General features: G+C 72.1%; 95 protein-coding genes and 1 pseudogene (2 of these 96 only partly in view). 52 read left to right on the forward strand and 44 right to left on the reverse strand.

Annotated features, from left to right (window positions below):
- Together OHT01_RS09970 and OHT01_RS09975 are read right to left on the reverse strand one after the other, a co-directional pair.
- Positions 1-733, reverse strand: partial view of a pyruvate dehydrogenase gene (locus OHT01_RS09970; RefSeq protein ID WP_328552775.1) — the start only. It extends 1,010 nt beyond the left edge of the window; the window shows 733 of its 1,743 coding nt (coding positions 1-733); the start codon lies at positions 731-733; its stop codon lies beyond the left edge, outside the window.
- 99 nt (positions 734-832) lie between these two features.
- Entirely contained in the window at positions 833-2,272 is a 1,440-nt protein-coding gene (locus OHT01_RS09975) for a protein phosphatase 2C domain-containing protein (RefSeq protein ID WP_443043377.1), read from the reverse strand.
- A 1,334-nt stretch (positions 2,273-3,606) separates the two neighbouring features.
- On the opposite strand from OHT01_RS09975, the gene OHT01_RS09980 reads away from it, so the two are divergent.
- Together OHT01_RS09980 and OHT01_RS09985 are read left to right on the forward strand one after the other, a co-directional pair.
- The gene (locus tag OHT01_RS09980; RefSeq protein ID WP_328552777.1) at positions 3,607-4,587 is read left to right on the forward strand and encodes a helix-turn-helix domain-containing protein; all 981 of its coding nucleotides are present in this window, start codon (positions 3,607-3,609) and stop codon (positions 4,585-4,587) included.
- Positions 4,588-4,623: 36 nt separating this feature from the next.
- Complete coding sequence (locus OHT01_RS09985) at positions 4,624-5,106, forward strand: DUF456 domain-containing protein (protein WP_328552778.1); 483 nt, start codon at positions 4,624-4,626, stop codon at positions 5,104-5,106.
- Positions 5,107-5,274: 168 nt separating this feature from the next.
- Here the strand turns inward: OHT01_RS09985 and OHT01_RS09990 are convergent, their stop codons facing one another.
- Complete coding sequence (locus tag OHT01_RS09990; protein ID WP_328552779.1) at positions 5,275-6,576, reverse strand: SGNH/GDSL hydrolase family protein; 1,302 nt, start codon at positions 6,574-6,576, stop codon at positions 5,275-5,277.
- Between the two features lie 163 nt (positions 6,577-6,739).
- Between OHT01_RS09990 and OHT01_RS09995 the strand changes: the two genes are divergently transcribed.
- Positions 6,740-7,108: a PPOX class F420-dependent oxidoreductase gene (locus OHT01_RS09995; RefSeq protein ID WP_328552780.1), complete on the forward strand. Its 369-nt coding sequence runs from the start codon at positions 6,740-6,742 to the stop codon at positions 7,106-7,108.
- A gap of 6 nt (positions 7,109-7,114) precedes the next feature.
- Here OHT01_RS09995 and OHT01_RS10000 read toward each other — a convergent pair whose 3' ends face one another.
- From OHT01_RS10000 to OHT01_RS10015, 4 genes are all read right to left on the reverse strand, one after another.
- Positions 7,115-8,614 (reverse strand): DNA-3-methyladenine glycosylase 2 family protein, encoded by a 1,500-nt coding sequence (locus tag OHT01_RS10000; RefSeq protein ID WP_328552781.1) that lies wholly within the window; start codon positions 8,612-8,614, stop codon positions 7,115-7,117.
- Between the two features lie 239 nt (positions 8,615-8,853).
- Complete coding sequence (gene rsgA, locus OHT01_RS10005) at positions 8,854-9,969, reverse strand: ribosome small subunit-dependent GTPase A (protein ID WP_328552782.1); 1,116 nt, start codon at positions 9,967-9,969, stop codon at positions 8,854-8,856.
- Positions 9,970-10,526: 557 nt separating this feature from the next.
- Positions 10,527-12,035, reverse strand: coding sequence for a cellulose-binding domain-containing protein (locus OHT01_RS10010; RefSeq protein ID WP_328552783.1), 1,509 nt, complete (start codon positions 12,033-12,035; stop codon positions 10,527-10,529).
- Positions 12,036-12,470: 435 nt separating this feature from the next.
- Positions 12,471-13,793 carry a radical SAM protein gene (locus OHT01_RS10015; RefSeq protein WP_328552784.1) on the reverse strand — a complete coding sequence of 441 codons (1,323 nt, stop codon included), beginning with the start codon at positions 13,791-13,793 and terminating at the stop codon, positions 12,471-12,473.
- 165 nt (positions 13,794-13,958) lie between these two features.
- Here OHT01_RS10015 and OHT01_RS10020 point away from each other — a divergent pair, with 165 nt between their 5' ends.
- On the forward strand, positions 13,959-14,843 hold the full coding sequence (locus tag OHT01_RS10020) for an alpha/beta fold hydrolase (RefSeq protein WP_328552785.1): 885 nt from the start codon (positions 13,959-13,961) through the stop codon (positions 14,841-14,843).
- A 214-nt stretch (positions 14,844-15,057) separates the two neighbouring features.
- Here OHT01_RS10020 and OHT01_RS10025 read toward each other — a convergent pair whose 3' ends face one another.
- Positions 15,058-16,065, reverse strand: a complete 1,008-nt coding sequence (locus OHT01_RS10025) for a hydroxyacid dehydrogenase (protein ID WP_328552786.1) — start codon at positions 16,063-16,065, stop codon at positions 15,058-15,060.
- Positions 16,066-16,250: 185 nt separating this feature from the next.
- Between OHT01_RS10025 and OHT01_RS10030 the strand changes: the two genes are divergently transcribed.
- From OHT01_RS10030 to OHT01_RS10055, 6 genes are all read left to right on the forward strand, one after another.
- Positions 16,251-17,495: an FAD-binding protein gene (locus tag OHT01_RS10030; RefSeq protein WP_328552787.1), complete on the forward strand. Its 1,245-nt coding sequence runs from the start codon at positions 16,251-16,253 to the stop codon at positions 17,493-17,495.
- A 189-nt stretch (positions 17,496-17,684) separates the two neighbouring features.
- Positions 17,685-18,932 (forward strand): ROK family transcriptional regulator, encoded by a 1,248-nt coding sequence (locus OHT01_RS10035; protein ID WP_328552788.1) that lies wholly within the window; start codon positions 17,685-17,687, stop codon positions 18,930-18,932.
- 249 nt (positions 18,933-19,181) lie between these two features.
- Positions 19,182-20,444 (forward strand): ABC transporter substrate-binding protein, encoded by a 1,263-nt coding sequence (locus OHT01_RS10040; RefSeq protein ID WP_328552789.1) that lies wholly within the window; start codon positions 19,182-19,184, stop codon positions 20,442-20,444.
- A 20-nt stretch (positions 20,445-20,464) separates the two neighbouring features.
- Positions 20,465-21,430, forward strand: a complete 966-nt coding sequence (locus tag OHT01_RS10045) for a carbohydrate ABC transporter permease (RefSeq protein WP_328552790.1) — start codon at positions 20,465-20,467, stop codon at positions 21,428-21,430.
- A gap of 8 nt (positions 21,431-21,438) precedes the next feature.
- Entirely contained in the window at positions 21,439-22,317 is an 879-nt protein-coding gene (locus tag OHT01_RS10050; protein WP_328558074.1) for a carbohydrate ABC transporter permease, read from the forward strand.
- A 12-nt stretch (positions 22,318-22,329) separates the two neighbouring features.
- Positions 22,330-25,263 carry a glycoside hydrolase family 2 TIM barrel-domain containing protein gene (locus OHT01_RS10055; RefSeq protein WP_328552791.1) on the forward strand — a complete coding sequence of 978 codons (2,934 nt, stop codon included), beginning with the start codon at positions 22,330-22,332 and terminating at the stop codon, positions 25,261-25,263.
- A 121-nt stretch (positions 25,264-25,384) separates the two neighbouring features.
- On the opposite strand, the gene OHT01_RS10060 is transcribed toward OHT01_RS10055, so the two are convergent.
- Together OHT01_RS10060 and OHT01_RS10065 are read right to left on the reverse strand one after the other, a co-directional pair.
- Complete coding sequence (locus OHT01_RS10060) at positions 25,385-26,011, reverse strand: hypothetical protein (RefSeq protein WP_328552792.1); 627 nt, start codon at positions 26,009-26,011, stop codon at positions 25,385-25,387.
- Entirely contained in the window at positions 26,008-27,714 is a 1,707-nt protein-coding gene (locus tag OHT01_RS10065) for a PHP domain-containing protein (protein ID WP_328552793.1), read from the reverse strand. The genes OHT01_RS10060 and OHT01_RS10065 overlap by 4 nt, the downstream gene beginning before the upstream one ends.
- A gap of 257 nt (positions 27,715-27,971) precedes the next feature.
- Between OHT01_RS10065 and OHT01_RS10070 the strand changes: the two genes are divergently transcribed.
- Both OHT01_RS10070 and OHT01_RS10075 read left to right on the forward strand, forming a co-directional pair.
- Complete coding sequence (locus OHT01_RS10070; protein WP_328552794.1) at positions 27,972-28,619, forward strand: TetR/AcrR family transcriptional regulator; 648 nt, start codon at positions 27,972-27,974, stop codon at positions 28,617-28,619.
- The gene (locus OHT01_RS10075; protein WP_328552795.1) at positions 28,616-29,017 is read left to right on the forward strand and encodes a hypothetical protein; all 402 of its coding nucleotides are present in this window, start codon (positions 28,616-28,618) and stop codon (positions 29,015-29,017) included. The genes OHT01_RS10070 and OHT01_RS10075 overlap by 4 nt, the downstream gene beginning before the upstream one ends.
- A 129-nt stretch (positions 29,018-29,146) precedes the next feature.
- Here the strand turns inward: OHT01_RS10075 and OHT01_RS10080 are convergent, their stop codons facing one another.
- The 3 genes from OHT01_RS10080 to OHT01_RS10090 form a co-directional block, all read right to left on the reverse strand.
- Positions 29,147-29,908, reverse strand: coding sequence for a rhomboid family intramembrane serine protease (locus OHT01_RS10080; protein ID WP_328552796.1), 762 nt, complete (start codon positions 29,906-29,908; stop codon positions 29,147-29,149).
- Positions 29,909-29,943: 35 nt separating this feature from the next.
- Entirely contained in the window at positions 29,944-31,734 is a 1,791-nt protein-coding gene (locus OHT01_RS10085) for a DUF2264 domain-containing protein (RefSeq protein WP_328552797.1), read from the reverse strand.
- Between the two features lie 158 nt (positions 31,735-31,892).
- Positions 31,893-32,981: a rhamnogalacturonan acetylesterase gene (locus OHT01_RS10090; protein WP_328552798.1), complete on the reverse strand. Its 1,089-nt coding sequence runs from the start codon at positions 32,979-32,981 to the stop codon at positions 31,893-31,895.
- Between the two features lie 204 nt (positions 32,982-33,185).
- Between OHT01_RS10090 and OHT01_RS10095 the strand changes: the two genes are divergently transcribed.
- Positions 33,186-34,862 (forward strand): rhamnogalacturonan lyase B N-terminal domain-containing protein, encoded by a 1,677-nt coding sequence (locus OHT01_RS10095; protein ID WP_328552799.1) that lies wholly within the window; start codon positions 33,186-33,188, stop codon positions 34,860-34,862.
- 30 nt (positions 34,863-34,892) lie between these two features.
- Here the strand turns inward: OHT01_RS10095 and OHT01_RS10100 are convergent, their stop codons facing one another.
- Positions 34,893-36,302: an RICIN domain-containing protein gene (locus OHT01_RS10100; protein WP_328558075.1), complete on the reverse strand. Its 1,410-nt coding sequence runs from the start codon at positions 36,300-36,302 to the stop codon at positions 34,893-34,895.
- Positions 36,303-36,912: 610 nt separating this feature from the next.
- Here OHT01_RS10100 and mmuM point away from each other — a divergent pair.
- The gene (gene mmuM / locus OHT01_RS10105) at positions 36,913-37,842 is read left to right on the forward strand and encodes a homocysteine S-methyltransferase (protein WP_328552800.1); all 930 of its coding nucleotides are present in this window, start codon (positions 36,913-36,915) and stop codon (positions 37,840-37,842) included.
- Positions 37,843-38,459: 617 nt separating this feature from the next.
- Here the strand turns inward: mmuM and OHT01_RS10110 are convergent.
- Together OHT01_RS10110 and OHT01_RS10115 are read right to left on the reverse strand one after the other, a co-directional pair.
- Positions 38,460-40,325 carry a carboxylesterase/lipase family protein gene (locus tag OHT01_RS10110; protein ID WP_328552801.1) on the reverse strand — a complete coding sequence of 622 codons (1,866 nt, stop codon included), beginning with the start codon at positions 40,323-40,325 and terminating at the stop codon, positions 38,460-38,462.
- Positions 40,326-40,462: 137 nt separating this feature from the next.
- Positions 40,463-41,143, reverse strand: a complete 681-nt coding sequence (locus OHT01_RS10115) for a ThuA domain-containing protein (protein WP_328552802.1) — start codon at positions 41,141-41,143, stop codon at positions 40,463-40,465.
- A 97-nt stretch (positions 41,144-41,240) separates the two neighbouring features.
- Between OHT01_RS10115 and OHT01_RS10120 the strand changes: the two genes are divergently transcribed.
- Positions 41,241-41,654: a VOC family protein gene (locus tag OHT01_RS10120; RefSeq protein ID WP_328552803.1), complete on the forward strand. Its 414-nt coding sequence runs from the start codon at positions 41,241-41,243 to the stop codon at positions 41,652-41,654.
- A 13-nt stretch (positions 41,655-41,667) separates the two neighbouring features.
- On the opposite strand, the gene OHT01_RS10125 is transcribed toward OHT01_RS10120, so the two are convergent.
- Positions 41,668-42,828 carry a YihY/virulence factor BrkB family protein gene (locus tag OHT01_RS10125; RefSeq protein WP_328552804.1) on the reverse strand — a complete coding sequence of 387 codons (1,161 nt, stop codon included), beginning with the start codon at positions 42,826-42,828 and terminating at the stop codon, positions 41,668-41,670.
- 17 nt (positions 42,829-42,845) lie between these two features.
- On the opposite strand from OHT01_RS10125, the gene OHT01_RS10130 reads away from it, so the two are divergent.
- The 15 genes from OHT01_RS10130 to OHT01_RS10200 all read left to right on the forward strand — a co-directional run bounded on the left by OHT01_RS10130 (position 42,846) and on the right by OHT01_RS10200 (position 57,875).
- The gene (locus OHT01_RS10130) at positions 42,846-44,480 is read left to right on the forward strand and encodes an acyl-CoA dehydrogenase family protein (protein ID WP_328552805.1); all 1,635 of its coding nucleotides are present in this window, start codon (positions 42,846-42,848) and stop codon (positions 44,478-44,480) included.
- Positions 44,481-44,741: 261 nt separating this feature from the next.
- On the forward strand, positions 44,742-46,037 hold the full coding sequence (locus tag OHT01_RS10135; RefSeq protein WP_443043378.1) for a GAF domain-containing protein: 1,296 nt from the start codon (positions 44,742-44,744) through the stop codon (positions 46,035-46,037).
- Between the two features lie 160 nt (positions 46,038-46,197).
- On the forward strand, positions 46,198-47,547 hold the full coding sequence (locus OHT01_RS10140; RefSeq protein WP_328552806.1) for a hypothetical protein: 1,350 nt from the start codon (positions 46,198-46,200) through the stop codon (positions 47,545-47,547).
- A gap of 92 nt (positions 47,548-47,639) precedes the next feature.
- Positions 47,640-48,212: a GNAT family N-acetyltransferase gene (locus OHT01_RS10145; RefSeq protein ID WP_328552807.1), complete on the forward strand. Its 573-nt coding sequence runs from the start codon at positions 47,640-47,642 to the stop codon at positions 48,210-48,212.
- 164 nt (positions 48,213-48,376) lie between these two features.
- Positions 48,377-48,460: a putative leader peptide gene (locus OHT01_RS10150; RefSeq protein ID WP_309486338.1), complete on the forward strand. Its 84-nt coding sequence runs from the start codon at positions 48,377-48,379 to the stop codon at positions 48,458-48,460.
- A 135-nt stretch (positions 48,461-48,595) separates the two neighbouring features.
- A complete protein-coding gene (locus OHT01_RS10155; RefSeq protein WP_328552808.1) occupies positions 48,596-50,290 on the forward strand; it encodes a nitrite/sulfite reductase in 1,695 nt (564 codons plus the stop codon).
- Positions 50,287-50,466: a hypothetical protein gene (locus tag OHT01_RS10160; RefSeq protein ID WP_328552809.1), complete on the forward strand. Its 180-nt coding sequence runs from the start codon at positions 50,287-50,289 to the stop codon at positions 50,464-50,466. Before OHT01_RS10155 ends, OHT01_RS10160 begins: the two co-directional genes overlap by 4 nt.
- Positions 50,463-51,173, forward strand: coding sequence for a phosphoadenylyl-sulfate reductase (locus tag OHT01_RS10165; protein ID WP_328552810.1), 711 nt, complete (start codon positions 50,463-50,465; stop codon positions 51,171-51,173). Before OHT01_RS10160 ends, OHT01_RS10165 begins: the two co-directional genes overlap by 4 nt.
- A gap of 56 nt (positions 51,174-51,229) precedes the next feature.
- On the forward strand, positions 51,230-51,766 hold the full coding sequence (gene cysC, locus OHT01_RS10170; protein ID WP_328552811.1) for an adenylyl-sulfate kinase: 537 nt from the start codon (positions 51,230-51,232) through the stop codon (positions 51,764-51,766).
- Positions 51,763-52,701, forward strand: coding sequence for a sulfate adenylyltransferase subunit CysD (gene cysD / locus OHT01_RS10175; RefSeq protein WP_328552812.1), 939 nt, complete (start codon positions 51,763-51,765; stop codon positions 52,699-52,701). The genes cysC and cysD overlap by 4 nt, the downstream gene beginning before the upstream one ends.
- 2 nt (positions 52,702-52,703) lie before the next feature.
- Positions 52,704-54,059, forward strand: a complete 1,356-nt coding sequence (locus OHT01_RS10180; protein ID WP_328552813.1) for a sulfate adenylyltransferase subunit 1 — start codon at positions 52,704-52,706, stop codon at positions 54,057-54,059.
- Positions 54,060-54,285: 226 nt separating this feature from the next.
- A complete protein-coding gene (locus OHT01_RS10185; RefSeq protein ID WP_328552814.1) occupies positions 54,286-55,404 on the forward strand; it encodes an aliphatic sulfonate ABC transporter substrate-binding protein in 1,119 nt (372 codons plus the stop codon).
- A 36-nt stretch (positions 55,405-55,440) separates the two neighbouring features.
- Positions 55,441-56,229: an ABC transporter ATP-binding protein gene (locus OHT01_RS10190; protein ID WP_328552815.1), complete on the forward strand. Its 789-nt coding sequence runs from the start codon at positions 55,441-55,443 to the stop codon at positions 56,227-56,229.
- Entirely contained in the window at positions 56,216-57,121 is a 906-nt protein-coding gene (locus tag OHT01_RS10195; protein WP_328552816.1) for an ABC transporter permease, read from the forward strand. The genes OHT01_RS10190 and OHT01_RS10195 overlap by 14 nt, the downstream gene beginning before the upstream one ends.
- A 7-nt stretch (positions 57,122-57,128) precedes the next feature.
- A complete protein-coding gene (locus tag OHT01_RS10200) occupies positions 57,129-57,875 on the forward strand; it encodes a sirohydrochlorin chelatase (RefSeq protein WP_328552817.1) in 747 nt (248 codons plus the stop codon).
- Positions 57,876-57,896: 21 nt separating this feature from the next.
- On the opposite strand, the gene OHT01_RS10205 is transcribed toward OHT01_RS10200, so the two are convergent.
- From OHT01_RS10205 to OHT01_RS10220, 4 genes are all read right to left on the reverse strand, one after another.
- Positions 57,897-58,514 carry a mycothiol-dependent nitroreductase Rv2466c family protein gene (locus tag OHT01_RS10205; RefSeq protein ID WP_328552818.1) on the reverse strand — a complete coding sequence of 206 codons (618 nt, stop codon included), beginning with the start codon at positions 58,512-58,514 and terminating at the stop codon, positions 57,897-57,899.
- Between the two features lie 191 nt (positions 58,515-58,705).
- Positions 58,706-59,719: a ketopantoate reductase family protein gene (locus tag OHT01_RS10210; protein WP_328552819.1), complete on the reverse strand. Its 1,014-nt coding sequence runs from the start codon at positions 59,717-59,719 to the stop codon at positions 58,706-58,708.
- Between the two features lie 18 nt (positions 59,720-59,737).
- Entirely contained in the window at positions 59,738-60,109 is a 372-nt protein-coding gene (locus tag OHT01_RS10215; protein WP_328552820.1) for a nuclear transport factor 2 family protein, read from the reverse strand.
- Positions 60,102-60,650, reverse strand: coding sequence for a DUF1697 domain-containing protein (locus tag OHT01_RS10220; protein WP_328552821.1), 549 nt, complete (start codon positions 60,648-60,650; stop codon positions 60,102-60,104). The genes OHT01_RS10215 and OHT01_RS10220 overlap by 8 nt, the downstream gene beginning before the upstream one ends.
- A gap of 304 nt (positions 60,651-60,954) precedes the next feature.
- Here OHT01_RS10220 and OHT01_RS10225 point away from each other — a divergent pair, with 304 nt between their 5' ends.
- The 3 genes from OHT01_RS10225 (at position 60,955) to OHT01_RS10235 (ending at position 65,410) form a co-directional block, all read left to right on the forward strand.
- Entirely contained in the window at positions 60,955-63,228 is a 2,274-nt protein-coding gene (locus tag OHT01_RS10225; protein WP_328552822.1) for an MMPL family transporter, read from the forward strand.
- Between the two features lie 322 nt (positions 63,229-63,550).
- A complete protein-coding gene (locus OHT01_RS10230; RefSeq protein WP_328552823.1) occupies positions 63,551-64,339 on the forward strand; it encodes an MBL fold metallo-hydrolase in 789 nt (262 codons plus the stop codon).
- Positions 64,340-64,546: 207 nt separating this feature from the next.
- Positions 64,547-65,410: a phosphotransferase enzyme family protein gene (locus OHT01_RS10235; protein ID WP_328552824.1), complete on the forward strand. Its 864-nt coding sequence runs from the start codon at positions 64,547-64,549 to the stop codon at positions 65,408-65,410.
- A gap of 212 nt (positions 65,411-65,622) precedes the next feature.
- On the opposite strand, the gene OHT01_RS10240 is transcribed toward OHT01_RS10235, so the two are convergent.
- The 4 genes from OHT01_RS10240 to OHT01_RS10255 all read right to left on the reverse strand — a co-directional run bounded on the left by OHT01_RS10240 (position 65,623) and on the right by OHT01_RS10255 (position 70,004).
- Entirely contained in the window at positions 65,623-66,345 is a 723-nt protein-coding gene (locus OHT01_RS10240; protein ID WP_328552825.1) for a 3'-5' exonuclease, read from the reverse strand.
- A 115-nt stretch (positions 66,346-66,460) separates the two neighbouring features.
- Complete coding sequence (locus OHT01_RS10245) at positions 66,461-67,699, reverse strand: SAV2148 family HEPN domain-containing protein (protein ID WP_328552826.1); 1,239 nt, start codon at positions 67,697-67,699, stop codon at positions 66,461-66,463.
- 119 nt (positions 67,700-67,818) lie between these two features.
- Positions 67,819-69,135 (reverse strand): copper amine oxidase, encoded by a 1,317-nt coding sequence (locus OHT01_RS10250; RefSeq protein ID WP_328552827.1) that lies wholly within the window; start codon positions 69,133-69,135, stop codon positions 67,819-67,821.
- A gap of 56 nt (positions 69,136-69,191) precedes the next feature.
- Positions 69,192-70,004 (reverse strand): Tat pathway signal sequence domain protein, encoded by an 813-nt coding sequence (locus tag OHT01_RS10255; protein WP_328552828.1) that lies wholly within the window; start codon positions 70,002-70,004, stop codon positions 69,192-69,194.
- A 178-nt stretch (positions 70,005-70,182) separates the two neighbouring features.
- Between OHT01_RS10255 and glgX the strand changes: the two genes are divergently transcribed.
- Entirely contained in the window at positions 70,183-72,291 is a 2,109-nt protein-coding gene (glgX, locus tag OHT01_RS10260; protein WP_328552829.1) for a glycogen debranching protein GlgX, read from the forward strand.
- A gap of 151 nt (positions 72,292-72,442) precedes the next feature.
- Positions 72,443-74,935, forward strand: a complete 2,493-nt coding sequence (treY, locus tag OHT01_RS10265; RefSeq protein ID WP_328552830.1) for a malto-oligosyltrehalose synthase — start codon at positions 72,443-72,445, stop codon at positions 74,933-74,935.
- On the opposite strand, the gene OHT01_RS10270 is transcribed toward treY, so the two are convergent.
- A complete protein-coding gene (locus OHT01_RS10270) occupies positions 74,895-76,157 on the reverse strand; it encodes a cytochrome P450 (RefSeq protein WP_328552831.1) in 1,263 nt (420 codons plus the stop codon). The two genes, treY and OHT01_RS10270, sit on opposite strands and share 41 nt — an antisense overlap.
- A gap of 118 nt (positions 76,158-76,275) precedes the next feature.
- Here OHT01_RS10270 and OHT01_RS10275 point away from each other — a divergent pair, with 118 nt between their 5' ends.
- Together OHT01_RS10275 and OHT01_RS10280 are read left to right on the forward strand one after the other, a co-directional pair.
- A complete protein-coding gene (locus OHT01_RS10275) occupies positions 76,276-76,635 on the forward strand; it encodes a hypothetical protein (protein ID WP_328552832.1) in 360 nt (119 codons plus the stop codon).
- A gap of 384 nt (positions 76,636-77,019) precedes the next feature.
- Positions 77,020-78,270 (forward strand): M14 family zinc carboxypeptidase, encoded by a 1,251-nt coding sequence (locus OHT01_RS10280; RefSeq protein WP_328552833.1) that lies wholly within the window; start codon positions 77,020-77,022, stop codon positions 78,268-78,270.
- A gap of 1 nt (position 78,271) precedes the next feature.
- On the opposite strand, the gene OHT01_RS10285 is transcribed toward OHT01_RS10280, so the two are convergent.
- The 3 genes from OHT01_RS10285 to OHT01_RS10295 form a co-directional block, all read right to left on the reverse strand.
- Positions 78,272-78,691, reverse strand: a complete 420-nt coding sequence (locus tag OHT01_RS10285) for an SSI family serine proteinase inhibitor (RefSeq protein ID WP_328552834.1) — start codon at positions 78,689-78,691, stop codon at positions 78,272-78,274.
- A complete protein-coding gene (locus tag OHT01_RS10290; RefSeq protein ID WP_328552835.1) occupies positions 78,688-80,013 on the reverse strand; it encodes a M14 family zinc carboxypeptidase in 1,326 nt (441 codons plus the stop codon). Before OHT01_RS10290 ends, OHT01_RS10285 begins: the two co-directional genes overlap by 4 nt.
- 258 nt (positions 80,014-80,271) lie before the next feature.
- A complete protein-coding gene (locus OHT01_RS10295; RefSeq protein ID WP_328552836.1) occupies positions 80,272-80,838 on the reverse strand; it encodes a DUF1707 and FHA domain-containing protein in 567 nt (188 codons plus the stop codon).
- A gap of 192 nt (positions 80,839-81,030) precedes the next feature.
- Here OHT01_RS10295 and treZ point away from each other — a divergent pair, with 192 nt between their 5' ends.
- Positions 81,031-82,776, forward strand: coding sequence for a malto-oligosyltrehalose trehalohydrolase (gene treZ, locus OHT01_RS10300; RefSeq protein WP_328552837.1), 1,746 nt, complete (start codon positions 81,031-81,033; stop codon positions 82,774-82,776).
- A gap of 225 nt (positions 82,777-83,001) precedes the next feature.
- On the opposite strand, the gene OHT01_RS10305 is transcribed toward treZ, so the two are convergent.
- From OHT01_RS10305 to OHT01_RS10330, 6 genes are all read right to left on the reverse strand, one after another.
- A complete protein-coding gene (locus OHT01_RS10305; protein ID WP_328552838.1) occupies positions 83,002-83,961 on the reverse strand; it encodes an aminoglycoside phosphotransferase family protein in 960 nt (319 codons plus the stop codon).
- A 63-nt stretch (positions 83,962-84,024) separates the two neighbouring features.
- Entirely contained in the window at positions 84,025-85,149 is a 1,125-nt protein-coding gene (locus OHT01_RS10310) for an aminopeptidase P family protein (RefSeq protein ID WP_328552839.1), read from the reverse strand.
- A 94-nt stretch (positions 85,150-85,243) separates the two neighbouring features.
- The gene (locus OHT01_RS10315; protein WP_328552840.1) at positions 85,244-85,864 is read right to left on the reverse strand and encodes a LysE family translocator; all 621 of its coding nucleotides are present in this window, start codon (positions 85,862-85,864) and stop codon (positions 85,244-85,246) included.
- A 115-nt stretch (positions 85,865-85,979) separates the two neighbouring features.
- Positions 85,980-86,681 carry a PDZ domain-containing protein gene (locus OHT01_RS10320; protein ID WP_328552841.1) on the reverse strand — a complete coding sequence of 234 codons (702 nt, stop codon included), beginning with the start codon at positions 86,679-86,681 and terminating at the stop codon, positions 85,980-85,982.
- A 252-nt stretch (positions 86,682-86,933) separates the two neighbouring features.
- Positions 86,934-89,111, reverse strand: a complete 2,178-nt coding sequence (gene cyc2, locus OHT01_RS10325) for a germacradienol/geosmin synthase Cyc2 (RefSeq protein ID WP_328552842.1) — start codon at positions 89,109-89,111, stop codon at positions 86,934-86,936.
- A gap of 165 nt (positions 89,112-89,276) precedes the next feature.
- The gene (locus OHT01_RS10330) at positions 89,277-90,473 is read right to left on the reverse strand and encodes a damage-control phosphatase ARMT1 family protein (RefSeq protein WP_328552843.1); all 1,197 of its coding nucleotides are present in this window, start codon (positions 90,471-90,473) and stop codon (positions 89,277-89,279) included.
- A gap of 407 nt (positions 90,474-90,880) precedes the next feature.
- Here OHT01_RS10330 and OHT01_RS10335 point away from each other — a divergent pair, with 407 nt between their 5' ends.
- A complete protein-coding gene (locus OHT01_RS10335; protein ID WP_328552844.1) occupies positions 90,881-91,837 on the forward strand; it encodes a lytic polysaccharide monooxygenase auxiliary activity family 9 protein in 957 nt (318 codons plus the stop codon).
- Between the two features lie 18 nt (positions 91,838-91,855).
- On the opposite strand, the gene OHT01_RS10340 is transcribed toward OHT01_RS10335, so the two are convergent.
- On the reverse strand, positions 91,856-92,521 hold the full coding sequence (locus OHT01_RS10340; protein ID WP_328552845.1) for a Tat pathway signal sequence domain protein: 666 nt from the start codon (positions 92,519-92,521) through the stop codon (positions 91,856-91,858).
- A gap of 717 nt (positions 92,522-93,238) precedes the next feature.
- On the opposite strand from OHT01_RS10340, the gene OHT01_RS10345 reads away from it, so the two are divergent.
- Positions 93,239-93,913 carry a DUF6230 family protein gene (locus OHT01_RS10345; RefSeq protein ID WP_328552846.1) on the forward strand — a complete coding sequence of 225 codons (675 nt, stop codon included), beginning with the start codon at positions 93,239-93,241 and terminating at the stop codon, positions 93,911-93,913.
- Entirely contained in the window at positions 93,913-94,326 is a 414-nt protein-coding gene (locus OHT01_RS10350; RefSeq protein WP_328552847.1) for a DUF6114 domain-containing protein, read from the forward strand. Before OHT01_RS10345 ends, OHT01_RS10350 begins: the two co-directional genes overlap by 1 nt.
- 135 nt (positions 94,327-94,461) lie before the next feature.
- Here OHT01_RS10350 and OHT01_RS10355 read toward each other — a convergent pair whose 3' ends face one another.
- The 5 genes and pseudogenes from OHT01_RS10355 to OHT01_RS10375 all read right to left on the reverse strand — a co-directional run.
- Positions 94,462-95,838 carry a cytochrome P450 gene (locus OHT01_RS10355; protein ID WP_328552848.1) on the reverse strand — a complete coding sequence of 459 codons (1,377 nt, stop codon included), beginning with the start codon at positions 95,836-95,838 and terminating at the stop codon, positions 94,462-94,464.
- On the reverse strand, positions 95,835-96,437 hold the full coding sequence (locus OHT01_RS10360) for a GTP-binding protein (RefSeq protein WP_328552849.1): 603 nt from the start codon (positions 96,435-96,437) through the stop codon (positions 95,835-95,837). Before OHT01_RS10360 ends, OHT01_RS10355 begins: the two co-directional genes overlap by 4 nt.
- Positions 96,415-96,777 carry a DUF742 domain-containing protein gene (locus tag OHT01_RS10365; RefSeq protein WP_328552850.1) on the reverse strand — a complete coding sequence of 121 codons (363 nt, stop codon included), beginning with the start codon at positions 96,775-96,777 and terminating at the stop codon, positions 96,415-96,417. The genes OHT01_RS10360 and OHT01_RS10365 overlap by 23 nt, the downstream gene beginning before the upstream one ends.
- On the reverse strand, positions 96,774-97,187 hold the full coding sequence (locus OHT01_RS10370) for a roadblock/LC7 domain-containing protein (protein WP_328552851.1): 414 nt from the start codon (positions 97,185-97,187) through the stop codon (positions 96,774-96,776). The genes OHT01_RS10365 and OHT01_RS10370 overlap by 4 nt, the downstream gene beginning before the upstream one ends.
- A 338-nt stretch (positions 97,188-97,525) precedes the next feature.
- A pseudogene (locus OHT01_RS10375) lies at positions 97,526-98,848 on the reverse strand (ATP-binding protein); the annotation flags it as partial.
- A gap of 206 nt (positions 98,849-99,054) precedes the next feature.
- Here OHT01_RS10375 and OHT01_RS10380 point away from each other — a divergent pair.
- Positions 99,055-100,026, forward strand: coding sequence for a helix-turn-helix domain-containing protein (locus OHT01_RS10380; protein ID WP_328552852.1), 972 nt, complete (start codon positions 99,055-99,057; stop codon positions 100,024-100,026).
- A gap of 24 nt (positions 100,027-100,050) precedes the next feature.
- On the opposite strand, the gene OHT01_RS10385 is transcribed toward OHT01_RS10380, so the two are convergent.
- On the reverse strand, positions 100,051-101,451 hold the full coding sequence (locus tag OHT01_RS10385) for a YhgE/Pip domain-containing protein (protein ID WP_328552853.1): 1,401 nt from the start codon (positions 101,449-101,451) through the stop codon (positions 100,051-100,053).
- Between the two features lie 470 nt (positions 101,452-101,921).
- On the opposite strand from OHT01_RS10385, the gene OHT01_RS10390 reads away from it, so the two are divergent.
- The 10 genes from OHT01_RS10390 (at position 101,922) to OHT01_RS10435 (ending at position 114,678) form a co-directional block, all read left to right on the forward strand.
- A complete protein-coding gene (locus OHT01_RS10390) occupies positions 101,922-102,254 on the forward strand; it encodes a hypothetical protein (RefSeq protein ID WP_328552854.1) in 333 nt (110 codons plus the stop codon).
- Positions 102,255-102,277: 23 nt separating this feature from the next.
- Positions 102,278-102,589: a pore-forming ESAT-6 family protein gene (locus tag OHT01_RS10395; RefSeq protein WP_328552855.1), complete on the forward strand. Its 312-nt coding sequence runs from the start codon at positions 102,278-102,280 to the stop codon at positions 102,587-102,589.
- A gap of 70 nt (positions 102,590-102,659) precedes the next feature.
- Entirely contained in the window at positions 102,660-103,049 is a 390-nt protein-coding gene (locus OHT01_RS10400; protein ID WP_328552856.1) for a DUF6507 family protein, read from the forward strand.
- Positions 103,046-105,508 carry a hypothetical protein gene (locus tag OHT01_RS10405; RefSeq protein WP_328552857.1) on the forward strand — a complete coding sequence of 821 codons (2,463 nt, stop codon included), beginning with the start codon at positions 103,046-103,048 and terminating at the stop codon, positions 105,506-105,508. The genes OHT01_RS10400 and OHT01_RS10405 overlap by 4 nt, the downstream gene beginning before the upstream one ends.
- 11 nt (positions 105,509-105,519) lie before the next feature.
- Positions 105,520-106,383 carry an immunity 49 family protein gene (locus OHT01_RS10410; RefSeq protein WP_328552858.1) on the forward strand — a complete coding sequence of 288 codons (864 nt, stop codon included), beginning with the start codon at positions 105,520-105,522 and terminating at the stop codon, positions 106,381-106,383.
- A gap of 1 nt (position 106,384) precedes the next feature.
- Positions 106,385-106,678, forward strand: a complete 294-nt coding sequence (locus OHT01_RS10415) for a hypothetical protein (RefSeq protein ID WP_328552859.1) — start codon at positions 106,385-106,387, stop codon at positions 106,676-106,678.
- A gap of 64 nt (positions 106,679-106,742) precedes the next feature.
- Positions 106,743-108,074, forward strand: coding sequence for a type VII secretion integral membrane protein EccD (gene eccD / locus OHT01_RS10420; RefSeq protein ID WP_328552860.1), 1,332 nt, complete (start codon positions 106,743-106,745; stop codon positions 108,072-108,074).
- A 13-nt stretch (positions 108,075-108,087) separates the two neighbouring features.
- Positions 108,088-109,254 carry a hypothetical protein gene (locus OHT01_RS10425; RefSeq protein ID WP_443043379.1) on the forward strand — a complete coding sequence of 389 codons (1,167 nt, stop codon included), beginning with the start codon at positions 108,088-108,090 and terminating at the stop codon, positions 109,252-109,254.
- A gap of 43 nt (positions 109,255-109,297) precedes the next feature.
- On the forward strand, positions 109,298-113,278 hold the full coding sequence (gene eccCa / locus OHT01_RS10430; protein WP_328552862.1) for a type VII secretion protein EccCa: 3,981 nt from the start codon (positions 109,298-109,300) through the stop codon (positions 113,276-113,278).
- A complete protein-coding gene (locus OHT01_RS10435) occupies positions 113,278-114,678 on the forward strand; it encodes a DUF6177 family protein (RefSeq protein ID WP_328552863.1) in 1,401 nt (466 codons plus the stop codon). The genes eccCa and OHT01_RS10435 overlap by 1 nt, the downstream gene beginning before the upstream one ends.
- Positions 114,679-114,745: 67 nt before the next feature.
- Here the strand turns inward: OHT01_RS10435 and msrB are convergent, their stop codons facing one another.
- Together msrB and murC are read right to left on the reverse strand one after the other, a co-directional pair.
- Entirely contained in the window at positions 114,746-115,153 is a 408-nt protein-coding gene (msrB, locus tag OHT01_RS10440) for a peptide-methionine (R)-S-oxide reductase MsrB (protein ID WP_328552864.1), read from the reverse strand.
- Between the two features lie 45 nt (positions 115,154-115,198).
- Positions 115,199-115,343, reverse strand: the 3' portion of a protein-coding gene (murC, locus tag OHT01_RS10445) for a UDP-N-acetylmuramate--L-alanine ligase (RefSeq protein WP_328552865.1). It continues 1,244 nt past the right edge of the window; only the last 145 of its 1,389 coding nucleotides appear in the window; its start codon lies off the right edge, out of view; its stop codon occupies positions 115,199-115,201.

The following is a 115,343-nucleotide window of genomic DNA, read 5'->3' on the forward strand; positions in this document are numbered from 1 at the left end:
TGTCGTACTGAATCCATTCCTTGCCGCGCAGCGCGTGCCCGACCGGTGACTTGATCTTCTCGGCGAACTGCATGACCTCGGCGTGGGCGCCCGCCGTGCCACTGCCGCAGAACAGCGTGACCTTCTCGGCCTCGTCGATCATCGCGACGAGCTTGTCGATCTCGGTGTCGCCCGGCCGGACGCTGGGCCGGGAGGTGACGAGGGCGGTCTCGATCGTCCTGTCCGGGGCGGGCGCGGAGGCGATGTCGCCGGGCAGCGAGACCACGCTGACTCCGGACCGGCCCACGGCGTGCTGGATGGCGGTCTGGAGCAGCCGCGGCATCTGCTTGGGGCTGGAGATGAGTTCGCTGTAGTGACTGCACTCGCGGAAGAGCTGGTCGGGGTGGGTCTCCTGGAAGTAGCCGAGACCGATCTCGCTGGAGGGAATCTGCGAGGCGAGGGCCAGCACCGGGGCCATGGAGCGGTGGGCGTCGTACAGGCCGTTGATGAGGTGGAGGTTGCCCGGTCCGCAGGAGCCGGCGCAGGCCGCGAGCCTGCCCGTGATCTGGGCCTCGGCCCCCGCGGCGAAGGCGGCGGTCTCCTCGTGGCGGACCTGGACCCAGTCGATGGCCGCGTTGCGCCGGATCGCGTCCACGACCGGGTTGAGGCTGTCGCCCACGACCCCGTACAGCCGCTTGACGCCCGCCCGGACGACGATGTCGACGAACTGCTCGGCGACGTTCTGCTTGGCCATGCTGCACGCACCTCTTCGCGATCCTCGAAACCCTCGGGTGTCCCGGGTCCCCTCGGTCGCCCGGCCGTCCTCGGTTCCATGAGTTCACACCGTGCGCGGTTACGCCTCCCAAACGGCGGCCGCCGTCCGGTCGTCGGCGTACCCCTTGACCCGCACCGAGCTGTCGGCGAGGAACGTCGCGAGGCCGGGCGGCTCCCCCTGCGACCACCGTGCCGTCAGGTACTCGGCCAGCTCCGGTTCGCCGCGCAGCGGCTCCGCCAGGCCGCTCGTGCACAGCAGGAGCGTGTCACCCGGGCGGGCTACGGAGGCCCGGAACCGGAAGGGGGCGTGCGGCGGCCGAGGCGCGGGTTCGTACGGGCTCGGGGGCGTCGTGATGCCCAGGTCCATGGTGAGCCGGTCGCCCTCGGGGGTCTCGTGCGGCAGCGATCCGTAGCCGACGACGGCTTCGCCGGCGGTGTCGGCGACCCGCGGTTCGATGTCCTGCCACTCGCCGTCCCGCAGCCGGAACAGGCCACCCGCGCCGACCCCGAAGAAGACCCGGGTACGGCAGTCCGGATCGGCGGGCAGCAGCAGACAGCGCAGGCCGGCGGCGTATTCCTCGGGTTCGACGCCCTGCTCTGTCGCGCTCGCCCGCAGTCTGCCGAGGCTGCGGTCGGTGAGCCGGTGCAGCCCCGATTTCAGGTCCCCGCGCCGGGCGGCCCTGATGTCGTCGGCCAGCCGCTCGTGACTGCGGCCGACGGCCTGCCCGATCCACCGGCACGCCTCCGCCGCGGCCCGGTGCGCGCCCGGTGTGGCGCGGGCGCCGGTCGCCATGGCGACCAGGACGAGCGCCCGCTCGCCCGCCCCGAACCGGGCCGTGAGCAGCGCGTCCCGGCGCGGTTCGCCCCGGTAGCGCGCGGAGTCCCCGCGCACGGACATGGCCCGTAAGGTGCTCGCTCCGTACCGTGCGCCGTCCAGGACGGTGTCGGCGACCAGGTCTTCGAGTTCGTCCGGCTCGGCGGGCGGCAGGGCGGTCGGTTCGGGGGCGTAGGTGGGCGGGCCCGAGCCGACGTGGCCGACGGGGGGCGGTGGCTGGACGACGGACAGGACGGTCTCCCGGGGCCTGTCCGCGGGCAGGTACTCGGGGGCCGGTTCGGGCGGAGGTGTCCGGAAACCGCCGGTGGTGCTGGGCAGCACGTTCGGCGCGGGGCCCGGGGGCGCCGCGCGCGGGGGCACGGCGGGAGCCGAGACGGGTTTCGGCGGCACGCCCGACGGCGGCCTCGCCGGGGGGACCTGACCAGCGGGCTCAGGAGCCGTCGGCACCTGAGCTGCCGCTTGAGGAACGGCGGGCACCTGACCTGCGGGTTCGGGCGGGACGGACATCCGACCCGCGGACTCGGGAGCCGTGTGCACCGGCGCCACAGGGCCGTAGACCGCGGGATCGTGCACGTCGGAATCGCGCACCGCGGAGTTGTCCGGCGCGGAATTGTCCGGCGCCGGATCGCGCACCGGGGGGTTGTTCACCGTCGGGTCGTTCGCCGCGGGCGACTCCGCGGACATGTCGCTCCGGGCGGCCCGGGGCGCGTCCGGGCCGGGCTCCCGCGTGGTGAACCCCGGCGGCTTCGGGCCGGGCGGGAGGGGAGCGGCCGGTTCCGGGGCCCGGCCGGGCGGCGGGGGCTCCCAGTGCGGGGGTTCCCACGGCGCGGGCTCCCACGGGGTGGGCTCCCAGGAGGAAGGCTCGGGGGGCTCGGAGGGGGGTCCGCCGCGGCCGGGCGGGGCCGGGTCGGAATCAGGCGACGGCACCGGACCCCGCTCCCAGCGCCCGGGCCGCGACGCCGTCTCGTCGTACGGGGTCGCTCCGGGCCGGGCCGCGGAAGCCGGCCGATCACCGGCCTGTCCCGGTACGGCGGGAGGCTGCCTCGGGAAAGGAGGCCGTCCCCCCGCCCCGGGGACCGGGGAGTCCGGCACGGCGGGGGGCCGCTCCGGGTACGGCGGACGGCCGGGCCCGGGTTCCCCGGACCGGCGGACGGACCCACGCCGTACGGCGGAGGCCGGGTCCGACGCGGACCTGGGATCCGGACTCGGCTCCGGACCACCCGGATCGAGCCCGCCCCCGACCGTCCCCGACGCCGACGCGAACCGGTCGTCGAGGGAATCGGCCACGGCCGCGGGCCCCGTGTCCTCGGTGGAGTCGCCGTACAACTGCCCCCACCAGTCGTCCTCGTGACCGGTGGGCTTCTCCCCCTGCTGGCTCATGCCGCCAATTGTCCACCGAGACAGCCGGTTGAAAACGGGGCATCCGGAAAACCGGCCAAGGTGCAGGGCGTCGAACGGCGCGTCGAGTGAACCGTCGAACAGGAATGCGCACCGAAACATGCGAACAACTGACCGCCGGGCGGTCCCACCCCCCACGGGAGAACCGCCCGGCGGCGCCTGGGTGACCGAGGCCCGACGCAGGGCGCAGCCGGGCCCCGGTCACGTTCTGGATGGCCGGATCACCGTCGGTCAGGGCCTGTTCGGCCTGGTCCGGCCCTTCCCCACCGACCGCGCCCCGACCGGCGGCCGCGGTCCACGGCGCGTGAACGCCGGGTCGCGTACGCCGGTGGCCGGCACCGCCGTACGCCGGTCCCCCTCCTCAACGTCCCACTCTCCAGGGCCGGTTCACCCATGTCCGCGAGCCGCAAGGCCCCGGTCGGTGAACGGGCAGGGCCCGGCCCGACGCGGGGCGAACCCAAGCGGGGCATTACGGACGGTAGTTGGTGCCCCGGTGACGTGAGCTTGTCAGAGGGGCGGGGGGTACGGCGATGATGTGCCGAGGCGGGTTTGTGCCGTGGCCGATTTCCGCCACGGTCCGCCCACCGGCCGGAACACATCCACGGGAGGGACATCGCCGCATGCTCGCAGCGATAGGTCTGGACGAGAGCCACGAGTCTGCGTACCGCGCGCTGGTGTCGGTCGGCGCCGCCGACGTACCCGATCTCGCGCGCCGGCTCACGCTCGGCGAGTACGAGACGGAGCGCGCGCTGCGCAGGCTGGAGCGGCACGGTCTCGCCGCCCAGTCCTCGGCGCGGCCCGGACGCTGGGTCGCCGCGCCCCCGGGGGTCGCCCTCGGCGCGCTCCTCACCCAGCAGCGCCACGAGCTGGAGAAGGCGGAGCTGGCGGCGGCCCTGCTCGCCGAGGAGTACCGGGGCGCGGCCGGCGAGCCGGCCGCGCACGACCTGGTCGAGGTGGTGATCGGCGCGGCCGCGGTCGCGCAGCGGTTCCTCCAGCTCCAGCTCGGCGCGAGCGACGAGGTGTGCGCGCTGGTCACCGGGACTCCGACGGTGGTGTCCGGCACGGACAACGACGCCGAGAAGCAGGCCGCGGACCGGGGTGTCGGCTATCGCGTGGTCGTCGAGCGGTCCGTCCTCGACCTGCCCGGCGGGATCACCGAGCTGTCCGCCGCGCTCGGCCGCGACGAGCAGGTGCGGGTCGTGGACCAGGTGCCGACCAAGCTGGTGATCGCCGACCGGGCGCTCGCGATGGTGCCGCTGACCTCGCACACCGCGGAGCCGGCCGCGCTGGTCGTGCACTCCAGCGGGCTCCTGGAGCTGTTGTCCGGGCTATTCCAGTCGGTGTGGCGGGACGCGCTGCCACTGCGGCTCGGCAGCCGGGGCGTGCTGGAGCAGGAACCGGACGGCCCGGACGGCACCGACCTGGAGATCCTGTCGCTCCTCCTCGCGGGGCTCACCGACGCGAGCGTGGCCAAACAGCTCGACCTGGGTCTCAGGACCGTACAGCGCCGGGTGAAGCGCCTGATGGAGCTGACAGGGGTGACGACCCGGCTGCAACTGGGCTGGCACGCTTACGAGCGCGACTGGGTGGCGCGGGACTGACCTGCGGTTTCCCGTCCACTCGGGCAGGCTGGGCAGATGGGAGTGTGGGAGCTCCTGCTGGTCGGCGTGGTGATTCTGCTCGGCCTGGCCGGAGTACTGGTGCCCGGTTTGCCGGGGTCGTGGCTCGTGTGGGCCGCGGTTCTGTGGTGGGCGCTGAGCTACCCGCAGCCCCTGTCCTGGGCCGTCCTCGTCGGCGCGACGGCGGTCCTGCTGCTCGCCCAGGCCATCCGCTGGATGCTGCCACCGCGACGGCTGCGCGAGAGCGGTGCCACCACCCGAATGGCGGTGTACGCGGGTGCCGGGGCGACGCTCGGCTTCTTCCTGGTGCCGGTGGTCGGCGCCATACCCGGCTTCGTCGGCGGGATCTATCTCAGCGAGCGGCTGCGCCTCGGCGGGCACGGGCCGGCGAAGACCGCGGTGCGGACCGCGATGCGGGCCGGTGGCTGGAGCGTGCTGACGGAACTCTTCGCCTGCCTGTTGATCATGGGTGCGTGGCTGGGCGCGGTGATCTGGGGCTGACCCCGCCCGCCGCCCTCGACCCTCGGCCCGCAGACGATCCGCATGGCGCGGTCTGCCGCCCTCGCCCGGCCCCCTCCCCGCCCTCCACTGCCCGGCTGCCCGCTGCCCGCCGCCCCATGGTCACCGCCCCATGGTCACCGGCCGCCGTTTCGCCGTCCGGCGGCCGTGTCAGCGCCCGGGTGCCTTCGCCAGGAGGGAGCGAAGATCGATCGTGTCGGCCAGCGCGCGCATGCCGGCGTCGTTGAAGTGCAGATGGTCGCCGGGGTCGTAGGCCGGGAGGATACGGCTCGGGCGTGCCGGATCACGGACGGTGGCGTCGAAGTCCGCGACGGCGTCGAAGATCCGGCGGGAGCGGATGGCGGTGTTGACCGCCTGCCGCACCGCTTCCCGGGCCGGGGTGTACGCGACATGACCGCCGTACGGGGTGATCGTGGCGCCGATGACCCGGATACCGCGGGCGTGGGCGCGCCGCACGACGAGCCGGTACGCGTTCACCAGGGCCCGCGGGTCCCTCTGCTCCGGTGTCCCCTTGAGGTCGTTGACGCCCTCCAGCACGATCATCGTGCGGACGCCGGCGCGGGAGAAGACGTCGGTGTCCAGCCGGGTCAGAGCGCTCGGGCCGCGGCCCGCCAGCAGGACGCGGTTCCCGGCGATCCCCGCGTTGAGAACGCCGGGTCTGCGGTACGCGGGGAGGTCACGCAGCCGGGCGGAGAGCCGGTCGGGCCAACGGTGGTTGGCGTCGAACGAGGAGCCGGTGCCGTCGGTGATCGAGTCGCCGAGGGCCACCACACTGCCGGCGGCCGGCCCGAGCACGTCGACGCCGGTCACGTAGTACCAGTCGCCGACGGTGGTGGTGTACGCGGCGCCGCTCTCCTCGGCGGTCCGGTCGCCCCGGGGAGCGACGAAGTTGGCCTGCAACGCGGAGCGGTGGTAGGTCGCCGGGCCCGAGTCGGCGGGAGTGTGCACGGAGACCAGCAGGTTGGAGTCGGCGGGAACCGGCAGGGCGACGGGGTCGCTGACCACGTCCCGGCCGGCGGGGACGGTGACCGACCCGGCGCCGGCGAAGGTGACCGTACGCATCGAGCCCGCGACGGCCCGGGGACTCCTCGGCTCGCCCGGCCGTTGCAACGCCAGTGTCACGGAACCGAGTTGGAGCGGTCGCGTGCCGAGCCTGTTGGAGAGCCGGACGCGCGCGGCCCGGCCGCCGACGCTGGTGTGCACGACATCGCGGATGGAGGCGCCGGGCAGCGCGGGCACGGTTCCGGAGGGCGCGGCCTCCCAGGTTCCCGTCCAGGGCCCTCGCCGGTCGACGGCCTGGTTCCCGGGCCTGTTCCCGATCTCGTTCTCGGCCCGGTCCGGGCCCCGGTGGCCGGGCGCGGACCGCGCTTCGGCGGTCACGCCCGGCGAGGTGAGGACCAGGGTGGTCACCAGGGGTGCGAGGAGGCGCCGGAGCATGATCGCGCGGGTCATGGGCCATCGATTCCCCGGGCATGGGACCCCGCAACGCGCTGTCGCCCCGTCGGACGCACCCGAACGGAGCCGGACAGCGCCGACCGGGCCAAGGGGCCCTCCTCCCCCGGTCCTAGGACCGGAACCCGATGCGCCGCGCGCGGGGGCGTGTTTGGCTGCTGCCATGACCGAATTCAGTGAAGCCGAGCGCGCGTATCTGAGGTCGCAGCGGCTGGGGCGACTGGCCACCGTCGACCCTCTCGGACAGCCCCAGGCCAACCCCGTCGGCTTCTTCCCGCAGGAGGACGGGACGATCCTGATCGGCGGCTACGCGATGGGGACGACGAAGAAGTGGCGCAACCTCCGGAAGAACCCGAAGGTCGCCCTGGTCGTCGACGACATCGTGAGTCTCAAGCCGTGGAAGGTCAGGGGCATCGACATCCGCGGAGAGGCCGAACTCCTCACCGGGGCACATGACTTGGGGCCGCACTTCAGTGAGGAACTGATCCGGATCCATCCGAGGCGGATCCACAGTTGGGGTCTCGACGACTGAACGGCCTTACGGAAGAGCCGGGTCGGGGGTTCCGGGGCCCGTGTCGCTGCGGGCCGCCACCCTGAGGTGCTGGGCGGCGTACGAGCGCCACGGGCGCCAGCCGTCCGGGGCGTCCACGCCGGGCGGTGCCACGTCCGGGTCTCCGAGGGCCCGGGTGCGGATCACGGCGGCGGTGTCCTCGTCGACGCCGGGCAGCGCGAGCAGTGCCGCCCGCACCTCGTCGCGGTCGGCGCCCGGGTCGAGACGCAGGGCCCCGTCGGCGAGGGCGGCGGTCAGGGCGCCGAGGGGACCGTCCGGCTCGGCCCGCGCGAGCACGGCGGCCTCGGGGAAGAGATGCGTGAGCGTGTCGCCCGGGGCGTCCAGCGCCTTCCCGTACCGCAGCACGAGCCGCTCGGCCTCCGCCACCCCGACGAGCGCGCGCACCGCCAGCTCCTCCGGATCGGCGGAGCCCGGGGACCGCAGGCCCGGCCGGGCCGCGACCAGGGGGCCCAGCCGCCCGTCGGCTCCCAGCCGGGCGTCGATCGCGTACGGATCGGCGTCGAGGTCGAACAGGCGCCGCAGGCGTTGTACGGCGGTGGTCAGGTCACGCAGATCGGTGAGATGCAGACGGGCGTCGAGCCAGCCACCGGGGTGGGCGGCGTCGGTGGGGCGCGGCGCTCCCGGGGCGGTGCGGCTCGTCCTGCCGGTGCGGGGGCGGCCGGCGCCGGTGCCCGGCCGTTCCTCGACGGCCACGACTCCCGTGCCGTACGGCAGCCGGAGCGTGCGCCGGTACGTACGGCCGCCCCTGCCGCCGCCGACGGCCTCGACACCCGGGACGGCCTCGGCGGCCAGCAGGTCGAAGACGGCGGTGGACTGATAGGGCCCCCGGTACGCGAGCCGGAGCGGGACGCCCGTGGTGGGGACGTCCGTGGCGGGGGTGGCCGCGCTCCGGGCGGCAGGGCCGGTGCGGGGTGCCGCGGCGCGCAGTTCGCTCGGGGTGGACGCGTAGACCGTACGGATCGTGTCGTTGAACTGGCGCACGCTGGCGAACCCCGCGGCGAACGCGACCTGGGTGACGGGGAGTTCGGTGGTCTGGAGCAGGATCCGCGCGGTGTGCGCCCGCTGTGCCCTGGCCAGCGCGACCGGGCCGGCGCCGACCTCCGCGGTGAGCTGCCGCTGGACCTGGCGGGCGCTGTACCCGAGACGCGTGGCCAGGCCCCCGACGCCTTCCCGGTCCACCACGCCGTCACCGATCAGGCGCATGGCCCGGCCGACGACATCGGCCCGTACGTTCCACGCCGCGGAGCCCGGCACGGCGTCCGGGCGGCATCGACGGCAGGCCCGGAAGCCCGAACCCTGGGCGGCGGCGGCCGTCGGGTAGAACCGCACGTTCCGCCGCTTCGGCGTCACCGCGGGGCAGCTGGGCCGGCAGTAGATGCCCGTCGTCCGCACGGCGAAGAAGAACTCCCCGTCGAACCGGGCGTCCCGGCTCCGCACGGCCTCGTACCTGGTGTCCTCGTCGTTCACCCCTCCAGTGTGGCCCGGCCCCCACGGCCGGGCTGGCGGAAATCGGACACGACGCTACGGGCCCGCACCCCTCGGATGGGGCACGGAGAGCCCGGAGCGACCGGGCGGGGCTGGAGGCCCGGAGCGACCGGGCGGGGCGTGGACGGCGTACCGGACCGGAGCGGGCGGGGGCACGGGCGGTGGATCCGGCCGCCGCCGCCAGTGCGGGGGCACCGGGAAGTCGTGCCCCCGCACTCCGGCTACCAGCGCCCCCGCTTGGCCTCCATGGCGGCGCGGCCCTCCGCGCCCTTGCGCTTCCAGTCGCGGCGGATCTCGGCACGCACGCGTGCGTCCGTCTTGGCGACGATCCGCTGGTTCTCACGGAGCAGCTTGCGGTAGCTCTCCAGCCGCCGCTCCGGGAGCTCGCCGGAGTCGAGGGCCGCCAGGACCGCGCACCCGGGTTCGGCGACATGCGCGCAGTCCTGGAAGCGGCAGTCGGCGGCGAACGCCTCGATCTCGGAGAACACCTGCCCGACACCGATCTCGGCGTCCCAGAGCCCGACTCCGCGCAGTCCCGGGGTGTCGATGAGGACACCGCCGCCCGGCAGCACGAGGAGGTTGCGGGTCGTCGTGGTGTGCCGGCCCTTGCCGTCCATGTCGCGGGTGGCCCGGACGTCCATGACGTCCTCGCCCAGCAACGCGTTGGCCAGGGTCGACTTGCCCGCGCCGGACTGTCCGAGCAGCACCGCCGTACCGCCCGCGAGCGCCGCTTCGAGGATGTCGAGCCCCTCCCCCGTCGCGGAGCTGACGGCGAGCACGGGAACCCCGGGCGCGGAGGTCTCCACGTCCTGGAGGAGGTGCCCGAGGGTGGCCGCCTCCGGGACCAGGTCGGCCTTGGTGAGGACGACCACGGGCTGTGCGCCGGACTCCCAGGCCAGCGCGAGGAAGCGTTCGATGCGGCCGAGGTCGAGTTCCACGGCGAGGGAGACGGCGACGACAGCGTGGTCGACGTTGGCGGCGAGGATCTGCCCCTCGGACCGCTTGGACGAGGTGGAGCGCACGAAGGCCGTACGGCGCGGCAGATACGCCCGTACGTAGCGCGGGGTGCCGGCGGGTTCGACGGCGACCCAGTCGCCGGTGCACACGACCCGCAGCGGATCGTGCGGTGTCACGAACGCGGTGTCGGCGCGGATGACCCCGTCGGCGGTGACGACGTCGCACTGGCCCCGGTCGACCCGGATCACCCGTCCGGCGACGAGCCCTTCGGAATCGTGGGGAGCGAACTCGTCCGCCCAGCCGTCGTCCCAGCCGTAGGCGGCGAGCGGGGCGAGACCCAGAGAGCGGGACGAGGTCGGGAAAGTGGAACTGGAAGTCAAGGGAGACCCTTCACAAGGGCGGCCCCGGCGACGCGCACTGCGGCGCGAAGAAAGAGGAAGGTCAGCCGGCGGCCACGGAGGTGGACTTGATGAACTTCTGGATGCGGGCAGCGCCCATCTCGAAGACAGCCATCGGTCACACCTCCTGCACAAGCCGGATCACCCGCGGCAACCGCGGTCGCCGCTCGAACGGTTCCGACTCTAGAGGTACGCGGGCGGCGATGCCACGTATTTACGGCGCACCTGACCGCGGTCCGCCCGCAGTCCCGTGGCGCCGGGAACCCGACCGGGCGCGCTCGCACCTCCCTGCCGGGAGGCGCGAGTGGGGGCAACCCGGCCTTCACGGGGACCCGCTCTCCATGGGGAAGTGCTCATGGCACGGCGGACCGTGGCGGTCCTGACCATCGGCCTCGTCCCGGCCCAAGGCCCCCACGCCACGTCCGACTGGGCCCACCTCGACTGCCACAGCGCGTGGCTGCCGTAGCGCGGGGCTGCCGGAAGGTCCAGGACGTCGTGGGTGCCCACGGCCCTGCGCGGGAACGCGGAGGGCCGGTGGTTCAGTGAGTGGTCGTACAGCGTCCGCCGTTGAGGGTGAAGGCGTCCGGGGCCGTGTTCGTGTCGTGCCAGGTGCCGAGGAAGCCGACGGCGAAGGAACCGCCCGCGGCGACCGACTTGTTGTAGTCGGCGGCGGTCGCGGTCACCCGGGAGCCGTGCTGGGCGTAGGTGCCGTCCCACATCTGCGTGACCTGCTGGCCGTCCCCGTAGGTCCAGGCGACCTGCCAGGAGTCGAGGGCATGGGCGGACGTGACGGTGACGGTGGCCTGGAAGCCGTCGGTCCACTCGTCGACGAGATGGTATTTCACCTCGCAGGAGGCGGGGCTCCGGGTGGAGTCCGCGGGTTCGGTGGAACCCGTGGAGCCAGGTGTCCGGCCGGGGGCGTGGTCCGGGGAGGCGGACCCGCCCTGGGGTTCGGGGTCGGGTTTCGAGCCCCCGTCGGCGCCGGCGTCCACGGGTTCCGGCGACACGAGCGAGCCCTCGGCCCTTTCGGTCGCCGGCGGGGACGACACTCCCGGGTCGGCCACCGGCTGACGGTCGGCGGAGTCGCCGCGCGCGACCGTGGTGCCGCCGTTCCCCGCGCCGAAGGGCATCAGGGAGACGGTGAGCGCCAGGCCGGAGACGATGACGGCGGCGACCAGCAGTCCGGTACGGCCGATCCTGGGCGCGCTCTCCTTGACCTCGGCGAGACCGGTGTCCACCGCCGCGTCCGTACGGCCGCCGGCCAGTCCCGCCTCGGCGGCGCGCCGCCGGCGTTCCAGATAGGCGAGGCCGCCCCAGCCGATCACCCCGCCGGAGAGCGCCGCGGGCAGCCCGCCGCCGTGCAGCCGCAGACAGGCGGCGGCCTCCGCGCACTCCACGCAGTGGGCGAGGTGCTTCGAGAGGTCCTCGGGTGTCTCGGAACCGGGCGAGCGGGTGACCGCGTCGAGGAGCCGGGCGTAACTGCGGCAGTCGGCGTCCATCGGGGTGTCGAGGTGGTTGCGATGGCACCGGTCCCTGAACAACGCCCGCACCTGGCCGAGTTCCTCGGCCGCGGCCACCGGGTCGAGGCCGAGCCGCCGGGCGACCGCGGGCAGCGGGAGTGCCTCCACCTCGACCAGCCACAGCAGTGCCGCGTCGGCTTCCTGGAGATCCCTCAGGCCGCGCAGCGCGATGGGACGGTGCAGCGGAGGCCCGGTGTAGCGGGCGGCCTTCTCGGAGTTGAGCCACAGCCTGAGGTCGGGGTCGAGGCGGTGGCCCTGGCCGTGCGCCTCCCAGCCGGCGGCGGTGGTCCGAACCGAGTTGAGCAGCAAGGGAATCCGGGGCAGCCGGGGGGTTCTGCGGCCGGTGTTCTTCGTGCGCGCCATGACCGAGCGCGCCTCATGGATGCCATGGGTGAACGCCTCGGTGGCCAGTTGGGTGGCCGCGGCGGAGCCGGATGTACACAGGTCCGCGTACGACAGGACCGCGTCCCAGCATTCCGAGAACAGCACGGCCTCGGCGGCGTCCTGGGGGGTCGGCAGGTCTGTCATGGGGGGCTCCTGCATCCACTGCGTCCACGTGCAACGTCACACAATGCCCAACTCGCCTTATTTCAGGTTGAGTTGGGGACCGTCTCGACAACGGGCCAGAGCCTTTCACGGTTCCGACACAACTGACAAGCGACACAGTCACATCATGCGGTCACGCGATCACAGGGTGGACCGGCCGATTCCGGCGGACCGTTCGCCTCGGGCGGACCGGCCGATTCCGGCGGGCCGACCTGCTCCGGGCGCCCCGAGTCTCGTACAGAACGCGGGCCGGGAGGGACCGTTCGCTTCAACTTTCACAGGACCTGCCACTTCCCCCGCCCGCCCCGCGGGTAACGCGTGGCTCCCGTACTCCCGGAACGCGGCGCGGCACGACGCGCACGGCCCGGACGCAGGGAGGACGTCCGGGCCGTGCGGGGGTTCGCCGAGCGGCGCGGTTCACACCTGGGAGGCCGGCTCCCGGGCGGGCAGGCTGTCCATGAAGGAGCTGACGGAGAAGACGGCCCGTCCCGGACCGGGCTCTCCGTACCCGGGCGGCGACTTGAGCCCGAAGTCGTCCATCGTGGCGCGGTAGGCCTCCAGCAGACGGATGTGGTACTCCAGCGGCGCGCCGTTCGGGTTGGCCTTGCCGAGCGGGGTGGTCGGCTCGGGGCACCAGGTGGTGAAGCGGGGCGTGATGCCGTGCGACATGAAGAACCGCAGACCCTCGGTCGTCGACGCGATGGCCTCGTCGACGGTGGTGAACCCGAAGGGCTCGGCCATCTCCACGCCCGCCACGAAGTTGGGGATCACGTTGCGCGCGCCGAAGATCTCGGCCGAGTCGAGGATGCGCTTGTGCCACTCGTCCCGGCCGACGTAGCGCTCCTTGCCGGGGCAGTACATCTTGAACAGATACTCGTCCCACACCTCGTAGTTGGGGTGGTAGATCTGCACGCCGTAGTCCTTGAACCGCTGCACGTCGTCGCGGGGCAGGGCCTGGGCCACCACCTTGCCGATCCACCGCCCCGGGAACCGCTCCTCGATGGCCTTGGCGTAGTGCCCGTAGAAGTCGGCCTCGTCACGCCCTGCGACCGTCTTGGTGATCGCGCCACCGGTGAGGGTGTACGCCGTCGACGCCTTCGCCGTGTCGTAGCGGTCGATGATCTCCAGCGCTTCGAGGACCTCCTCGACGTCCTTCACGCCGGTGTACGGGCGGCCGGCGGCCTTGTGCTGGCGCCAGTTGTGGTTGATGTCGCAGTACTGGCACTCCTCCTTGGCGCCGAAGTACTGGCAGACGCGGAAGACGGTGAGGTAGATGAGATACCCCCACTGGATCGTCGGGGCCACCTCCATCACGGACTTCCCGTTGGAGAGCTTGTGCCGGTAGTACTCGGGCATCGGCGGCACCCCGACGTCGGAGATCCGCTTCCCGTCCAGGTACAGCCCGAGGACGCCCTCGTCGTCGGCGGCGACGCGGTACGGCGAGGCGGGATTGACGCGCACGGACACGACGGTCCGGCGCAGGTCGTACGGGCCGCCGGTGAGGATGATCTCCTCGGGCGGGCGCCGCAGCGCGGCCTCACCGAGCTCGGGCAGGGTGCCGTGGTCGAAGGAGAAGATGAAGTACGACTTCGGCTTGACCTCGCCGCCTTCGTTGTCGCTGAGGGCCGAGGCGTCGAAGGCCACGCCCCCGCGGAGCAGGTCCTCCTTGATGACGGCTTCCCGCGGCACGTGCGGGAACCGCTCCATCAGATCCTCGACCAGCGCGGTGCGGCTGCCCATCCCGTTCTCCTCGCTCCCGACCTGCTTCGTCTGTCGTTGTTCGACTCCTCACGGTATGCCCCCGCTCGGACATCGGCCGTGCCGGGTCCCCTCGCGCCGCCCGACCCCCGCCGCGGCGCCGGATCTCGTTTGCCGCGTCCGGGCGCCGCTGCGAGAGTCGTCGCCATGCCTTCCTTCAGCGCGTACGACGGGACCGAGCTGACGTTCGACACCTTCGGGGACGGCTCGCCGGTGGTGTGTCTGCCGGGTGGGCCCATGCAGGACTGCGGGTATCTCGGGGATCTGGGCGGGCTGTCCGCGCACCGCCGGCTGATCATGCTGGACCTTCGCGGCACCGGCCGGTCCGCGATCCCGGCGGACCCCTCCTCGTACCGCTGCGACCGGCTGGTCGAGGACGTCGAGGCGCTGCGCGAGCACCTCGGCCTCGACCGGATGGACCTGCTGGCGCACTCCGCGGGGACGAATCTTGCGGTGCTCTACGCGCAGCGCCGTCCGGAGCGCGTCGCGCGGCTCGCGCTCGTCACACCGAGCGTGTACGCCGTCGGGATCGAGGTCAGCCCGGAGGCCAGGCGGGAGACGGCGCTGCTGCGCCGGGACGAGCCGTGGTTCGCCGAGGCGTTCGCGGCGCTGGAGGCGATCGTCTCCGGAGCCGGGGACGCCGACGCGTTCCGGGCCATCGCCCCCTTCTGGTACGGCCGTTGGGACGAGGCCGCGCGGGCGCACCGGGACGCCGAGGACGCGCACAAGAACCACGAGGCCGCGGCCCGCTACGGCGAGGGCGCGTTCGCTCCGGAGGCCACCCGGGCGGCGCTGGCCCGTCTGGCGTCCTCCGTGCTGGTGCTCGCCGGAGAGGTCGACCTGAACTCGCCGCCTCCCGCGATGGCCGGGATCGCCGCCCTGTTCCCGCACGCCGAACTGGTGGTCCAGCCCGGAGCGGGGCACTTCCCGTGGCTCGACGACCCGGAACGGTTCGTGGCCACGACGGCGGACTTCCTCTCCGGGCCTGACCAGCGGCTTCCCACCCCCGACGACGTACGCCCCACCGGCTGAGGCACGCCGGACACGGCACCCGCGGGTGAACCGTGCCGTGCGGGACGCCCTCGGCCTCACGCCTGGGCCCGTCGGCCGCACGCGAAGCACGGGCGCAGCGAACCCTGGACAGCCCGCTCGGACCACCGGCACAGGGCCCCCGGACGGCCCACGCGGACCAGCCGTGCAGCGAACCCCGGACAGCCCGCTCGGGCTGTCCGGTCAGGCGTGCCGGTCAGGCGGCCCGCTCCAGTCCCTCCAGGCCGACCCCGAACTCCGGCTCCCTTCCCGACAGCAGGCGTTCGAGCTCGTCCAGCACGGTCTGGCCGAGCCGGGCGACCTCGTTGCCCTGTGAACCCGCCAGGTGGGGGGTGATGAACGCGTTCGTGAGGTCGTGCAGGGGAGAGTCGACGGGCAGCGGCTCGGGGTCCGTGACGTCGAGGATCGCGCTGATCCGCTCGGCGCGCAGCTCCTCGACCAGGGCGTCGTGGTCGACCAGGGCGCCGCGCGCGGTGTTGATGAGGACCGATCCGGCGGGCATCAGGGCGAGTTCGCGGCGGCCGATCAGATGCCGGGTCTCCGGGGTCTGCGGGGCGTGCACGGTGACGACGTCGCTGCCCGCCAGGAGGGCGTCGAGGGGCAGCAGCGGAACGCCGAGAGCGGCGGCCCCGGCCTCGTCCACGTACGGGTCGGTGAGACTCACCGACAGGTCGAGGGGCCGGAGCAGTTCGATGAGGCGCCGGCCGATGCGGGAGGCGCCCACGACGCCGACGCGGCGGCCGAAGTTGCCGATTCCGGGGAGGATCTCGCCGTAGGGGAAAGTCCGTTCGGTACGCAGGCGCTCCCGGTGCGCGAAGACGTCCTTGCCCGCGAGCAGGATCATGGCGAGCGTGTACTCGGCGACGGGCAGCGCGTTCGCGGCGGCGGCCGAGGACACGACGATCCCGCGTTCCCACACCGCCGGCGTGGCGAACCCCTTGACGGAACCGGCGGCGTGCAGCACGGCCCGCAGCTTCGGGGCCGCGTCGAGCGCGTCGGCGTCGAGTACGGGACACCCCCAGCCGGTGATCAGGATCTCGGTGTCCGCGAGGCGGGCCCGCACCGGCGGATCGGTGAAGTCGCCTGCCGCCAAGGAAGGATCGATGTCCACCAGCCCGCGCAGTGCGGCGAGTGCGTCCGGGGGGAAGATGCGCGTCACGTTCTCGGCGGTCATGGCGAACATCGCCACAGGACGCTCGGGCAAGGAAGTGGCCTTCCGGTTCGGTGAGGTCGACGACACGACAGACAGCAACCGCTCTCTACGCTAGATCGCGCCACGTGAGAGGGTCAACGGGCGGATCTGCCGACTCGGCGGACCGGCGGGGTACGTTCCCCGGGTGGCCGTCGCACCGGCCACGTACAGCGACTCCCCGGGGAGGGACAGCAGGGATGACCCTGACCAACTGGGCCGGCAACATCACGTACGCGGCCAAGGAACTGCACCGGCCCTCCTCCCTCGAAGCGCTCCGCACGCTGGTCGCGGACAGCTCCCGGGTGCGGGTGCTGGGCAGCGGGCACTCGTTCAACGAGATCGCCGAACCCGGCGCCGACGGTGTCCTGCTGTCGCTGACGGCGCTGCCGCCCGCGGTGGACGTCGACACGACGGCCCGTACGGTACGGGTGTCGGGCGGCGTCCGGTACGCCGAGCTCGCGCGACGGGTGCACGAGCACGGGTTCGCGCTGCACAACATGGCCTCGCTCCCGCACATCTCCGTGGCGGGCTCGGTCGCCACCGGCACCCATGGGTCCGGGGTCACGAACGGGCCGCTCGCGGCCGCCGTGCGGGAGGTCGAACTGATCACCGCGGACGGTTCGTCCCTGACGATCGGCCGGGGCGACAGGCGCTTCGACGGTGCCGTGACCTCGCTGGGCGCGCTCGGCGTGGTCACCGCGCTCACCCTCGACCTGGAGCCGGACTTCGAGGTGAGCCAGCATGTGTTCACCGAACTCCCCCTGGAGGGTCTGGACTTCGAGACGGTCGCGGCGTCGGCGTACAGCGTGAGCCTGTTCACCGACTGGGGGCGCCCCGGCTTCCGGCAGGTGTGGCTCAAGCGGCGCACCGACCAGCCGCTGCCCGACTTCCCGTGGGCGGAGCCCGCGACCGAGGCCCTGCACCCGGTGCCGGGCATGCCCGCCCGCAACTGCACCGAGCAGTTGGGGGTCCCGGGGCCCTGGCACGAGCGACTGCCGCACTTCCGGGCCGAGTTCACACCGAGCAGCGGTGCCGAGCTGCAGTCCGAGTACCTGCTGGCGCGCACGGACGCCCTGGCCGCGCTGGGCGCCCTGGACGCGATCCGCGGGACGATCGCGCCGCAGTTGCAGATCTGCGAGGTGCGGACGATGGCGGCCGACACCCAGTGGCTGAGTCCGGCGTACGGCCGGGACACCGTGGCCCTGCACTTCACCTGGGTCGAGGACACGGAGGCCGTGCTGCCGGTGGTGCGGCGGGTCGAACGGGCCCTGGAGCCGTTCGCGCCGCGGCCGCACTGGGGCAAGGTGTTCACGGTGCCGCCGCTGGTGCTGCGCGAACGCTATCCGCGGCTGGGCGAGTTCGGGACACTGGCCGACGAGCTCGACCCGGCGGGCACGTTCGCCAACGCCTTCGTGAGGGACTTCCTCCAGCCCCTTTCCTAACCCCTTGTCGAATGTCCCCGGCAGGCCATAGCCTTGCGCAGCGCCGGGGCCGGCGGGCCTCGTCACGGCACGGGGGAACCGAGGGAAGCGATCGGTGCCGTGCCGCCCCGGGCACCCCCGGACCCCGGCCCGAAGATCAGGTCGGCCGACGCGCCCGGTACCCGGTACGCGGAAGCGAGGGGGAGCCTCATGAAGCGCGGCACATCACGCGACATCCGCACCGCGAACCGGTACGAGGTGCTGCGCCAGATCATCGCCGAATCCCCCACGTCTCGGCAGGAGTTGGCGGCGGCGACCGGGCTCAGCCTGGCCACCGTCGCCACGCTGGTCGGTGAACTGCTCGACCTCAGGATGCTGACCGAGGTCGGCTTCGAGGACTCCGCGGGCGGCCGGCCCCGGGGGCTGGTGGCGGTCAACGCGACAGGGGGTGCCCTGATCGGCGTCGACATCGCCGAGACGTATGTCCGCGTCGAGCTCTTCGACCTGGCCCTGAACGTGCTCGCCCGCGCCGACGAGGACATACGGCCCGGCGAGAGCCTCCCGGAGCAGGTCGTCGGGCATGTCGCGGCAGCCGTCGGCTCGGTGGTCGCGCAGGCCGGGGTGGAGGGTGCTCGGGTCCTGGGCGTCGGCGTCAGCGTCCCCGGGCAGGTCGACCGGGACACCGGGATCGCGGAGTACGCGCCCAACTGGGACTGGCACGACGTGCCGTTGCTCGACCTGCTGGCGGAGCACATCGCCTACCCCCTCCACCTCGACAATCCGCTGCGCGCCTGCGCGGTCGCCGAGTTGTGGTTCGGCGCGGCCCGCGGTCGCGGTGACGCCGTGGTGGTCAACCTGGGTACGGGGGTGGGCGCCGGCCTCGCGCTCGGCGGCGGACTGCACCGGGGTGTCAGCAACAGCGCGGGCGAGTGGGGCCACACCACCCTCGTCCTGGACGGCCGGTTGTGCCACTGCGGCAACCACGGCTGCGTGGAGACGTATGTCGGGGCCCCCGGGATCATGCTGAATCTGCGGGAGTTGAGCCCCGGGAGCGCCCTGCTGCATCCGGAGGACCAGACCGCCACCATCGACGCCCTCGCGGCGGGTGTCGCCGCGCAGGACCCGGTCGCCCTCAAGGTCGTCCGGGACACCGCCCGTTACCTCGGCGCCGGGATCTCCGACCTGGTCAACCTGCTCAACCCCGAAGTGGTCGTCCTGAGCAGTTGGGTGGCCGCCACGCTCGGGGAACCGCTGCTGCGCGAGGTGCGCGAGGCCGTCGCCCGGCACGCGCTGCGGCGTCCGCTCGCGGCCACCGAGATCGTCCTCTCCCCCATTCCGACCGACCCGGTCTGCCTCGGCGCGGCCACGTTCGCCCTCGAAGGGGCACTCCAGTCGGTGGGTCAGCGGCCGGCCAAGCGGGCCGTCCCCGCGAGGGGCCGCACCGCGCCCCAGGTGTGACGACGGAAGCGACGCATTCGGCGTGACCGGTTCCAAGTAGGGCTGTGCTGAAGCGAGTTGACTGTCAGCGGTCCGCCACGACGGTGGACCGCGATCCGGCACGTCCGGTATCCCGAACCCCCGGCAACGCTTCGCACGCACTTCGTCCAACCCCTTGCCGAAGCCTTAGCGGAAGGTTAACGTCCCGCACCGCACCGCGAATTCGAGCCGCAGCCGCACTCAGACCGCATCGAGGACAAGGACGTCACCATGTCGGCATTGAGCAGCAACTGGGACCGTCGATCCGTACTGCGGGCCGCCGCCGGCCTCGCCGCCCTCGGGCCGCTGGCCGCATGCGGCAGCAACAACGGACGTTCCGGGGGCGGGAGTTCGGGCAAGGAGCTGGTCCAGTACTTCCACGCCTACGGGGAGGCGGGCACCGAGCAGGCCATCAAGAAGTACGCGAAGGCCTACGACAAGGCCCAGGTGACCACGCAGTGGATCACCGGCAGCGACTTCGAGAGCAAGCTGTTCGCCTCGCTGCTCACCAAGAACGCGCCCGATCTCTTCGAGTTCCACCCGCAGATCCAGCTCGTCAGGAGCGGGCAGGTGGCGGACCTGAGCGACATCATCGATCCGGTCAAGGACGACTTCAACCCGGCCGACATCGCCTCGCACACGGTCGACGGGAAGATATACGGCGTCCGGATGATCGACGACCCGCAATTCTTCTTCTACCGGCCCTCCCTGCTGGAGAAGGCCGGCGTCAAGGTGCCGACCACCCTCGACGAACTCATCGAGGCCGCGGCGAAGTTGACGACCGGCAAGGTCAAGGGCCTGTTCCTGGGCAACGACCTGCACGCGGTCATCAACCCGCTGATCTGGTCGGCGGGCGCCGACACCCTCGACTCCGGCAACCGGATCGCGTACCACACCGAGGGGGTCAAGGAGGGCCTGAAGAAGATGCGGGGGCTCTTCACCAGCGGCCATCTGCTCCTCGACGCCCCGGCCGACTACTGGGACCCGTCGGCCATCAACCAGGGCCTGTGCGCCATCCAGTTCTGCGGGATGTGGGCGATGCCGCAGATGCAGAAGGCGCTCGGGGACGACATCGGGGTCTTCGCCTTCCCCAAGGTCATCGACTCCGGCAAGCCCTCCGTCTACAACGGCGGCTGGTCGATGTTCGTCAACGCCAAGGGCAGCCACGTCGACCTGGCCAAGGAGTACGTGAAGTGGCTCTGGATCGACCAGAAGAAGTACCAGGAGGACTGGTCGCTGTCGTACGGCTTCCACATCCCGCCGCGCACCTCGCTCGCCGCCTCCGCCACCAAGCTGAAGTCGGGGCTGCCCGCCGAGGGCGTCAGACTCTTCGGCGAGTACGGGCACTTCGACAACATCGGCTGGACCCAGTCCATGATCACCGCGCTTGAGGACGTCTTCGCCAACTGCGTCCGCAAGGGCGGGGACCCGGAGGCCGCGCTCGACAAGGCCGACGTGACCGTCAACCGCGAACTCAAGAAGCTCTTCGGCTAGACCGGCGGACGGGCCCAGACATGTCGACCACCACCTCACGCGGAGTCTCGCGCCCCGCCCCGGCCGAGGCCGCGCCGGCCCGGCCGCGGCGGGGGCTGCGGGGCCGCGCCACCTTCAACTTCTGGCTCTTCACCGGACCGTTCCTGATCGGCCTGCTGGTCTTCGTCTACGTGCCGATCGGCTGGAGCCTGTGGCTGAGCTTCTTCGAGGCGCGCTTCACCGTCACCCCCGACAAGTTCGTCGGCTTCGACAACTACCGGCAGATGCTGGAGAACAGCGACTTCACCGCTTCGCTGGTGACGTTCACCGTCTTCGCCGCGTTCATCGTGCCGCTGACCTGGGCGATCTCCCTGGGTCTCGCGCTGCTGGTGAACCGGCTGCGGTTCATGCGGGCGTTCTTCCGGTCGGTGTTCTTCCTGCCGACCGCGTGCAGCTATGTCGCCGCCTCGCTGATCTGGAAGATGTCCATCTTCAGCGGGGTCCGCTTCGGTCTGATGAACACCGTCCTCGGCTGGTTCGGGGTCGAGAACATCGCGTGGCTGGCCGACCCGGATCCGCCCTGGTACTGGCTGGTCATCGTGAGCGCCCGGCTGTGGCTCCAGGCCGGCTTCTACATGATCCTCTTCCTGGCCGCCCTGCAGAACATCCCGCCGGAGCTGTACGAGGCCGCCGCGATCGACGGTGCCAGGCCCGGCTGGCAGACCTTCCGCCACATCACCCTGCCGCAGTTGCGGGCCACCTCGACGGCCGTGGTCCTGCTGCTCCTGGTGGCCGCCTACCAGGCCTTCGACGAGTTCTACAACCTGCTGTCGAAGACCACCTGGGGCCGGCCACCGCTCGTCGAGCTGTACTACACGGCACTGGGCCAGGCCCAGGACTACGGCGCCGGCAGCGCGGGCGCGGTCGTTCTCACCCTGCTGATCTGCCTGGTGACGCTGCTTCAGGGCAGGTTCATGGGATTCGGACGCGGGGAGGAAGCCGAGTGACCGCCGTCATGCCGGGCCGAAAGGCCCATGCCGCCCCGCCGCGGAAGCGCCGACGCGACCGGGGCGGAGTCCTGGGCAGCACCGGCCTGTACGTCGCCACCGGGGTCGCCGGTCTGCTGTTCCTCGTCCCCTTCTATCTGCTCGTGCGCAACTCCCTGTCGACCGACGCCCGGATCACCGGCGAGAACTGGCAGTTCTTCCCCACCGACCTCAAGTGGGGCAACGTCCGGGAGCTGTTCGACGACCCCACCGTGCCCTTCGCCCGCTCCCTGTGGAACTCCGCCGTGGTCGGGGTCCTGCACACCCTCGGCACCCTGCTGGTCTGCTCGCTCGCCGGCTACGGCCTCGCGCGCATCCCGTACAAGCACGCCAACAAGGTCTTCTACGGGGTGCTGGTCACCCTGATGGTCCCCTCCGCCGTGACCTTCGTGCCGAGTTTCGTGCTCGTCTCGTCGCTCGGCTGGGTGGACAGTCTTCGCGGTCTCATCATTCCGGGGCTTTTCAGCGGTTTCACGTGCTTCCTCTTCCGGCAGTACTTCCTGGGGTTCCCGAAGGAGCTGGAGGAGGCGGCACGCATGGACGGGCTCGGCTACTGGGGCGCGTACTGGCGCATCGTCGTGCCCAACTCCCTGAACTTCTTCGCCGCCATCGCCACCATCACGTTCATCAGCGGCTGGAACGCCTTCCTGTGGCCGCTGGTCATCGGCCAGGACCCCGACGCCTGGACGGTCCAGGTCGCCCTGTCCTCGTACATGACGAACCAGACCGTCAACTTCCACCTGATCTTCATGGCCACGGCCATTTCCATCCTGCCCCTGGTGTTCGTGTTCCTCTTCCTCCAGCGCTGGCTGGTCCAGGGAATCGCGCAGACCGGCATCAAGGGCTGAACGAGGAGACGCATGTCTTTCCGCACCTCTCCCGGACCACCGGCCTCTCCCCCCTCCGCCACCGACTACGTCGAGGACGTCTCCCCCGGCAGCGGCGCCCTCCCGCCGCGCGCCTGGTACGCGGCCTCCAGCGCCAGGTCCTTCTCGCTGAACGGAAGTTGGGGCTTCCGGCTGTCGCCCACCGCCGACGCCGAGGACGACTCCTTCGCGGCCGAGGGCCACCCGGCCGGGGACTGGGCCGAGATCCAGGTCCCCGGCCACTGGGTACTGCAGGGCCATGGCTCGCCGATCTACACCAACCACCTGTACCCGTTCCCGGTCGACCCGCCGCGCGTGCCCACGGAGAACCCGACCGGTGACCATCTGCGCCGCTTCGACCTGCCGCCCGACTGGCCGGCGGACGGCGGCACGGTCCTGCGCTTCGACGGGGTCGAGTCCTGCGCCCGGGTCTGGCTGAACGGCACGGACCTCGGCGAGTTCAAGGGGTCGCGGCTGCCGCACGAGTTCGCCGTGGGCCATCTGCTGCGGCCGGGCGGCAATGTGCTCGCCGTCCGGGTGCACCAGTGGTCGGCGGGTTCCTACCTGGAGGACCAGGACCAGTGGTGGCTGCCGGGCATCTTCCGCGATGTCACCCTGCTGCACCGCCCGGCGGGCAGCGCCCTCGACTTCTTCGTGCACGCCTCCTACGACCACCACGAAGGCCTGGGGACCCTGCGCGTCGACTCCGACGTCGACGGGCGGGTCCTCGTGCCCGCTCTGGACATCGATGTCGAGACGGGCGCGGCGGTCACCGTGCCGGTGCTGCCGTGGACGGCCGAGACACCGCGCCTGTACGACGGTGAGCTGGTCACCGAGGGCGAACGCGTCCCGCTGCGCGTCGGGTTCCGCAGCGTCACGCTCCAGGACGGTCTGATCAAGGTCAACGGCACTGCGGTCCTCTTCAAGGGCGTCAACCGCCACGAATGGCACCCGGAGAAGGGCCGCGCCCTCGATCCGGAGACCATGCTCGCGGACGTACTGCTGATGAAGCGGCACAACATCAACGCCGTGCGCACCTCGCACTACCCGCCCCACCCCGCCTTCCTCGACCTGTGCGACGAGTACGGCCTGTGGGTCATCGACGAGTGCGACCTGGAGACGCACGGCTTCACCGAACAGGCCTGGCGCGACAACCCCGTGGACGATGCCCGCTGGACACCGGCGCTGCTGGACCGGGCGGCGCGCATGGTCGAGCGCGACAAGAATCATCCGTCGGTCGTCCTCTGGTCCCTCGGCAACGAGGCCGGTACCGGGCGCGGGCTGACCGCGATGGCCGAGTGGATCCGGGGCCGCGACGGCTCGCGGCTCATCCACTACGAGGGCGACATCGACTGCCGTGACACGGACGTCTATTCGCGGATGTACGCCGACCACGCCGAGGTCGAGCGGATCGGTCGGCGGCTGGACGGCGGGGGCCTGCGGCGACGCCGGCTCCCCTTCATCCTCTGCGAATACGGACACGCCATGGGCAACGGCCCCGGCGGACTCGCGGACTACCAGCGCCTGTTCACCTCGTACGACCGCGTCCAGGGCGGGTTCGTCTGGGAGTGGATCGACCACGGCGTCAGGGACGAGCGCCACGGGTTCGCGTACGGCGGGGACTTCGGCGAGGAACTGCACGACGGGAACTTCGTCTGCGACGGCCTCCTCTTCCCGGACCGGACGCCGTCCCCCGGACTCGTCGAGTACAAGAAGGTGATCGAGCCCGTCCGTTTCGACGGCGGGAGCGCCTCCGCACCGTCCGAACGGGGCCGGGAACGGACCGCGGGCCCGGACGGCACCGTGCGTGTCACCAACGGGTACGACTTCGCCGACCTCTCCGCCCTGGCCTTCGAGTGGTCGTACCAAGTGGACGGCGAGACGGTCGAGTCGGGCCCGCTCGTGGTGCCCGCACTGTCGCCGGGCGAGTCGGCCGAGGTCGAACTGCCGGCACCGCCCGCCGACCCGCGGAGCGGCGAGACGCAGTGGACGGTCCGCGCTGCACTGGCCGACGACACGGCCTGGGGACCGCGCGGCCATGTCGTCGCCTGGGCTCAAGTACCCGTCGTGGAGGCGGTGCCGCCGCGCCTCCGGTCGTCCGTCGCCCCGATGCCGGGTGGGCGGGTGACCGCGCTCGGGCCGGGCACCTTCGACGCCCGCACCGGTGCGCTCCTCTCCATCGGCGGAGTCGAGGTCACCGGCCCGCGCCTCGACGTGTGGCGCGCCCCGACCGACAACGACGACGGCGCGCACTGGCAGTCCGCCGCCCGCCTCGGGACGCTCTGGCGAACCCTGGGCCTGCACCGGATGCGGCACCGCCTCGACGGGGTGGAGCCGGGCGAGGACGCCCTGACCGTACGGACCCGGGTGGCGCCCGCGGCCCGGGAGGTGGGCCTGCGCGCGGTCTACCGCTGGACCTCCGACGGCACCCGGCTGCGGCTGACCGTGTCCGTGGCGCCGGAGGGCCCCTGGACGCTGCCGTTGCCGCGGCTCGGCGTCCGGCTCGGGCTCACGGGTTCCGCGGACCGGGTGACCTGGTTCGGCGGCGGACCGGGCGAGGGCTATCCGGACACCAAGTCGGCGTCCATGAAAGGTCGTTGGGAGTCGACCGTGGACGCCATGCAGACGCCGTACGTACGGCCGCAGGAGAACGGCGCCCGGCCGGACGTCCGCTGGGCCGAGCTCGGGGGGCTGCGGATCGAGGGCGACCCGGCGTTCTGGTTCACCGCGCGCCGCTGGACGACGGAGCAACTGGACGCCGCGGATCATCTGACGGATCTGCGGGCCGGTGAGACGGTCTGGGTCAACCTCGACCACGGCCAGCAGGGCATCGGCTCGCAGTCGTGCGGTCCCGGCGCCCTTCCCCGGTACCAACTGCGGGCCGAACCGGCGGAGTTCTCGTTCGTCTTCTCGGCGGTCCGGGGCTGACGACCGCGCACCGGTCGGCGCGGCCGGACGCTCCTCAGCCGTCCGGCCGCGCAACCGCACGCCGTGCCGCGCCTCGCCTCGCCGTGTCGTGGCGTGCCGTGTCGTGCCTTGTTCGGCGGGCTCAGTGGTCGGCGCAGCAGGGGGTCGGGTCCGGCACCTCGAAGGGGGCCAGGGTTCCGCCCGCCGCCGGCATCGCCGTGAGGACGAGATGCCCCTCGCGCCACTCCGGTCGTACGTGGTCACGGGTGACCAACCGCCGCTCCGGCGCGGCGCCTTCGGGCGCGCCGAGGACGGCGACGCGCTCCACCGCGGAGAGTTCCAGCAGCCGTGCGACGGTCAGGACACCGGTGAGGGCGACGGCCCCCGGGTACAGGACGGCACGGCCGCCCGTGCGCGCCGTGTGCTCGGCGGCGGCGTGGGCGGCCCCGGCCGCGAGCTCGTCGGGCCCGTGCCGCTCACCGCCGAGGGCGACGCCCAGGAGGATCCCGCCGCCGAGAAGGGTGTCGGCGCCGGACCGCCCTGACCCGGGAGCGGTGAGCCGCCGCCGGAGGGCGCGGGCCGCACGCTCCGACGGCACGGCGAAGGACAGCGCCGTGTGCGGCCGCCCTCCGTCCCTCACGTGGTGCGTGCAGCCCAGCACGTCATCCGTCAGGCCGAGTTCGACCGCCAGCGCGCGCAGCAGGTGGTCGGCCTCCCGCAGGGCTCCCGTGTGACCGGTGTCGACTCCGACGACGTACCACTCGCTCATGACGGGAGGACCCACACCGGGTTGGAGTAGAACCACAGGTCCGTCCACGGGTCGGCGTCGCCGAGGACGTCCACGGCCGGACCCGCCGGGTCGACCGCCGCGCCCCTCAGGCCGACGGCGGAGCGGTTGCCGTCGGTGCCGCGCAGACGGACGTACACCGGGCGGTCGACGGCGCCGAGGTCGTAGGTGAGGCGGACAGTGCCGGCCGACTTGTCCACCTCGTAGGACTTGGCGACCCGCGCGGTGGGGGCGGTGATCGTGTCCCGGTCCGTCGCCGGGCCCGTCACCTCGCCCTGGATGACGTCGACGCGCGCCACCTTCGGCACGAATCCCGCCCAGTTGGGGCCGCCGGCCAGTCCGAGGTCCACGGTCAGGGTGACCCGGGTGCCCTTGCGCACGTGCAGCGCGCCGCCCAGGGTGGCCCAGCGGCCGCCGCCGGAGACCCGCGCGTCGAGCCCGCTCACGAGCTGCCCGTGGTCGACCCACACCCGTCCGGCGCGGATGCCGTCCATCACGGCGGCGTACGAGAATCCGTCGGAGCCGACGTGCGTACGGCTGTACTGGCCGGGCCAGTAGTCGCCCTGCGTGAGGTCGATCCTGCCGCCGTAGACCGGGTCGGTGTGCCGGCCGTTGGCGGTGAAGTCGCTGTCCGGTCCGCCGCGTACGGCGGTGTCGGTGTAGACCTGGTGGGAGTCGGAGTTGGCGGTGATCCACCAGGGCTTGCCCTCGGCGAGGAGGCTGTCCCACAGGCCCCCGACGGTGGCGGTCATCCAGTCGAAGCCGCCCCAGGTGCGGTAGCTCTCCGGCGGGTAGCCGACGAAGGAGTTGGCGCTCGGGCTGTTGTCGTACAGACCGCGCGCGACACCCATGCCGTACGTCTTCTCGATACCGCCGCCCTGGTGACCAGGCGCGCCCTCGAAGCCGACGGCGATCCGGTGGGACGCGGGCGTCGCGTCGCGCCAGGCACGGATCTCGTGCGGGGAGTCGAGGCCCTTGCGGGCGGGGTGGTTGGCCAGCATCAGGATGTCCTTGACGCGGCGCCGCTGGACCTGCTCGGAAAGGAAGTTGAGGCCCGCGATGGCGAGCGCCTCGTTGGCGGGCGTCGAGTCGGAGGCGTTCTTGACGCTGCCGTCGTAGTCGGTCTCGAACTGCTTGAGGACCGCGACCTCGTTGCGGCCCGGGTGGACGAACACGGTGCCGTGCTCGGCGGCCGGGATGTTCCACTCCAGGCCCTGGAAGACGAGGGTGTCCTCGTAGGCGTCCCGGGCCTCCCGGATGTCCGGGTTGACCTTGTCCACGCCGATCTTGGCGTGCGTCTCGCTTCCGTGGTCGGTGATGACCATCCAGTCCAGACCGTGCGCCGCGCCCTGCCGGACCTGGTCGCGGACGCGGTACTTGCCGTCGCTGCTGTACTGGGTGTGGATGTGGTGATCCCCGGCCAGCCACAGGAAGCCGTCTCTCCGCCGGCCGCCCGTGGAGGCGTACGCGGGGGTGGCGGCCCCAGCGAGGACGCCGCCGGCGGCGAGGCCCGCGCCGAGCAGTCCCGCGCGGCGCAGCATCGAGCGGCGCGACTGCTGCTCCGGGGTGAGGGCCTCGTCGGGCACGGAGGTGTCGAAGGCGGCGGGCAGCGGGGCGCCCGCCGCCTCGCGGTCGTGATCGTGGTGATGGTGGTGCCCGTGCTCGTGTCCGTGCGTGTGCCCCATGACCGCCTCCTGAGTCCCGCCCCGCCCCTGCGGGCGCGTCATGAGGACATTCGACGCGGAGCATGAACGGCGGGCGGCGCCCTCGTGTTGGCGGGACGACTTGGATCGGTCAACTGGCTTTTCCCATGCGCCTGTTGGCATCACGGATGTCCGTTGCGTGCGGGCTTCCGTGGGCACGGCGGCCCTCCGGTGTGCACCGGGACTAGGGTTCTGCCTGGGTTCCCAAGGAAATGGACTGTGGCGAGAAGGTGGTCCTCATGGCTCGTGCCGGGCTCACGACCGAGCGGGTGGTACTGGCCGCGGCCGATCTCGCGGACGAGGTCGGCTTCGAGAACGTCACCGTGGCCGCGCTCGCCCGGCAGTTCGGGGTGAAGGACGCGAGCATGTACGCGCATGTGAAGAACCTGCGGGAGCTGCGCGAGCGCATCGCCCTGCTCGCGTCCGGCGAGATGATCGACCGGATCGCCACCGCCGTGGCCGGACGGGCCGGCAAGGACGCGCTCGTGGCCTTCGCCGACGCCTACCGCGCGTACGCGCTGGAGCGGCCCGGTCGCTACCGGGCCACCCACACCCAGCTCGACCCGGCCCTCGTCGCCGGGACGACGACCTACCGCCGTACCGCCGAGGTCACGTACGGCATGCTCCGCGCCTACGGACTGGCCGAGCCCGATCTCACCGACGCCGTACGTCTGTTGCGCGGCACCTTCCACGGCTACTGCAACCTTGAGGCGATCGGCGGATTCGGCGCCCCTCGCGCCGTGGAGACGTCGTGGCGGCACGCCCTTGACGCCCTGCACGTGGCCCTGGAGAACTGGCCGCGAGCCGACGACGAGCACGCGGTCCGACCGCCTCCGGCCCATGACACCGGCCGTTGTCAGTCCTCGCCTGTACGGTCCCGGACATGACTGAGAGACCGACCACGGGTTGGCGCGAGGGCACGGCCGCGGAAGCCGAGGAGCTTGCCGCCGGGACCCTGGATCCCGCGTGCGCGCACCTGGCCGCGCTGTTCCCGGACGGACTGCTCGCCGACACCGACGCGGTCCTCGACAGCTTCGAGGGCGAACTTCCCCGGCTGGGCGAGGCCGGCGACGAGCAGGTCCTCGCGGTGGTGGAACGGGTCGTCCTGGCCCTGAACGCCGTGAACGACGCCCACGCGCAGAGGGCCTTCGAGACCGACGAGCGGGAGCGGCTGTGCGACTACATCGACCGGTCGCTCACCGAGCACGGGGTCGACATCGTCGCGCTGACCGCCCGCCACGGACTGGGCAGGTACGAGCTCACGGACGAGTGGCGGACGTGGTGAGCCCGCTCACCCGCCCTGCGACGCCGTCCACGCATCCGTCCGGACCTCGACGTCCGCCGAGGAGCAGGACCAGGTCCGTCAGGTCCTGAGCGAGCGCGGCACGCACGGGACCGAACGTGCCGGCACGGCCTAGAGCAGCCCCAGATCGCCCAGTTCCTTGTGCAGGTCCGCGCGCGGGTTGCCGGTGTCCGTCTGCGGGGTGCGGCGGGCCGGGGCGCCGGTAGTGGGGGTGGGCCCGTGGGAGCGGGGACCTCGGTCGCGGAAGAGCCAGGCTCCGATCAGACCGCCGATCAGACCGCCGAGGTGCCCGAGCCAGCTCACTCCCGGCGTCCCGGGCACGGCGACGGTGAGCAGGTAGGCGAAGGAGGCCGCCATGACGACACCGATCAGCGTGTCGATCAGATGCCGGTCGAAGACCCCCCGGACCACGACGTAGCCGAAGTACCCGAAGATCAGGCCACTGGCGCCCACCGTGTCCACACCGCCTCGTTCGAAGAACCACACCGTGAGCCCGCTGGTCACCGCCACGAGCAGACTCAGGGCGAGGAAGCGGGCCACACTCCGGTAGGCGGCGAGGAACCCGAAGACGAACAGCGGGCCGGAGTTGCTCTCGATGTGCGCCCAGCTCCAGTGCAGGAAGGGCGCGCTCAGGACGTCGGGCAAGGTGCCGAAGTCGCCGGCCACCACCCCGTGGTCGCGCGAGAAGGCGTAGTGGTCGGCGTAGTTGGCCAGTTGCACCAGCCAGACGATCGCGACGAAGCCGAACATGACGAAGAACGCCTTCCGCGCCTCCGCGATCATCCGCTCCGCGTCGGCCCGGTCGCCTCCCGCCGTACCGCCGAGGCCGCCCATGCCGCCCAGGAGACCCCGGCCCTCGTCCGAACCGCCCATCACATACCCCCTGCCCCCGCGGACCCGTTTCCGCCTCACCCCGAACTGTAGGGAACGGCCGGGAGGCCGCCGTCGCCCAGGTGGACGATCCCACCGCTGCCGTCGAACCGGAAGCCCACCGTTCCTCCCTCGGCCCAGGTCACCGTCAACTCGTGGGCTCCCGGTCGCGCGCCCCCGGGTGTCGTCACCCGCACGGACACCAGGTCCACGAGCGGGAGGGGGTCCCGGTCGGCGCTGAGGCGGACGAGGGCGACGAACAGGGACGGCGCCTCCTCGGTGACGCCCGTCAGGCCCTCCCCGGCCCCCGACAGACCGTGCGCGGGCAGGAGTTCGCACCACGCCTCGCCGCGCACCGCCCACCCCGTGACCCGTACCGGCGTGCCCGGGTCCGCCCCCGACACCAGATGGGCCCGCACCTCCACGGCACCGCGCGCCACCACGAGGGAGACGGCCTCGACTCCTTCCGAGACGGTGTGCCGGGACGCCGCCCAGCCCTCCCCGACGCCCAGCGGCTCGATCCCCGTACGGCGCGCGTCGCCACCGACGATCACGCTGTTGTCGTACGACAGCGACGGCGACGACCCCGCGGACGGCGACGGGCACGGCTCCGTCACCGTCGAGTACGCGAGCCGCGTGTAGAAGGGGTCGTAGCGGACGTCCTCGCTGCCGTGGTTGTGCAGGCGGACCAGGCCGTCCGAACTCGTGCACTGCAAAAGCCAGTTGGGAGGACCGACCGGGGTGACGGCGTCGGCGCGTTCCGTGGGGCCCGGCTCTTCCGGGGCCGTCCAGACCTCGTGGTCCGGGGGCAGCAGCAGCCCGACGAAGGCCTTGCTCGCCCAGTACGGTGACGCGGGGCCGGAATAGTGCTGGAGGAACGACTCGTCGGGGCCGCGCCAGCCGAGGGTGAGCAGGCCGTCGTCGTCCACCGCGCCGCGGTCGAGGAAGTAGCGCAGGGCGCCCGAGGCCAGGCGGCGGGTCTCTCCCGGGGACAGGGGTGTGCGGCCGGTCAGCGCGCCCAGCCACAGGGGTGCGGTGGTCGCGAAGCGGTAGGTGAGCGAGCGGCCTTGTGCCATCGGTGCGCCGTCGCCGCCGAACAGGCGGGCGTAGTCGGCGAGATGGGCCTCCAGACGCCCCGCGTACAGGTCCAGCAGCCGGGTGTCGTCCGCCAGCCACGCGTGCAGCACCGGGTACAGGTGCATCGCCCAGCCGTTGTAGTAGTCGAACTTGCGCCCGTCGCCGTCGGTGTACCAGCCGTCGCCCAGGTACCACCCCTCGATGCGTTCCAGGCCCCGGTCGATCGCCGCGCGCGACGCGTCGGGCTCGTACCCGATCTCCGCCAGGAAGCCGCCGACCGTCACCGGGAACAACTCCCAGTTGCAGGGCCAGGGTTCGGCCGTCAGGGCGTCGCCGAGCCACTCGGCGGCGCGCTGCCGCACCCGGTCGTCCAGACGGTCCCACAGCAGCGGCCGGGTCAGCCGCAGCGCCAGCGCGACCGACGCGGCCTCGACGAGCGGCTGGCTGCGGTCCTCGATCCGGGGCCAGACGCCCGCCGTTCCGGCGGCCAGCCCCCGCGCGTACCGCTCCAGGACCTTCTCGTCGCGACGGAAGCCTGCCAGCAGCAGCGTACGGGCGTAGCCCTCCAGTCCGTCGGAGAGCCTGCCGGACGTGCTCGGGTGCTGTCCGGGGAAGTGGTAGAGGGCTCCGTCGTCGGTGGCGTACGGCGCGACCGCGGCGAGCAGTGAGTCGGCGACGGCCTCCCAATGGGCGCGCGTGCAGCCGGTGTACGGGCTCAGGGAGCGGTCCTCGGAAGGGTCGGCGGGCGTCACTGGGGCCTCCTGTCGGGTCTGCGCCCGGCGTCCGGACCACGCCTGGCCTCCCGGTACTCCGGGCGTCGGTTCCGGGCGGCCGGGCGTCCGGTTCTGCGTGGCCGGGCGTCCGGTGGATACCTGGGGCGCCCCGGTTCCGGTCGGGACGCCCCAGGGTTTCATCCCACCCGCACCAGGCCCCTCGGCACCAGACGCAGGGCGAGGAGTTCGTCGCGGACCAGGGCCGCGTACACCGTGGCGCCGTGCACCGAGGTGTGGGTGTTGTCGCGCTTCTCGTCGTAGAGGTAGACCGCCTTCGAGCCCTCGGGGCCGAGGGACTCGACGAGGGCCTTGGTCTTCGCCGTGAGGTCGATGAGCGGTACGTCCTCGGTGGCGGCGACCGAGCGGATGACGGCCGGGAGGTCCACGCCCAGGCCGTTCACCAGCAGCGCGGTGCCGTTGTCCAGGGTGCCGTCCGCGTTGAACCAGCGGCGGACGATCGGCGTGACGAGGACGGGCTCGCCGCCCCGCGCGCGGACGCCCGCGACCAGCGTCTCCAGGTTCGCGCGATAGGTCGGCTCGTCCGTCGTCTTGTCGTTGTGGGCGAGCTGGATGAGTACCAGGTCGTGCGCGCGGATCAGCGGCTGAACGGTCGGGAAGAGCGCCGGGTCCGCGAGGTAGGTGACCGTACTCTCCCCGGAATCCGCGTAGTTGGCGACGGACAGACCCTTCCTGAAGTACTGCGGCAGTTGCTGGCCCCAGCCGGAGTACGGGTCGCCGGGCTGGTCGCAGACGGTCGAGTCGCCGACCAGGAAGATCTGCCGGGTGCGGATGCGGCCGTCCGCGGGCCGGCCGGAACCGGCTTCCCGGGTGGCGGCGGGGGTCACCCGGATGCCGGCGAGCGCGGGGGCGGAACCGCCGATGACGAGGTCCAGGCCAGGGGTGCCCTCGGGTCCGGTCGGCTCGCCCTCGGGGGTACGGACGTTCACGGTGAAACCGCGCGTCACGGGCCGGCCGGCTTCGGTGGCGGTCTCGGGGAGCAGGGAGCGGCGGGTCTCGCCGCCGATGGACGTACTGGCCGCGGCGCCTCCGCCGAGCCGCACCCGGACGTCGTACGTGCCCGGCGGGACGTCGAAGTGACAGGCGTTCGCCGCGCAGTTGTCCATGCCCGGCACCGGGCGCCCCGTGCCGGCCTGGACCGGTGCGGCCGACAGCGTACCGGCGACGGCCACCGCCAGCAGCGGTGCGGCGATGGTGAGACGTCTCATGCGCGGCTCCTCACGACGGGCGGACACCTGGCGGCAGGACGGTACCGCTCCAGGGCAAGCGCTTACTAGTGGGCGGCCGGATTTTATACAAGCGCCAACTTGTGAAGTACGAAAGCCCTTTCGCGATGACGGTTCGACTGTCACCCTGCGAAACATCCGCACCCCCCACCTCACGACCTCACCACCCCGAAGGAGGCACCCCCCATGTCCGGATCCCTGAACAGGCCGGTCCGACGCCGCGCCTTCGTGCTCGGCGGCGCTGCCGCCGCCGGCACCGCGGCCCTCGCCGGACCGCTCGCGACCGCCGCGTCCGCCGCGGCCTTCGGCTGGAGCGACGACGGCTCCAACTACGTCGTCGACACCGGCGCGAGCCTGGTCTTCAAGGTGAGCAAGACCAACGGCGACCTCACCTCACTGGTCTACAAGGGCACCGAGTACCAGGGCTACGGCGGCAAGAACTCGCACGTCGAGTCCGGCCTCGGTACCTCGACCGTGACGATCACGCAGTCCGGCACGACGATCCTGGTCTCCGTCGCCTACGGCACGCTCAAGCACTACTACGCGGCCCGCAGCGGCGAGAACAACGTCTACCTGTGGACCAACAAGGCCGACACCTCGGTCAGCGCCACTCGCTACATCGTGCGCGTCAAGGCGGGTCTGTTCCTCAACGACGAGCCCGATTCCTACACTTACGCGCCGACCGTCATCGAGTCCGCGGACGTGTTCGCGAAGTCGGACGGCCAGACCCGCTCGAAGCACTACGCCAAGCGCCGCGTCATCGACTACTCCGCGATCGGCTGGACCACCGGGAGCGTCGGCCTGTACATCGTCCGGTCCAACCACGAGAAGGCGTCCGGCGGCCCGTTCTACCGCTCCCTGCTGCGCCACCAGGGCACGGACGGCGGCGGCCTGTACGAGATCCTGTACTACGGCGAGAACCAGACCGAGGCCGAACGCTTCGGCCTCCAGGGCCCGTACGTCATCGCCTTCACGGACGGCGGCTCACCCTCCTCCTCGCTGTATCCGGGCACGCTGACCACCGCGTGGGCGGACTCGCTCGGCATCTCCGGGTATGTCGCGGCGAGCGGCCGGGGACGGGTCGCGGGGGTCGGCATCACGGGACGCGACACCGCCTACGCGTACACCGTCGGGCTGGCCGGCTCGGCCGCCCAGTACTGGGGCTCGGCGCGGGCCTCGGACGGATACTTCTCGATCGCGGGCGTCCTGCCGGGGACGTACACCCTCACGGTGTTCAAGGGCGAACTCGCCGTCCACACAGCCTCGGTGACGGTCACGGCCGGTGCCACGACCACGCTGAACTCCATCGCCGTCGCGTCCTCGAACGACCCGGCCAACGCGAGCGCCATCTGGCGGATCGGCACCTGGGACGGCACGCCCGCCGGTTTCAAGAACGCGGACCTGATGACGTACGCGCATCCGTCCGACGTGCGGGCGGCCGCGTGGACCGGCAACGTGGTCATCGGCAGCGGCAGCGAGACCGTGTCCTTCCCGGCGTACATCTGGAAGGACGTCAACAGCGGTCTGCTGGTCTACTTCAAGCTGACGGCCGCGCAGGCCGCCGCCGCGCACACCCTGCGGATCGGGGTCACCACCGCGTACGCGAACGGCCGCCCGCAGATCACGGTGAACAGCTGGGTGTCGTCGGTCCCTTCGCCGCCCACCCAGCCGAGCACCCGTTCCCTGACGGTCGGTTCGTACCGCGGCAACAACTACACGTTCACCTACAGCGTGCCGGCCAGCGCCTGGCTCACCGACACCAGCCAGTACAACGTGCTGAAGATCGACGTGGTGAGCGGTTCGGGGACGACGTCGTATCTCAGCGCCGGAACGTCGATCGACGCTCTGGACCTGCTGGCCTGAAGCCGGGGCCCGCGCCCCTGATCGGGCATCTCAAGTGCCGCGTGTCCACTGCTGGTTGGCAGCCCCGTTGCAGGCGTACGTGATGAGGGCCGCCGAGTTGGCGGTGGACGCGCCGGACACGTCCAGGCACTCGCCGGACGTCCTGGCCTTGAGGAGCACATAGCTTCCGGAGGCGGTCACCGACCACTGCTGGGTGGTGGCGCCGGCACAGTTCTCCTGGGTGACCCCGGTGGCGTTCTCGGTCAGGCACAGGGAACTGCCCCGGCCCATCAGCTCGTAGTAGCCGCTGCCCAGGGACTTGAACCAGAACTTCTGGTTCGTTCCGCCGTTGCAGGTGTACTGGGCGAGCGCGACACCCTGCCACAGCGACTGGTTGGGCACGTCCGCGCACTTGGCGGAATGACGGGCCGTCAGGGTCTCGTAGGTGGCGCTCGTCCCGCCGAGCGTCCCGGCTGCCGTGTCCACGGCGATCTCCGGGAACCAGGACAGGGACATCGTGGTCGTCGTCGGGAAGGCGAGCGGCAGCCAGACGTAGCGGGAGTCGTCGACCGTGCCACCGAAGGAGTCGCCCCAGCGGTCACCCATGTAGAGGTACGAGGTGCCCGAAGTCCCCTGCACGGGAAGGACGTAGGCGGTCTGCGAGCCGTACGCCGTGGAGTCGCCGACATTCGTCATCGCGGTCCAGGGGCCGGCGAGCGAGGTGGCGGTGGCGTACTGCTGCTGGTTGGGACTCCAGCCGGTGGCGGCGGAGGTCAGCATGAAATAGACGCCGTTCCGCTTGAAGAGCGCGGGCGCCTCGCGGTGTCCGCCGTGCCAGGGGTCGGCGACCAGGGCCGCGATGCCGGTGTAGTCGGCGGTGAGCCGGTAGATCTGGAGGTCGTAGTTCTCACGGGCGGCGGAGACCATGTAGCCGGTGCCGTCGGTGTCGACGAAGGTCGTGATGTCACGGGACATGTACTGGCCGAGCGGCTGGAAGCTGCCCTGGTAGGTGTAGGCACCGTCCACCGTGTCCGACACGGCGACGGCGGCACGGGCCTCGCTGTAGTCGACGCCGTTCTCCTTGTGCATCCACATGACGAACTTGCCCGTGGACGCGTTGTACATGACCTTGGGCCGCTCGATGTAGGCGGTGCCCAGCTCGGCGGCGCTCGACCGGGTCAGGACGTGATTGCGGAACTCCCAGTTCTTCAGGTCGGTGGAGCGGTAGGCGTCGACGTATCTGAAGGTGTTGTCGGCGTTGCGGTTCTCGCCGAACCAGTAGTAGTAACTGCCCACTTTGACGACCCCGCCGCCGTGCGCGTGCACCGCGGCGCCCGAAGTGTCGCTGAACTGGGTGCCGTTGGTGATGGTCTGGGCCGCCGCCTGGGCGGGTGCGGCGGCGAGGAGTCCCCCGGCGACCGCCAGACAGAGGGCGAGGAGAAGGGCGTACACGCGCCTCACGTCGCTCGGTGTGCTCTTGCGGCTCTTGCGGCTCATACAGTGACCGTCCGTCCGGTATGCCGAACACTATCTGCGATTACGAACGTTGCCGCCGAAAAAGTAAGCGCGTACTACGGCGAGGTCAACGGGGCGGACGGACCGGGCTTTCGGAGGGGCGCCTAGGGCGGCCGGACAGGCGGGGCGGGCCCGGTCGCAGAGCTCGGCGACCTCGTCGAACCTGTCACGCAACATGCCCCCAGGCCAGGGAGCGGGGACGGCCGCGTCAGCGGTTCAGTGGTGCGGGCCCCAGCGCCGCGGGCGCACGACTCGTCCGTTCCGCGCCCGCGTCGGCGTCGGCGTCCGTTCCGCCTCGGCGTCGGCGTCGGCGGACGAGTCCACGTCGACGTTCCGCGATACGGGCGCCTTGCGCGCGGGGGCGCCGTCCGTCCGGTGGCCGACCGCGATGCCGCCGATCGGCACGCGCTCCCGGTGGACGGCCGGCCCCGAGCGCGTACGGGCCCGCGCGCGGCACCCGGCGACCGGACAGGCCCGCGCGTCTCACCCCGCGGGACGAGTGTTCAGCGGGTGGACCGCGCCGGGCGCGGCGCCACCGATCGGCTAGCGTCGTGACATGGCCAGCGACAACGCCCTCACCCTCGCCGCCGCCCTGTCATCCGGCACGGTCGTGCTCGACGGAGGCATGTCCAACCAGCTCGAAGCGGCCGGACACGACCTGAGCGACACGCTGTGGTCCGCTCGGTTGCTCGCGGACCGGCCCGAGGCGATCGTCGAGGCGCATCTCGCGTACTACGAGGCGGGCGCGGACGTGGCGATCACGTCCAGCTACCAGGCGACGTTCGAGGGATTCGCGGGGCGCGGCATCCCGCGCGCACGGGTGGCCGAACTGCTCGGCCTGAGCGTCGGGCTGGCACGCGAGGCCGCCCGTCGCGCGCACGCGAAGGGCGTCACGCGGCCGTTGTGGGTCGCCGCGTCGGTGGGCCCGTACGGCGCGATGCTCGCGGACGGTTCGGAGTACCGGGGACGGTACGGGCTGAGCGTCGCGGAGCTGGAGCGGTTCCACCGGCCGCGCCTGGAGGTGCTGGCCGCCGCCGCGCCCGATGTGATCGCCCTGGAGACGGTCCCGGACACGGACGAGGCACGGGCGCTGCTGCGAGGAGTGCGCGGGCTCGGCGTCCAGGCGTGGCTGTCGTACAGCGTGGCCGGTGACCGGACGCGGGCCGGGCAGCCGCTGGAGGATGCCTTCGCCCTGGCCGCCGAGGCGGACGAGGTCGTCGCGGTCGGGGTCAACTGCTGCGCCCCCGAGGACGTCGACGGCGCCGTCGCCACGGCGGCGCGCGTGACCGGGAAACCGGTCGTGGTCTATCCGAACAGCGGCGAGGCCTGGGACGCCGGTGCCCGCGCCTGGACCGGCGGCTCCACGTTCACGGCCGCGCAGGTCGACGGCTGGGAACGGGCGGGGGCCCGGCTGATCGGCGGGTGCTGCCGGGTGGGCCCGGAGGCGATCACGGGCATATCGACGGCACTGCGACCCGCCGCGTAGCCGCGCGGCGGCACCCGCGTGTTCCCGCGCCCCGCCCACCGGGCGCGCGGAAACCCCCGCGCATTCCCGCAGCCCGCCCGGTTGGGCCCGCGCGACACCCGCTCGCTCCCACAGCCCGCCCGACTGGCCCCACGGACCGCCGCGCAGGCCCGAGCCCCCCGGCACAACCCCGCTGCCGGCCGGGAAGGCCCACATGCCCCACCTGCCCCAGCACACCGTCACACACAGGCCCGGACCACCGCGCGGACCCGAGAGGCCCCCGCACGGCCCCGCTGCCGGCCGGGGAGGGCCCGGACCGACCCTGCCTCGTCCCCGCAGACCGTCACGCACAGGCCCGAGGACCACCAGGCAGGCCCGTGACGCGACGGCACACACCCGCCGCCGGCCAGGTAGCTCCACACGTCCCCGCCTGTCCCCGCGGACCGCCGCACGCGGGGACGCGGACCACCACGCAACCCCGCGAGACGCCGCGTGTTCCGCGGACCACCGCGCGGGCCCGTGACGCAACGGCACACACGCAGCGGCACCCGCGCATTCCGGCAGCCTGCCGGGCCGCCCGCGCCGCACCCCGCCTCACACCGCGGAGCAGAGGTGCCCGGCCCGTGTCCGGGCCGGTCTCACGGCCGGCCCGCGCCTCCCGAGCGGCGGAAGCGTCGTACGGCCGAGAGCGGTGTCGAGATGCGCGCGGAGGGGTCGGCGACAGGAGGGCGTGCGGTCGGCGGGCCCTCCGCGGAGCCCGCCGGGCTGCCCGTGGGCTCGCACCCGGGCTGCCCCGCGGACCCGGCTGCGGGTTCTTCCACGGGCCCGGCTGCGGCTCCGCCCGCGGCTCCGGCTCCGGCTCCGGTTGCGGACCCGTCCGCGGCTCCGGCTGCGGACCCGGCCGCGGCTCCGGCTGCGGACCCGGCCGGCGGCCTGTCCGCGGGTCTGGCGGCGGGTCTGGCCGCGGCTCGCACCGATTCGGCTTCCCACAGGGCGAGTTCGCGGTCGCGCGGGCCGAGCACGGTGTGCGGGTCACCGGCGCCGAAGACGCGGACCGGGTGCGAGTCGTCCCAGGCGGCCCACCCCGGTTCGCCGTCGACCGCGAACCGCACCCACGCTCCGTGCATGGCGTCCGCCAGCTCCCGCGGGGCGCCCTCGCCCGCGAGCTTCGCCGCTTCCGGCAGGTCGGCGGTGTCGAAGACGAAGCCAAGTTCCAGGGCGTGACACGCACCGAGGCCGGGGACGTTCGACGGCCAGGCGAACTCGTAGACATGGGCGGGAGCCCGGTGCCCGCCGGGAACATCCGCGTCGAGGGACGCGGTGGGCCGGCCGCTGCGCGCGTCGGCGAGGCGGTGCAGCGGGATCCGCAGGAGATGGTCGGTGATCATCTGGCCGACGAGATCGGCGGTGCCGCCCTCCGGGTGGACGGCACGGTAGCCGCGGGGCACCTCGTGGCCGCAGTGGCAGCGGGCCATCGCACCGGCCAGGGCGACCGGGCCGAGCCGGTCGACGCGCTCCAGGAGCCCGCCCGGTACGAGCCACAGCCGGTACTCGTCGCGGGTCCAGCCGAGCAGCAGGCCGACGTCGGGCGCGGCGCCCTCGACCAGCGCCTCCAGCGGGTCGCGCGGCACGAGGTCGCCGTCGACGACGATGCCGAAGGCGGGACCGCCGAGGACCGGACTGCTGAGCCTGCCCACGTCGGCCTGGGTGCGCAGGAGCAGGTCGCGGTCGACGGCGGCGAACGCCTCCGCCGTCGCGGGAATCCTCAGCCGGGTGGCCATCCTGCGCACCATCCGGCGCACCTTGTCCCGGTCGCTCGCCTCGGGCGGCCCGCTCTGCAGGACCGCCCGGTGGAACAGTCCCTGGGCGCGCGGGCTCGCGAGCAGCGCGCCGATGCTGATGGCTCCGGCGGACTCGCCGAAGACGGTCACCCGGTCGGGGTCGCCGCCGAACCGGGCGACGGACTCCCGCACCCACTCCAGCGCGGCGAGCTGGTCGCGCAGTCCGGGGTTGGCGGGCGCGTCCGGGAAGAGGCCGTAACCCTCCACGCCCAGGCGGTAGTTGACGGATACGAGGACCACGCCGTCGCGGGCGAAGGCGCGTCCGTCGTACACGGGCACGGCCGAGGAACCGCGGGTCAGTGCCCCGCCGTGGATCCACACCATGACGGGAAGCCGGGCGCCCTGGTCCGGCTCCGGGGTCCACACGTTCAGGTTGAGGCAGTCGTCGCCGGGCACGACGGGGTCGGCGAGGAGCCGGGCGAACGCCTCGGAGTACGGCGGCTTCGGCGGCGTGGGACCGAACGCGCCGGCGTCCCGGACCCCGTCCCAGGGTTCGGGCGGCACGGGCGGACGGAAGCGGCGGGCGCCGAAGGGCGGGGCGGCGTAGGGGATTCCCCGGAAGACCGCGATCCCGTTCTCCCAACGGCCGCGGACCGCTCCGTAGGGGGTGGCGACGACCGGGTCCTTCGTCCGCGCCACCTGATCCGCCGTGTGCACCGCCATCCGGGACCAACTCCTCACCGTCGCGAGTCGTAAAGATCAGAGCACCACATCGCCTCCCGGTATTCCTGCGGATGTCCCCTGTTCGGCCGATATCGGCCCCGGGGTGCGGGGCGGCCGGTGGCGCCGTGCGGGCCGGGTCAGGCCGCCGGGTCCGGGGCGCCGGCGGTCCTGCGCGCCGCCCAGAGGATGCCGCCGAGCAGGTGTGCGCGGAAGGTCGGGTCCTCGTACGCCCGCGCGGTGTGTCCGAGCGCGGTGTAGAAGACCCGGCCGGCCCCCTGTTCCCGGCACCACACCAACGGGTGGTCGTCACCCATTCCCCCGCCCTCGTAGGAGGACTCGTCGGCGCAGGCGAGGACACGTACCGAGCCGCGCGGATTGGAGCGGAAGTCGTACCACTCGTCCGTGAACCCCCACACCGGCGGCAGGTGCCGGGTGGCGGGATGCCCGTGGTCCTCGACCAGGACCCTGCCCGGCTGGAGGTCCGGGTGCCGGTCGAAACGGGCGCCGAGCAGTTCGCCGTAGTGCGGCCACTCGTACTCGGTGCAGGCGGCGGCGTGCACCCCGACGAAACCGCCGCCGCCCTCGACGTGGGCCGCGAGCCGGGCGCGGCCGGGCGGCGTCAGGACCTCGCCGCTCGTCGACAGGAAGACGACCGCCGCGTACGGGTCGAGGGGCGCCTCGAAGACCGCGGGGTCCTCGGTGGCGTCGGCCGCGAATCCGTGCGCGTCACCGAGGGCGCGCACGGCCGCGACGGCGGCCGGAATGGAGTCGTGCCGGTAGCCCGTCGTACGGGTGTACACGAGAACGCGAAAGACCATGCCCGGAGCCTAGGACGTCTTGCGGAAGTCCCGTCCGGCTCGCGACGCCAGGTACGACTCCCGCTCCGGGCGGGCTCGGCGCGCCTACGGTGGTCGTATGACTCCACGATTCGATGTCATCGGGCTGGCCGTCTCCGACATGGCCGCCTCCCTCGCCTTCTACCGCCGGCTCGGACTCGTGTTCCCCGAGGGCGCCGAGAACGAGCCGCACGTCGAGGCCGAGCTGCCCGGCGGGCTGCGCCTCGCGCTGGACACGGAGGACACCATCCGCTCGTTCCACGCCGGGTGGCGGCCCCCGAGCGGCGGCGGCAGGGTGTCGCTCGCCTTCCTCTGCGACAGCCCGGCCGAGGTCGACTCCGTGTACGGGGAGCTCGTCGGCGCCGGCCATCATGGCGAGCTCAAGCCCTGGGACGCCTTCTGGGGCATGCGGTACGCCGTCGTGCACGACCCGGACGGCAACGGCGTCGACCTGTTCGCCCGGCTGCCCGGGGAGCAGGCCCCTGCGCAGTAGCCGGGGTTCGGGCTCACTCCGGCGGCGGGTGCTCCTCGCCGTTCTTCCGGGTGTGATGGGTGTTCCTGGCGTGTGTGCGCAGGCGGGAGGTCACGTCCTCCGGGGGCAGGAAGCGCGACCAGCGCTCCGGGAACTCGGAGGGCATGTCCGGGTCTTCGGGATCGGCGTCGTAGGAACGGTGCGAGGCGACGCGGGCAACGTACTCGGCGGCCTGGGCCTCGCGCTGCCGCTCGTTGGCGGCACGCGCGGCGGCGGTGGCGGCGGCCGGCCACACCCGGTCGATGGCGGCGTTGACGGCCGCGCCCACCAGGACGGCGAAGGCGGCGACACCGATCCACAGCAGGACGGCCACCGGCGCGGCGAGCGAGCCGTAGATCGAGGGGCCCTCGATGGCGTTGGTCAGATAGATGCGGAGCAGGAAGCTGCCGAGCACCCACATGGCCAGAGCCACCAGGGCGCCCGGCACGTCCTCGACCCAGGGAGAACGCACCGGGACGGACACGTGGTAGAGCGTCGTCAGGAAGGCCACCGACAGGACGATGACGACCGGCCAGTACAGGACCTGCACGACGGTCGTCGACCACGGCACCACGTGCACCACGACGTCCGGGCCCGCCACCATCAGCGGGAGCAGGACCGAGCCGATCAGCAGCGCCACGATGAACAGCAGGAACGACATCACCCGGGTCTTCACGATGCCCCGGGTGCCGTCGAGGCCGTACATCACGGTGATGGTGTCGACGAAGACGTTGACCGCGCGCGAGCCCGACCACAGGGCGAACAGGAAGCCGAGCGAGATGATGTCGGGCCGGCCGCCCTTCATCACGTCGTGCAGGATCGGCTCGGCGATCTGGTGCACGCCCTTCTGAGTCAGCACCCTGCGGGACGCGTCCAGGATGTTGGACTCCACGCTGGCGATGGTGTCGGCGCCGGTCCAGGCGTCCACGTATCCGAGCAGCCCGACCATGCTCAGCAGCAGCGGCGGCACGGACAGGAGCGTGAAGAAGGCGGCCTCGGCCGCCAGCCCCAGGATCCGGTACTCCATGCACGAGTTGACCGTGTCCTTGATCAGCAGCCAGGCGGTCCTGCGCTTGGAAACGTTCCGGTAGAGCGCGCGCGCGCGATGAAAGCGGCCCGGACGAGGCCGTTCAGGTGTTTCTTTTGCCTGGTGCACGTCCTTACGGTAGCGGTATGGCAGCCAGCACCCACACCGTGACCAACCAGGCTCCGCCCCTGGTCGGATATGACGTATTCGCCGCCGACCGGGCCCTCGTGGAGGCGGTCGACCGGCATCTCGATCCAGAGCTTCTAGAGGAGGCGCGCGAGGAACTGTCGGCGCTCGGCCGGACGACCGGTTCCGCCCAGGTCCAGGAGTGGGGTGCGCTGGCCAACGAGAACCCGCCGAAGCTGCGTAGCCACGACCGTTACGGCAACCGGATCGACGAGGTCGACTTCCATCCGTCCTGGCACCGTCTCCTGGGCAAGGGCGTGTCGGCGGGTCTGACCACGGCCTGGACCCGCCCCGGCGGACACCTCAGGCGCGCGGCGGGCTTCGTGATCTGGACGCAGGCCGAGGCGGGCAACGGCTGCCCGCTGTCGATGACCCACGCGGCCGTGCCCGCGCTGCGCACCGATCCGGCGCTCGCCGCGGAGTGGGAGCCGCGCCTGACGTCCACGGTCTACGACCAGGAGCTGCGGCCCGCCTCCCAGAAGGCCGGCGTCCTCTTCGGTATGGGCATGACGGAGAAGCAGGGCGGCAGCGACGTACGCGCGAACACGACCGAGGCGCGGCCGCTCGCCGAGGACGGCACGTACGCGCTGACCGGGCACAAGTGGTTCTGTTCGGCGCCGATGTCGGACGGTTTCCTCGTGCTGGCGCAGGCTCCGGGCGGGCTGACCTGTTTCCTGGTGCCGCGTGTCCTGGAGGACGGCACCCGGAACGTGTTCCGCATCCAGCGGCTCAAGGACAAGCTCGGCAACCGGTCGAACGCGTCGAGCGAGGTCGAGTTCGACGGGACCTGGGCGCGCCGGGTGGGCGACGAGGGGCGCGGGGTGCGCACCATCATCGAGATGGTGGCCGCGACCCGGCTGGACTGTGTGCTCGGTTCGGCCTCGCTGATGCGGCAGGCCGTCGCGCAGGCGATCCACCATTCCACCTACCGTGAGGCCTTCGGCGGCCGGCTTCTCGACAAGCCGCTGATGCGCAACGTGCTCGCGGATCTGGCCCTGGAGTCGGAGGCGGCGACCACGCTGGCGATGCGGCTGGCCGCGGCCTACGACGACGGGAGCGAGCAGGAGCGGGCGTTCCTGCGGCTCGCGGTGCCGGCCGCCAAGTACTGGGTGACCAAGCGGTGTACGCCGGTCGCGGTGGAGGCGCTGGAGTGCCTGGGCGGCAACGGCTACGTCGAGGAGTCGGGCATGCCGCGACTGCTGCGCGAGTCGCCGCTCAACTCCATCTGGGAGGGCGCCGGCAATGTGCAGGCGCTGGACGTCCTGCGCGCGCTGCAGCGGGAGCCGGGAGCCCTGGACGCGTATCTGCGGGAGGTGGGCCGGGCCCGCGGCGCGGACCACCGGCTGGACGGGGCCATCAAGAACCTGCTGACCGAACTCGCCGACCTGGACGGCATCGAGGCCCGTGCCCGCCGTCTCGTCGAGCGGATCGCGCTGGTGCTCCAGGGGTCGCTGCTGGTCCGGTACGCGCCCCCGGAGGTGGCGGACGCGTTCTGTGCCTCACGGCTGGGCGGTGACTGGGGAACGGCCTTCGGCACGCTGCCGCACAGTCTGGATCTGGCCACGGTGGTGGAGCGGGCCCGGCCGGTGTCCTGACGGAGGCGCTGGAGCGGGGGTGGTGCCGCGCCGACACGGCACCACCCCCGCCGCTGGCCCCCGTTGAGGAGCTAGGACACCGCGCAGGCGGCATCGCTGTCAGTTTCAAGGAACCTTGTGACCGTTGGCGAGAGTTGCAGACCGTTGCATTCCTTTGTTCACCTTGTGCGAAGGCCGGGCGGACCCGGCCGAGAGCAGGCACGATGTGGGATGACGGCGGTGTCGCGGTTTCGTCCGCGGGCCTGGTTTCGGGAGTGCCCTGTGAAGATCACATCGTTCAACCCCGCCCGTTTCGCCCCGTCGGACGCGTCCGCGACGGCCGGGCACCTGAAGGAGACCTGGGCCGCCTCGGTCAAGGGCGAACGCGGCGCGATCACCCCGCGTCCGGTGATCGGCCAGTCCTGGCAGAGAGCGAAACGTTTCGGTATCAACCCCGAACAGGGAACGGGCAGCATCCTGTTACCGACGGACGAGCTCGAACACCGGCGGACATCCACCGTGCTCGCCGATGTGATGCCCACCCTGCACGGCGGACTCGGGGCGGTCGCCGACGCCTCCCGGCAGATCATGGTGGTCACCGACCCCGAGGGCCGGGTGCTGTGGCGCGAGGGCAATCCGGGCGTGCTGCGCCGGGCCGACGCCATCTGCCTGGAGGAAGGCGCCGCCTGGGGCGAGGACGCCACCGGCACCAACGCCATCGGAACCGCGCTGTCCTCGGGCGCCCCGGTCCAGGTGCACTCCGCCGAGCACTTCGTGCGCGCCCTGCACGACTGGACGTGCGCGGCGGCGCCCGTCCACGACCCGCGCGACGGCCGGCTGCTCGGGATCATCGACGTGAGCGGCCCGGACAGCACCTTCCATCCGGCCACGCTCGCGCTGGTCGACTCCGTGTCCAGACTGGCCGAAAGCGAACTGCGCGCCAGGCATCTGACGTCCATCGAGCGGCTGCGCGCGGTGGCCGCCCCGCTGCTGTGCCGGCTGGACGGCCCGGCGCTCGTGGTGGACTCCCACGGCTGGCTCGCCGCCGTCACCGGGATGCCTCCCGTGGACCGGGTACCGCTGCCCGACTCCTTCGGCGCGGGCCTGAGCTGGCTGCCCACGCTCGGGATGTGTGTCGCCGAGCCGATGCCCGGCGGGTGGCTGCTGCGCGTCACCGGAGCCGCCGACACGGGGAGCGCGGGCCGGGTGGTCCTCGACCTCGGCGACCCCCGCAGGCCGCACATCACCGTCTCGGGCACGGCGGGCAGTTGGGCCCAGGACCTGAGCCCGCGCCACGCCGAACTGCTCTACGTCCTCGCCGTGCGCCGTCAGGGACGCAGCGCGGCCCAGCTCGCGGTGGACCTGTTCGGCGATCCGACCCGCACCGTCACGGTCCGGGCCGAACTGTCGCGCGTACGGCGCCGGCTGGTCGGGCTCCTCGACCACCGGCCGTACCGCTTCCGCGAGGAGGTGGAGGTCGAGGTGCTGCTGCCGGACGACCCCCGGGACCTGCTGCCGCACTCGACGGCGCCCGCGGTGCTCGGCGCACGGACATCGGCCGGACCGGCTCCCTCCTGAGCCCGGGGAGGGACGAACCGAGCGTATTTCGTGAGCGTCTTCCGCCGTCTTTGTCCTGGCCCGGAGGTCTCTGCCGTAGCATCCCCTTCACAGGCCACCCCACCCGTCTCTCCGTCAACGCCTTCGGCGGGGGAGGCAGTTGGCCTATTCGGGAGGACGCATGAAGCAGCGCGGCAGGCATCGTCGTCGGAGAAGGGGACAGGCGCTGCGCGCCACCCTGGCCGGAACCGCGCTCGCGCTCACCGCGGCAGCCACCCTGATCAGCACCTCTCAGGCCACCGGAGCCAACAGCCCCGGCGGGCTCACCGCGCTGCGCTCCGGCTCCGTGTCGCAGGAACTGCGTCTCCACGAGAACCTCACGTCCCGGGACGCGCTCGACACGCTGAGCGGGAACATGGGCGGCAACGTCGGCGTCGACGGAGTCCTGCGCGACGCCGACCACTCGATGCGGAACACCGGCGGCTGCACGTCGGACGAGCGGGCCGCACTGCCCGTCGAGCCGACGGCGACGCGCGCGTACTGCTGGGAGGACGCCGACGCGCGGACCGCGCGGTGGCAGCCGCGTTCCGTCACCACTTCCGGTGACGCCGACGACGACGGCCTGTGGGGCGCTCACCAGGTGATCCTGGCCGGGTGGACGCACCGCGACGGGCAGGCGGCCGCGCCGGCCCGGGACGAGGGCCTGGCCAGGATCGCCTTCGTCGACGCGTCCGACCCGGACTCCCTCAGCTACCGCTGGGTCCTGCTGGTCGCCCCGCGCGCCGGCGGGAGGGACTTCACGGCGGTCCACTCGGGCCTCGGCGGCATGGTCTGGTACCAGGACAAGCTGATCGTCACCGCGGCGCACGGCCAGGGCCTCCTGGTCTTCGACCTGCACCGGCTGCTGCGGGCCGACGTGGACAGCGGCGCCGTGGGCCGGGTGGGCCACGGCTACTCGGCCGCCGGCTACCGGTACGTGCTCCCCGCCATCGGCTCGTACGACCCGGAGGGCGGCGCGTGTACGCGCGGCCGTGAGCACGCGGTCCCCTGCTTCGGCTCGCTCTCCCTGGACCGTACGACCGCCCCGGACAGCCTGGTCGCGACCGAGGCCGCGGTCGGCCACGCGGGGCCGACCCGGGTCTGGCGGTACTCCTTCAGCACCGCCGCGTACCGCACGGGCCTGCTGGCCGACGCCCAGGGGCATGTGGACGCGGTCGAGGCCTACACGACCAAGGGCTCCGGGATCTCCGGCGTGCTCTCGCACCGGTCAGGCGGCGCCCGTGACGCCCAGTGGTACATCGGGCGGCCGGCCGACAGCCGTACCCAGCACGCCTCCCTGTGGCGGCAGAGCGGCGACGGCGCCCGGGCCGCCACCTGCACCGCGGACCAGTCGCACGCCTGCTGGGGCCTGGACACCGGCTCGCTCTCCTACTGGCAGCGGACCGGCGAGCTGTGGACACTGACCGGCGGGCCGGCCCGGCGGGTGCTGTACGCGGTGCCGCTGTCCTCGGTCGACGGCTCGCTCGGATAGCGGGCCGTCCCCGGCCGGCGCCCCGCTCGGACGCCGGCCCGGCCCGCGGACACTTTTGGAGGGGTGCCCGCCCCCGTGATTCCCTGGCGGCCATGAGCAACGTCAGTGTGACCACCTGGTCCCTGGAGCAGACGGCCCCGACCGACCTGCTCCCCGCGAGCACCCCCGACGGGGAAGTGCGGATCGTCCGCGCCGAGGCCCCCTCGCCCGAGTTCAGCCGCTTCCTGTACGCCTCGGTCGGCGGGGACATCCGCTGGACGGACCGGCTCGCGTGGACGTACGCGCAGTGGCAGGAGGCGCTGGCCCAGCCGGGCACCGAGACCTGGGTCGCCTACGACCGGGGGACGCCCGCCGGCTACGTCGAGCTCGGCGCGCAGGACGACGGGGTCGTGGAGATCGTCTACTTCGGGCTCCTCCCCGCGTTCCGCGGGCGCCGGATCGGTGGACACCTCCTGTCGTACGGGGTCGCGCGCGCCTGGGACCTGGCCGGACGCTGGCCGGGGCGGGCCGAGACGAAGCGCGTCTGGCTGCACACGTGCAGCAAGGACGGGGAGCACGCGATGGACAACTACCTGCGCCGCGGATTCAAACTCTTCGACACCAAGGTCGAGGAGGAGGCTGAGGTCGCCACACCCGGCCCGTGGCCGGGGGCGTACGCCGTCTGACCAGCTCCGGGCCGCGGTGACCGCGGCCAGCCGGCCCTCGCCGCGGCACCGCGGGAGGCCCGGTCGTGTGATCGACAACACCCTCGTCCCACCATTCGGGACAAGGGTGTCCACATGATGGATGACGGTGGACTGCCCGGAGATCCCCGTGACACGCTTCCGTCATGTCTGGAACTGGAATTGCCTTGGTGAGTCGGCGGCACGTCGACCTCGGCCGCATGTCCAGCGCCATCTGTCCGGCAAGCTGACCAGTCCAGCAGCGCCGAGTCTCTCCCTTTTCAAGAACCTTGCGCAGTGCTGCGCCCATTTTCCCGTATGCACCCGTTTGCGCAGGTCAGAGCCGTAGTCAGACCTGTCCCGCAGTCTCGAAGGACGTAACAGCCATGGCCGCCACCCCCGAGAATCCTGCTGCCGCGCCCCGCCGCAAGGTGAGCCGTCACCGCGGCGAGGGTCAGTGGGCCGTAGGTCACTTCACTCCGCTCAACGGCAACGAGCAGTTCAAGAAGGACGACGACGGTCTCAATGTGCGGACACGCATTGAGACGGTGTACTCCAAGCGGGGCTTCGACTCGATCGACCCCAACGACCTGCGCGGCCGGATGCGTTGGTGGGGCCTCTACACCCAGCGCAAGCCCGGGATCGACGGCGGCAAGACCGCGATCCTGGAGCCGGAGGAGCTGGACGACAAGTTCTTCATGCTGCGCGTCCGGATCGACGGCGGCCGGCTGACCACCGAGCAGTTGCGGGTCATCGGCGAGATCTCGCAGGAGTTCGCGCGCGGCACCGCCGACCTCACCGACCGCCAGAACGTCCAGTACCACTGGATCCGCATCGAGGACGTCCCGGAGATCTGGGACCGCCTGGAGGCCGTGGGCCTGTCGACGACCGAGGCCTGCGGTGACACCCCCCGCGTCATCCTCGGCTCGCCCGTCGCCGGTATCGCCGAGGACGAGATCATCGACGGCACCCCGGCCATCGAGGAGATCCACCGCCGGGTCGTCGGCAACAAGGACTTCTCGAACCTGCCCCGCAAGTTCAAGACCGCGATCTCCGGCTCGCCGCTGCTGGACGTGGCGCACGAGATCAACGACGTCGCCTTCGTCGGTGTGAACCACCCGGAGCACGGCCCCGGTTTCGACCTCTGGGTCGGCGGCGGCCTCTCCACCAACCCCAAGATCGGCCAGCGTCTCGGCGCCTGGGTCCCGCTCGACGAGGTCGCGGACGTCCACATCGGCGTCCTCTCGATCTTCCGTGACTACGGCTACCGGCGGCTGCGCACCCGCGCCCGTCTGAAGTTCCTGGTCGCCGACTGGGGCGTGGAGAAGTTCCGCCAGGTCCTGGAGGACGAGTACCTGCAGCGCAAGCTGGTCGACGGCCCCGCCCCCGACCAGCCGGTCGCCCGCTGGCGCGACCACGTCGGCGTGCACCGGCAGCAGGACGGCCGGTACTACGTCGGCTTCGCCCCGCGCGTCGGCCGCATCGACGGCGCCACCCTGACGAAGATCGCCGAGTTGGCCGAGGCGCACGGCTCGGGCCGGCTGCGCACCACCGTCGAGCAGAAGATGATCGTGCTCGACGTGGAGGAGGCGCAGATCGACTCGCTCGTCGAGGGCCTGGAGGCGCTCGACCTGACCGCCAAGCCGTCCACCTTCCGGCGCGGCACGATGGCCTGCACCGGCATCGAGTACTGCAAGCTCGCGATCGTCGAGACCAAGGCGCGCGGTGCCTCCCTGATCGACGAACTCGAGCGCCGCATCCCCGAGTTCGAAGAGCCCCTCACCATCAACATCAACGGCTGCCCGAACGCCTGCGCCCGTATCCAGGTCGCGGACATCGGTCTCAAGGGCCAGTTGGTCCTCGACGCCGACGGCGAGCAGGTCGAGGGATACCAGGTGCACCTGGGCGGCGCGCTCGGCCTGGAGGCCGGATTCGGCCGCAAGGTCCGCGGCCTGAAGGTCACTTCGGACGAGCTGCCCGACTACATCGAGCGTGTCCTCAAGCGTTTCCAGGCGGAGCGCGAGGACGGCGAGCGCTTCGCCACCTGGGCCGCGCGCGCCTCCGAGGAGGCACTGTCGTGAGCGAGCGTGCCGCGCCGTTCTACTGCCCCTACTGCGGGGACGAGGATCTGCGACCCAGCGAAGAGGGCCACGGCGCGTGGGAATGCGCGGCGTGCAACCGGGCCTTCCAGCTGAAGTTCCTCGGGCTGCTGTCCCGGGGCGTTCGGCAGGAAGACCGTGGAGGGGCGGAGATATGACGGCCATTCAGGAAGAGCGTACGGGCGAGGACTTGAAGAGCCTGGCCGAGCGGGCGGGGCGCGACCTGGAGGACGCGTCCGCGCTGGAGGTCCTCCGGTGGGCGGTGGACACGTTCGGCGAGAAGTTCTGCGTGACCTCGTCCATGGAGGACGCGGTCGTCGCGCATCTCGCCTCGCGCGCCAAGCCCGGGGTGGACGTGGTGTTCCTGGACACGGGCTACCACTTCCCGGAGACGATCGGTACCCGTGACGCGGTCGAGGCGGTGATGGACGTCAACGTCATCACGCTGACCCCGCGTCGGACCGTGGCCGAGCAGGACGCGGAGCACGGGCCGAGGCTGCACGACCGTGACCCGGACCTGTGCTGCGCCCTGCGCAAGGTCAAGCCGTTGGAAGAGGGCCTGACCGCGTACGACGCGTGGGCGACCGGGCTGCGTCGCGACGAGTCCGAGACCCGGGCGAACACCCCGGTCGTGGGCTGGGACGAGAAGCGGCGGAAGGTCAAGGTCTCGCCGATCGCCCGCTGGACGCAGGACGACGTGGACGCGTATGTCGCCGAACACGGCGTGCTGACCAACCCGTTGCTGACGGACGGTTACGCGTCCGTCGGCTGCGCGCCCTGCACCCGCCGGGTGCTGGAGGGCGAGGACGCGCGCGCCGGCCGCTGGGCGGGCCGGGCGAAGACCGAGTGCGGGCTGCACGGATGACGGACACGACGACGGCCGCGCCCGCCGCGGACCCCACGATTTCCCAGGAGCGGCAAGTGACGAGCGGAGCCACCGTCTGGCTCACGGGTCTGCCCAGTGCGGGCAAGACCACCATCGCCTACGAACTGGCGGGCCGGCTGCGCGAGGAGGGCCACCGGGTGGAGGTCCTGGACGGCGACGAGATCCGCGAGTTCCTCTCGGCGGGCCTCGGCTTCAGCCGCGAGGACCGGCACACCAACGTGCAGCGGATCGGTTTCCTCGCCGAACTGCTCGCCCGTAACGGCGTGAAGGCGCTCGTCCCGGTGATCGCTCCGTACGCGGACAGCCGCGAGGCGGTGCGCGGGCGCCACGAGCAGAACGGCACGACGTATCTGGAGGTGCACGTGGCGACCCCGGTCGAGGTGTGCTCCGTACGCGATGTGAAGGGGCTGTACGCCAAGCAGGCCGCGGGCGAGATCTCGGGGCTGACCGGCGTCGACGACCCCTACGAGGCACCCGAGTCGCCCGACCTGCGCATCGAGTCGCACACCCAGACCGTGCAGGAGTCCGCTGCCGCGCTGCACGCGCTGCTCACCGAGAGGGGTCTCTCATGACCACCGTCGCCAGTGTCTCCGAGGAGACGGAGAGCAGCCCGTACGCGCTGTCGCACCTGGACGCGCTGGAGTCCGAGGCCGTGCACATCTTCCGTGAGGTGGCGGGTGAGTTCGAGCGGCCGGTGATCCTGTTCTCCGGTGGCAAGGACTCGATCGTGATGCTGCACCTCGCGCTGAAGGCGTTCGCGCCGGCCGCGGTGCCCTTCACGCTGCTGCACGTGGACACCGGGCACAACTTCCCCGAGGTCCTCGAATACCGCGACCGGACGGTGGAGCGGCACGGCCTGCGGCTGCACGTGGCCTCGGTGCAGGACTACATCGACCGCGGTGTGCTGCGCGAGCGCCCGGACGGGACGCGCAACCCGCTGCAGACGCTGCCGCTGACCGAGAGGATCCAGTCCGAGCGCTTCGACGCCGTGTTCGGCGGCGGCCGCCGTGACGAGGAGAAGGCCCGCGCCAAGGAGCGGGTGTTCTCGCTGCGGGACGAGTTCTCGCAGTGGGACCCGCGCCGCCAGCGCCCCGAGCTGTGGCAGCTCTACAACGGCCGTCACGCGCCCGGCGAGCACGTGCGGGTGTTCCCGCTGTCCAACTGGACCGAGCTGGACGTGTGGCAGTACATCGCCCGCGAGGGCGTCGAACTTCCCGACATCTACTTCGCGCACGAGCGTGAGGTGTTCCAGCGGTCGAACATGTGGCTGACCGCCGGTGAGTGGGGCGGCCCGAAGGACGGCGAGACGGTCGAGAAGCGGCTCGTCCGCTACCGGACCGTGGGTGACATGTCCTGCACCGGCGCCGTCGACTCCGAGGCGACCACGCTGGACGCCGTCATCACCGAGATCGCCGCCTCCCGGCTCACCGAGCGCGGTGCCACCCGCGCCGACGACAAGATGTCCGAGGCCGCGATGGAAGACCGCAAGCGCGAGGGGTACTTCTAGACATGACCAGCACCACCGAACCCACCGAGCCCCTGTCGGTCGACCAGCTCTCGGCGACGACCCTGCTGCGCTTCGCGACCGCGGGTTCCGTCGACGACGGCAAGTCCACGCTCGTCGGACGCCTCCTGCACGACTCCAAGTCGATCCTCACGGACCAGTTGGAGGCCGTCGAGCGCGCCTCGGCCAGCCGCGGCCAGGACACCCCCGACCTCGCTCTGCTCACCGACGGCCTGCGAGCCGAACGCGAGCAGGGCATCACCATCGACGTCGCCTACCGCTACTTCGCCACCGCGCGCCGCCGGTTCATCCTCGCCGACACCCCCGGCCACGTTCAGTACACCCGGAACATGGTCACCGGCGCCTCCACCGCCGACCTCGCCGTGGTGCTCGTCGACGCCCGCAACGGTGTCATCGAGCAGACCCGCCGGCACGCCGCCGTGGCCGCGCTGCTGCGCGTCCCGCACGTCGTCCTCGCCGTCAACAAGATGGACCTCGTCGAGTACAAGGAGTCCGTCTTCGCGGCGATCGCCGAGGAGTTCACGGCGTACGCCTCCGAGCTGGGCGTCCCCGAGATCACCGCCATCCCGATCTCCGCGCTCGCCGGCGACAACGTGGTGGACCCCTCCGCGAACATGGACTGGTACGGCGGCCCGACCGTCCTGGAGCACCTGGAGACCGTGCCGGTCAGCCACGACCTGGCGCACTGCCACGCCCGGCTGCCCGTGCAGTACGTGATCCGCCCGCAGACCGCCGAACACCCGGACTACCGGGGCTACGCCGGCCAGATCGCGGCCGGAACGTTCCGCGTCGGCGACAGCGTCACCGTGCTGCCGTCCGGGCGCACCACGAAGGTCGCCGGGATCGACCTGCTGGGCAAGCCCGTCAACATCGCGTGGACCCCGCAGTCGGTGACCCTGCTGCTGGAGGACGACCTCGACGTCTCACGCGGCGATCTGCTCGTGCCGAGCAAGGACGCGCCGCCGACCACGCAGGACGTCGAGGCGACCGTCTGCCACGTGGCCGACGAGCCGCTGACCGTCGGCCACCGGGTGCTGCTCAAGCACGGCACCCGCACGGTCAAGGCGATCGTCAAGGACATCCCGTCCCGGCTGACCCTGGACGACCTCTCGATGCACCCGCACCCGGGCCGGCTGGTCGCCAACGACATCGGCCGGGTCAAGATCCGCACCGCCGAGCCGCTCCCGCTCGACGCGTACGCCGACTCCCGGCGCACCGGCGCGTTCATCCTGATCGACCCGGCCGACGGCACCACGCTGACCGCGGGCATGGTCGGCGAGTCCTTCGCCGCGCCGCAGCCGGTCAAGGACGAGTCCGACGACGACGGCTGGGACTTCTGACATGACTCCCGTCGACTTCTACTCCACGTTCGCGAAGGAGGGCGGCCGCGTCGGCAGCGGCGCCCTCGGCAGCGGGCAGGGCGGAGTCGCGCGATGTGCGCGATGACGTACGCGCACTGCCTGCGCGCCCCGTCCCCCCACAGCCTGAGCGTCCGAAGACCTGCCGACTTCCCGGCCACGACCTGAGAAAGGCGTGACCGCCGGGCCACCGAGAGGAAACCCTCCCGTGCCTGCCATCCGCTCCACGCGCTCCAAGCTGCTGACCCGCGGCATAGCCCTCGCCACCGCTCTCCCGCTGCTCACTCTCGCCGCCTGCAGCTACGGCTCGGACGCGAAGGACGACACGAAGGCGAAGGTCGCCGCCGGGTCGAAGAAGATCGACGGACTCGACTCCGTGAAGATCGGCTACTTCGGCAACCTGACGCACGCCACCGCGCTGGTCGGCAACCAGAAGGGCTTCTTCCAGAAGGATCTCGGCGCCACGGCCGCGAAGTACCAGATCTTCAACGCGGGCCCCTCCGAGATCGAGGCGCTCAACTCGGGCTCCATCGACATCGGCTGGATCGGCCCCTCGCCCTCGATCAACGGCTTCACGAAGTCCGAGGGCAAGAACCTTCGCATCATCGGCGGTTCGGCCTCGGGCGGCGTCAAGCTCGTGGTGAACCCCAAGAAGATCAAGTCCCTGAAGGACGTCAAGGGCAAGAAGATCGCGACGCCGCAGCTCGGCAACACGCAGGACGTCGCGTTCCTCAACTGGGCCGCGGAGCAGGGCTACAAGGTCGACCCGCAGAGCGGCAAGGGCGATGTCTCGGTCGTCCGGACCGACAACAAGATCACTCCGGACGCCTACAAGTCCGGCTCCATCGACGGCGCCTGGGTGCCGGAGCCGACCGCGTCGAAGCTGGTCGCCGAGGGCGGCAAGGTACTGCTCGACGAGTCGGACCTGTGGCCCGACAAGAAGTTCGTCATCACGAACATCATCGTGTCGCAGAAGTTCCTCAAGGAGCACCCGAAGGTCGTCGAGGCGGTCCTGAAGGGCTCCGTCGAGACCAACAAGTGGATCAACGCCAACCCGGACGAGGCGAAGGCCTCGGCGAACAAGCAGCTGGAGGCCGACTCCGGCAAGGCGCTGCCAGCGAACGTCCTCGACCCGGCCTGGAAGTCCATCCAGATCACCGACGACCCGCTGGCCTCCACCCTGCACACCGAGGCGGACCACGCGGTGAAGGCCGGTCTCCTGGACAAGCCGATCCTGACCGGCATCTATGACCTCACGCTCCTGAACAAGGTCCTGAAGGCCGCGGGCGAGAGCCCGGTCGACGACGCCGGTCTCGGCGTCAAGTAAGCCCGGATCCCGATGAGTTCCCAGGAGGTGACGACCATGGCCACGACGCTCGCCAAGGCCGCCGACGGCGCCGGCACGACGGAGTACGCCACTCGCATCGAGCACGTCTCGAAGTCCTTCGCCGGACCGACGGGTCCCCAGCTCGTCCTCGACGACATCACCCTCGATGTCGCGCCGGGCGAGTTCGTCACCCTCCTGGGGGCCTCGGGGTGCGGCAAGTCCACACTACTGAACCTGGTGGCGGGGCTCGACAAGCCCTCCGCCGGCTCCATCACGACCAACGGGCGCCCCGCTCTGATGTTCCAGGAGCACGCCCTCTTCCCGTGGCTGACCGCGGGCAAGAACATCGAACTCGCCTTGAAACTCAGGGGGGTTCCGAAGGCCGAGCGGCGCGGCAAGGCCGAGGAACTGCTCGAACTCGTCCGGCTGAAGGGCGCGTACGGCAAGCGGGTGCACGAGCTGTCCGGCGGTATGCGCCAGCGCGTGGCGCTCGCGCGGGCCCTCGCCCAGGACAGCCAGATCCTGCTGATGGACGAGCCGTTCGCGGCGCTGGACGCGATCACCCGGGACGTGCTGCACGACGAGCTCACCCGGATCTGGCGCGAGACGGGCCTGTCGGTCCTCTTCGTCACGCACAACGTCCGTGAGGCCGTGCGGCTCGCACAGCGCGTGGTCCTGCTGTCCTCCCGACCGGGCCGCGTCGCCCGCGAGTGGACCGTGGACATTCCGCAGCCGCGCCGCATCGAGGACGCCCCCGTGGCGGAACTGTCCATCGAGATCACCGAACAACTGCGTGGGGAGATCCGCCGCCATGGCCAGCACTGAGACGACGTCCGACGCCGCCGCCGTCAAGCACAACGACGGGCTGGGCGGACTGGAGGCGGGCCTCGACGCGCTGGAGACCTCCGTCGCCCGCCGCAACTCCTTCGGCACCACGTTCCGGCAGAAGATCCTGCCGCCGCTCGTCGCGTTCGTGGTGGTCCTGGCGGCCTGGCAGGCACTGATCACGTTCAAGATCGTCGACGACCCGGCCAAGCTGCCCTCGCCGTCCGACGTCTGGGCCGAGGTCAAGGACGCCTGGCTCCAGGGCACCCTGCTCGACTACATCTGGACCAGCGTCTCGCGCGGTCTGCTCGGCTTCCTGTTCGCCCTGGTGATCGGGACCCCGCTGGGCCTGCTGGTGGCCCGGGTCAAGTTCGTGCGGGCCGCGATCGGCCCGATCCTGTCAGGCTTGCAGTCCCTGCCGTCGGTGGCGTGGGTGCCGCCGGCCGTGATCTGGCTGGGTCTGAACAACTCGATGATGTACGCGGTGATCCTGCTCGGCGCGGTCCCCTCGATCGCCAACGGGCTGGTGTCGGGCGTGGACCAGGTGCCGCCGCTGTTCCTGCGGGCGGGCCGCACGATGGGCGCGACGGGCCTGCGCGGGACCTGGCACATCGTGATGCCGGCCGCGCTGCCCGGCTATCTGGCCGGTCTGAAGCAGGGCTGGGCGTTCTCCTGGCGCTCCCTGATGGCCGCGGAGATCATCGCCTCCTCCCCCGACCTCGGCGTGGGCCTCGGCCAGTTGCTGGAGAACGGCCGCAACGCCAGCTCCATGCCGATGGTCTTCCTCGCCATCTTCCTCATCCTGTTCGTCGGCATCGCCATCGATCTGATCGTCTTCAGCCCGGTGGAGCGGTGGGTGCTGCGCAGCCGCGGACTCCTGGTGAAGGGCTGACCCCGTCATGAACAGGCCGGAGCGTCCCGTCCTCGTCGTCATCGCCCACGGCAGCCGCGACCCGCGGCACGCCGCGACGGTGCACGCCCTGGTACGGCGGGTGCGTGCCCAGCGCCCCGGCCTGCGCGTGGAGACCGGATTCCTGGACTTCAACATCCCTTCCGTGCAGGGGGTGCTGAACTCCCTGGCCGCCGAGGGCGTCCGCGACGCGGTGGCGCTGCCGCTGCTGCTGACCCGCGCCTTCCACGCCAAGTCGGACATCCCGGCGGTGCTGCGCCAGGCGCCGTCGCGGCTGCGCGTCCGGCAGGCGGAGGTGCTCGGCCCGTCCCCGCTGCTGACGGCCGCGCTCGAACGCCGGCTGTACGAGGCGGGGCTGACGCCCGCCGACAAGTCCTCGACCGGGGTCGTACTGGCCTCGGCGGGGTCCACAGACCCGGAGGCGATCGCGGTGATCGCAGAAATCGCGCGGGAGTGGCGGCACACCGGTTGGTGCGCCGTGCGGCCCGCGTTCGCCTCCGCATCCCTCCCGCGCACCGAGGACGCGGTCCGCGAGCTGCGCGCCCTCGGCTGCGAGCGCGTCGCCGTCGCGCCGTACGTGCTGGCCCCCGGCTTCCTGCCGGACCGGATCGCCCGGGGTGCGGCCGGGGCGGACGTCCTCGCCGATGTCCTCGGTCCCGCGCCGGAGGTCGCGCGGGTCCTGCTGGAGCGCTACGACGAGGCACGGATGCCGTCCTTGGCCGCGCTCGGCGCCTGACCCCTGGTTCACCGGGCGGGATCAGTCGAAGGAGAGCCCGCCCGTGCGGGTCCGCTTGAGCTCGAAGAAGTCGGGGTGGGCGGCGAGGACGCGGAAGCTGTCGAAGAGTTCGGCGGCCTTCTCGCCACGCGGGATCGCCCGCAGCACCGGTCCGAACCACACCGTTCCGTCGACATGGATGGTGGGAGTCCCTACATAGGCTTCGGAGTCCGGTTCGGTGCCGGCGTCGTGGCTGCGGCGCACCGCCTCGTCGTACGAGGAGTCGTGGGCCGCGTCCGCCAGTGCGGCCGGGAGTCCGAGCTCGGCGAGCGACTCGGCGACCACCGCGTCGAAGTCCTGGGCCGCGCGCTGGTGGATGCGGGTGCCGAACGCGGTGTAGAGCTCGCGCAGCACCTTCTCGCCGTGCTGCTCGGCCGCGGCCACCGCGACTCGTACCGGGCCGATGGACTTGTCCACCAACTCCCGGTACCACTCCGGCAGTTCATTGCCGACGTTGTGCAGGTAGAGGCTCATGGCGTGGAAGCGGAGGTCGAGCGGGCGCTTGCGCTCGACCTCCAGGATCCAGCGCGAGGTGATCCAGGCGAACGGGCAGGCGGGGTCGAACCAGAAGTCGACCCGGGTCGGTGAGGTGGTCGTCATACGGTCGAGACTAGTCACGCGGTGGCGCAGAATCCCGGCCCAATTCCGTGCGGGAATCTTGGGCCAATTCTTCCCGGGACCGGCCTCGGCGACCACCCCGGACCAGCGACCGCCGACCCCCGGCCGCGCGGCGCACGTTCTCGTACGCGCCGTTCACGGGTTCCACGCCAAGGACGCGGCGCCCGCGTCCCCTAAGCCGACGCGACAGCCTCGTCGGCGAGTCGTACGAGCTCCGCCACCGGCAGCGACCCGGCAGCCCGGCGTTCCCGCGCGAAGGTGTTCGCGAGCCGCTGGAGCAGGTCGTTGAGCGGGGTCGGTACGCCGTGCAGACGGCCCAGCAGGGCGATCTCGCCGTTCAGGTAGTCGGCCTCGATGGTGCCCGTGCCGCGCCGGAGGGACTGCCAGGAGGAACCGCCGCCGCGCTCGGAGCCGTCGAAGGGCTTGAAGGTGATCTTGTCGGCGCGGGCCCTGCTCTGCTCCTCCTCGCCCGCGTACGCGATTCCGGCCGCGTCGAGCACCGCGGCGCCCTCCGCCCGTACCCGCGCGAACAGCGCCAGGCCCTCCGCGTCGGTGAGGACCCCGCTGACCGCCTCGATCGCGTTGGCGAGGTTGCCGAGGAGCTTGGCGTACTGCCAGCGCGCCACGTCCGGCACGACCGGTGCCTCGAAGCGCGCCGTCTCCAGGTCGGCGGCGATCCGGCGGACCGTGTCGTCCGTGCCGTGCGGAACCCCGCCGAGGTGCAGGATTCCGGTGAGCGGGGTGCCGGCCGCGGCGACGACACCGGGTTCGACGAAGGTGGCGGGCAGCCAGACGCAGACGCCGTAGACCCTGCGGAAGCGGCGCAGCGCGAGGCGCCTGCTCTCGACGCCGTTCTGCGCGCAGACGACCGGCAGCCGCTCGGCGGCCGTTCCGCCGCCCGCGACCGGGCTCGCTCCCCAGTCGCGCAGGGCCGCTTCGCTGTCCTGGGTCTTCACGGTGAGCACGAGTACGTCGTCGGGGCGCAGTTCCCCGAGTTCCTCGGGTCCTCCGACCGCGGGGAGCCGGTGTGTGCGCGAGCCCTCGGGCGTCAGGAACCGCAGCCCGTCCGCGCGCAGCGCCGCGAGGTGCGCGCCCCGCGCGACGAGGACGACCTCGTGCCCGGCCTCGGCCAGCCGGCCTCCGACAGCTCCCCCGACCGCCCCTGCCCCGATGATGATGTAACGCATACGACCAGCCTCGCACGATCAGGCTTCGGCGGGGTCGAACACGGTGCCCTGGTGGAAGTACAGCAGCCACTCGGTGCCGGTGTGGCGCCACAGTGAACTCCGGTGCGCCCGGCGGCCGTTGTCATCGGTGTCGAATGTCAGATGGACGAGGTCGGGGGCGAGCTGGACGCCCTTCATGCGGGTGGTCGTGCCGCGGCCCCCGGCGCCGGTCTCCGCGGCCAGCGCCGCGACGGTCGAGGCCCGGTCCCGGATGCGGCCGGACGCGCCGAACTCGTAGAAGTCGGGGTGCAGCAGCGCGCCGACGAGGTCGGCCGAGCGGCGGACCGCCGGATCGAGCAGGCGCAGTTCGCCCTCGATGGCGGCCTCGACGGCGGCGTTGCGCTCAAGCACCGGTCAGCTCCTCCAGTTTCACGACCGTGTTCCAGTTCCGGGTGGTGGCGAGGACGCCCTTGACCACCCCGGGCTTCGCCAGGGCCACCGCCAGTTTGGAGCGCCCGAGACCGTCGGGTGCGTACAGGTAGAGGACGCGGTCGCCGAGGCGGAACTCCTCGGGGAGGAAGGACGCGGGTTCGACGGAGACGAAGCGTCCCTCGTCGACGGGCTCCGAGAAGTACGTGATGTGCATCTGTTTGGCCTCCAGTTCGGCGGCCGGGAACGGGCAGGCCTCCCGGACCGCCTTCAGGTAGCCGTGATCACGGACGAGCACGCCGACGCCGAACCCGAAGTGCTTCTCGATGGCCCCGGAGAGCTCCTCCGCGAGGGATTCCTCGTCGTCGCGGCCGCTGCTGAACACCGCGTTCCCGCTCTGGAGATACGTGCGGACGTCGCCGTACCCGAGGCCCTCCATCAAGGTGCGCAGCTCGGCCATCGGCACCTTCTTCGCGCCGCCCACATTGATGCCGCGCAACAGCGCCGCGTACGTCGTCGTCATCCGCACACCATAGGACGGCCGCCCCGCCCGGCGGGGTGGGCACGACGGCCGCGTTCCGCGAGGGCGGCGGTTCCCCGGCGGGCCGGACGCGCCGTGCCGGTCCCTGACCCGCGTCCCCGAGAAGTGCCGTTAGGTGTAAGGGGCTTCCGTCCTCCCCAGTGCGGAGGCCCCGGGGTCCGCGGGGAGGAGCCGGGGTGCCGGGGGCTCACCAGGCAGCACGACGAGACGCTCTTATCCGGCCCATACCTTCGATACAGAGGTGGCGGCAGGGGGCTGTCACCGTGCGCAAAGGGGCTGGCCCGTCATGGGGAACGGAGACACGCGGGTGCGGGGCATCGCCGCGCGAGCAGGCGGCTGGAGCGCCCGGCACCGATGGGCGGCCGTCGGGATCTGGGTGCTGTTCGTCGTCCTGGCGATGGGCCTCGGCTCCGCGGCGGGCCGCGTCGACGTCAAGGAGAGCGACCAGCTCAAGGGCGAGACACACACCGCAGCCAAGATCATCGAGGACGCCGGCATCAAGGAGCCGGCCAGCGAGACGGTCCTGGTCCAGGCGAAGGACGCGGGCCACAAGGCCACCGACGCCGACTTCAGGAGCGCGGTCGCCGCGGTCGTCGAGGCGGTCGGCGGCACCGGCAGGGTCACCGACGTGACCTCGCCGTACGACACCGGGACGATCTCGAAGGACGGCCGCAGCGCGCTGGTGCAGTTCGACATGCGCGGCGACTCCGAGACGGCGGGCGACCGTGTCGAGCCCGTGCTGAAGGCCGTCGAGGGGGTGCGGAAGGACCATGCCGGGCTGCGGATCGAGGAGATCGGCGGCGCCAGCATGAAGAAGCAGTACGACGACGCGTTCGGCGACGACTTCCAGAAGGCCGAACTCTCCGCCGTGCCCGTGGCGCTCGGCATCCTGCTGATCGCGTTCGGCGCGCTCGTGGCGGCGCTGCTTCCGGTGGCGCTCGCTGTCACCGCCATCATGGCGACGATGGGCCTGATGGGCGTCGTCAGCCATCTGATGCCGATGAGCGACACGGCCAACTCCGTGATGCTGCTGGTGGGTCTGGCCGTCGGAGTCGACTACTGCCTGTTCTACCTGCGGCGGGAGCGCGAGGAGCGCGAGGCGGGCCGCGACGCCGACACCGCCCTGCGGATCGCCGCCGCCACCAGTGGCCGCGCCATCATCGTCTCCGGTGTCACCGTGTGCGTGGCGATGGCGGGCATGCTCTTCACCGGGCTCGCCGAGTTCGAGGCGATGGGCCTGGCCTCGCTGATGGTCGTCGCCGTCGCCATGGTCGGCTCGGTCACCGTGCTGCCCGCGCTGCTGTCCCTGCTGGGTGAGCGCGTCGAGAAGGGCCGTATCCCGTTCCTGCACCGGGCCAAGCGGCGCGGCGCGAGCGGCGGGCGGGGCAACCGCCGACCGGCCGGCGAGGGCAGCCGGTTCTGGGGCGCCGTCCTGCGCGTGGTGCTCGCCAGGCCCGCGGTCTCCCTCGTCGTCGCGACCGGCGCGCTGCTCGCCATCGCCGCTCCGGCACTCGGCATGAAGACCCAGCAGCTCACGCTCGACAAGGAGTTCGGCAACTCGCTGGCGATCGTGGGCACCTACAACCGGGTCAACGACGCCTTCCCGGGCGGTTCCGAGCCGGCCGAGGTGGTCGTCAAGGCGCGCGACATCAACGCCCCCGAAGTGAAGGCCGCCCTCGCCGACTTCCGTACGGCGGCCGTCCGTTCGGGCGCCTCGCGCGGCCCGGTGGACATCAAGGTGCACGCCGAGCACAACGTCGCCTTCGTCTTCGTCCCGCTGGTCGGCGGCTCCGACCAGGGCAGGGCGGAGAAGAGTCTGGCGCTGCTGCGCGACACCGTACGTCCTCGGACGCTCGGCAAGGTCGAGGGCCTGCAGGCGCCGATCACCGGGCAGGTCGCTGGATCGCACGACTTCAACGACCAGTTGATCGGCTCGGTGACCCCGGTCTTCGCCTTCGTGGTCGTCTTCGCCTTCGTCCTGATGCTGCTGTCCTTCCGCTCGCTGACGATCGCGATCACCTCGATCGCGCTCAACCTCCTCTCGGTGGCGGCCGCCTACGGCATCCTGGTCGCGGTCTTCCAGCACGGCTGGGGCGCGTCCCTGGTGGGCGCGGCGGGCGTCGGCGCGATCGTCGCCTGGCTGCCGCTGTTCCTCTTCGTGATCCTCTTCGGGCTCTCGATGGACTACCACGTGTTCGTGGTCTCCCGGATCCGTGAGGCACGGCTGCGGGGTCTCAGCACCAAGGACGCGATCCGGCACGGGGTGGTCACCACGGCCGGTGTCGTCACCAGCGCGGCCGTCATCATGGTCGCCGTCTTCGCGATCTTCGGGACGCTCTCCATGCAGTCCATGAAGCAGATGGGTGTGGGCCTGGCGGCCGCGGTGCTCATCGACGCGACGATCATCCGGGGTGTGCTGCTCCCCGCGGTGATGGCACTGCTCGGCGAGCGCAACTGGTACCTGCCGAAGTGGCTGGACCGGATGCCCGACCTCACCCACGACGAGGCCCCCGGGGCCGTGGTGGCACCGGTGCCGCAGGGCGAGCGGGCCGGGGTGTAACCGGCCGCCCGGAGCGGCCACCGGGACGACCGCCCGGCCGGCCGGGACGACGGACCAGCCACCGGGACGACGGACCGGCCGGGACCGTCGGATGGGCCGGGACCGTCGACCCGGACCGTCGGCAGGCACGACCGCGCGGCTCCAGGGCCCGTCGGACCCCTCCTCCGGGAGGGGCCGACGGGCCCTTCGCGCAGGTGGCCGGGCATCTGGCCCCGGCGAGGCGACACGTCCTGTCCGCCCATGAGCACCTGCGGTCGCGGGGTACCCGCTGATCGGGTAGTACGGAGAGCGGGGCCCCTGCGCCATGAAGGGACGGCTCACCGTGCAGACGCGTCTCGACGAGATCGCCGACGGCATCTACCGGATCTCGACGCACATCCCCGAGATCGCCCCGCCGGCGGGCTTCACCTTCAACCAGTTCCTGGTGGCGGCGGAGGAGCCCCTGCTCTTCCACACCGGCATGCGCGCCCTGTTCCCGCCGGTCTCCGAGGCCATCGCGCGGGTGATGCCGGTGGACCGGCTGCGCTGGATCACCTTCGGACACGTCGAGGCCGACGAATGCGGCGCGGTGAACGAGTTCCTGGCCGTCGCCCAGCAGGCCGAGGTCGCGCACAACACCCTGGGCTGCCTGGTCACCCTCAACGACCTGGTGTCCCGGCCGCCGCGCCCGATGGGCGAGGGCGAGCGCCTCGACATCGGCGGCCACGAGGTGCGGCGGGTCGTGCGGAACATCAACACCCCGCACGTCCCCCACAACTGGGAGGCGCGGCTGCTGTTCGAGGAGCACACCCGCACCCTGTTCTGCGGCGATCTGTTCACCCACCTCGGGAACGGGCCCGCCGTCACCGCGGACGGTCTCGTCGAACTGTGCCTGGAGGCCGAGGAGTTGTTCCGGCAGATCTCGTGCCTGACCGCGATGACCGCCACCCTGCGCTCGCTCGCGGACCTGCGTCCGGCCACGCTCGCCGTGATGCACGGCTCCTCGTTCAACGGCGACTGCCCGCGCGCGCTGAACGACCTCGCGGACGCCCTCGACACCCACTTCGGCCCCGAGGACGCGTTCGTCTCCCGCCGGAGCGTGCTGGCGGGCCCGCATCCCGGGACGCGGTGACCCACGGCCTTACGGCCCGTGCCGAGCAAGGCCGGGCACGACCGGTCCGGCCGTCGGCACGGCACCGGCCGCCGAAGGCCTCGCGCACCCGGTCCCACCTGTGGGAATGCGACACTGATCGAACGGACGGCGTGCACCCGGAGCCGTCGTGGGCGCGGGCCGCGCGGGCGGTACGCCGGGGCAGGCCCTGGGACACGGAGGCGAGCGATGGACGAGGCACGGGCACGGGACGTACTGGCCGCGGCGAAGGTACTGCCGGGGCCGGTACGGGAGGCGTCGCTCCTCGCCCTCGGCGAGAACGCGGTGTTCGCCGCCGCCGGCCTGGTCGTCAAGGTGGGACGCGACGCCGAACTCCTCGACCGGGCGCGCCGGGAGCTGGACATCGCCGCCTGGCTCGCCGAGTCGGGGGTTCCCGCGGTGCGGGCCGCCGAGCCCGAACCGCTGCTGGTCGACGGACACCCCGTGACGGTGTGGCACCGGCTGCCCGATCCCGTGCGCCCCGCCGAGCCGCGCGATCTGGCCGGACTTCTGCGGATCGTGCACGCGCTGCCCTCCCCCTCCTTCGCCCTGCCGCCCCGCGAACTCCTCGGCGGCGTGGAGCGCTGGCTGCGTCTCGCGGGCGACGCGATCGACCTCGAGGACGCTGCGTATCTGCGGCAGCGGCGCGACGGCTTCGCCGCGGCCGCCGCCGCGCTCACCCCGCAGCTGCCGCCGGGCCCGATCCACGGCGACGCGCTGCCCCGCAACGTCCATGTCGGCCCGGACGGCCCGGTCCTGGTCGACCTGGAGACCTTCTCCGCCGATCTGCGCGAGCACGACCTGGTGGTCATGGCCCTGTCCCGCGACCGCTACGGGCTTCCCGCCGAGGCGTACGACGCGTTCACCGCTGCGTACGGCTGGGACGTGCGCGCGTGGGAGGGCTGCTCCGTCCTGCGGGGCGCCCGCGAGACCGCCAGCTGCGCCTGGGTCGCCCAGCACGCCCCCACGAACCCCAAGGCACTGACAGAGTTCGGACGCCGGGTGGCGTCGCTGCGCGACGGCGACGAGACGGTCCGCTGGTTCCCCTTCTGACCCGACTCCGGCCACCCGCCCCGGCATCGCCCGACGGCCCCGTCGCAACGTCCGGGCCCCACGCCGGCCGGACCCCGTGGCCGTGCCCGGTGGCGGGTGCGCGGACGGTGCTCGGCAGGCGTCCGTGGACGGCGCGCACGCACCACCCCGTCCGGACCCCGCCGGCCGGGCGGTGGCCGCGTGTGGAGCGGACGGTCCCCGGGACCGGGTCGTCAGACCTTGTCGTCCACCAGGTCCCGCAGTGGCCAGGTCCCGTCCACCACCGCGTCCGCCTCGCCCTTGCGGCGCAGGAAGGACTGGAAGTCCGCCGCCCATTCCGCGTACCAGTCGATCTGGCGCAGGTGCAGTTCGGCGGGGCCGAGGGCGGCGACCTTGGGGTGGCGGCCGGCTATCGCGCAGGCGAGCCGGGCCGCCGCGAGGGCGTCGGCCGAGGCGTCGTGGGCGGAGTCCAGGACCACCCCGTACTCGGTGCAGACCGCTTCGAGGTTGCGCTTGCCGCGGCGGTAGCGGTCCACGGAGCGGTCGATCGTGTACGGGTCGATGACCGGCGCGGGGTCGATGCCGCCCAGCCGCTCGCGCAGCGAGGGCAGTCCGTACCGCCGCAGCTCGGCGGAGAGCAGCGTGAGGTCGAAGGCCGCGTTGTACGCGACGACGGGGACGCCGGTCCGCCAGTAGGTGACGAGGACGCCCGCTATCGCGTCGGCCACCTCGTCGGCGGGCCGGCCCTCGGTCGCCGCCCGCTCGTTGGTGATCCCGTGCACGGCCACCGCGTCGACGGGGATCTCCACGCCCGGATCGGCCAGCCACTCACGGCGCCCCGCGGGCTCTCCGTCCCTGACCTCGATCACGGCACCCGTGACAATGCGCGACTCGCGCGGATCGGTCCCGGTCGTCTCCAGGTCGAAGCCGATCAGCAGCTCCCGGTGCCAGCCCATGGGCGGCCCCCCTTCTTTGTGGTGCTTTCCCCCAGTGGTCTCCACGATCCCATGAGCCACTGACAATCCGGGGGCCGCGTTCCACCCGCGGCGGAGAACCGAAGGGAACGGCCTTTCAGGACACCGGCCGCGAATCGACCCAAGCCACCTCGAACTCCTCGCGATAAGTCGGGAACAGTCCCTCTTCGGTGGTTTCATCCGGTTTGAGCAGTCGGCTTCCCCCGCGCAGCACCAGGACCGGCGCCTCCATGCCGCGGGTGCGGCGCAGATACGACTGCACGATCGCGACCCCGTCGGAACCGTCCCCGTCCACGAGGTAGGCGGTGAAGCGGGGCGTCTCGTCGTAGACCTGGATCTCGAAGGCGTCCGGGTCGCGCAGCCGGGACCTCACTCGCCGCATGTGCAGAATGTTCATCTCGACGGCCCGGCTCAACTCGCCCCGCTTGATGCCGAGTTCACGCTCGCGCCGTTTGACCGCACTGGACGCGGGATTCAGGAACAGCAGCCGGGTCCGGCAGCCGGACTCGGCGAGGCGGACCAGCCGCCGCCCGGAGAAGTTCTGCACCAGCAGGTTCAGGCCGATGCCGATCGCGTCGAGCCTGCGGGCTCCGCCGAAGAGGTCCTCGGCGGGGAACTGGCGCAGCAGCCGCACCCGGTCGGAGTGCACCCCGACGACGTCCGCGTACCGGTCGCCGACGAGGTCCTCGACGGCGTCCACGGGCAGCCGCCGCGCGGAGGGCACATCACTGCCCGCGCCGAGGATCTCCAGGAGTTTGGCCGCGGCCCGCTCGGCCTGGTTGAGGACCGCCTCCGAGAGAGCGCGGTTGCGCGACACGACGTTGCGGGTCACTTCCAGCTCGTCCAGGGCGAGTTCGACGTCCCTGCGCTCGTCGAAGTAGGGCTCGAAGCAGGGCCAGTGCTGCACCATCAGCTCACGCAACTGGGGCAGCGTCAGGAAACTGAGCACGTTGTCGTCGGCCGGGTCGAGCAAGTACCCCTTGCGGCGGCTGACTTCGCGCACGGCGACGGCGCGCTGCACCCACTCCTGGCCGGCCGGTCCCGCGGCGGCGACCACCCAGTCGTCGCCGTGGACGGGCTCGTAGATGGGACGCAGGACGGCGGCCACGACCGCGCGCAGCCGCTGCTCGACCAGGTTCAGCCAGATGTACGCGCGCCCTGCCCGCTGGGCGCGCGTACGCACCTCGCGCCAGGCGTCGGCACCCCAGTCCAGTTCCGGTCCAATGGATCCCATTTCCATCGGCCGTGCCAGGGACACCGCGCCGGGCGGGACATCTGTGGAGTTCCCCTCGTGACCCTCGTCACCAGGAGGCAGCTCCAGCCCTCCCGAGCCCACCCGCGCACCGCCTTCCGCTCCCCCGAGCACTCCCCAGGGGCCAGGCCCCAATCAACGATCAAGGAAGGGTACTCCGGGAGCGGCGAGCGGTGCAGCCCGATGCACAGGTCGTTTCTCAACTACCTTGGTTCGACATGCCCGTTCTGGTTCGCCAGCTCCGGCGGAGTGAGCGGATTCATAGCGGTGACGTCACGCGGTGCGATGGCGAAGCCCTGCCAGTGGACCGGCATCGGCTGCTGGTCCTCGTCGCGCGCGATGTGGTGGAAACCCACGTTCACCCAGACCACAGGGTGGGTGAGCGTCTGTCCGTCGACCCACTTGTCGACCGATGTTCCGTGTCCGGCACCGCAGTTGCGCAGGTTGTCGCTCGCGAACTGTTCACACTTGTTGTACTCGGTGAAGTAGACGTCGTGCTTGGTGAAGGAACGGCCGAGGTACTTGGTGGTCGCTCCCGGGACGATCTCGTACGAGCGTGCGTGGTTGTCCTTGTTCTTGCCGGAGTTGCTGACGATCCGCCACCAGCGCATGTTCTTGGCGTCGCCCGCGAGTTCCTTGGCGACCTTGGTGACGGTGGTCTTGTTGCTCGGCGCCTCGTGGCCCTGCGCGGGCGGGCTGACCACGGAGTCGTACTGCTCGATCTTCGCCTTGGAGGAGCCGTCCAGGCCGAAGTTGAGCCGCCAGAACACGTTGTGGCTGTGGCTGGTGGCGTAGTCCTTGGCGCCCTTGCCGAGCGGCCAGCCGCGGCCGTCGCCCGCGTCGTAGTCACCGGGCGAAAGACTGCCGGTGGCGCCGATGTTCATGTTGACGGTGCCGTCGTCCTGGAAGCGCCACTCGGTGATGTACTCGTACCAGCCGACCTTGTTGACGGTGTAGACGAGCAGGTCCTTGCCCTGTTTCTGGAAGACCTTGTTCCCGGTGTCGGCCTCCATCCGGTAGGCGTGGCCGCGTGAACGGGTCGTGGTGCAAAGGCCCTTGACGTTCGCGTGCTGCGGGTCCCAGGCGTCGGGGACCTTGACCGTCTTGATGGCGCCGCCAGGACATTCGGCGGGGACCATGTCGACCAGTCCCTGGCCGAAGCCGGCGCCGGTCAGGTCGCTGTACTCGACCGAGCCGTCGTCGTAGGGCACGTCGATCTGGGCGAGCTTGGCGCTGCTGAGGACCTTGATCGGGTTGGCCTCGCCGGGCGGCTGGTAGGAGATGTTCTCCAGGACGAGCCCGGCCTCGCTCTCGTAGTGCCAGCACATCCGCCAGGTGGTGCCGGTGGCGAGCTTCTGCTCGATGCGGTACGCCGCGCTGCAGTCGGCGGACGGGGCGGGAGCGGCCTTCGGCTGGGCGACGGCCGGTCCGGCGGCCGTCGTCGCTCCGGCGGCCAGGGCGAGCGCCGAAAGGCCCACCGCCGCCCGGCTGCGGGCACGGCTGTTTCTGTTGACGCGCATGAAGAAGTGACTCCTTGCGGAAAGCTGAAAGGGTGGGAAGGACAGAGAAGCGGCGCTCAGCCGAGCTTGCCGACCTTGCGGGTGCTCAGATCGATCACCAGATCACGGCTGTCGATCCAGGGCCCGTTCTTGGCCTTCGGGAAGAGCCGGACGCACCGGTGTTCGCCGCAGGAGGCGAGGACGGCGGGCTGGGCGCCCGGCGTCGCGCGGTAGACCATGCTGTTGAGCACCAGCTGGTCGGGCGAGGTGAGCTCCTTGCCGGTGGCGTCCTTGAAGTCGGCCTTCAGGCCGGCGCCGAGCGGGTCGGCGATCAGCAGCTTGGCGGCCTCGGTCATCTCGTCGCGGCTGATCGGCGGCTGGACGCCGTGCTGGACGCCCGTCCCTTCGACCTTCCCGGTGTCGAGGTTGACGGTCTTGGTGACGAGCGTGTCGTCCTTGTAGTCGTAGAACGTGACGTCCGCGCGACGCGGCGCGTTCGGGTCGTCCAGTTCGGCCGTCTCGGGTTCGGCGAGGTCGACGCCGACCCGCTGCGGTCCGCGCGCGCCCTCGACGTTCTCACTGGAATCGAAGAGCTGCCGGTTCACCGCGAGCTGCTCGACGCGCTTCGTCTCGTCGTCGGTGAGGGGGTCCCGGCCCTTGCCCTTCTCCCCCTCGGCCGGCGCCCGCTCGACGACACCGGGCCGCACCGCGCCGCCCTGCCCGTCCTGCTCCGCCTGGCGCGCGGTTCCCCCGGCCCCGAGGCTCCCGCCCGATTCGTCGGCCCCCGCCGACCCCGGAAGGGTGATACCGATCATCACGGCCGTCCCGGCCACCGCGATGGCCGCACCCGCCACCACCTTGCCCAGATGGCGGTGCACTATCTTGCGCACATTTCCCCCTACTCCCCCTATGCCCTCAGGAGTCGCTTGAGTCCCACTGGTTCGGCATACGAGATATGCCTGGTCGCGGGGTAAGAGGGATGTAAGTCATAGGAGGTTCCATCACTTTCGGGGAGACTCGGCTCGGACTCGCCCCCAGGGGCACGGCACTACTGGAAGAGTCATATCCATGCAGGTCTGGCCTGGCGAGGCGTATCCACTCGGTGCCACGTACGACGGTGCCGGTACCAATTTCGCGGTCTTCTCGGAGGCCGCCGACCGTATCGAGCTGTGTCTGCTGCACGACGACGGCTCGGAGACGGCCGTGGAACTGCGCGAGACCGACGCGTTCGTCCGGCACGCGTACCTGCCCGGCGTCATGCCGGGACAGCGGTACGGCTTCCGGGTGCACGGGCGGTACGCGCCGGAGCACGGCCGGCGCGCCAACTCCGCGAAGCTGCTGCTCGATCCGTACGCAAAGGCGATCTCCGGCGCCATCAAGTGGGGGGAGGAGGTGTACAGCTATCCGTTCGGGTCGCCCGACAAGCGCAACGACCTGGACTCCGCCCCCCACACGATGTCGTCCGTCGTGGTGAATCCGTACTTCGACTGGGGCGACGACCGGCGCCCCCGTACGGAGTACCACCACACCGTTCTCTACGAGGCCCACGTCAAGGGCCTCACGATGCGCCATCCGGCGCTTCCCGACGAGCTGCGCGGCACGTACGCGGCGCTCGCCCACCCGGCGATCATCGAACACCTGACCGAACTCGGCGTCACCGCACTGGAACTGATGCCCGTACACCAGTTCGTGAACGACCACCGGCTGGTCGACATGGGCCTCAACAACTACTGGGGCTACAACACGATCGGCTTCTTCGCCCCGCACAACGCGTACGCCTCCTGGGGCGACCGGGGCCAGCAGGTCCTGGAGTTCAAGTCGGCCGTCCGGGCGCTGCACGAGGCGGGCATCGAGGTCATCCTCGACGTGGTCTACAACCACACGGCCGAGGGCAACCACCTGGGCCCGACGCTCTCCTTCAGGGGCCTCGACAACGCCTCGTACTACCGTCTCGCGGACGACCCCCGCTACTACATGGACACCACGGGCACCGGCAACTCGCTGCTCATGCGCTCCCCGCACGTGCTCCAGCTCATCATGGACTCGCTGCGCTACTGGGTCACCGAGATGCACGTGGACGGCTTCCGCTTCGACCTGGCGGCCACGCTGGCACGGCAGTTCCACGAGGTGGACCGGCTGTCGTCGTTCTTCGACCTCGTCCAGCAGGACCCGGTGGTCTCCCAGGTGAAACTGATCGCCGAGCCCTGGGACGTCGGCGAGGGCGGCTACCAGGTGGGCAACTTCCCGCCCCTGTGGACCGAGTGGAACGGCAAGTACCGCGACACCGTCCGCGACATGTGGCGGGGCGAGCCGCGCACACTGGCCGAGTTCGCCTCCCGGCTGACCGGCTCGTCCGACCTCTACCAGGACGACGGACGCCGTCCGCTCGCCTCCATCAACTTCGTGACCTGCCACGACGGCTTCACCCTGCACGACCTCGTGGCGTACAACAACAAACGCAACCAGGCCAACGGCGAGGACAACCGCGACGGCGAGAGCCACAACCGCTCGTGGAACTGCGGCGCCGAGGGCGACACGGACGACGAGGGCGTGCTGGCGCTGCGGGGCCGGCAGCAGCGCAACTTCATCGCCACGCTGATGCTCTCCCAGGGCGTGCCCATGCTCAGTCACGGCGACGAGTTCGCGCGCTCCCAGGGCGGCAACAACAACGCGTACTGCCAGGACAACGAGCTGGCCTGGGTGCCGTGGCCGGAGGACGGCTCCGAACTCCTCGACTTCACACGCGCGATGGTGTGGCTGCGCAGGGACCACCCCGTCTTCCGGCGGCGGCGCTTCTTCCACGGGCGGCCCGTCCAGGGGACCCACGACGAGCTCTCCGACATCGCGTGGTTCACCCCGGAGGGCCAGGAGATGACCCAGCGGGACTGGGGTTCCGCGCAGGCCCGCGCGCTGTCCGTCTTCCTCAACGGCAACGCGATCTCCGAGCCGGGCCCGCGCGGGGAGCGCATCGCCGACGACTCCTTCCTGCTGATGTTCAACGCCTCACCGAAGTCCCTGGACTTCGTGGTGCCGGTCGACCACGGCCGCCAGTGGCAGGTCGTCGTCGACACGTCCCTCCCGGAGGGAGTCGCCCCGGGTACGGGCGCGAAGGTCGAGGCCGGGGACCGGCTGACCCTGGTCGACCGGAGCATGACCGTGCTTCAGCGGCCCGCCTAGGGCGGCGCCTTCCCGGGTCACGCGCGCGTGGGCTTCCGTCGGGGGCCACGCGCGCGGGGCGGGGGTCTCGTGCTCCGGAGCGGGACGCCGTGCGAACCCATATGCGTGCGCCGATGAAAGGAACTCCGGCCGGGCGGGTACGTAGGTTCCCATGACACCTGAGCGTCCCGAACCGGCGATCGTCCGCTCGGCCCTCCGCGGCCCGGTGGTTCCCGTCGTGCCGACCGCCACGTACCGGCTGCAGCTCCAGCCGGAGTTCCCCTTCCGGAGTGCCGAGGCGGCCGTGCCCTACCTGGCCTCGCTCGGCGTCTCCCACCTGCACCTGTCCCCCGTCCTGGAGGCCGTCCCCGGCTCGGCCCACGGCTACGACGTGGTGGACCACGCGCGCGTGCGGGCCGAACTGGGCGGCGAGGAGGGGCTGCGCTCCCTGGCACACACCGCGCGGGCGCACGGCCTCGGCCTCGTCGTGGACATCGTGCCGAACCACATGGCCATGGCCCCGCGCCACAACCACGCCCTGTGGGAGGTGCTGCGCGAGGGCCCGGGGTCGCCCTACGCGCGCTGGTTCGACATCGACTGGGACGCCCAGGGCGGCCGGCTCCTGCTGCCGGTGCTCGGGGACCGCCTCGGCGCCGAGATCGGCCATCTGAAGGTGGACGGCGACATACTGCGCTACTACGACCATGTCTTCCCGCTGCGCGAGGGCACGGAGAAGCTGCCGCTGCGACAGCTCCTCGACGCCCAGTGGTACCGCCCGACCTGGTGGCGGCTGGCCCGCACCGATCTCAACTACCGCCGCTTCTTCAGCATTTCGGAACTCATCGGGGTACGCGTCGAGGACCCGGAGGTGTTCGCGGCGACCCACGCGAAGATCCTGGAGCTTCTCGACGACGGTGTGATCGACGGACTGCGCGTCGACCACCCGGACGGGCTGGCCGACCCGGACGCCTATCTGCGCCGCCTGCACGAGGCGACCGGAGGCCGCTGGACCGTCGTGGAGAAGATCCTCGCGGACGGTGAACCGCTCCCGCCCGCCTGGCCCGTGGCGGGCACCACCGGCTACGACGCGCTGCGGCAGGTCGACGGCCTCTTCACGGACACGGCGGGTGCGAGCATGCTCCTCGGCCGCTACCGCCGGTTCGCGGCCCCGCAGGCCGACCGCGGCGGCCACTGGGAGAGCACGGTGCGCCGGGCGGCGTACAAGGTGGTCACCCACGAACTGGCCGCGGAGGCCGAGCGCCTCACCCGCGAGGTGAGCGCGCTGTGCGACGCGTCCCCCGACCCCGCGCTGCGCGACCACGCCCCCTGGGCCCTGGGCGCCGCGCTGCGCGAACTGCTGGTCCGGCTGGAGGTGTACCGGCCCTACCCGTCCACGGACGCGTCCCTGGTGGTCACCGAGCGGGCCGCCGCCGAGGCCAGGACGGCGTTCCGGGTGCCCGAGGAGGCGCGTGCCGTGGACGTCGTACGGGAGCTGCTGCTCGGGCGGGACGGGGACGCCGACGGGCCCGAGGCGGCCGGATTCCGGGCCCGGTTCGCGCAGACGTCGTCGGCGCTGCGGGCCAAGTCCGTGGAGGACACGGCGTTCTACCGCTATGTGCCGCTGCTGTCCGCGAACGAGGTGGGCGGCGACCCGGGCAGCCCCGCGGTGTCCCCCGAGGACTTCCACGCCCACTGCGCGCGCGTGCAGCGCGACTGGCCCGTCACCGGGACCGTCCTGTCGACCCACGACACGAAGCGCAGCGCGGACGTGCGCGCGGCGGTCTCGGTCCTCACCCAGTGTCCGGAGCGCTGGTCCGACGTCCTGGCGGAGGTGACCCGCGAGGGGCCGGGGATGCCCGACCCGCAGGTGGCGTGGGCCGCGTGGCAGACGGTGTTCGGCCTCGGCCCGGCCACCGGCGGGGACGAGGACGGGAACAGGGACGGGGGCGGTCCGGGGCAGGGGGGCGAGGTCTACGCCGAGCGGGTCCGGGACGCCCTGTCGAAGCACATCAGGGAGGCCGGCACGCACACGGCCTGGACCGAACGGGATCCGGTGTACGAGGAGGCGGTGGCGGCGTTCGTCACCGACGGGCCGTGCGGGCCCCCTGGACGGCGCGTGGCCGCCCTGCGGGCCTCCCTGGCACCCCATGTGCGGGCGAACGTCCTGGGGGCCGCCCTGGTCCATCTGACGATGCCCGGTGTGCCGGACGTGTACCAGGGCACCGAGGACGAGTACCTGGCTCTGGTGGACCCGGACAACCGGGGGGCGTTCGCGCCGCGGGACCTGTCCGCGGAGAAGGTGGCGCTCACGGTCGCCGCGCTGCGGCTGCGCGCCCGGCGGCCGGACGTCTTCGGCGACGCGGCGACGTACGGGCCGCTGCGGGCCGAGGGCCCCGGAGCCGGACACTGCGTGGCGTTCGCGCGGTCGGGAGAGGTGATCACGGCGGTCACCCGGCTGTCGCTGAGGCTGGCCGAGGCCGGTGGCTGGCGCGACACGCGTCTCGCGCTCCCCGACGGGCGGTGGACCGATGTGCTCGTCCCCGGTTCGCCCGAGCGGGAGTTCACGGGGCACGCGCGCGTGGCGGACCTCTTCGGGGGGTCGCCCGTCGTGCTGCTGGAGCGCGTCAGCTCGGACACACCGGGAGGGTTCGCGGAGAGCGGCTGATCAGGCCCTCGGCGGGCGGGCGCGGTCCCGGCGCCCTGCGGAGGCCCGGCAGGACTGCCAGCAGGGCGCGCAGACCGTGCTCCGCCGTCAGCCGGGCCAGCGGGGCGCCCAGGCAGAGGTGCCGTCCCGCTCCGTACGCGAGTTCGCCCGGGTCGGGGCGGAAGGCGTCGTAGCGGTCCGGGTCGGCGAACCGTGCCGGGTCGCGGCCCGCGGACCCGAGCAGACACGCCACGGTGGCGCCCTCGGGGATCGGGCCGATCGGTTCGAGCGCCCGGCGCGGCACGATCTGCAGCGGCGGATCGCGGCGCAGCGACTCGGCCCAGGCGCCGCCCGTCAGCTCGGGACGGGCCCGGATCAGGTCCAACTGGCCGGGGTGGTCGAGAAGGTTGGCGAGGAACGACGCGAGCGCGCGTGCGGTCGTCTCGCCGGCCGCGCCCAGCACCGTCCCGGCCAGGGCCGTCACGGCCTCGTCCGTCAGGGGACGCCCGTCGGGGCGGGCCGTGCACAGCGCGGACAGCAGATCGTCGCCTGGCTGGGCGCGGCGGCGGACGATGTGCGGGCGCAGGTGGGCGCCGAGTCCGGGGCGGTGGCCGCCGAGGTGGTCGAGTCCGGTACGGCACCAGGCGTGCACGCGCACGGTGTCCTCGTACGGCAGCCCGAGCGCGGCGACGGCCGCGGCGGCGGGCAGCCACTGGCAGAACTCGGTCACCAGATCGGCCTCCTGACGGGACGCCAGACGGCGGGCCAGGACGTACGCGGTGCGCTCGACGCCCGATTCCAGGGCGGCCGTGGCGTGGTCCGCGAGCCCCGAGGACACGAGGGCCCGGTACGCGCGGTGCGTACCGTCCTCCTGGAGGGCCGCCGCGGGTCCGGGGTCGGGCGCCGCGAGCCGCCGGTCCGCGAGCGCGGCGCGCACATCGGCGTACCTGCTGATCAGCCAGGCGCCGAACGGCTCGTCGTACACGAGGGGGAAGTTTCCGCGCAGGGCGCGGTACAGCGGCTGGGGATCGCGCTCGACGCCCGGATCGAGCAGGCTCGGCGGCGCGGTCACCCGTACGGACGGCGCCCGGGGCGGCGCGTACGGGGTGCCGTACGCGGGACCCGGCGGGGTCGCCCGCGAGGGACACCCCGGCAGGCGGACCGGCGCCGGGCTCGCGAGAAGCGGAAACGGCGCGCCCGTACCGGCCGGGTCCGCCACCGGCAGGGGCGGCGGCTCGCCCATGACGGACCGGGACGCCCGCAGGCCGACAACGGGCGGCGGGCCCGCCGGGGGCGCCGACGGCCGCCCTGCGCCGGGCGGGGACGACGGCCGGCCCACGACACGCAGCCGCTGCTCACCCGTGCCAGGCGGACACGCCTCGCCCTCCACGGGCGACGACGACCGCGCGGCCTCGACTGGCAAGGACGACTCCCCCTCCGCGGGCGCGGACGACTCGGCCTCCCCGAAGGGCCGGGGCGACCCGCCCGAGACGCACACAGGCGACTCGCCCGTCGCGGGCGGCGACCATCGCGCACCCCCGACAGGCAAGGACGACTCCCCCTCCGCGGGCGCGGACGACCGGGCCTCCCCGAAGGGCCGGGGCGACGTGCCCGGGACACGCGCGGGCGACTCGCCCGTCGCGGGGGCGGGTGAGTGGGCGTCCGGGACGGGTGGGGGCGCCGGTATCGGCGTCGGGCCGCCTTCGCCGGGAAGGCCGTGAGGGCACAGCACCGCGGGCACCACCTCGGGTCGGCGCGCCGGACCCGCGCGCGATTGCTCCGAGTCGAACACCGCACGCCCGGGACCGCAGTCCCCGTACACCCGTACGGGTGAATCGCGTGCCTCGCCCGGGCGCGCCCGCCCGGGGCGCGCGCGCACGCCGGGCGCCCCCTCGCGAGCACCCGTTCCCGTGCCCCCGCCACGTTTCTCCGCAGGCCTGCGGGATGCGGTCCGCCCCGGACGGGGAGGGACCTCGCACCCGCCACGGCGCGTTGCCAGGGGAAAATGCCACCGCACGCCCAACGGAGCGGCACCGTCGCGTCCTTGACAGTTCCCCGAGACCGTGGAGTACTGCCAAAAGCGACGCAGGGCGGACAAGTCGGGGGTGAGTCACCTGCCGGAGTTGCGCTACCCCAGTGTGACCGAAATCGTCTCGTCCGCCTGGGCGTTGGCGGCCCACAGGCCCGACCTGTGCACCCTCAGACAAGTGGGCACCTCCCGCGCGGGCAGGCCCCTCCACCTGCTGTCCGTCGGCAACGCCCGGCGCGCCGTGCTCGTCGTGGCCGGGGCCCACGCCAACGAACCGACGGGGGGTTCGACGCTGCTGTCACTGGCCGAACGTGTACTGCACCAGCGGGAGTTGAGAAGGGACACCGCCTGGCACTTTCTGCTCTGCGCGGACCCCGACGGGGCGAGCCTGCATGTGACGCCCGCGCCCCGCACCCTGCTCGACTACCACCTGGGCTTCTTCCGTCCGGCCGGCCCCGAGCAGCCGGAGTGGTCGCCCTCCGTCCTGCCGCCCGACCGGCTGCCCCCGGAGACCCGCGCGCTCACCGGGGTCATCGACGAGCTGCGGCCCTACCTCCAGGTGACACTGCACGGGACCGATCTGGGCGGCAGCTGGGTGCAGTTGACCAAGGACATCCCGGGCCTCGCGGAGCCGTTCGCCAAGTCGGCGGCGGAGCTGCACATCCCGGTCGAGACGGCCGCCTCGGACGCCGCGGGCTGGCCCGCCTCGGGGCCCGGGGTGCATGTGATGCCGGCGCCGGGCTCGGACACGGCGTACCCGAGCATGCCGGACGACGCCCGGCACAGCACCTGGTACCACGCCCACCGGTACGGCGGTCTGACGGCCGTCGTGGAGGTCCCGATGTGGGCCAGCGACCTGGTGGACGACCCGGCGCCGCACCCCGCCCCCGCGGCGGCGATGCGACGCCTGGCCCACCGGCTGCTGACGGACGCGTACCAGGTGGAGACGGTCCTCGGGCGGGCCCTGCCGCGACTGCGGGGACCCGACGGGCCCCTGCTGCGGGCCGCGAAGTGGGCGCTGGAACTGGTGCCGGGCCTCGCCGCCGACTGGTCGCAGCCGCCCCCGGTGGACACCACGATGGCGTACGTGGGCAGCGTCGACGCGTTCGGCCGGCGGATCCCGCTGCGGGCCGCCTCGATGCTGCTGCGCGTCCTCCAGGAGGCGGACGACCGCGAGGCACCGCAGCTCGAACAACTGGTCGCGGGCTGGAGCGACGCCTTCGCCGAACGCTTCCGCGCGCGCTGGGTGCCGCTGGAGAACCAGGTCGAACACCAGGCCCGTACGGTCATGGCGGCCGCCCGGCACGCGCGCGAGGGCGCGACGTGACTCAGCTCGACAGGTCGAACACCGCGCCCGTATCGGCTCCCATCACGCAGGAGTTCGAGAACGTGTGCGTGTAGTCGACCCGGCGGCCCTCCCATTGGCCGTACGCCGACGCCGTCACCGGCGCGTAGAGCATCGGGCACATGACGCCGGACCGGCGCGGGATACGCCCGATGTCGCCCCCGGTGGCGCCGAGTTGGCGGCAGGCCCGCGCCGCGTGGGCATGCCCCTGGGGCGGGTCGCAGAGGAGCAGGACTCTCCGGGTGTCACTGGAGCGGGCGTCGCCCCGGGTGACGGCCAGGCTGAGCCAGTTGCCTGGCCGGGCGTGCCGGGGTGCCGCGTGGGCCGCCGGGGCGGCACCCGCCAGCAGGAGCGCGAGCGGGACGAGCAGGGCGCCACGGACCGCCTGAAGGGTTTTCGTCATTCCTGGTGCATCGGCACCGCGGCCTGCGCGGTCCAGCCGGAGTCACCCGAACGAGAGCACGGGCGCGTGCCGCGCCCGGCGAGCTCGAACGCCGAGCGCACCACCCGCGCCTGGTATTCGACCTGGCGTGCGACCGGGATCCAGCGCGCCCCGCAGCCGTCTCGGTAGTCGGCGCACCACGCGTCGATCAGCCGGTCGAGCTCGGGCAGCACATCCCACGGGTCCCGCCCGGAGGCGGTGACGAGTTGGTGCAGCAGCCCGGCCGTCCGCAGGGCGACCCGGCGGCCGGCGAGGCGCAGGGCGGTGAGACGGGCGGTGTCGAGCGGCGGCAGGGGGCGCGACCCGGCGTCCCGCACGTCGGGGTCCCAGGAGTCGGCGAGTCCGGGGCCGACCAGTAAATAGTCGTCGACGGGCGCGAGCAGGCAGGTCACGTCCGGCGAGCCGCCGAGGCCCGGCCGCACCCGGGCCAGGATGCCTTCCAGGATCCCGGTGTCGTGGCGCAGCGTGCGGCTGACGGAGCGCAGCACGGCGTCGGGATCGGCGGGGCGCGCCGGGTCCTCGACGGCGCCGACGCCCCACATGGGCGCCTCGACGATCGCGGTGACCGTGCCGTGCGGCTGCGGGTGGAACCAGGTGGAGTCGACCGCGGCCTCCGTGATGGCGGCGGCGAGGTCCCCCGTGCGCGGCTGCGGGACCCGGTACACGGCGGGGCCGAGTGTCGGCCAGTACAGCGTGTCGTACGGGCCGAGTTCGCGCGGGATGCCCAGCCGGGCGGCGCTGTGCGCGACACGCTGGGCGAGTCCGGGCAGGTCGCGGGTCAGCTCGACGAACCCGCCGCCGACGTCGACGCCGTGCAGGGAGCACTGCAGGAAGGGCCTCAGCTCGTCCTGGAGCGCGAGCAGCGCGCGGGTCTCCGGCAGGACGGCGCCGTCCGCGCCCTCGGGCAGCCATTCGGGCTGTTCCAGGAAACCGGGCCTGAAGAAGTGCCGGAAGTAGTGGCCGAGCGTGTACGGGCCGCGGAGCCAGGCCTCGTTGCGACGGGAACCGTCGGGGTCGAGGCAGAGCAGCAGGTTCCAGGTGGCGTCCGCGCCCTCGGTCAGCCGGGGGTCGGCGAGCGCCCGTTCGGCCAGCCGCAGGGCCGTGGCGCCGCCCACGGGTTCGTTGGCGTGCGGTCCCGCGACCACGAGGACCTGACGGCTGCCGTGTCCGACGGACAGGAGCAGCAGCGGTGTACCCGCCCGGGAGGTGCCCACGCGGCGCAGCCGGGCCTCGTCGGGGCGCCGGGCGACCAGCGCGGCGGCGCGGACGCCGAGTTCGTCCACGGTCGGATAGCGGCGGAGTGGCGGCAGAGCACACCTCCACTCGGACGGCGCCGTCGGTTCACCTGATGTGCACGATGTACGCACAGTGAGTCACGACTGAGGGGGTACGTCAACACCGCGGGCGGCGAAGGATGTTGCGGGATCCGGTCGGCGAACCTCCGTCCGGGGCCGCTCACCCGTGCCCGCCGGACTCCTTCGGGCAGTCGGCCGCCGGTGAGGAGGACGGACGCCGGTGAGGTAACCGGGCGACGGCGCGGCTCAGTCCGAGGCGAGGCGGAACATCATCCGGCCGAAGCCGATCTGGTCGCCGTCCCGCACGACGGACGAGCCGATGACCCGGCGTCCGTTGACGGTCGTGCCGTTCGTCGAGCCGAGGTCGCGCAGCACCCAGACGCCGCCCTGCCGGCGCAGCTCCGCGTGCACCCGGGACACCGTCTCGTGGTTGAGACGCAGTCCGCTGGCCGGGTCGCGGCCGATACGCAGCGGGTACGCGCTCCCGGCGTCGGGCAGTTGCAGCTTGGGCAGCCGCTCGGACTGCCAGGCCCTGCGCAGCCGTACCGTGAAGCCGGAGACGGCCTCCACGGTGCCGAACACCAGGTGCGACCAGCGACGCCCGACGGGCTGGTCGTCGCCGGGCAGGTCGGCGGTGAGCACGGCGAGTTCCTCGGAGCGGCGGGCGGACAGCGCCAGCTCCATGCGGTGGACGAACGTGTCGTGCGAGAGACGGCCGAGGGCGGCGCCGTCACGGAGGGACTTGAGCGCCCGGTCGCGCTCCGCGTCGGACAGCCGCGCGGGGTACGGGTGGAACTCGAAGGACGACGTCACGCTGGTGATTGTCGGCCAGTAACGACGGGGTGTCCAGAAGACCCGGAACGGCCGGAGGGACCGGGTGGAGCCGTTCGCGCGGCCAACGGGCGACGGACACGCGGCAAAAGGGTGGATCCTGAAGCGAATTGATCTCCCGTGAAGCACCATGGACGGGCTATGTCACGGCGAGCTGACAAGGGGGACCCTGCTGTGCGATTCGAGGTGTGGGCACCGGCGGCCGAGCGGATGACACTCCATTGCGCGGGTGTCACGAGCGCGTTGGACCGCGATCCCGAGCGTGCCGGATGGTGGACGGGCGAGGCGGAAGCACGGGAAGGGACGCGCTACGGCTTCGCCGTGGACGACGGCCCCGTCCTGCCCGACCCCCGCTCGCGCCGGCAGCCGGACGGCCCCGACGGACTGAGCGCGGTGGCCGACCACGGGCGGTACGCGTGGCGCGCCGAGTGGTCCGGGCGCGCGCTGCCGGGCGCGGTCCTCTACGAGCTGCACGTGGGGACGTACACGCCCGAGGGCACCCTGGACGCGGCGGCGGACCGGCTCGGCCATCTGGCCGAACTGGGCGTCACACACGTCGAGTTGATGCCGTTGTGCCCGTTCCCCGGCCGGCACGGCTGGGGGTACGAGGGTGTCTCCCTGTGGGCCGTGCACGAGCCGTACGGCGGTCCCGAGGCGCTGCGGCGCTTCGTCGACCGGGCACACGAACTCGGCCTGGGGGTCGTCCTCGACGTCGTGCACAACCACCTCGGCCCCTCCGGCAACCATCTGCCCTCGTTCGGGCCCTACTTCACGGACACCCACCAGACGCCCTGGGGCTCCGCGGTGAACCTCGACGCGCCCGGCTCGGACGAGGTGCGCGCGTACCTCGTCGGCAGCGCGCTGGCGTGGCTGCGGGACTACCGGATCGACGGACTGCGCCTGGACGCGGTGCACGCGCTGCGGGACACCCGTGCGCTGCACTTCCTGGAGGAGCTGTCGACGGCCGTGGACTCGCTCGCCGCCGACCTGGGCCGGCCGCTCTTCCTGATCGCCGAGTCGGATCTCAACGACCCGCGGCTGATCACCTCCCGCGCGGAGGGCGGGCTCGGGCTGCACGCCCAGTGGAACGACGACTTCCACCACGCGCTGCACACCACGCTGACCGGCGAGGCGCAGGGCTACTACGCGGACTTCGCGCACGCCCCGCTCACGGCCCTGAGCAAGACGCTGACGTCGGGCTACTTCCACAACGGCACGTACTCCAGCTTCCGCGGGCGGCACCACGGCCGCCCGTTCGACCGCGCGCGGGTCTCGGCGCAGCGGCTGCTCGGCTACGCGCAGACCCACGACCAGATCGGCAACCGCGCCCAGGGGGACCGGCTCTCGGCCTCCCTGTCCCCGGGGCTGCTGGCCTGCGCCGCCGCGCTGACCCTCACCGCGCCCTTCACGCCGATGCTCTTCATGGGCGAGGAGTGGGGCGCCGGTACCCCCTGGCAGTTCTTCACCGATCACACCGACCCCGAGCTCGCGGAGGCCGTACGGCGGGGCAGGCGCCGGGAGTTCGCGGCGCACGGCTGGGCCGAGGAGGACGTGCCGGACCCGCAGGACCCGGCGACCCGGGACCGTTCCTGTCTGGACTGGTCGGAGCCCGGAACGGCCCCGCACGCGCGCGTGCTGGCCTGGTACCGCGAACTGATCACCCTGCGCCGGCGTCAGGCCGACCTCTCGGACCCCGATCTCGCGGCGGTCAGGGTCGCCCATGATCCGGGGGCCCGCTGGCTCGCCCTCCGGCGCGGGGACGTCCGGATCGCCGTGAACCTCGCCAAGGGCCCCGCGTCGATTCCGCTCGGTATCCGCCGCGCGCAGATCCTGGCGGCCTGGGATCCGGTCGAGGTCCCGGGCGCGGACGGGGTGCTGCGGGTGCCGGGCGAGTCGTGCGTGGTGCTGACCCAGGCGTGACGCGCCGGGCGCGCGCACCGGCGCGGGAGGCGGCCTTTCCGCGGGCTCGGGCGCCCGGCGCGCACACCGGCGCGGGTCGCGTCCTCCGCGCGGGGCGCCCGACCGGCCCTTCCCGGGGCCGTCCGCGGACCCGCCCCCTTGCCTCCCGCGGCTTCCTGCCTGCCTGCCTGCCTGCCTGCCTGCCTGCCGCAGCTTCCCGCGCGGCGCGCGCCGCTCCCGGAGCAGCTAGTCCGTGCCCTCCCGCAGGTCCGTGACCCGCTCCAGCAGGATCGGTTCCCAGGCTCGCCGCACCTGGGCCTCCAGGGGCGGCAGGGCGAGGTCGTCCTGGGCCCGGGGACGACCGGCGAGCCGGACGACGCTGTCGCAGCGGGCCAGCCACAGTCCGCGCAGACAGGGGCGGGCGGCGTATCCGGCGAGCGTGGCGGCGCGTACGGCCGCGGGGGCGCCGACCGCGACGGCGAGCCCGGCGATGTCCTCGGCCGGATCGCCGATCACCGCGCCGCTCCAGTCGAGGACGCCCCGTACCCGCCCGTCGCGGCTGACCACGAGGTGTTCGCCGAGGAGGCCGTGGTGCACCAGGACCGGGGCGCCGGTCTGGCCGCCGAGCTGGACGGCGGCCAGCGCGGCGAGCTGGTCGAAGCGCGCGGGGTCGAACTCCTCGTCGGGGAGCCGCTCGGCGGCCCGTACGGCGGCGGCCCGCAGGGTCTCCAGGGAGCGCGCGGGAACGCGCGGCACCCCGAGCGTCTCGGCCTGGAGTACGGGGACCTCGCGCAGCCCGGTCAGCAGCGCGGCGAGGTCGGCCTCACCGAGCGCGGAGACGTCCTGTTCGTCGCCGGAGGCACCGGGCAGCAGGGTGTCGAGGGTGTAGCCGAGTCCGCTCACCCACTCGCCCCGCGCGACGCTCACGGGGACGGCGACCCCGATGTGCGGGCGGATCAGATCGCGCAGCCGCAGCTCACGGCGCTGGCGCAGCGAGGCGTCACGGTCCCGGGCGAGCCGCAGCACATGGCGCCGGCCCACCCACCAGGTGGAGTGCGCGCCTCCCTCCACGACGGGCCGGACCTCCGGTCCCGGGCCCGGCGCGGTGTCGTCCCCGAGCAGGGACAGGACCAGCCGCCGGACGGTCTCCGGGGTCGGGGTCGGGGGCTCGTGCCGGGGTTCGGGTTGGGGCGGTGGCTGGGTCATGGTCGCGCCCTTGTCGTCCGGGAGCGGGGGCGCGGCGGTCGCCGCGCGGTCGGCCGTCGCACGTCAGTCGACGATCGCCATCTCGCGGGATGTGTTGTTGAGCCGGCGTCCGCCGTCCTCGGTGACCGTGACGATGTCCTCGATGCGGACCCCGAACCGGCCGGGGAGATAGACGCCCGGCTCCACCGAGAAGCACATGCCGGGGACCAGGGGCTGCTCCTCCCCCTCGACCATGTAGGGCGGTTCGTGGGTGGTGACGCCGATGCCGTGCCCGGTGCGGTGGATGAAGTACTCGCCGTACCCGGCGTCCTTGATGACGGCGCGCGCCGCGCGGTCGACGTCCTGGCACGCGATCCCGGGACGCACGGCGCTGAACCCGGCCTCCTGGGCCTCGCGCACGATGTCGTGCACCTTGCGTTCCTCGTCGTCCGGTTCGCCCACGTGGACCGTGCGGGAGGTGTCGGAGCCGTAGCCGTCCTTGAGCCCGCCGAAGTCCAGGACGACCATGTCGCCGTGCTCGATGACGCGCTCGTCGGCCTCGTGGTGCGGGTCGGCCCCGTTGGGGCCCGAGGCGACGATGGTGAAGTCGACCTGGGAGTGCCCGAACCCGCGCAGCAGATCGGCGAGGTCGCCGGAGACCTCCGACTCCCTGCGGCCCGCGAAGGAGACCTTCCGGATCTCCTCGAACGCCGCGTCCGCGGCGGCCCCGGCGGCCGCGAGCCGCTCCAGTTCGGCCGTGTCCTTGACCGCCCTCAGCATCGGCAGGGCGTCGGTGAGCGCCGTGTAGCGGCTGTCGGGGAGCCGCTTCTGGAGGCCGAGCAGGTGCAGGGCCCAGCCGTTGTCGCTGATGCCGAAGCGGCCGGCGCCGTCCAGCAGCGGCACGGCGGCTTCGTAGGGGTCGGTGCCGTCGGTCCAGTCGTGCAGGGTGAGCACGGGCGCGCCGGGCGATTTGGCCGCGTCGGGCGCCTCCAGGGTGGGTACGACGAGCGCCGGGTCCTGTCCGGACCGCAGCACCAGCAGGGTGAGCCGCTCGGTCTCCACCGGGCGGTATCCGGTCAGCCACACCAGGTCGGGCCCCGGCGCGACCAGGACGCCGTCGAGCCCGGCGTCGGCCGCGGCCTCGGCGGCGCGCCGCATACGGGCCTCGTAGTCGGCGGCGGTGAAGGGCGCGGGTGTGGCGGCGGTCATGCGTGCCTCCGTGTGTCCGGACTTCCCCAGGGGGCTACGGCAGCATCCTGCCTCTCCGGTGGGGTGCGCGCGAGCCGGTCCTGCCCGCCCCCGCTCAGCTCTCCAGGGCGAGACGGGCGCCCAGGAGCAGCAGGACGCCTCCGGAGACCTGCTCCAGCCGCCTGCGTACGCCCGTCCGGGACAGCACGGTCCTCATCCGGCCGACGAACCAGACGTACAGGCCGTAGTAGCCCACCTCGTAGACCGCCCAGAGCGCGGCGAGGCCGAGCATGGCGGGCAGGTGCGGGGCGCCCTCGGGAACGAACTGCGGCAGGAAGGACATCGCGAAGACGGCCGCCTTCGGGTTGGCGAGGTTGAGCAGCAGTCCGCCCCGGTAGGACGCCCAGTCGCTCTTCTCCGCACCCTCCCAGCCGCTTTCCCCGGCGCCTGGGGAACGGCGCGCCCGCCACAGCGTCTGGACGCCGAATCCGACGAGCACGACGGCACCGGCGATCCGCATCACGTCGTACGCCACCTCCGAGGCGGCGAGCAGTGCGGTGAGGCCGAACGCGGCGACGGCGCCCCACAGGAAGACGCCCGTCTCGTTGCCGAGCACGGTAAGGAAGCCGGACCGCCTGCTGCCCAGTGACCGTTTGATGATCAGGACGGTGCTCGGTCCGGGCGAGGCCGCGATCAGGGTGCAGGCGCCGAGAAAGGCGACGAGGGTGCTCAGCATGCGGCCATCGTGACGGGCCGCGGCCCGGTTGACCAGCCCCTTCTTCCCTGCGCCCGCGGGATCGGGAGCCGTGCCCGCCGGGCGAGGGGCACCTGGACGGGCCGGCCGGGCCGGTTCAGGTCACGATGCCCGGGACGGCGGTCAGGCCGCGGTGAGCGCCGTTCGCGTGGCGGACCCGGAGGGTGACCTGCTTGCCCGGACGCGCGGCGGCCACCTTTCGCGCGAGGTCGGCGGCCGAGGTGACCCCGGTCCCGTCGAACGCGAGCAGGACGTCACCGCGTACCAGGCCCGCGGTGTACCCGGGGCCGGGCAGATGCACCGCGACGATCAGCGCGCCTCCGCCTCCGGGGGCGTCGACGGCCTCGACCCCGAGGGTCGCGCTGACGGAGGTCCGCGCGGACTCCCCGGACAGGATCGGGCTGCCGCTGCCGGACTCCGTGGTGGAACCCCCGGGCCGCGGCGCTCCGGGCCGCGCGGCTCCCGAACCCCCGGGCCGCGGCGCCGTGTCGGTGCCGGAGGGCTGTCGTGCGTGCCCGGCCGAACCGGCCTGCCTCTGGAGGTCCGCCAGTCTGCTCAGGCCGATCACTGTCGTGCCCACCGTGCCGAGCCCCACCCCGGACAGGACGAGGACCGACCCGACGAACAGCCCGAACAGCAGGTTGACCAGGCGCCTGCCGCGGCGCCGCGAGGCGTGCGGGCGCCGGGTGCCGCAGGCCGGACGTTCGCCGTCGGACGTACGCGCCCCGCCGCCCGGACGGTCGCCGCTGCCCGGATTCTGACCGGGCATCGGCTTGGGACGCAACGCGGTCTGTTCCATGGGTCGCCTCCGGCAGATGTTCAACGAACCGCCTCCGGCTCTTGCTCTACCCCGCGCTGAGGCGCGCGACGATTCCCCAACGGGTGAACCGGTCTTCCTCGGGACGGTGTGGCGGTGGTCGCGACGGGCGGGGGTCGCCCGTGCCCGTCGCGGTGGACCCCGGCCTCGCGAAGGAGGCCCGGGAGGCCGTCGTGACGCTCCTCTCGGAACACTCCGCGGCGGCCCCCGGTGCCCCGGACCCGTCGGGGACCGTCAGGACGAGACCGGCTGCGCCTTCCACGCGACCGGCAGTGCCGACGCCTGGTCCGGTACGAAGCCGTGGGAGCGCCGGGCCAGGTCCGCCGCTCCGTAACGGCGGCAGTCCTGGTGCCACTTCAGGATTCCGGCCAGCCAGTTCTGCAGTTCCACCACATAGCCCTCCATGATCCCGCGCACCTCTTCGGAGAGCTTGAAGTCCTCGTACAGGATGGGCAGTTCATGGGCGGCGACATGCTGGAACTGTTCCATGCGCTGGGTCATCAGGTCATGGATGATTCCGAGCGCCGTCGGATAGTCGCAGCCGAAGAAGTTCTGCACGACGAGGATGCCGTTGTGGACCTCTCCCTCGTACTCGATCTCCTTCTGGTACGAGAAGACGTCGTTCAGGAGCATCGCGTAGTCCATGGCCGCGTTCTCCAGCGAGCGGACGGGTCCGCTGCGATAGACCTCCGGCGGGACCGCGGGACCGTGGCCGAGGCGGCACAGGCCCATGGTGAGCTCGGAGCCGAAGGTGGCCCGGCGCATCTCCAGGTAGTCGACCGGGTCCGGGATACGGTTCTGGATCTGGTTGGACAGCTCCCACAGCCAGCTCTCCGTCATCACGTCCACCGCAGCCCGCAGGGTGCTCCGGGCGTCCGGGGTCATCTCCTCGGTGGTGCGCCGCCACAGGTCGATCAGGCCGCGTTCCATGCCGTTGACCGGGACGGGGACCTCTTCGCCGTCGAGGGGCATGCAGGCCGACAGGCGCGCGGTGGTCAGCTTGGCGGCGGCCAGGTCGCGGCGGTTGCCGAAGAGCAGCGGGTAGTAGTCGTCGCCGTAGGTGCCCCAGGCCAGCCACTGCGAGCCGAGGTCGAGGGCGTCGGGTGTCGCGTCGGGGTGGATGCCCGCGGCGCAGAGCGGAAGGTCGTAGGCGATGAGCTTGTCCTCGTCCCAGACGCCCTCATGGAGCATGCCGGTGCCGTACATCCAGCCGGTGAGGCGTTCCCGTGCCCCGGCGAGGTGCGGGCTGAGGGTGACCTCGAACGGCATGTGGAAGTCGGGGAGCCGGGAGGGGCCGACCTTCTGGAACGGTACGTGGGTGTACGCGCGCATCCGCTCGGCGCCGGCCGCGGAGAGCAGGCTCCCGATGTCCGCGGCGGAGGTGCCGAAGCCGCCCATGGCGAAGGGGCGGGGATCGTCGGTGGCGCCCTGGTTCATGTAGCGGCTGGAGCGCATGTGCCATTCGTGGCCGCCGGACTGCCAGTCCTGGAGGCCCTGTGTGTACGCGGCGACAGCGCCGACCTCCGGCGGGGTGAGCCCCTTCTCCACGGCCAGCGCCGGTACTTCGGTGAGCGCGGTGTGCTCGAACTGGTGGAGGCGTGAGGTGAGGATGTCGTTGACGGTCTCGGCGGCCTCCTGGGTGGTGCAGCCGAAGAACGTCTCCAGGACGAGGACGCCGTTGCTGAGTTCACCCTCCTCCTCGACCTCGCGCTGGTAGGAGAAGAGGTCGTTGCGCAGGTGGACACCGTCGGAGAACGTCTCCATCAGGACGCGCAGCGGCCTGGACTCGGCGACGGACGCCGGGACTTCGGCGGTGGCGTACTCGACGAGACCGGCGGACCAGGGGGCGCCGCCCACCTTGCGGCGCATCTCGATGTACTCGACGGGGTTGGAGACCCGCCCTTCGTTGATGTTGGACAGCTCCCACATCGACTCGTTGAGCAGATGCTCCGTGGAGACGGCGAACCGCCTGCGCCACTCGGCGGACATCGAGGGCACCGTGCGCGCCCACAGGTCGGCGAGTCCCGCCTCGACGGGATTCTCCGGTTCGGGTACGGGAGTCGACAGGTCGAGCGGCATGAAGAGGGGCAGCCGGTCCAGATAGGCCTTGCCGCCCGCGCGGTCCTGGGTGCGTTTGAAGGTCTCCAGGAAGTGGTCGTCGAAGAAGAACACCCACACGTACCAGTCGGTGATGAGGGAGAGGGCCGGTCCGTCGCAGTCGGGGTGGGTGTACGCGCACAACAGGCCGTAGTCATGCGCGTCGAGGTCGGACTGCTCCCAGATGCCCGAGCCTTCGAGCATGCCCATTCCGCGGGCCCACTCGACCGAGTGGGCCCGCGCCTCGTCCAGGTGCGGGTTCAGCCGGGCGTTGTACGGCATGTAGAAGTGCGGGAGTTGGAACGGCTGCGTCATGGCCGGGCCCTACCCACGGCCCCGCGCGGACATCCGCGGGCCAGGACGTGATCACACCATCGCGTGAACCGGGGCGAAAGCCGCACACGGCGGCACCACCGTCCGGTCGGGGCCGCCGGGACCCCGTCCCGGCGGCCCGGCGGGAGGAGCGCGGGATACCGCTCGTCAGCGTCTCGCCTGGATCAGCGCGTGGGTGCCGCCGGTGCGCCAGCGGTGGCCCTCGGCGGCGTCGAGGGCCGTCTCGACGGCCGAGGTGAGTCCGACGACGACATCGGACTTGAGGGTCCGCAGGGCGGCCACCGAACCGGGGAAGCCGGCGGTGGCGACCGCGAAGGGGGTGGTGGCGGGGTGGAGCCGGTCACCGATGAGACGGCGGTAGTTCAGGTCGCCCTTGAGAAGGGTCACGTCGGCCGCGGCGAACTCCTGCCGGAGATCTTCGGGCAGGTCGGTGTACGGCAGCGGGGCACAGGCGAAGGGGTGGGCACGGACGGTCAGACGGCCCTCGGACAGGGCGGCCCAGAGGCGGTTCCCGGCCTCGCTCGCCGCTCCCTTCGCCGCGGTCAGGCGGCGCAGGGCGTCGAGTACGTCGGCGGGCGTGGCGTCGGAGACGTAGTACGGGTACGGCTTCACCTGCAGGGTGGCCCGCGCGACCCGGCCGTGCCGGAGCAGGTGGTCGACGAGGAGGAGGTCGGGGATGAGTTCCCGGCCCGCGTTGTCCGCGACCAGACAGAGGGTGCCGCCGGCGAGGAGCGACCGCAGCACGTCCGCGTCGTCCGCCACGAGCTGGGACTCGGCCGCCGTCCCGCCCCTGGTGCCCGACAGGCTGAAACCGAGGTCCGCCCGGTTGCCCCACAGCGAGCCGTGCAGCAGCGCCTCCTCCTGGTCCTCGGCCGGCCGGTGCGCGAGGTCGTCCAGCGCGGCGAGTTCCTCGTCGGCCTCCGGGGTGTCCAGTTCGGCGAGCTTGAAGGGGCGGAACGGGTCGATGCCCTGCCAGGGGCCGGGTGCGAAGTAGCCGACGGCTTCGAGGAGCCGGCGGTAGAAATAGCTCTCGGACCAGAGGAAGGGCACGTCGAACCAGGACCGGCCGTAGTGCTCCCGGCCGCCCCAGGCGTCCCACCGCCCGCGGTCCGCGGCCTGCGCCGCGAGCGGTTCCACGACCCCCTCGGCACAGTTCCTGAGCAGGTCGTCGAGCGCGTGGCGCTGTTCGGGCCCGTACGGGAAGGCGTCCGCCACCCTGCGGATCAGCGCCGGATGCCGCTCGGCCAGCACACTCCAGGAGAACGAGCCCGGCACCGAGCTCACGACCACCGGAGCGTCGTCGGGACCGGCGGTGGAACGGGCGGCTGCGGTGGGATCGGACATGCCGCTCACCGTACCGGCCGTACAGAAGGGGCCGTCCGACGCGGTGCGCGCCGGGCGGCCCCTCCCCCCGTAGAGCCCAGCGGTCGGCCTGGTCGGCGGCTTCGAGCTGTCGGCCGCCCCGGTGCCCGCGCGGCCGTGTCGTGGACGACGGGTGCGCGGCTGCGACGGCGGCCGCGCTGAACGATAGGCAGGCCGCGAAGGGGAGGGATAGCGGGAAAACCCTCGATCCGGCCGCCGTTCGGCCCTCGCCCGCCCGAAGTCGGGCCGGGTGGTCCCGTTTCGCGCGGATTGCGGATCTGAACACGGGGCGCTCCGGCCCCGTACTTCACTGTGCCCTGTGCGGGGAGTGCGTCCCGGCCGCGCACGGTGGCACGCCGCTTCGCCCACGCATCGAGGAGACCTTCCGGATGACCGCCTACCGCACCGCCACCGCGGCCGCTGTCGCCCTGGCGGCTCCGCTGCTGCTCACGACGTGGGCCGCCGGGACCGCATCGGCGCACGGCGCACCGACGTCCCCGGTCAGCCGGGTGTACGCGTGCTCGCCCGAGGGCGGTCTGAGCGGCACGGCGGCCTGCCGGGCGGCGATCGCCGCGAACGGCTCGCCGTTCACCGCGTGGGACAACCTGCGGGTGGCCGGCGTCAACGGCCGGGACCGCTCGGTGATCCCGGACGGGAAGCTGTGCAGCGGGGGCCTGCCCGCCTACAAGGGCCTCGACCTGGCCCGCGCCGACTTTCCGTCGACGCGTCTGACGCCCGGCGCGAGCCTCACGCTCAAGTACAGCTCGACGATCCCGCACACGGGAACCTTCAAGCTCTTTCTGACCAAGCAGGGTTACAGCCCGACACGCCCCCTGAAGTGGTCCGACCTGCCGGAGAAGCCGTTCGCCACGGCCACCGACCCGGCACTGGTCGGCGGCGCCTACCGCATCAAGGGCACGCTGCCGTCCGACCGCACCGGCCGCCAGATGCTGTTCACGATCTGGCAGAACACCAGCACGACGGACACGTACTACTCGTGCTCGGACGTGGTGTTCTCCGGCGGGAGCGGGGCATCGAAGTCGACCCGGAACACGAGTACTTCGGGGAGCACCGGGAGTACTTCCGGCGGCAAGAGCGCCAAGAGCGCCTCCCCGTCGACCAAGTTGGAGACCTCGCCGCCCAGCCCCGAGCCGGCGTCCCCGTCCGCCGACTCGCCTTCCCCGGTGGCCGGTTCGCCCGCCGCGACGGCGGGCACCGATCAGCTGACGCCCGCCGCCGACAGCACGTCGGGCGGCGGCCCCGCCCTCCCCCTGGTCGCCGGGGGAGCGGCGGCGGCGCTGCTGCTCACCGCCGGCGTCGCTTTCGCGCTCCGACGCCGGCAGTGAACACGGGTCCGGTGGGCGTCAGTTGACGTAGACCACCGGGCTGTCCGGCTGGCTGGTGTCGTTGACGGGGGCGTACTTCGCGGTGAAGTAGCCGCTGCTGAAGCACAGGGACGAGCCGGAGAACTTGGTGAACTGCTGGTTGGTGAAGGTGATACCGGTGTCGGCGTTGCTCGCCGTGCCGGTCAGGCTCGCCGCCCGGTAGACACAGGTCAGGGTGCCGAGCAGGGAGCGCAGCTTGACCGTGGTCTGGATGGTGGAACCGGCGGCCGGGGTGACCGTGACGCTTCCGTCGGAGCCCACCGCCGTGGTGTACGGCAGGTTGTCGACCGTGATGCTGGTGACACCGAGGACACCGACGACGTTGCTGCTGCACGAGCTGCTGTCGAAGGTCTGCCCGGTGACCGACTCGGTGGCCGTGCCGGGGGCCGCCGGGTTGTCGACGGCGGACGCGGTGAAGGTCGACGCGGAACACGAGACGCCGCTCGTGCCGGTGGCGCTGGAATAGAGCGTGGCGTTGGTGCCGCTCGCCAGCGAGGCGACGAGGACGTCGCCGACGGCGACGGGGGTTCCGGCGGTGCTGCCGGTGGTGAGCACCGGGACGTCGTCCGCGGAGGCGGGGACGGCGGCGGACGCCGAAAGGGCCGCGACGACGCCGACGAGGGCGAGCAGGGAACGAGTACGCATGGGGGGTGCCTCTTCTCCGATGGGGGTGTGGGTGCCTGACCGCGCCGGGGCGCGGGGGTGCGGGTCGAGAGGGTGGCGCGGTTGGACGGAACGGGCCGCGCGCGACGGCCGATGCGGACGCCGGTGCGCGCCGCGGGAGTGGTGCGAGGAGAGACCGCCGCCGGTCCGTGACGCCTTCTCCGTACGTCACGGGCCGGCAGCGACAGCCGGGCGACCGGTGCGGCCCTCGGGGGGAAGGCGACCGCACCGGTGCCACGGGAACTGGGAAGGACCGAGAGGGCACGCCGCTTCGGCGTACGTGCCAGGGCCGCTCCGGTACACGCCATGACCGCCCCGCGCAGAGCGGAGTCCGGGAGGTGACGGGCGCGTCGACCGACGGATCCGGCGCCACGGATCCGGGGAAACAGGGAGAGTTGTAGACCTGATGGATGGTCAACGTCAAGGCGTAGAAGGGAAGTTGAAGGTCAGCGCAGTGCTTTCACCGACCCGTGTTCACAGGTGGATCACAACGGGCACGCTTTTCCCACAGGCGCCTTGACCCGTGTCTGTAACCCCCGGTAACTTCCTCGACGGCTACTGCTGCGTAACGAGAAAGCCCTTGCAACCGCCGGGAGGCGCGAGGAGGCGTGCGCCGCAGTCGTTGTCCGCGCCAGGACAGCGCGCCACTGGAGCCCAACCCGCATCGACACCCGCATCGAACGTGCCCAGGGAGCAGACATGGCCTCGTCCCCGGACGCCACGGCGTCCAACGGTTCCACGCCCGAGACCCCGGAAAGCGGTTCGGCCGCCGACGGACAGGTCAGACGCGGCCGGGTCCGTCTCCGCCGCGCCGCCGTGATGGCGGTCCCGGCCACCGCGGTCGCCGCCGGGCTGATGATCCTCACCGCCCAGGGCGCCCTCGGCGTCCAGTTCGCCATCTCCGGCATGCCGTTCACCGTCACCGCGACCGAACTGAACGGCACCGGTTTCGAGCAGTTCGGCGGGCTCGACAACATGGCGGACGACAGCCCCAACGCCGGCGACACGGGCGGCCAGGTCCTCATCGTCACCTCGGCGATCAAGAGCGCGACCCTGGACCACCTGTGCCAGAGCGTCGACCTCGGCGGCACGAACCTGCTCATCACGGCGGGCAGCGGAGCGAACAAGGTGGAGGCGAGCCACCTGACCACCGACTCCACGGAACTGTCCGGCGACGCCTCCTTCGGCAACATCGAGATCGGCAACGACGCCAGCACCCTCGACAAGGCCGGGGTCCAGGGCCCCAAGGGCGTGTTCAGCCAGCAGGCCGACACCGTGCGCATCGCGAATCTGCGCCAGACCAACTACGCCACCACGGCGGCGGTGTTCAAGCTTCCCGGCCTCAAGCTCCGCTTCAGCGACCAGGGTTGCTGATGAGCGCCGAACCACATCCGGACGACTCCCCCGGCCCGAGGGCCAGGTTCCGGCAGTGGCGCGCGCACCGCCCCTTCTGGGGCGGGCTGCTGCTCACCCTGGCGGGAGCGGAGATCCTCCTCACCGAGAAGGCGTCGCTGAAAGTCGTCCTGCACATCGGGATGCAGGGCCTGGCGGGCTATCTGCTCCCCGCCGTAATGCTGCTGTGCGGCCTGCTCATCCTCTTCAACCCCGCCCAGCGCCTGTTCTACTCCCTGCTGGGCATCCTGCTGTCCCTGGGCACGTGGCTCACCTCCAACCTGGGCGGCTTCTTCGTCGGACTGCTCCTCGGCGCCGTCGGCAGCTGCCTCGCCTTCGGCTGGCTCCCCGACCAGAAGCCGCGCAGGCGGCTGCTGCGCCGCGAGCCCGCCTGAGACCGTCGGTCCGGTGCCGGACCCCGCCGACTTGCCTGCACGCGCGGGGAAGCCGGCACCGAAAGCGCCCGGCACCGGACACGCCTCGGGGTGACGGGACCGTGCTCAAGCCGCCCCCCGGAGCCCGGGAGCAGGTCACTCCCCGCGCCACCAGGCAGCCGTCCGGCGTGCCCATCCGCTCCTCGAAGGCTCGGGCGCGGCGGCCCGGGACTCGTCCACGGGGGACGGCCGCGAGGCCGTCTCCGGGGTCCGCCGGCCGCCCCCGGATGGCCCGTCCGCGGAAGGCCCGTCACCGGACCGTCCGACAGTCGGGGCGGCCGGGAACCGCACCGGCAGCGCGGCGAGCGCGCGGTGGAACGGGCCGGGGCGCCACTGCAACTCCTCGACGGGCACCGTCAGTTCGATGTCGGAGACCCGGTCCAGGAGTTTCTCGACCGCGACGGCCGCGATCAGCCGCGCCGGACCCTGCGCCGGACAGGTGTGCGGGCCCGCGCTCCACGCCAGATGGGCCCGGTTGCCGGTGCGTCGGCCGCTCGTCAGCGCGGGATCGGTGTTCGCGGCGGCCAGACTCACCACCAGCGGATCGCCCGCGCGCAGCAGCGTTCCCTCGTACACGACGTCGTGCCGCGGGTAGTGGACGGCGTAGTTGGCGATCGGCGGGTCGGTCCAGAGCACCTCGTCGAGGGCGTCCTCGACCGGCAGGGTGCCGCCGGACAGATCGCCCGCGAAACGGTCGTCGGACAGCAGCAGGCGCAGGCTGTTCGCGATCAGGTTCTGCTGCGGTTCGGTGCCGGCGCCCATCAGCACGACGAGGGTGTGGACCATCTCCTCGTCGGTCAGCGCGGCGGGGTGCTCCATCAGCCAGGACGTCACGTCCGGTGCGGGCCGCCGCCGCTTCAGTCCGACCAGGTCGAGCAGGGTGGTGGTGAGCAGTTCGTTCGCCCTCTCGGCGTCCACCCCGTCGAAGATCCCGGACATGCCCTCGACCAGCCGGACGCCGTGGCCGACGGGGCAGCCGAAGAGATGGTTGAAGACGAGCAGCGGCAGTACCTGGGCGTACTCGCCGAGCAGATCAGCCGTCCCGAGCGGAGCGAACCGGTCGATGAGGGTGTCGGCGCTGCGCTCGGCGTATCCGCGCAGCGTGCCGGACTCGACGCGGGCGAGGCTGTCGCTGATGGCACCGCGCAGCCGGCCGTGCTGCTCGCCGTCGGTGAACAGGGCGTTGGGCCGGTACATCATCATCGGGACGACCGGGCTGTCCATCGGGACGGTGCCGTCGGCCAGGTCCCTCCAGTGCCGCGGGTCCTTGGCGAAGGTCTCCGGACTGCGCAGGACGTGCAGGGCTGCGTCGTACCCGGTGACCAGGGTGGCCCGGACACCGGGCGCGAGTTCGACGGGTGCGGTCGGTCCGGATTCCCGCAGACGCCGGTAGACCGTGGCGGGATCGGCGGCGAACTCCGGCCCGTACAGGGACTGGTGGGCCGGGCAGCCGGGGGGCGGTACGGCGCTCACGCGTGCTCCAGTTCGCCGTTGCGGGTCAGCAGGTGGGCGACGAGGGCGATCAGTGTCTCGGTGGCGGAGACCCGGTCGCGGGCGTCGCAGCGCAGCAGCGGGGTGGAGGGCAGCAGGTCGAGTGCCTCACGCACCTCGTCCAGGCCGTGCTCCGGGCCGTCGTCGAAGTCGTTCAGGGCCACGGCGTACGGGAGCCCCAACTCCTCCAGAACTCCCATGACTTCGAAGGACCGGTCCAGGCGGCGGGTGTCGGCGAGAACGAGTGCCCCGAGCGCGCCGCGCGTCATGTCCTGCCAGAGCCCGGTGAAGCGCCGTTGCCCCGGGGCTCCGAACAGGTAGAGGACCAGGGAGTCGTTGAGGGTGAGACGGCCGAAGTCGAGGGCGACCGTGGTGGTGGTCTTGTCCCGCGCACCCGCCAAGTCGTCGACGATCGCGCCTGCCTGAGTCATGATCTCCTCGGTGCGCAGCGGCCGTATCTCGGACAGCGCGTCGACGAACGTGGTCTTGCCGACCGCGAAGTGGCCCACGACGAGCAGCTTCACCGCGGTCCGCACACCGTCGGGCAGATACCTGCCCTCAGAGCCGGGAGCGGAGTCCATCGAGCACCTCCTGGAGGATGCCCGTGTCGGACGGCCCGGCGGAGGGGATCGGTGCACGGGTGACGAGGTGACCGCTGTCCATCAGGTCGGCGACCAGCACCTTGGTGACGCTGACGGGCAGCTCCAGATGGCCCGCCACCTCGGCCAGCGACAGCGCCCCGGGCCGGCACAGCTCCATCAGCCGCCGTTTCTCGGGGCTCAGTCCGGTGAGCGGCGGGCCGGGCGCGGCGATCAGCAGGGTGACGAGGTCGAGGGTGTTGCGCGACGGATGCGAGCGGCCTCCGGTGACGACGTACGACCGCACCAGGCGCTCCCCGGGACGGCCTCCGGGCGGCGTCATGCCGGGCTGCCGGTGTCCCGCCGGGCCGGACTGGTCAGTTCCTTGCCGAGCCGGTCGACCAGCTTGTGCATGCGGTAGGTGACCGCCTCCATGTCGACGTCCTCGGTGGTGGACACCGCGAGATGGGTGCCCTCGCCCGCCGCCACGAGGAAGACGTACCCGTGCGTGAACTCGATCAGGGTCTGCCGCCACGGTGTGTCCGGGCTGCCGCAGAACTCGGCGGTGCTGCGGCTGATCGACTGCACACCGGACAGACCCGCGGCCAGGCGCTCGGCGTCGTCCCGGTCGATGTCCGCGGAGTACGCGCGGAGCATGCCGTCGGCGGACAGCAGGATCGCGTGCCGCGCTTCCGGCACCTTCAGCACCTCGTCGAGCATCCACCCCAGCTCGTTGGTCATGGGCACGGTCATCCCGGTGTGCTCCCTTCGATCGAGTGGGGTGTTTCGTACGAGGTCACGGGTGCGCCCGCGGACATCAGGGGGAGTTCTGCCCTCACCGCGAGGGCATCCGCCGCCGTCACCGAGCCGTCCGCCGCCGCCGCCGTCACGGAAGCACCCGTCGTCGGCACGGAGGCGCCCGTCGTCGGCACCGGGGCCGGTGTCGACGGCACCGGGGCGCGCGTCGGCGTCGCCAGGGCGTCCGCCCGCTTCTCGGGGGCACCCGCGGACGTCGGCGAGGCACCGGTCGGCGCGAGGGCTTCCGGGCTTCCCGGGGCGTCGGGCGGTCGCGGGGCCACCGGGGTTCCGGTGGTGTCCCGTTCCGCGCGGCCGAAACGGGTGCCGCGGGCGAACGCGCCCATGCGGCGGGCGTTCTCCTCGGCCGACCGCGCGCTGACGTCCTCGGCGGGCACGGCGGCGGGCTGTCCTGCGGGGGCCGCCTGCCGGGGATCGCGGCGCCGGCGCTTCGGCAGGCCGCCGGCCGTCGTCGCCTCGACGGGCTCGGCCGCCCGACGCGTGGGCCGCGGCGCCACGAACCCCGGGCCCGGCGGACCCGCCTCACCCACCGGCCACCCCGCGGTCCGCGAGGACCCGGCCCGCGACGGCACCTCCGGCGCCGGGGCCAGATGAGTGAGCAGCGCCGCCGGAAGGAACACCACGGCGCGGACACCGCCGTACGGGGAACGCGTGTCCACGGAGACCCCGAACCCGTACCGCGCGGCGAGTACGCCGATGGCGGCGAAGCCGAACTGCGGCGGATCGCCGAGCCGGGTCACGTCCACCGGGTCGCGGCCGGTCAGCAGCGCGGCGGCCCGCCCGGTCGCCTGGTCGTCCATACCGACACCGGCGTCGTCGATGACCACGCAGGCGCCGTTGTGCGCCGACTGGACGGTGACCTCGACGGTGGTGTCGGGCTGCGAGTGGCGTGCCGCGTTGTCCAGCAGTTCGGCGACGGCGAGGACCACCGGCTCGACGGCGCGGCTCTCGACGGCGATGTCGACCTCTCCGTAGACGCGGACGCGCCGGTAGTCGCGGACGCGCGAGGTCGCGCCACGCACCACCTCGGTCAGCGCGGAGGTGCTGCGTCGGCGTCCGGGCCAGGCCCCGCACAGGACGGCGATCGCCTGCGCGCGACGGCCGAACTGCGCGTTGGTGTGGTCGATTTCGAGAAGGTCGCGCAGGACGTCGGGGTGGTCGTGCCGGTCCTGCATCTCCGCGATGGACACCTGCTGCTCGTTGGCGAGGGCCTGGATCGAACGCATCGACGCCTTCAGCGAGGCCTTCGCGGACTGGTCGGCACGTGCCTGCGCGTGCCGCGCCGCTTCCGAGACGCGTTCGAGGACGGTGTCGAGGTGTTTCGCGAATTCCGTGTCGGCCAGTCGGCCGTCCGGCGCGCCGGCGACCGGGACTCCCGTGGGAACGTGCTGGTGCGGGGCGTCCTCCAGGGCGGGCAGACGGACCTCGGCCAGGCGTCGCACCTCCTCGTCGCGTGCTCGCAGGTCCTCCGCGAGCACGGCGGCCCGTCGGCGTGCCCGTTTGCTGATCCCGCGCTGGCGCAGCAGCAGCACGGTGACGGCGAGCAGGCCGGCGGCCAGGCACCAGGACGCGGCCTCCGCCGGAATCCGTTCGGTCATGGGCCTCAAGTCCTCGTATACGGAAACGCGTTGCTGGGGCGGATGCAAGAAGAGTGAGGGGTGGGGCGCGGGTTGGCGCGGCGCATGACGGTAGCCGCGCAGGGGCTTCGGCGCTTGCCCCGGCGCGCAAGGAAGTTGCCGCCATGCGCACCGAGTGTGTGCACTAGGCTGACGCCGCGTAACTACCCTCACCCACGCGGGAGTTGATGGTGTCGTCGGCCACGGGAGGCTACCTGGTGGAGACCCGGTCGACGGGTGCGGTGGAACCGAGGGAACGGGCCGACTTCTGGAGCGAGCACGTCGGGTCGTACCAGTCCCGGATGGGTTACCGGTACGGCCGTACCGACGACTTCCGCGGTGAGACGGTCCGTCAGCGCACCGGGGTGTACCAGCTCGTCAGGTTCCGCTCGGACGAGATCGAGTACACCAGGACGGCGCGGCAGGTCCGTGAGGACCCGGACGGGGACTACCGGCTACTGCTGCCGCTGACCGGGCGGATCGTGCTGCGCCAGGACGGCCAGGAGGCACGGCTGACCCCGGGGACGGGCACGCTCGTCTCCTTCGGGTCGCCTTTCCAGTGCCTCCAGGACACCTCCACCCAGGCGTTCGTCCTCACGATCCCGGCCCGCGAGCTGGACGGCCCGCTGAACCGCAAGTCGCCGCTGGCCAGCGGCCTCGACCTGAACAGGGGGCTCGGCCGCGTCGTCCGCTCGATGCTCGACGGCCTGTACGCCGAGCGCGACGGTCTCACCGACTCCCAGTTCGACGCCGTGTCCGACCGGGTGGTGGAGCTGCTGTGCATGCTCGCCACCGGCGACGACCGCCCCGACGGCTCCCGCCATCTGACGGAGGTGGAGACGGTGGTCCGCCGCCACGTGCGCGAGAACGCGGCCGACCCCGGCCTCACCGGTACGTCCATGGCCCACGCCCTCGGCTGGTCGCTGCGCCAGGTCCAACTGGCCCTGCAGCACGCGGGGACCACGCCCCGCGACCTGATCCGCGAGGAGCGCCTGCGGCTGGTCCGCGACCGCCTCCGGCGCGGAGACGGCGAACACCTGACGATCACCGATCTGGCCTATGCCTCGGGGTTCTCGTCGGCGAGCGCCCTGAGCACCGCGTTCCGCCGACGCTTCGGGGTGAGCCCACGGGAGATGCGCGACGGCGTCCGCGGTACGTGACCGCGCCCCGCCTCCGCGTGGCGGTCAGGCGGATCCGGCGGGGTGGGCGAAGGGCTGGGGGGTCATACGGTGCAGGCCCTTGCGGTCGTAGTAGCGGGTCATCGCGAAGCCGAAGACGAGGGCGAGCACCGCGCCGATGCCGATCATGAGCCAGGCACGGGCGAGGCCGGCGTCGGCCCGCGCGTCGAAGAAGAGAATGGCGCGCACCCCGTCGCTGAGCTGGCGCATGGGCTCGAAGACGGACAGGAAGCGGTAGAACCCGGGGACCGCCTGGAGCGGCACGGTGGCGCCCGAGGACGGCAGACCCAGCACGATGAACACGAACATCGACACGAGCTGGCCGATCCCTCCGAACGCCGCGTTGATCGCCTGGACGCCCAGTCCGACGGCGACGCTCGCGCAGTAGGAGTAGATCCACAGCAACGGCAGGTGGGTGGCGTCCATGCCGAGGATCGCGACGGTGGCCAGCATGACCAGGGAGACCGTGAGCACGGTGATCCCGGCGGTCATGACCATCTTCAGGAGCAGGGTCTGGGTGCGGCTGATCGGTACGGTCGGACGACGGGTGTGCCAGGGGCCGATCTCGTTGTCGGCGTAGCCGAGGGCCGTGTCGACGCCCGTACTGATGAGGTTGCCGCCCAGGAACCCGGCCAGTACGAGGAGCAGGGTGTAGTAGAACGCGCTGAGCCCGAGACCGCTGTGTCCGCCGATGGGGTGTCCGACCCGGGTCACGACCTGGACGGGGTCGGCGAGGAGCAGCCGCGTGGTGGAATCGGCCTTCGCCGTCACGGGCGACGCCGTCAGTTCCTTGCCGATGGTCGTGGAGGCCTGCTGGGCGGCAGCCGTGGTGATCCGGCTCGCGAGGGACGAACCGAGGCTGCCCATACCGGGGTTGGTCAGCACCGTCATGGTGGGCCGGACCCTGGCGTTCGCCGTGGTCAGCGCGGTCAGGGAGTCGGTGAAGTTCCTGGGCACGACCAGGGCGCCGTAGATCTTGCCGGAGGAGAGTTGGTCCTGGGCCTGCGCGCGGGTGAGTCTGCGCCAGCCGACCGTGCCGGAGGTGTCGCTCGCGACGACGGCCGCGGTGACCTGGGTTCCCACGTTCTGCCGCTGCCCCGGAGGCGGTTTGCCGGTGTCCTCGTTGACCAGGCCGATCGGCAGATCGTGCAGATGCCGGTTCGGGTTGACGATGCCGCCCATGTAGAGCAACGACAGCAGCAGCGCGAGCAGTCCCGTCAGCACGGTGGGCAGCAGCCACAGTTTCGGACGGCGCAGGAGCGCGGCGGCTCGCGCCTGGACCGGGTCACGGCCGTGGCCACCCCCGCCGTGACCCGAACCGCCCGGAACGCCCGGGTCGCCGGGCCGCCCGGCCTCACCGCCGTCCTCGGCGCCGTCGTCCGCGGGGTGATTGCTGTCGGCGTCCATGGTTCTCCGTAGGTTCCGGGGCGGCACGGGAGCGGCGGTGGGCGCGCGGCCCCCGGCCGGGGAGTCCGGGGCCGCACGTCAGGTCAGGATCAGGGGTGTACGGGTGTCACGGACGGCGACTCGCCGAATCCCGGGCAGCGGCCCACGGCTTCACGGCGGGCGTCGCGTGTCGTCGCCCCACCCGCGCCGGACCCGACCGTCCGGCACCCCGGCTGCGGCCTCAGTCCGTCCGCACACCGTCGGTCAGGCACCCGACAGGTCGATCAGGCGTGCGCTGAGACAACTCACGGGCGGATCAGGCCACTTCACGCGTTACTCGATTGCGTCCGCAACGCATGATTCGAGAGGATGTTCGGCGCACCTTGAGGCCCGCGTGGTGCGCGGGAACCATCCCGCCCACCAGGACGTCATGGATATCGAACAAGTGAACTGTCCTGTTGGGCAACGGCGATCGACACGGGGGCGGGCGAATGAAGTTCGACATGGGGTCGTCGACCCTGGCGGATCTCGGCAAGAGCACGGCCGGTTCGACGGAGGACCTGGGCACGCTGATCCAGGCGCTGGTCCAGGCGGCGGAGCCGTTGGAGGGGAAGTTCAACGGGGCGGGCAAGGCCGCGTTCGATTCGTTCAAGGCACACACGGACGAGATCACGGCCGCGCTGAACGGATCGCTGGGCGCGATCCTGGGAGGCCAGGGCGGTATGGACACGGCGTTCGGCTCCGGCGACGTGGAGCAGGAGGACAACGCCCAGCAGAACATGGGGCAGTCCAACTTCGACGCCGCCCGCTTCGGCGCCCGATGAGCAAACACAGGGGGAATCCGACCATGGGACAGAACCAGGACCGGCGCTCGTACGACACCGGCGCCTCCACCGAGGCGCAGGGGAGCCTGCAAGGCGTCATCGGCCAGTTGGAGCGCGTCCTCGGCGACCGCGACCGCGCGGTGCGGGCCGCCATGGCCGACTTCACCGCCGACGGCGTCGCCGACGAGTACCACGGCAAGGAAATCCGCTGGAACCGCGCCGCCAACGAGGTCCGGGACATCATCCGCCTCGTACGCACCACGCTCGAACAGAACGACGGCACCGCCCAGTCGACCATGGCCAAGGCGCGGGCGGCCGTCGACAACATCGGCTGACCGGCGCAGGCATGGGCACCAGGCCGCCGTGGACCAGCGGCGTTCGACGTACGGGAATTCGGGGGCTTTCGTGACGGCTTGGGACATCTCCCCCTCGGGGGTGAAGGGGGTTCTCACCAACACCGCCACTGCGGCCGAGGGGTTGTCGAACACCGGCAAGGCGCTGGAGAAGACCGTGCCGAGCGCCGCGAGTTCGGCGGGGACCATCGAGCAGGGCGGCGTGGAGAAGAGCGGAACCCAGGGACCGGTGGCGGCGGCGCTCGGTGAGTTCTTCGACGCGTATCAGAAGGACCTGATGTACGTGGCAGAACGCACCTCGAACTCGATCGACGGGGCGGCCACAGCCACCAACTACTACCTCACGGGTGACCTGGAGATGGCCGCGCAAGCCCAGCAGGAAGCACTCAAGGAGCCCCGGATCGACCTGCCCGGGGCGGGCGGGAAGCAGGGGGCGAAGTGAGCGCGGATCTGATAGATCCGTCGGGGATCCCCCAGTTCACCGGCGACGTGGAGCAGTTGGGCCTGGACGCGGTGGTCCTGGGCGCCGAGGCGTCCGTCTTCCGGGTGTCCGGGGCGAACGTGCACTCCACGTTCCAGGGGCTGTCGGCGTTCTACGCGGCGCCCGAGGCGGACCAGTTGTTCGCCACCACCGCTCCCGTGGCCACCAAGTCGGACGCGTTCGCTGACGACTTGGAGAAGGTGGGCGCCGCGCTGAGCGCCTACCAGGACGAGATCCGGCCCCTGGTGACCAAGCTCAAGAGCCTCCAGGAGCGGGCCGGCACGTTCCGGGCGGACATCGCGGGCGACGATCACTGGCGTGAGGACGACGACAACGTCTCCCTCAACAACGATCTGGTGCACGACGTCAACACCGCCACGGCAGCGTTCTGGCAAGCCGAGATCACCTGCCACAACAAGATCACCGCCCTGGTCGGCGGCACCACACTGATCATGGAGGACGGCGCCGCCAAGCGGTGGCTGAACCGGGACCAGTCCCTGTACGGCTTCACGGCGGATGTCCTCGACCAGTCCGAGGACCTGCCCTGGGGCAAGACGGTCGAGAAGGAGCGCCACGGGCTGGACTGGCTCGGCAACCAGGTCTGGGAGTTCGGCAAGGGCTTCGTCGTCGACGGCGTGTGGGGCACCGTCAAGGGGCTGGGCACGCTGGTCGGTTTCGACGGCCTGGACGCCATGGGGCACGCCTGGGACGGGCTGGGCAAGCTGGCCACGGGCATCGTCATCAGCACCACGCCGCTCGCGGCAGCCTACTGGCTGGCCCCCGACGACAAACTCCCCGCCTATCTACGGGACTCCCGCAACGCCGTGAAGGAGACCGGCAAGGCACTCGTCGCCTACGACCAGTGGGGCAAGAACCCGGCCCGCGCGTCCGGCGCCGTCACCTTCAACGTCCTCACCGCTGTCTTCACCGACGGCGCGGGAGCCGCTGCCAAGGGTGGAGCCGTGGCCCGTACCGTCTCCGTCCTCGGCAAGGCCGGCAGACTCGTCGACCCGATCACCTACATCGGCAAGGCCGCCAAGTTCGGCACGGTCAAGGTCGCCGACCTCTTCACCGGCCTCAAGAACGTCCGGGCCGGCGCGTACACCGACATCATCACCGGCGCAGGCAAGGTCCAGCCCGACGGCAGCCTCCTCAGGACCGCCGACAACGTTCCCGTCGTCGTGGGACATCACATCGAATGGCCCGACGGCACCCGGCTCAACCTCGACGACGGTTCCGTCATCAAGGCCGACGGCACCAAGGCCGCGGCCCACGTCGAGCTGTCGGCCGCCGACCGGGCCATGCTCGAGAACAACCTCACCCACCGCGAACCGAGCCTCGTCGGGGCCGGGGACCACGCGACCGCGCATGCCGGCGGGGCCACCCACGTCGGCGAGCACGCGACGGCACCTGAGCACCAGGGACACGCGGCCGGCGGCGGCCACGGATCCGGTGCCGCCGGCGGCGACGGCGGCCACGTTCCCGCACAGCACGGGGGCTCCGGGTCCGGCACGGGCGGAGGGCACGACGGGCAGGCACCGCACGGTCACGAGCCGCCGCCCAGCCCGAAGGAGATCACACAGCGCCAGGTGGAGCGCGCCAACAACGATCCCGGCTGGTTCAAGAAGCACTTCCGCTCCAACGGCTACCGGCACGACGCCAAGGCCGACGGCGGCTACGGGCAGCGGCTGCCGCACCTGGTCCCCGACCCCTACCGCCCAGGCAAGTGGATCTCGGCCAGCGACATGCCACCGGCCGTCGCGGAGAGGTACCTGCATTCCGACCCCGTACTCGGGCACAGGTCGACGGTGGGCGCGGACGCCCTGCGGCACCTGGACGATCAAGCGGCCAGGCGCCACAACGCCATCGTCGTCGACCATGCCGCCGAGGACCGGTTGAAGGCCGCGGAGAAGGCGTACGCGGCCCACCCCACGCAGGACCTGGCCGACGCCATGGCCCACGCGGACGCGACGCATTCGCCTCTGCACGGCGACATGAGTCGTCAGAGCGAGATGTTCGGCGAGAACGTCGCCGAACATCACGCGATACCCGAGCACTACCCCGGTGCCGAGCGCCTTGACGACGGAGCACTCGGAAACAACCGGTTCGACCAGGTCTACAGGACCACGGACGGGCGCTATGTGGTGGTCGAGGCCAAGGGGTCCGAGAGGGCCGGGCTCGGGGTACGCAAGGGCCACAGCGGGCATCTGGTCACGCAGGGGACGAGGGAATACTTCGAGACCATCGTCCAGAAGATGAAAGACAGAGCCCGTCTGAACGGCGACGTGAAAGAGCGGGCGCTGGCCAAACAACTGGAACAGGCTCTCAATACCGACAACGTCGACTATGTCCTGGTCAAGGCACAGTCCAACGGTGCTAAGTACGCTGGGTACCAGATGAAGCAGTTCGACATCTCATGAGGAAGCAGTCAATGCCGACGAAAATCTCCCGCCCTCCGTATCAGGCCGGAGCCGACCCGGTGCAGCAGCAGGAGTGGGCGAACGAGGACACCCTCAGCAGCATCGACGGCCTGGAGAGGTACCCGAGCAGTTTCGGCATGGCCTTCAGCAGCGCCCTGAGCACCGCCCAACTCCACTGCCTCTACGACCCCACCGCGAACAAGAGCGAGACCTGGGAGGCCTGGGTGGCCGCCATGCAGGTCGGCTCCGCCCTCTTCGCCTCGGCCACCGCGCCCGAAGGAACGTCGGTCGAGTGCATGATCGCCCACAAGAAGCGGACGATCCCCGCGTGCGGGGTACAGCACTTCGCGAACGCCGGGACGTGGCTGGAGGCCTTCTGGCTGGCGGTCATCTGCCGCGACCAGGCCCGGATGACACAGCTCTGCAATGTGCCGATCGAGTTGCTGCGCGCCTCGGGCGCCGTGTTCGAGGAGTACATCTACGACTGGGTGGACGCGCTTCAGGCGTACTGGCTGGAGCGTCCCGGCCTCGGCGAGAAGCTCATCGCGGCGTTCGACGGGACCGACCCCGACACCCTCCGGTTCGTCGACCGCGCGATGATGCTCAAGGTCCTCTATCCGCCGCTCAACCTCTTCTTCCGGTTCATCGGCCAGGACCCGGACAAGTTCAACGAAGCACTCGTGCAAGCCGTTGAGCTGCACAAGGAGTACTGGACGGCGCAAGAGGACCGCGAGAGCCTCACCAGTGACGTCGCGCTCGCCCCGCTGGCCATCGCCTGCCTCGCCTTCGACGCCGGGCGTCCCGTCGAGGTGGAGTCCGAGTACCTCCCCGAGAACCTTCTCGACCGTAGCTGGCTCGGCGAGTTCGAGACGTGACATGACGGCTCAGGACTATGACAGCCAACTGCTGGAGTCGGTGTCGGTACGGCGCCGACGACTCAGGGACGCCCTGCTGTTCGGGGCACAGCGGCAGCGGCGGTCGGTTGACGAACGGCTGGGAAAGGTGTTCGCGGGGATCGTGATCGCGGCCGTGTTGTGCGCCGGATGCGTCGGATGGTCGTTCGTGTCGCATCGGGTGATCGGGAAGAGCCCGTACGGGGGTTCCGTGCAGCCCTCGTCAGGCGCCTCGGCGCAGCCTTCTTCCTCCTCCGTTCCCTCTTCTTCTCGGTGATAGGTTCGAACGCGTGATATCTGCGGGGGCCACGAGTCGCACGACGACCGCTGGGCGAACGGCGTTGAGCCGGGTCACGCTGGTCGGGGAGCGACGGCGGGTCGATCTCGTACTGCCGTCCCAGGAGCCGGTCGGGCTGCTGCTGCCGGAAGTCATGCGGTTGTTGGACGACCGGGTGGCGGGCAACCCCGAACTGCGGCATCTCGTGACCGCGGGCGGTGCCGCACTCGCGCACGACAGTACGTTGCAGTCGGCCGGTGTCCCGGACGGCGCCGTGCTGCGGCTCGTACGAGCGGAGGACGCGCCCTCGGCACCCATGGTGCATGACGTCACCGACGAGGTGGCCGAGGATCTGGGTGTACGCGCCTGGCGCTGGCAGCCCGCGTCACGACGCGTCGTGGCGGGGCTCGCGAGCGTCGGATGGGCTGCGGTCGGCGGGCTCTTCGCCCGGACCGCGTACCCGCACACGGTCGTCGGCGGAGCGCTGCTCTGCGTCGCCGTGGTGTCGGCACTCGCCGGCGCCCTTCTCGGGCGTGCCGGGCAGCACGGTCTCGCCACCACCCTGATCGCCGTCAACGGCGTGCTGGGCGTGCTCGGCGCGTGGACGCTGGCCGACGCCCACGGCTGGTCGGGCACCACGCGGCTGACGGGCGCGGCCGTGGCCGTCGTCGTGACGCTCCTCCTGCTCGGCCGGTTCACGCCCTTGGGACGCGGCGGGCTGGTCGGTGCCGCGGCCGTGACCGGATGCACCCTGTGCTGGCAGGCCGCCGTGGCGCTGCAGTCGGGTACGGGAACCGCGGCCGAACAGGCCCGCGCCGGGGCCCTCGTCGGGGTCGTCTCGGTGGTGGTACTGGGCGTGGTGCCGCGCCTGGCGCTGATGGCCTCGGGGCTGTCCGGTCTCGACGACCGGCGGTCGAGCGGCGTCTCGGTGAGCAGGTATCAGGTGTCCGCGGCCCTCGCCGCCACACACCGGGGGCTGGCACTCGCCACGATCACGTTGGCCGTGTCGGCGGCCGTCGCGGGTGTGCTCGCGCTGCGGTCCCCCTCGGTGTGGACAGTGCTGCTCGCCGCCGTCACGACCGTGGTGCTCGCGATGCGGGCACGCGCCTTCCCCCTGGTCGCCGAGGTCGTGGCACTCCTCGCGGCCGGCACCGTGCTCGCCGTGCGGCTGATCTCGGTGTGGCTGGAGCGGTCCACCGCGACGGGGCCACTGGCCGTTCTCGCCGCGCTCACGGTGCTGCCGTTGACGGTGCTCGCGGTGCAGCCGGCCGAGCATGTGCGCGTACGGCTGAGGCGCGCCGGTGACGCGGTCGAGTCCGTCGGAGTGATCGCCCTGTTCCCGCTGCTCCTCGGGGTGTTCGGCGTGTACGGGCGACTGCTCGACACCTTCGTCTGAGGGGCGGGCGTACATGGCGCAGGAAGGAGACTGGCAGCGGGACGTACTGCACGAGTTGGGACAGTCCGATGGTCCAGCCCGCCAGGCGGAGCCACGGCCACGACTCGTACCCCCCGGTCCCGCGACTCCCGCCGGACCGGAGCCCGGCCTCGCCGGCGCGGCATCGGAGCAGCACCCGGATCCGCCGGCACGACCCCCGGGCCCCGCCCCCGATCCGCGGCCCGCGGTGCGCGCTCCACTGGACCCACGCGTCCCCATGCCCACCCCGGAGTCCGTCCCCACGGTCGACCCGCGCCTCGCCCACGCCCTGGGCCGCCCCCAGCACGGCGACTCCATGGCCCGGCGCACAGGCCGCTCGCTGCGCAGACTCACCGCGTCGGCAGCCCAGGAGGTGGCCGAACAGACCTGGATCGCAAGGGAGTTGCAGCAGCCGGTCACCACGGGACGGTTGATCGCGGTGACGTCGATCCGGGGCGGAGTGGGTAAGTCGACCGTCTCCGCCCTGCTGGGCCGGACCTTCGACCACTACCGGCACGATCCGGTACTCACGCTGGAGGCCGATACCGCCCTCGGCACCCTCCCCGTTCGGATGGGCGCCGAGTCGGTGCGCTGGTCCTGCGCCGATCTGGCACGGATCCTCACTCCCTCGATGCAAATCAGCGAGGTCACCGGCTACTTGGTACCGGTGACCGGCGGCGGCTGGCTGCTGCCCGCGAGCCGGGGACGCGTCGGCGCGCCACTGGACGTACGCACCTACCGCACCGTCACGCTGGCGCTGCGGCGCTATTTCGCGGTGACGGTGGTCGACTGCGAGTGCCTGCCCGGCGACGTGGCGCGTACGGCCATGGACACAGCCCACGCCCGGGTGGTCGTGGCTCCGACGACGGCCGAGGGCGTGAACGGCACTCGGCTGGTCCTGGACTGGCTGGCCCAGCTGCCGCACTCGGCCCTGGCCTCGACCGTGGTCGCCCTCACCGCCAACTCACCTGATCTGATCCTCGACTCGGAGGCGGCTGCCGCACATCTGCGGGAGACGGGAGTCACCGTCGTACCGCTCCCGTACGACCGCCATCTGGCCGGAGGCGGCCCCATACGCACCGACATGCTCGGCGATGCCACCCGTCGCGCCACGGTGCGGCTCGCCGCCGAGGCGATGCAGCGTGCGGTGAGGGTGCGATGACCACACACCAGACTTCGGGACCCGTACAAGAAAGGGTCCGTCCGTGACCCAGCGCCTCATCCACCGGCCCGCGCGCTCCACCCGGCCCCTCGCCCCCGCCCGGCCGCGCACGATCGAGCCGCCGCCCAACCTGCCGGAGGGCAAGTCGGGCAACGCGGCGACCGCGCTGCTGCCCATGGCCGGAGTCATCAGCTCCGTCGTGATGATGACCGTCATCCGCAACAGCCAGTTCGCCGCCCTCGGCGCGCTCGTGCTGGTCTTCGCGCTCCTGGGCGCGGTCGCGCTGTTCCTGTCCCAGCGGGGCAAGGCCCAGCGCACCCGCCGCGCCCAGCGCGAGCGGTATCTGGACTACCTGGAGGAGCTCCGTGAGGAGTTCGGCACGGAGGAGCGGGACCTGCGCCGTCAGTCACGGGTGCTGAACCCTCCCCCGGAGGCCCTGTACGACCTCGTCCGGGATCCGGCGCGGTTGTGGGAGCGGCGCCGCCAGGACGCGGACTTCCTGCGCGTGAGGGTGGGCACCGGACGCGTGGCGGTACAGGAGCTGGTGGTCGGGGAGAACAGTACGGGCGGAGTGATGACCCCGCCCGACCCGTTCATGCTCAACGAGGCCCGCGCCCTGCGGAACCGGTTCGCCGCGGCGACGGACTTCCCGCTCACCGTGCCGCTGGACCGGGCGGGCAACGTCAGCGTCGTCGGGGACCGAGAGGGAGTGCTGCGGGTCGCCCGCGCACTGCTGATCCAGACCGCTGTCACGCACGCCCCCGACGATGTCGCCCTCGCGCTCGGCATACCCGGCGAGCGTCTGGCCGAGTGGGAGTGGGTCAAATGGCTTCCCCACGTACTCGATCCGTCCGAGCGCGACGGCCCGGTCGCCGCCCGACGAATCACGCCCGACCTCGTCCAGTTGGCGGCTCTGTGCCGCCAGGATCTGCGGCAGCGTGCCTCGTACGCGGCGGAGGTGCGGCGCGGGCTGTCGGACCGGGACGCGCTGCGGCTGACCGGCCGGCTGCTGGTCGTCAGCGACGAGTACGGGGAGACGGCGGCCGAGCTGCCTCGCCCGGACACGGCCGTCGACCTGCCGGACATGGGCGTCACCGTGCTGCATCTGCTGGAGCGGCAGGTGCACGAGCCGGATCAGGTGACGATTCGCATCACCGTCGACGGCGACCGGATCGCTGTCGAGGATCTGCGTTCGCCTCCCGTCGCCCACGGAACGTCGGACGCGGTCAGCGCCCCGGGGGCCGAAGGGATCGCGCGTCTGCTGGCGCCGCTCAGGTTGTCGGCGGAGTCCGCGGCCGAGGGGACACCCGTGTCCGGACAGGTGGACTTCCCCGGCCTGCTGGGCATCGAGAACCCGGCCGCCCTGGACATGTCCCGGCTGTGGGCACCGCGCGGCGAGCGCGACTTCCTGCGCGTCCCGATCGGCCTGACGGACGGTCATGGGCCGGTGTTGCTGGACCTGAAGGAGTCCTCCGAACTCGGCATGGGCCCGCACGGGCTGTGCGTGGGCGCGACCGGCTCCGGCAAGAGCGAACTGCTGCGCACCCTGGTCCTCGCGCTCACCGCCACCCACTCCCCCGAGGACCTGGCACTCGTCCTGGTCGACTACAAAGGCGGCGCCACCTTCGCCCCGTTCACCGAACTCCCGCACGTGGCCGGCGTGATCACCAACCTGGAGAATCAGGCCGGGCTCGTCGAACGCGTCCACAGCAGCCTCGCCGGTGAGGTCCGGCGCCGCCAGCAGGTCCTCAAAGAAGCGGGCAACGTCGCCGACATCGGCCACTACGCCGCGCTGCGCGCCGCCGGGCGCCCCGACCTGGAACCACTGCCCCACCTGTTCGTCGTCATCGACGAGTTCGGTGAACTGATCACCGCCAAGCCGGACTTCATCGACCTGTTCCTGTCCATCGGCCGCATCGGCCGCTCCATCGGCGTCCACCTGCTGCTGTCCAGCCAGCGCATCGAAGGCGGCAAGCTCAAGGGTCTGGACACGTATCTGTCGTACAGGCTGGGCCTGCGCACCTTCTCCGCCGACGAGTCGCGTACCGTCCTGGACACCACCGACGCCTTCCACCTGCCGCCGTTGCCGGGCTTCGGCTATCTGAAGGTCGATACGTCCACGTACGAACGGTTCAAGTCCGGCTACGTCTCCGGCGCCTACCGCGGCCCGGCGCTCCTGGAGGACGCGGGGAGCGAGCCCCTCGCCTGGCCCTATCCCACCTTCAACACGCTCGACAGGTCTCATGCGGTCGTCGCGGAGGAGCCCGCGGCCGCCAAGAGGGAGACCGGGCCGACCGTGATGTCGGTGATGGTCGGCCAACTCGCCACCGCCGCACCGCCGGTGCGGCGGATCTGGCTTCCGCCGCTGCCCGCCGCCATCACGCTGGACGCCGCCGCAGGCCCGGTGCAGGTGTCGGAGCGCGGTCTGCAACTCGCCGGGCGAGCGACGGCGATGCGGGTTCCCCTCGGCATTCTCGACGATCCGGCCAGCCAATGGCAGGGCCGGTGGCTGCTGGATCTGACGGTCGCGGGCGGTCACGCGGCGGTCATCGGCGGCCCGCAGTCGGGCAAGACCACTCTCCTGCGCACTCTCGCGCTGTCGCTGGCCACGACCCACACTCCGTACGACGTCGCCGTCTACGGCCTCGACCTGGTCGGCGGCGGCCTGTCGGCCCTGGCGGGACTGCCGCACGTCGGCGGTGTCGCCGGGCGCGCCGACCAAGAGCTGGCCGCCCGGACCGTCGCCGAGGTCACCACCATGCTCGCCGAGCGTGAGGAAGTCTTCCGCACCCACGGCATCGACTCCGTCGACCAGCTGCGCCACCTGCGCGGCAGGGGACAGCTGTCCGAGCTCGGCTCCACCGACATCGTGCTGCTCATCGACGGATTCGGCGCGCTGCGCGACGAGTTCGCCGCACTGGACGACGCCGTGGCCGACCTTCTCAAGCGCGGCGGCGGCTACGGCATCCACGTCGTCGCCGGGATGCTGCGCTGGAACGACGTCCGCATCGCCACTCAGTCCCTGTTCGGCACCCGCGTCGAACTCCGGCTCAACGACCCGGCCGACTCGTCCATCGACCGCAAACTGTCCCAGACCCTCTCCCCCGACACCCCGGGCCGCGTCCTGACCGACGGCAGGCTGTTCGCCCAGGTCGCACTGCCACGCGTCGACGCGTCTTCGTCCACGGGCGACCTCGGCCCGGCGCTGGAGGAGGCCGCCCGAACGATCCGCGCCACCTGGCACGGCGAACTCGCCGCTCCTGTAAGGGTGTTGCCGACCCGGCTGCGCGCGGCACAGCTGCCGTCCCTGGTCGCCGAGCCCCGGCGGGTGCCGCTCGGCCTCGACCAGGACGCCCTGGCCCCGTCCCTGCTGGACCTCTTCGGGAGCGACCAGCACCTGCTGATCCTGGGCGACAACGAGTGCGGCAAGACCAACCTGCTGAAACTGATAGCCCGCCAACTCGTCGACCGATACGGCGACGACGAACTGGTCTTCGGGGTCTTCGACCCGCGCCGCGGCCTGCGCGGTGTGGTCCCGGAGCCCTACCGCGGCGGCTACGCCCACAACGCCAGACTCGCCACCGCGCTGGCCACCGGCATCGCCACCGAGCTGGAGAAGCGTCTGCCGGAGACGGCGGACCCGGACGCGGCCGGAACGGAGCCCTCGTTCAGCGGACCGCGGATCGTGATCCTGGTCGACGACTACGACATCCTCACCACCGGCGGCCTGCAACCCCTGGCCCCCTTCCTGCCGTACATCTCCTCCGCCCAGGACATCGGCCTCCACCTCGTCGTCGCCCGCCGCACCGCCGGGTCCTCCCGCGCCCTCTACGAACCCCTGCTGACCACCCTGCGGGAGACGGGCTCCGCAGCCCTCCTGATGACCGGCGACCGCACCGAAGGCCAGCTCTTCCCCGGCCTGTACGCCTCAGCTCAGCCACCCGGACGCGGCACCCTCGTCCGCCGGGGCCGCCACCACCAGCTCATCCAGACCGCGCTGACCGACGAAGAGACCGAGCAGTAATGACCAAGGACGTCATCGCCCTCACCCCCGGAATGCCCGATGTCTGGGCCCTGCTGGCCGGGTTGTACGCGGGCGGCCCCGAGGTGGACATCACGGCAGCGGCCGACGGCGCGGTCATCCAGCTCCGCGGGCCCGGCGGACGGCCCCTCGTGTCCGTCGAGGCACCGGTGCTCGTACAGGTGCCGGGCGAAGCCCTCCGGCTCCTCGGCAGCGATGTCCCCGTGCCGTTCTGGTGGACCGAGGCCCGCGCCTCCACCGCTGTTCCCGAGGCCGAGCGCCTTGCCGGATCCGTATGCGGGCGCCTCAACTCGCTGCTGGGCGGAACCACTTGGCCGCCCGGCGCAGCCACCACCGAGGTCGTCGACATCTCCACCGTTCCCGCGCCGGCTGACGGACAACCCGCCGTGGACGTACTGACCGACAGCACGGCCGTCGTCCTGATCGACCGGCCCGTGGTCGCCCTGACCTCATGGCTCTCGGCCGTCCTGCGCACCACGTCCCCATCCGGCCGCGCCCTGCAGATCGTCACCCCGCCCCACGTACGACTGAGCCTGCCCGCCCGCACCTCACTCGCTCAGATCCCCAATCGCTGGGTCGTCCAGGACCCGGGCTGCGGCTACTACGACGGGCTGTCCGGTGCCGTACTGCGCTGGCAGAACGGCACCTTCGCACCCGCCCTCACCAAGGACGGCAGACCGACCGTGGCCGAGGCGTTCGCCGACGTACCGCCGTCCACCGGACACCAGGTCGTCGTGGCATTCCGCACCGTGCGTCCCGCGGACGAGCACCTGGTTCTCGGCCGCGCACTCGAAACGGCCTGGAAGGCCCTGACCGGAGCCTCACCCGCGGGCTGGGGCACAGCAGAGCCCGTCAGCCTGCCCTGGTCACCGCGCCAGTTGACCGACCTCGCCCGCGACCGGGCGCCGGAGCCGACGCACATGGTCGCCGTCGGCCACCCCGAACGCCCGGCGATCGCCACGATACGGGTGACCCGAACGGCGACCGGCGTGGAGGAGGACATCAAACTCACCCTCGGCTACAGCACGAACGAGACCCCTCCGCTCGAAGCGATCGAGAACCTCGCCGAGACCCTGGTCACCGACCACGGCCTGGCCACCATGCTCACGTCACTCCGCCGGGGTCGGCACGACCTCACCACGCCCCCGCACCTCGAAGAACCGCCGGTCCCCCACACCTTCACCCTGGGGCCCGACGACGTGGCCGCCGTCGGCCTCACCCACGCCCGCCGACCGCCCGTCGGCGTCCGGCCGACCCAACTCGGTCCTGAGGCCCGGCCCGCGCTCCACTACCCCCTCGGCGACGGAACCGTCCCCGGGGCATGGACCACTCTTCAACGCCTCACGGCCCACATCGGAGCCGCGCCGGGAACGGCACACTGACCAGGTCCGGGACCCCGCGTCCGCGACCAACAGGTGAGCGGTGAGGATCCTCGGAGCGCCGGCAGGGTCAGCCCTCGTCCGTCGTCAGCCGCAGCGAAATGCTGTTGATGCAGTACCGCTGGTCCGTCGGCGTCGGATACCCCTCGCCCTCGAAGACATGACCGAGGTGCGATCCGCAGCGTGCGCAGCGCACCTCGGTGCGTGTCATGCCGTGCGAGCGGTCCTGGATCAGCTCGACCGCGTCGGAGTCCTTCGGGTCGTAGAAGGAGGGCCAGCCGCAGTGCGACTCGAACTTCTCCGTGGAGGTGAAGAGTTCGGCGCCACAGGCGCGACAGGAGTAGACGCCGGTCGTCTTGGTGTCGGTGTACTCACCGGTGAAGGCGGGCTCGGTGCCCGCCTTGCGCAGCACCGTGTACTCGGCCGGGGTCAGCTCCGCGCGCCACTGCTCGTCCGGCTTTTCGATGTCGTACGACATGAAGCTCAACCCCTCACGCTCAAGGAGGCCCACTGGGAGCCACGGTCATGCGGACAGGCGGGCGAGGATCTCCGGTCCGAGATCCGTCACGTCGCCCGCGCCCATGGTGAGAACGAGATCACCGGGCTTCGTCATTCCCGCGACGGCGGACGGGACCTCGGCCTTGTCGTGGACCGGCGTCACCTCCGCG

Source organism: Streptomyces sp. NBC_00358 (genome assembly GCF_036099295.1).
Classification (GTDB): domain Bacteria; phylum Actinomycetota; class Actinomycetes; order Streptomycetales; family Streptomycetaceae; genus Streptomyces.

Coding starts and splice junctions, on each gene's coding strand:
- OHT01_RS10225 (WP_328552822.1), top strand. CDS start 60,955: ATGGGGAACGGAGACACGCGGGTGCGGGGCATCGCCGCGCGAGCAGGC.
- OHT01_RS10270 (WP_328552831.1), bottom strand. CDS start 76,157: ATGGGCGAGCCGCCGCCCCTGCCGGTGGCGGACCCGGCCGGTACGGGC.
- OHT01_RS10350 (WP_328552847.1), top strand. CDS start 93,913: ATGAGCGCCGAACCACATCCGGACGACTCCCCCGGCCCGAGGGCCAGG.
- OHT01_RS10015 (WP_328552784.1), bottom strand. CDS start 13,793: ATGGGCAGCCGCACCGCGCTGGTCGAGGATCTGATGGAGCGGTTCCCG.
- OHT01_RS10080 (WP_328552796.1), bottom strand. CDS start 29,908: ATGGGCGGTTCGGACGAGGGCCGGGGTCTCCTGGGCGGCATGGGCGGC.
- OHT01_RS10385 (WP_328552853.1), bottom strand. CDS start 101,451: ATGGACGCCGACAGCAATCACCCCGCGGACGACGGCGCCGAGGACGGC.
- treY (WP_328552830.1), top strand. CDS start 72,443: ATGACACCTGAGCGTCCCGAACCGGCGATCGTCCGCTCGGCCCTCCGC.
- OHT01_RS10040 (WP_328552789.1), top strand. CDS start 19,182: ATGTCGGCATTGAGCAGCAACTGGGACCGTCGATCCGTACTGCGGGCC.
- OHT01_RS10195 (WP_328552816.1), top strand. CDS start 56,216: ATGGCCAGCACTGAGACGACGTCCGACGCCGCCGCCGTCAAGCACAAC.
- OHT01_RS09980 (WP_328552777.1), top strand. CDS start 3,607: ATGCTCGCAGCGATAGGTCTGGACGAGAGCCACGAGTCTGCGTACCGC.
- OHT01_RS10010 (WP_328552783.1), bottom strand. CDS start 12,035: ATGACAGACCTGCCGACCCCCCAGGACGCCGCCGAGGCCGTGCTGTTC.
- OHT01_RS10335 (WP_328552844.1), top strand. CDS start 90,881: ATGACCGCCTACCGCACCGCCACCGCGGCCGCTGTCGCCCTGGCGGCT.
- OHT01_RS10380 (WP_328552852.1), top strand. CDS start 99,055: ATGGTGTCGTCGGCCACGGGAGGCTACCTGGTGGAGACCCGGTCGACG.
- OHT01_RS10435 (WP_328552863.1), top strand. CDS start 113,278: ATGACCAAGGACGTCATCGCCCTCACCCCCGGAATGCCCGATGTCTGG.
- mmuM (WP_328552800.1), top strand. CDS start 36,913: ATGGCCAGCGACAACGCCCTCACCCTCGCCGCCGCCCTGTCATCCGGC.
- OHT01_RS10250 (WP_328552827.1), bottom strand. CDS start 69,135: ATGCGCGTCAACAGAAACAGCCGTGCCCGCAGCCGGGCGGCGGTGGGC.
- OHT01_RS10305 (WP_328552838.1), bottom strand. CDS start 83,961: ATGACCCAGCCACCGCCCCAACCCGAACCCCGGCACGAGCCCCCGACC.
- OHT01_RS10330 (WP_328552843.1), bottom strand. CDS start 90,473: ATGTCCGATCCCACCGCAGCCGCCCGTTCCACCGCCGGTCCCGACGAC.
- OHT01_RS10310 (WP_328552839.1), bottom strand. CDS start 85,149: ATGACCGCCGCCACACCCGCGCCCTTCACCGCCGCCGACTACGAGGCC.
- glgX (WP_328552829.1), top strand. CDS start 70,183: ATGCAGGTCTGGCCTGGCGAGGCGTATCCACTCGGTGCCACGTACGAC.
- OHT01_RS09990 (WP_328552779.1), bottom strand. CDS start 6,576: ATGACCCGCGCGATCATGCTCCGGCGCCTCCTCGCACCCCTGGTGACC.
- OHT01_RS10060 (WP_328552792.1), bottom strand. CDS start 26,011: ATGAGCGAGTGGTACGTCGTCGGAGTCGACACCGGTCACACGGGAGCC.
- cyc2 (WP_328552842.1), bottom strand. CDS start 89,111: ATGACGCAGCCGTTCCAACTCCCGCACTTCTACATGCCGTACAACGCC.
- OHT01_RS09995 (WP_328552780.1), top strand. CDS start 6,740: ATGACCGAATTCAGTGAAGCCGAGCGCGCGTATCTGAGGTCGCAGCGG.
- OHT01_RS10110 (WP_328552801.1), bottom strand. CDS start 40,325: ATGGCGGTGCACACGGCGGATCAGGTGGCGCGGACGAAGGACCCGGTC.
- OHT01_RS10050 (WP_328558074.1), top strand. CDS start 21,439: ATGCCGGGCCGAAAGGCCCATGCCGCCCCGCCGCGGAAGCGCCGACGC.
- OHT01_RS10155 (WP_328552808.1), top strand. CDS start 48,596: ATGGCCGCCACCCCCGAGAATCCTGCTGCCGCGCCCCGCCGCAAGGTG.
- OHT01_RS10360 (WP_328552849.1), bottom strand. CDS start 96,437: ATGGACTCCGCTCCCGGCTCTGAGGGCAGGTATCTGCCCGACGGTGTG.
- OHT01_RS10130 (WP_328552805.1), top strand. CDS start 42,846: ATGGCAGCCAGCACCCACACCGTGACCAACCAGGCTCCGCCCCTGGTC.
- OHT01_RS10180 (WP_328552813.1), top strand. CDS start 52,704: ATGACCAGCACCACCGAACCCACCGAGCCCCTGTCGGTCGACCAGCTC.
- OHT01_RS10045 (WP_328552790.1), top strand. CDS start 20,465: ATGTCGACCACCACCTCACGCGGAGTCTCGCGCCCCGCCCCGGCCGAG.
- OHT01_RS10140 (WP_328552806.1), top strand. CDS start 46,198: ATGAAGCAGCGCGGCAGGCATCGTCGTCGGAGAAGGGGACAGGCGCTG.
- OHT01_RS10210 (WP_328552819.1), bottom strand. CDS start 59,719: ATGCGTTACATCATCATCGGGGCAGGGGCGGTCGGGGGAGCTGTCGGA.
- OHT01_RS10345 (WP_328552846.1), top strand. CDS start 93,239: ATGGCCTCGTCCCCGGACGCCACGGCGTCCAACGGTTCCACGCCCGAG.
- OHT01_RS10065 (WP_328552793.1), bottom strand. CDS start 27,714: ATGGGGCACACGCACGGACACGAGCACGGGCACCACCATCACCACGAT.
- OHT01_RS10365 (WP_328552850.1), bottom strand. CDS start 96,777: ATGACGCCGCCCGGAGGCCGTCCCGGGGAGCGCCTGGTGCGGTCGTAC.
- OHT01_RS10340 (WP_328552845.1), bottom strand. CDS start 92,521: ATGCGTACTCGTTCCCTGCTCGCCCTCGTCGGCGTCGTCGCGGCCCTT.
- OHT01_RS10030 (WP_328552787.1), top strand. CDS start 16,251: ATGACCCTGACCAACTGGGCCGGCAACATCACGTACGCGGCCAAGGAA.
- OHT01_RS09975 (WP_443043377.1), bottom strand. CDS start 2,272: ATGTCCGCGGAGTCGCCCGCGGCGAACGACCCGACGGTGAACAACCCC.
- OHT01_RS10425 (WP_443043379.1), top strand. CDS start 108,088: ATGGCGCAGGAAGGAGACTGGCAGCGGGACGTACTGCACGAGTTGGGA.
- OHT01_RS10055 (WP_328552791.1), top strand. CDS start 22,330: ATGTCTTTCCGCACCTCTCCCGGACCACCGGCCTCTCCCCCCTCCGCC.
- OHT01_RS10205 (WP_328552818.1), bottom strand. CDS start 58,514: ATGACGACCACCTCACCGACCCGGGTCGACTTCTGGTTCGACCCCGCC.
- OHT01_RS10395 (WP_328552855.1), top strand. CDS start 102,278: ATGGGACAGAACCAGGACCGGCGCTCGTACGACACCGGCGCCTCCACC.
- OHT01_RS10075 (WP_328552795.1), top strand. CDS start 28,616: ATGACTGAGAGACCGACCACGGGTTGGCGCGAGGGCACGGCCGCGGAA.
- OHT01_RS10165 (WP_328552810.1), top strand. CDS start 50,463: ATGACGGCCATTCAGGAAGAGCGTACGGGCGAGGACTTGAAGAGCCTG.
- OHT01_RS10415 (WP_328552859.1), top strand. CDS start 106,385: ATGACGGCTCAGGACTATGACAGCCAACTGCTGGAGTCGGTGTCGGTA.
- cysD (WP_328552812.1), top strand. CDS start 51,763: ATGACCACCGTCGCCAGTGTCTCCGAGGAGACGGAGAGCAGCCCGTAC.
- OHT01_RS10315 (WP_328552840.1), bottom strand. CDS start 85,864: ATGCTGAGCACCCTCGTCGCCTTTCTCGGCGCCTGCACCCTGATCGCG.
- OHT01_RS10320 (WP_328552841.1), bottom strand. CDS start 86,681: ATGGAACAGACCGCGTTGCGTCCCAAGCCGATGCCCGGTCAGAATCCG.
- OHT01_RS10020 (WP_328552785.1), top strand. CDS start 13,959: ATGCCTTCCTTCAGCGCGTACGACGGGACCGAGCTGACGTTCGACACC.
- OHT01_RS10150 (WP_309486338.1), top strand. CDS start 48,377: ATGTCTGGAACTGGAATTGCCTTGGTGAGTCGGCGGCACGTCGACCTC.
- OHT01_RS10120 (WP_328552803.1), top strand. CDS start 41,241: ATGACTCCACGATTCGATGTCATCGGGCTGGCCGTCTCCGACATGGCC.
- OHT01_RS10200 (WP_328552817.1), top strand. CDS start 57,129: ATGAACAGGCCGGAGCGTCCCGTCCTCGTCGTCATCGCCCACGGCAGC.
- OHT01_RS10095 (WP_328552799.1), top strand. CDS start 33,186: ATGTCCGGATCCCTGAACAGGCCGGTCCGACGCCGCGCCTTCGTGCTC.
- msrB (WP_328552864.1), bottom strand. CDS start 115,153: ATGTCGTACGACATCGAAAAGCCGGACGAGCAGTGGCGCGCGGAGCTG.
- OHT01_RS10115 (WP_328552802.1), bottom strand. CDS start 41,143: ATGGTCTTTCGCGTTCTCGTGTACACCCGTACGACGGGCTACCGGCAC.
- OHT01_RS10090 (WP_328552798.1), bottom strand. CDS start 32,981: ATGAGACGTCTCACCATCGCCGCACCGCTGCTGGCGGTGGCCGTCGCC.
- OHT01_RS10410 (WP_328552858.1), top strand. CDS start 105,520: ATGCCGACGAAAATCTCCCGCCCTCCGTATCAGGCCGGAGCCGACCCG.
- OHT01_RS10190 (WP_328552815.1), top strand. CDS start 55,441: ATGGCCACGACGCTCGCCAAGGCCGCCGACGGCGCCGGCACGACGGAG.
- OHT01_RS10145 (WP_328552807.1), top strand. CDS start 47,640: ATGAGCAACGTCAGTGTGACCACCTGGTCCCTGGAGCAGACGGCCCCG.
- OHT01_RS10240 (WP_328552825.1), bottom strand. CDS start 66,345: ATGGGCTGGCACCGGGAGCTGCTGATCGGCTTCGACCTGGAGACGACC.
- OHT01_RS10370 (WP_328552851.1), bottom strand. CDS start 97,187: ATGACCGTGCCCATGACCAACGAGCTGGGGTGGATGCTCGACGAGGTG.
- OHT01_RS10220 (WP_328552821.1), bottom strand. CDS start 60,650: ATGACGACGACGTACGCGGCGCTGTTGCGCGGCATCAATGTGGGCGGC.
- OHT01_RS10035 (WP_328552788.1), top strand. CDS start 17,685: ATGAAGCGCGGCACATCACGCGACATCCGCACCGCGAACCGGTACGAG.
- OHT01_RS10390 (WP_328552854.1), top strand. CDS start 101,922: ATGAAGTTCGACATGGGGTCGTCGACCCTGGCGGATCTCGGCAAGAGC.
- OHT01_RS10070 (WP_328552794.1), top strand. CDS start 27,972: ATGGCTCGTGCCGGGCTCACGACCGAGCGGGTGGTACTGGCCGCGGCC.
- OHT01_RS10235 (WP_328552824.1), top strand. CDS start 64,547: ATGGACGAGGCACGGGCACGGGACGTACTGGCCGCGGCGAAGGTACTG.
- OHT01_RS10285 (WP_328552834.1), bottom strand. CDS start 78,691: ATGACGAAAACCCTTCAGGCGGTCCGTGGCGCCCTGCTCGTCCCGCTC.
- OHT01_RS09985 (WP_328552778.1), top strand. CDS start 4,624: ATGGGAGTGTGGGAGCTCCTGCTGGTCGGCGTGGTGATTCTGCTCGGC.